The sequence below is a fragment of the Paenibacillus sp. RRE4 genome, from assembly GCF_031844205.1.
Taxonomy (GTDB): Bacteria; Bacillota; Bacilli; order Paenibacillales; family Paenibacillaceae; genus Paenibacillus; species Paenibacillus xylanexedens_B.
Genome location: NZ_JAUZUT010000002.1, coordinates 57,672 through 173,014, shown reverse-complemented (window position 1 = coordinate 173,014; position 115,343 = coordinate 57,672). Strand labels below are relative to the sequence as shown.

Genomic DNA, 115,343 nt, shown 5'->3' with positions numbered 1-115,343 from the left:
TCCTGGTTGTGGGGATGGGATTGCAACTGCTGTACCAGATCAATCCGGGCGGGGCAAAACAGGTCAAAGACATCATATTGATGATCGACAATTCGGGCAGCATGAACGAGACTGACCCCAATAACGGGCGGTTTGAAGCAGCCAAGACGCTCATCAATCAGATGGAGAGTGACAAGCAGGTGGCGGTGATTACATTTCATGACCAACCGCAGCTACTACAACCGTTCATCGCTGTAGATAGTGAAGCCGCCAAAAGTGAAGTGAATAGTAAAATCGACAGCATTGTCACGACGTCCGGGGGGACGAATTTTGATGCAGTGCTTCAGGAAGGCATGAAACTGATCGAAGGCAAACAGGACTCCAAACGGGGAACAGTCGTTATTCTGTTATCGGATGGATTCAGTGATGCTGATATCGCAGGCATTTTGCCGCAATACGTACAGGAACAGGTGGCTATCCATACTGTTGGTCTGAGCCTGGTAGACCCTTCGGGGACGGATTTGCTTAAGAGCATTGCTCAGCAAACCGGCGGGATGTACTATGATGTACCTGACGCAGGTGGGCTGAATGTCGCGTTCCAACAGATTTACGATACGATTGATGAACGTACTCTCGTGACGGAGCGTACAGGTGCGATGGAACACAGTATGTATCTGGCCATTTTCCGTGTTGTGGCTTTGCTGCTGATCGGTGTGGCGCTTGGCGTATCCCTTGGACTTGTGTTTGATAACCGTCATCTTGCACTCAGCTTCGGTGTAGGTGGTGCAGTATCAGGTTTGTTAGCCGGACTGTTACTGGAGTGGGGGTTAAACGGTTCTAATGTGGGTGATGCTTTCGTTCGATTGGGAGCCATGCTGATCCTGTCAGGTTTACTTACCCTTTTCTCCTGGATTGTTCCGATCAAAGAGAACACACCACGCAAGAGCAAAGGGCGCCGGGATGCTGGCCGTGGAACTTCTTCTGCGGAAGGATTCGGTAGGCGGCCAAGAGATACACGCAGCAAAGGATTTTAACATCGGGGAGGTCAACGGAATATGCGGTTTATGAATGCAGATGCAGATCCTTCGGCTCCCCGGATTCGAAAGTTAACGCTCGCAGTAGACGAAGGTCGTTGCACACTTCGCTGGCTCTGGCCGGAGCAGCTTGAGGCGGTATACGTGGAACGATTGGAACTTAATCTTATGAATACGGATCGTGTGGGTGAAGAACACAGGAGTGTTACTGATTATGGAGACGATGCGGGCGGATCGACACAGGGCAAGCTGAAGCTGTATACGCGAGAGGAGTACAAAGCGAATAACGGGTATGTGGATCGAATTACCGGCTTTGGTGCAATCCAGTATACGGTGTACGCATGCCAGATGCATGAGGATGGGCCTGTGCTGATTCGTCAGCAGGATGAAGATAATCAGGGCATTGCAAGTGCAGGCAAGGCGGATATCCGCTTTGCCATTCGCTATAAGAGCGGTTTTTTTCAGAAACGCAAGACCGTGTTGATCACCGTAACCGCCGAGGTACCTGTGCCTAAAGAAGCGCTTTGTTATGTTCGCAAACAAGGTGGCGTTCCGTTGAACAAGGACGATGGAACGGTGTATCCGTTTGTGAGTGATTTTGTACCGGGGAAAAATGAAATGCCGCCCGTGGAAGTCGCCAAAGACGACTATGTGAGGTTATTCTTCACGGACGGCCCCAAATACGGAGCCGCTTATCGGCTGATATCCGATTGAACAGACATGACCATCTAAGTTGAGCTTTCAAGCGATTGGAAGGTTGTTCTGTCATCGAAGTGTACGTGTAAACAACTCCATTCAACTTGGATGTATTTTACACATAAACGGGGAGGGGAGTGTCTATGAGTTTTTTTAGCCGGTTTTTGAAGAGACAGCAGCCGGAGGAACGGCCGTTGTTCTACGATATCGTATGTCCATACTGCTTTAGCAAATTTTCACCGGAAGAAGTCGTGTTCCGTGCAGCACATCATCGTGACGATGACGAAGATTATGCACTTGGAGAAGATGCCAAACTCAACCGATATCGAGAGCGCTTTGGGCTGGATACGGTATTTGATATGGAAGCTGTGCTGTCACCTTATGATGTACCGGAGGAGCATCGAATCTATTCAGATAACATTGTCATGGGCTTGAATGATCGTTACGGTGTGATGACACGTCGCCGTCTGTGCCCGCATTGTCATAATGAGTTGCCTGTAACAGCGGGTAAGGCTCCAAGCAATATCATTTCGATTATAGGTGCATCCCAGGTCGGGAAATCCGTGTATATGACTTCCTTGATTCATACGTTGCAGCATTATACTGCGGATCATTTTGATGCCGCCTGTATGCCGCTGAATGCCGAGATCAGCCGCCGTTTCCGTGCGGATTACGAAGAGCCATTGTTCGAACGAGGCGACCTGCTGGATTCCACGCAGAAGGAAAAGCTGCAGGAGCCATTTATTTTTCAGTTTGTGTTCAAGGACGAGGATAAGGCGCCGCTGACCCTGGTGTTTTTTGACGTGGCAGGTGAAGGTATGGTGGAGCAGGATTATCTGGGCTTGCACGGACAGCATATCAAAAACTCGGCAGGTATTCTGTTTATGGTTGACCCGCTCCAGATTCGTTCGATCCGGGACAAGATCCGCATTAATCTGGGGAACGAACCGGGTGAATGGACGCCGAAATACGATGAGCCGCGCGACGTGGTCCTGACCCTTTTCGGTGACTTTATCGCCTATCAGGACAAGGCCAAAACCAATATTCCAACCGCTGTCGTACTCACCAAAAGTGACATGCTGCATTCCCTCAAGGACGAGGAGGGGGATTATATCAAATCCAACAGCAATGTGTTCCGTAACATGGTGCACCGCGACTCTTTCGATCTGACCGAATTTGAGAATATCGACGGGGAGATTCGCCGTTTTATCGAGAAAGTGGATCGTCCGTTCAAAGGAACGATGGATGTATATTTCAAAGATACTGCTTATTTTGCCGTATCTGCGCTGGGTAGCAATCCGGTAGATATGAAAATCCAGGGCGTGGTAAGCCCCATCCGTGTGGACGAGCCTTTCCTGTGGTTGCTATACAAACTCAAGTACATTGAGGGGAGAGTGGGATGATGCGTTCTGCCAACACTCCGCCCATTGAACAGCAGATGTACACGAGAGAACGGCGCGGGGTATTCCGGACAACGGAGGGGTTTGACACGGTGGCTGCTTCACCGGGACTGGACCCTTCTTTTATCAAAAAAGTACTTCACCCTTACTGTGTCTATGATGCTCCCGCAGAGCTGACAGGCCGAAGTGAGAAGGACGAGAGCAAGTATCCGGCTTCCATGCACCTGCTGCATCTGGAGAGCGGCGAAACCATTCTCGGGCAAAATGTGTATCAGGCTGCGGATTTTACCGGCCTGCGCAGCGCATTTTTCGCTCACAATTATGTTCTATCTCCGGCAAGCTCGGAAGAATATATGAAACGTGGCGATTGGCTGAATGCTGTGTTCGCCACCTCTTATGATATCGAGCAGGGCACAGAGTTGCCTGCGCTGACAGCTTTGCCTGTAGCGACAGAAGGTGGAGCAGGACGTGGTAGCGAACTGCACGGCGGAAACTTTGATCTAAACGCATCTCCGAGCCAAGTTTTAAGCGCTCTGAAAATGGATGAGACGTTGTTCAAGCGTATGCTGTATGCCGTGATGCAGTCTGTGGCGGCTCGCCGCAAGGTATACATAGCACTGGATGTGCCAGCAGAGGAAGTAACAGCAGGAGCAAAGGCATTGCTTCGTCTGCTATACAAGGCATTGCCGTATGCGTTCCGACGTCAACTTGGTTTTATGACGTTTGCCAAGGAGCCACAGGCCAAGAAAGGCATTCATGTGCAATTTGTAGAGCGCGGTACGCTGCGTCCCAAGGATCGGAATACAGAGAAGGATTTCACCTTTGATCTCGTCTCTGGACGCGTCACACATGCGGACGCTTCGGTAGCAAAGTTGCCTTATGCGGAGTTTGCATGGTTTTTGATGCAGGATCAGGCAAGGTCGGCCGAGTTTTATGCATTTGCCGATGAAATGCTGGCAGGCATGGAGCCTGGACGTGAATTTTCCATTGAAGCCTATGGCGAGCTATCTGTATTTTACAGTCTTGAACAAGGGGTAGAGGATTTATATCTGAACAACAAACATGAGGTCTTGAGCGGCTTGCTGACGTACCTGAAGCCGGAAGGCGGATTGCATGAACGTTCACGTCTGAACGAACTGTTCCTGACCTTGCTCAGCCGGGAACTGGACAGTGTACGGCGGGAAAATGTACCCGAAGAAGCGGTGGCTTCTCGTATCGGCGAATATTTCCGGGTCGCTGCACCTGTGGTGAAGGCCCGGATTGTGGATTATTTTATTTACGCTGTGAACAATGCACGAGCGCAGAAACGAATGCGAGCTGTGCAAGAGCTGTATACCATTCTGGATCGGGATGCTCAGTTGAATCAGGCATTCTTTGATAAGGTGCTGGGCAATGCTTCATTAACCAAACTGCTGTTTGAGCCGTATCTGGACAATCAGCTGAAACGTACCGAAACGGCAGCAGGCGTGATTGAGCTTATCCAGCGATGGGTTACGGCTCATCCGTCTGCAATCCAATCCGCTTTTTTGGTGGAAAAGTCTTGTACCGAGCTACGGGAAAGACTGTGTTCTGCACTCGATCCGGTGCAATCGGCGAACGAGGCTCTTCAACGGGTTAGCGTGTTGGACCTTATCTCCGAGAACGGTGCGATGGAACCGGAGATAACCGGACATATCGGACAAACAGAGATTTTTGCCGATTCAGAACAGCAGGCTACGACTGCGCATTCTTCTGGCAAACCAACCGCCTCATCCCGTCGTGGACAACAGGTTGCATATCAGGAGGCTTTAACCAAGCTAGCTGACAAGATTGCTTATGTCATCAACCTGTTTATGATCCAGGATCTCAATCTGGAACGCGTGAATCGGGAGCAACTGTTGCAGATCGATATTTTGCAGCATGAACATGAGGTTCGGGACTGGGCGGTACGTCAAGGCTCCGATGTTGTTGCAAGAACCAATATGATGCTGGCAGCCAGAGCATGGCTTAGCGGTGATGGTAATGCGGAAGAAGGGATGGATTCTCTCTCCCTTGCTGAGCGGGACGAGCTTCAGCGCTGGACTCGCCGCTGGCTCGCGGCAGAGCTACGGAATCAGCCGGGAACGCCAGCGTACGAGGCATTGTCGCTTGCGTTTTATCGTGGGGGGAGCGGAAGTAATCGGCTTGATTATTCAGGTCTGATCGAGTTTGCCCGCATTCATATGGGTCACCCCGAAGAGATCTACACTTTTTTTGAATGGTCTGGCGCGCAGCGGATGTTTGTTCGCGGTTCTAACGCACATAAAGGGTATGCAGACGCTATCATCTTGTATTTCAAAACGCATGATCGGGAAGCATTCCGACCCAAGTCGGCTTTTAAGCCTTACTATGCCAAAGCAGGAAAGGCGCTGAATCCGGTCTATGATCGTGCCAAGTCGGAGCTGGCCTCTCCGTTCATGCGCATGTTGACGGGGCGAAAGAAAACACGGTGGCTGGGATTGTTGCTGTTGTTCCTGATTCTCGGTGTTGCAGGTGGTACGTATGCTCTGATGAACCCTTCGTCTGAACCTGAGGCACAGCCACCGACAGATCGGGAGCCTGTAGTTGCCACGAATCCCGAAGAGAAACCAGCAGACTACATCGCGTATATTGTTGCGGAGAACAGGCAGGAAGGGGCTAAATCATCAGCCCAATTAGTCATCCGTTTTCGGAGTGAAACAGGGGGTATTCCTTTTGAAAAGGGGAAACTTCAACTGCGTATGGATGACGGGAGCACGAAGGAGCTAGATGTTACAGACCAGTGGGAAAGCCTGGATCGTGGTGAAGCCTCAGGTACAGATACGGATACAAATACAGATACAGATGCAGGTCAAGGATCGGCTGATTCAACGAGTGATGCGGATAAGGATGCCCAATCCGAAGTCGGCAATGCGTCATCTGGCACAACAAATGAATCACCGGAGCAAAGCCAAGATAAAACAGGTGAAAATTCAACCGATGAAGCTTCACCAGAGGGCCAGACTAAAACGGACACTAAGGCACAGTTAACCTTGGCAGAAGCGGATCGCTTTTACCCCTATGGAATGCAGATCTCGATCCCGGACAATATCAATCCCGAGCATGTTGTGAGCATCCAGCAAGGTGCGGAAGGCTCGGAGATCACGATTAACCTGCAGCAGAAGCCAAGTTGAATTTGTGTAGTAGGCACCATGTGAATCGGAACAGGCAAGGAACTATAAAGTAAGATTTGAGAGATGATTCTGAAACGGAGGTTTCAGGGTCATCTTTTTTTTAGTAACAATTATCGTTTCTAGATGAAGTATGCTGATGAAATCTTTTTGTTCACAAATTAGACATATATAGGTTGATTCAAATTAAGGTCATGAGGCGAGTGGTGAAAAATAGCACGGAATCATTGAGAAATGATCTCATATAATAAGTGGCACGGCAGCCATTGAGATACTTAATTTGAGCAAAAAATGCCTTATATCATCAAAAAAATTGGGTTTTTTGGTTGACAAGTGATAATGATTATCAGTATCTTTAGTGTAGCAGATTAAACAGTTTGTTTAAAAAGGTTAAAGCGTCGGAAAATTCAGAAGTGTTGAATCAGTATATAATTTCAATTTCGTTGTCGTTATGATAGCCGGAAATACATACCGGGATTAATGAGAGAGGGATGATCGCATGTTTCGTCTGGAGACGTCCAAGCTGGATATCGCTTATGAGGAAAGACTTATTGTTGAGGATCTGAACATTCAGATTCCCCAAGGAAAAATTACCGCACTTGTGGGAGCCAACGGTTCGGGGAAATCAACGATACTGAAAACGATGGCACGTATTATGTCTCCGAAGGCAGGTAGCGTGTTACTCGACGGCAAATCCATCCATAAGCAGTCCACTCGTGAAGTTGCCAAGCAGCTTGCGATTCTGCCTCAGAATCCTACAGCACCGGAAGGGCTGACCGTTACAGAACTGGTTTCCTATGGTCGTTTCCCTTATCAAAAAGGATTCGGCTCCATGCGTGCAGAAGACAAACGCATGATTGAGTGGGCGATCGAAGTGACTGGCATGACGGAGTTCCATGACCGTCCGATCGATCAGTTGTCCGGCGGACAACGTCAACGTGCCTGGATCGCTATGGCACTTGCACAGGAAACAGACATTCTGTTCCTGGACGAGCCGACAACCTTCCTCGATATGGCTCACCAGCTTGAAGTATTACAGTTGCTCGAGCATCTGAATGCAACCGCTAATCGTACCATTGTGATGGTCGTCCATGACCTGAATCACGCATCCCGGTATGCGCAGCACATGATCGGCATCAAGCAAGGTAAAGCCATAGCTGAAGGTTCACCTGTAGAAGTAATGACCTCGGACGTATTGCGTGAAGTATTTAACATTGAAGCCGACATCGTTATGGATCCTCGCTCCAATGTACCGCTTTGCTTGCCATATGCGCTTGCTGGCGAACGTCCGAAACCAGTTGCCCCTGAAACCAAGGTAGTGAACAGTGCGATGGTTCATGCTGCAGGTCGCACGGAACATCGCGTGCAAGCAACAGGCAGTTAAAATAAACGAGCTGGATCGGATGTGCGATCCTGAATTATAGAAATGAAGCCGCTGTGCGCTGTTAGCACGCGGCTCATTCGCATTCACAGGAGGTTTCATTAATGAGCGCAATCAATTACACCTGGCTTGAACAATATGCACGTATTTCGACTAAACCTGCGTTGAATCCTATATACGATAAACATTTGGCTTCGTTAAGGGACGCAGAGCAGGCAAGAGATATGCTGACAGCTTACAACGAACATTTACGAGCAGATAGCTTGCAGACCGCAGCGATATATTTCATGCATTCTGTTCGTGGACTGTTGTTAGGCATTCACTATATAAACGCGATGTGTGACTCGTTGCTGGATCTCTCACTGGATAATATCCAATTACAACTTATCGTAAAAGATGGGTACCCGGCATTTCATTTCCAACTGCTGGATGACGCTGAAAAGCCTCATCCAGCGCCTCCCGCCAACGACGAGCCTAACTCAGTCCTAGCTTCTACATCTGCGCGTCAGGCGATGCTCACAGCTTATTACGGAGAACAGCTTCTGCCATTAATTGAAGGGGTGGCACTGGCTGGCGGGGCGAATACAGGCCAGATGTGGGCACAGCTTGCGTCGATCCTGAGATGGTTCAAAACGTTGGCTGTCCAGATGGAGATTACAGATCAGGAGCGAGAAGCTGTTATTCAAGGGTATGAGCATGTGATTACGATGCCACCGGAAGTTATGGGATTACGTAAAAATCTGTTGAAATTCAAGCCGGTAGAGATCGACAGCCCGTATCAACCGGGAGAGAAAGTGTTAATGAAGTCAACTTGTTGCCTGTATTATAAGGTGGATGGAGGCCAGGATTATTGTTACACCTGTCCCAAACTGAGCAAAGCCGAGCGGCAAACACGATATGAGGCAATTGCAGCTTCCCGGTAAATTTGAAGTTCATACTCGAACACGTTTATAATTAAGATACTACGATCTCATAGGAGGAATTAGCAATGTCCGTATATTCGTACAAGGCGGTAACTACCGCAAATCAGGAAGTGCCGCTGGATATGTATCAAGGCAAGGTGCTCGTTATTGCAAATACAGCGAGTAAATGTGGATTGACTCCGCAATACGGTGAATTGCAGAAGCTCTATGACCGTTATCGTGATCAAGGTCTCGTCGTGCTTGGTTTTCCTTGTAACCAATTCGGTGGGCAGGAGCCAGGGACAAGTGAAGAAGCGGAATCCTTTTGCCAGATTAACTACGGCGTGAATTTCCCGGTCTTTGCAAAAGTAGATGTGAACGGAGAAGAAGCTCATCCCCTCTTTCAATATTTGAAAGAACAACAGCCCGGCTCAGGTGAAACCAGCGATATTCAATGGAACTTTACCAAGTTCCTCGTGAACCGCGAAGGTGAAGTTGTTGGCCGCGTTGAACCGAAAGAATCACCAGAGTCCATGAGTGCTACAATTGAGCAATTGCTCGGTTAATGTGCTATATCTATAAGGAAAACGTATGATGACGAGAAGCCTGACCTGCTATTTTGCAGAGTCAGGCTTTTTCTTATGTCTAAAGCGTTGTATCTGCGCAGAATACTCTACTTACTAACTACTCTAGTCACGAGTCTAGATCCAAGTAGCGTATATGTAATACCTGTATCCAGTGCAGTCTTTAGTTACTGCATTGAAACGGATTTTGAATGATTTGGAGAGCATAAGCAATATCTAACTCGGAGAAACTGTAAAGAGTGAAAATTAGATTGAGTCAGGGACAATAACGCATTAAATCACAGCAAACTGAGGGCGGAAATCGAATTTGGCACATGTTTTATAAGGAAAGCGACATTTATTTTGCAAAACCTATTGCAATGTGAAAAATATCACATTATAATGAGTGTATAAAGTGAAATAAATCACATATGATCCATCGAATTAGTAGTGAATTATTTCACAACTATAATTACGTTAATTAACTCATTATTTTATATACTCCAAGGAGGAACTACTCATGAAAATCGCAGTCATCGGATGTACACACGCAGGAACAGCAGCTATCGTGAATACCGCCAAATTATACCCGGATGCCACCATTACCGTATATGAACGCAATGATAATATCTCTTTCCTGTCATGTGGTATCGCGCTCTACGTAGGTGGAGTGGTAAAAGACCCTGACGGCCTGTTCTACTCTTCGCCGAATCAATTGGCGGATCTCGGAGTTGTGACGAAGATGCTTCACGAAGTTACAGCAGTGGATGCCAAAGGCCACACCTTGCGGGCTAAAAATCTGCAAACCGGGGAAGAATTTGAAGATACATTTGATAAACTGATCGTGACTACAGGTTCATGGCCTGTTGTACCGAAGCTGGAAGGCATCGAGATGGAAAACATCCTGCTTTGCAAAAACTACAATCACTCCAACACCATTATCGAAAAAGCGAAAGATGCGAAACGCGTTACTGTAGTCGGCGCAGGTTACATCGGTGTGGAACTGGTCGAGGCATTCCAGATGAACGGTAAAGAAGTGACGCTGATCGACAGCGTGGATCGTATTTTGAATAAATACCTTGATCCTGAATTTACCGATGGAATTGAAGATACGCTCAAGAATAAAGGCATTGAATTAGCACTTGGTCAAACGGTACAGAAATTTACGGGCGAGAACGGCAAGGTAACTAAAGTCATCACATCCAAAGGGGAATTCGAAACGGACTTGGTTATTCTCTGCATCGGATTCCGTCCGAATACGGAGCTGCTAAAAGGCCAAGTGGATATGCTGCCAAACGGTGCGATCATCGTCGATAAATACATGCAAACCAGTCAACAAGATGTCTTTGCTGCAGGTGACAGCTGTGCGATCCACTACAATCCGACCGGCAAAGCCGCTTACATTCCACTGGCAACAAACGCCGTGCGGATGGGTACACTCGTAGCGAGAAACCTGGTTCGTCCAACAACGCCTTATATGGGAACACAGGGCACGTCGGGCATCAAAATTTATGAGCAAAATATTGCAGGAACAGGAATGACCGAAATGTCTGCTAAAGAAGAGGGACTTGTTGTCGAATCGGTTGTTCTGGAAGACAGCTACCGTCCTGAATTCATGCCAACGGCTGAGAAACTTTTGCTTAAAGTGGTTTACGAACAAGCGACTCGCCGTATTGTCGGTGCACAGGTGATGTCACAAGTCGATCTGACGCAGTCGATCAATACGATCTCGGTTTGTATTCAGAACAACATGACGGTGGATGAGCTGGCGTTTATCGACTTCTTCTTCCAACCGCACTACAACAAACCTTGGAACTTCCTAAACACAGCAGGCCTGCAAGCCCTGCCTCCGGTAGAGGTTAAAGCGCCGGCACTGGTATAAGATAAATAAAAAAACAAAACAACAATAAACCTGGCCTTCTCTATAGAAGCTGGCCAGGTTTATTGTTGTTCTTATTAGATTAAATCGGATTTGAGCAATAGGCGCTGAATTAGAGCCGCGACTTCTGCTCGTGTTACGTTCGCTTTGGCCGCCAGTCTGTCCTCACCGCGTCCACTGATCAAACCAGCTTTAATGGTGAGGGCAATATCGTTTTTGGCCCAGTTACCAGCATTAGTAGCATCTTTGAAAATAGATAAGATTTGATCAGACTCCAGATTAGTGTACTGTTCTGCAAGTCCTGTCAGCTTCATCGCTCTAGCGATCAATGTCATCGCCTGCTCGCGTGTAATTGTGTCATTTGGGCGGAACGTGCCATCCGCGAATCCGTTAATCAACTCGTAGGAAGCCGCTGTTTTTATAGCGCTGAAATACCAGTCCTTTGAAGTCACATCGTTGAAGGGTTGAGAACCTTTACCAAGTTTGAGACCCAATCCACGAACAATGATCGCTGCGAATTCAGCTCGGGTGATCGCTTCATTAGGGTTGAAAGCTGCATCATTAATGCCATTAATGACCATACGAGATGCCATATCATTCACAGCAGCTTTAGCCCAGTGATTCTCGACGTCTGCAAAAGTTTTCGGGTTCCATACGATTCCGTAGGAGCTGTTGGTTAAACTGTTAATTTTCGCATAGTAGGTTCCTTGCTCTAAAACTACTTTTGTTGGTACATGACGAACTTTTCCGTCAGTCTCCACAACAATGCCAGTTGTAATTCTGTTCGGATCGATTTGTGAAGAGAGTTTGATTTTACGCTCAACGTATACATTAAAATTTTGTGTTTCAACTGTTTGATCTTGGTATGAGCCAGTTAGAGTAAAGTCAACAGGTGATCCAATAATTGTAAATCCGCCTTGGACTGCCGCATTTGTTGCAAGCTCATTTATCGTTTTTGATGATTCGGCTATGGTAATACGAATGACCATGTCCTTTAATTGTAGAGTGTTGCCGAGCGTTGTAGCAATAGCATCGATGTTTATCTGAGAGGCGGGAATGGTATAACTTGCTTGTTCAGTTTGAAGAACAAGTGTAGCGGAACTGTCCTCCATGTTTTTAATGGATTCACCATTTAACTCCCCAATAATGACGTTAGCTGCCGATCGCACCGGAATGGTAACAATTGCTCGAGAACCTTCTGAGTCCAGTTTGGCTTTCAATTTCACTGGATCAACAGTTAGGAGGGTTGTTTTAATGCCATTCATATCGGTGGTTCGCGATTTCCCTGCATTCTCGGCTTGACCATTAACAATAACAATTACATCTTCATTTCCAGTGTTAGCACTGTTAGAGCTACTCGGATTTGAAGCAGTTCCTCCCCCTGAAGGCGGGGAGGTTACAACGGGTATCTCAGGGGTATTGTTACCTGGTGCTGTTTCATTCTGTACGACAGACGATGTCCAGCCAAATTTTACGATTTTACCATCACCATCTACTTCGGCTACTATAATTCGATCACCGTTCGCTGCGTTCACCAGTCCGTTAGCTGGCAAACGTTCGTAACCAGCAGATGTTTCACCTACAGCTGGGATATTAATGCTGCTACTTCCAATATTTCTATAAACGAAATGATGTTCTATATTCTGAATTGCAGGGCTAACCGTAATTAATGTTTTCCCATTATTGTTTGATCCTGTCGGATCCTGGGCGAGCAAGTTTAGTCCGGTTGCAGGATTTGCAGTGAACTGAATTGTTTTTTCTGCACCTGCTGGAGTAGGGCCATTTGCAGCGATACGTACTTTAACGGTATGTGTGCCGCTTAAATTAGGTACATTGGCTCCATTGAATAAAACATAAGCTCCATTGTCGATCTGATATTCCATCGTAGTATCCAAACCGAGAATCAGATTATTTTGATCATCCGCAGTGACATTCGGTGCAGCAGGAATAGATCCTATAGTACCTACCGTCACGGGAGTTGCCAGAGAAGCAAAGTCGGAAGAAGTTGCCTTGATCCGTACCTCGTAGGTTGCTGGTGCTAGTCCCGTTACAGAAGTGCCAACAATCGCTGTCCAAGTAACGTCCACATCTTTTTTATATTCCATCAGATCGGTAACTTGGGTGATTGTGCCATCCTGAGCGCCGTTGGATGTTTCATCTGTCTTGTTCACGCCTGACGGAATAGCAGGACGAGAAGGAAGGACAAGTGTTTGCACTGAACTATCCGTCGTAGTCGTGCCGTTTCCTGTTTTGATAATAGATAACGTGGTTCCAATCCAACTTCCATTAATGGTGATGTGTCCTGAAGCGTCTGCAACAGTGCTTGCTCCATTAATGGAGTACGAGGCGTTAGGAACGAGTCCCGTCAATTGCTCATCTGTATAGTTAATTGCTGCATTCGGTGTGGTTTCTGGTGTAGCAGAAAAGGAACCAACCGTCACGGGAGTTGCCAGAGAAGCAAAGTCGGAAGAAGTTGCCTTGATCCGTACCTCGTAGATTGCTGGTGCTAGTTCCGTTACAGAAGTGCCAACAATCGCTGTCCAAGTAACGTCCACATCTTTTTTATATTCCATCAGATCGGTAACTTGGGTGATTGTGCCATCCTGAGCGCCGTTGGATGTTTCATCTGTCTTGTTCAAGCCTGACGGAATAGCAGGACGAGAAGGAAGGACGAGTGTTTGCGCTGAACTATCCGTCGTAGTCGTGCCGTTTCCTGTTTTGATAATAGATAACGTGGTTCCAATCCAACTTCCATTAATGGTGAGGTGTCCTGAAGCGTCTGCAACAGTGCTTGCTCCATTAATGGAGTACGAGGCGTTAGGAACGAGTCCCGCCAATTGCTCATCTGTATAGTTAATTGCTGCATTCGGTGTGGTTTCTGGTGTAGCAGAAAAGGAACCAACCGTCACGGGAGTTGCTAGAGAAGCAAAGTCGGAAGAAGTTGCCTTGATCCGTACCTCGTAGGTTGCTGGTGCTAGTCCCGTTACAGAAGTGCCAACAATCGCTGTCCAAGTAACGTCCACATCTTTTTTATATTCCATCAGATCGGTAACTTGGGTGATTGTGCCATCCTGAGCGCCGTTGGATGTTTCATCTGTCTTGTTCACGCCTGACGGAATAGCAGGACGAGAAGGAAGGACAAGTGTTTGCACTGAACTATCCGTCGTAGTCGTGCCGTTTCCTGTTTTGATAATAGATAACGTGGTTCCAATCCAACTTCCATTAATGGTGATGTGTCCTGAAGCGTCTGCAACAGTGCTTGCTCCATTAATGGAGTACGAGGCGTTAAGAACGAGTCCCGTCAATTGCTCATCTGTATAGTTAATTGCTGCATTCGGTGTGGTTTCTGGTGTAGGTTCACGGTTCACTGTTACTGCATAATATTTTGTGGATACATTATCGGCTGCTGTTACTTTAATGTATGCGGTGGTAGATCCACCTGCTGTAAGTGGGATGGTTGTGTTACCACTCACTGAACCGGATGAATAGTCACTGCTGCTAAATAATTCAACTTTAGCCTGGGAATCTAAAAGTGAGAGATCAGATAAACCCAATGTTGAACTCATATTAGGCACATGAAGAATCCAGCTGATTGCTGTGCCGGTTGTTGAGCCATCGCCACCTCCTGGAGCATTATCAGCCATTCCAAGTACACTTGATAGATCAGTAATATTGCTAATCGGTGCTGCATCGCCAAAGACGATCCGTGCATTATCGCTGCCCGTGATGTAGAACATTCCATCTTGATAATACACAGCACTCAGGCTCTCGCCATTTATACCTAATGTACTCTCATCGTAAGGAGTCCAGTTCACCAGATCAGAAGATGAATAAACGATATAATGCTCTGCACCTGAAGCATCGTACAAGACTCCTGCAGTTACATATAATCCGGTTCCGTATGCAATTGACTTCATGTCACTGTAATGGGTGTTATCTACTGCATGTTTGACCCATGTTGAAGCCCTATCAAGAGAACCCACTGTTTCCAAAACAATAGGGTTAGAGTTTTCGTCAGAACCAACGATTTTAAAACTCCCGTTATCATAGATGATGTCATTTAAATTGTAGTAATTATCGACGATGTTATCATCTGGATCATCAACCGAGACCCAATTGTTTCCGAGTTGATTGGATTTTAACAAGGTCTGGTAGCCGACAGCTACGTATATCCCATTCACATATTTAACATTAGATACCGATGCTGAGGCAGGGAGATCGCTTCCCTTTGTCCACAACACTCCATCTGAAGAAGTTAAAGTATTGCCTGTATCCGTAATACCAAGGAATCCCCCGGTTACGCCATAGGTTAATGCCTGAACTTTGCCTGTTACACCTGCAGGGAGGTCATTAAGTGTCCAATGTTCTCCATCGGTTGATGTTCCGATCTGCGATCCCATAGCAACAAACATATTATTCCCGAAAGCAACTTTAGAAAAATGATCTTTCGGTTTCAATTGATCATTTGCATGTAAACTATCCCAGCCACTTGAGGAATGTAGTATCATGCTATCGGTCAACGTATTGTTATAAACGGTTTGACCTGCAACAACCCATGAACTTCCACTATAAGCAATACTTTGCAGGTTTGCCGCGGTTTTTTTCCACGTGGACTTGTCCGCTGTAACCACTAGACTATTAGGTGCGGAGGTGACAAGGGCTATGCCGGTACCATTGGAAGCTAAAGACTTGATATCTATATTCGTTATCTTAGGCTGCGAACTCCAACTCACGCCATTATCTGCTGAAGTGTCTAGTTTCCCTGCTTTACCAAAACGATAAAGTGTCGTTCCAATAAGTGTCGTTCCCAATGTATCATTATAGGAAGGGTCTGCTGTGAACGTTATTCCATCACTGCTAGAATAACCATCATGATAGTTTTCGATCATATACAGTTTTTCGTTATAAATGGAAAAAGAAGAGAGGGAGTTACTACCACGAAATCCATTTGTCCAACTTATTCCGTTATTAGAGTAGGCATATCCACCAAATACATTCCCGCCAACAACATATCTACCTGATATGTAGGCTAAATCCATTAAATAAAACGTTGTACTTGTCGTTGAACTTGAAGGCCAAATTTTTGGCATACTACTCCACAGTGTCCAATTCTCTCCGTCTGAAGATGAATAGATAATTCCAATATCCTGATTTCGATCAGAAGCGTGCCATTTTCCGCCAACGACATAGAACTTGCCTTCGATGTAGACTGCCTTTTGAAGTATACTTCCATCTATTACAGCGGATCTATCCGTCCAGTGTTCTCCATCAGAGGAAGTAATCAATCTCGCTTTTGCGGAAGCATTCGTTTCAACTCCGACTGCAACGTACATATTGTTCGCATAGACAAGGCTTCTCCATGAAGTTTTAGCATTAGATGCTCCCGTATTCACACGAGTCCAGTCTAGTCCACTGGTTGACTGAATGATGTTCCCTTTTTCACCTACAGCAGTATATTTCCCGTTGGCAAAGATAACAGTATTCAAATTTCGATCCAAATTATTATTGACTGCGGATAGGAGATTCATATTCCCGTTAGCAGAAGCTTGGTTCACGGGAACAAAAACACCGGGTAGGATGAGAGTGAGAACCAAAGTATAGACCATAACAACTTTCCATTGAAATGAATGCTTGAACATGTTTAATGCCTCCTCTGTAATATAGTTTTTAAAACGGAGTTTCTTAGAGCATGGAAGCTCAAGTTTTGTGCGATCCTGCAGTTTGGCTTGCAACAAATTAATGTAAGCTAAACGGGGGCGAAAGATAAGTAAACATCATTCTATGCATAACAAATTTATGGTGGGTTTTTATTTATATCGGATAGTCCCTAATATAGTATTAGATCATATTAAATGGATGGATATAATCATGTTGTTTATTGTGATTGTGATTATTTGCACAAAGTTTTGGGCAAGGTCGAGATACAATAAAACCATAGATGAATTTAATGATTTGCGAACGGTTTGAAGATAAAGGAGAGGATGACATATGGCGACAAAAACGCCTTTAGAGGTTGCACAATATACGGCACAGGCTGGTGTTAAGAAAGCACAGAATCCGGTTTCTTCTGTGCTGATTCTTGGTTTCCTGGCGGGAGCCTTTATCGCGCTTGGGTTTCTGCTGGATATTCGCGTAATCGCATCTGCACCACCGGAGTGGGGGAGCATTGCAACATTCATCGGAGCGGCGGTGTTCCCGGTAGGTCTGATTCTGGTCTTGATTGGCGGCGGAGAACTGTTGACGGGTAATATGATGGCTGTACCGCTTGCTGCAATCACACGTAAAATCTCTCCAGCCACGATGTTGAAGAACCTGCTGCTTGTGACGGTGGGTAACCTGCTTGGTGCCCTGTTTGTGGCATTTTTCTTCGGTCATGTCCTTGGGCTTACCGCAGATGGTGTATACCTGACCAAAGTGGTCGATATGGCAGGACATAAATTGCATGATAGCTTCCTGCAGGCTTTTATCTCGGGCATAGGCTGCAACTGGCTGGTGGCGCTAGCTGTCTGGCTGTCTTATGCAGCCGATACGATGAGCGGTAAAATTCTGGGCATTTGGTTTCCAACGATGGCGTTTGTGGCGATCGGCTTTCAGCACGTTGTGGCCAACATGTTTCTGATTCCGGCGGCGATCTTTGAGGGCCATTATTCCTGGGGTCAGTATGTCATGAATTTCATCCCGGTGTGGCTAGGTAATCTGACGGGTGGAGCGTTGTTCGTAGCGGCTGCATATTGGATGGTCTATCTGCGTAAAACAGAGCCGGAGGTCAAGCCGGATACGGTTGTCCCTGCTAAAGTGTCTCCTGTAGAAGCAGAAAGCAGAGGGATGTGGAGTAAACAGGCATAACAGATGACAGAGTCGACACTTAAGAGCATCGTATTTGTAAGCATAAATAGTCAGAAGCTAAGAAAATAAACCGGCTTGTGAAATTAAGTTGGGGTACGGGGAGTTATCAGATAAGAATACGGAATAACGAAGTGAGATGGTGCATCTTATCGCTTCACGACAAGGTTGATCGTGGGGAGATGAGATAGGGTCATCTTTTTTTTGCCCAAAATTAAATTCGCCATGACAAGGTTCGGGGGAACGAAACCTGAGCATGGCGAATTTCGGGAGTGGTCCATGATATGGCATGAGGAGGAAGTGGGGAAACACCAGCCTAATGCCTTGTTCTTTATTTACCCCTGGATTCAGAGAATGAATCATAGGCAGAAAACTTTTTCAAAATTAAAATTTTTGAATGAAATGACCAGTTTGCACACATAACATGCTACCCAGCAATGATGAAGATTTGGCCGATTCGTTCTGTTCTCTTTACGTTATAACCCTGAACGGGATATGATATAGGGATAGCTATTCAAAGAGGGGGAGCCCAATGATGATTGAACAGGAGAATGGTGTATTTCCAGCGGTATGCCCGCTCGATTGTCCAGACACATGTGGTCTGCTATTACATAAAGAAAACGGTAAGATTACGAAGGTTACGGGTAATCCGGATCACCCGATTACGAAGGGCGCGATCTGTAATAAAGTTCGAAATATGACGGAGCGGGTGTATCATCCCGAGCGGCTTCAATATCCGATGCGACGCGTCGGCGCCAAAGGTGAAGGCAAGTTCGAGCGTATCAGCTGGGACGAAGCGATTCAGGAAATTACAGGAAAGTTCAAAGACTTGTCTGCAACGTATGGACCAGAGAGCATTCTTCCTTATAGTTTTTACGGTAATATGGGCGTGCTTGGCGTAGACGGCATGGATCGGCGTTTCTTCAATGCTCTGGGCGCAAGCGTGCTGGAGCAGACGATATGTAATGCGGCCGGTAATACGGGCTGGAAATATACGATGGGAGCTAACCACGGCACGTTGCCTGAGGATACAGAGCATGCAGATCTGATCGTGGTGTGGGGTGGTAACATTGTTAGTACCAATATGCATCAGGTTGTGCTCGCGGAGAAGGCCCGCAAGAACGGTGCCAAAATCGTTGTCATTGACGTTCATCGCAACCGGACGGCGCAATGGGCAGACTGGTTTATTCCGCTCTATCCGGGTACGGACAGTGCACTGGCACTTGGTATGATGCATGTGCTGTTTGAGCAAGGACTGACGAATGAAGCATTTATGCAAAAATATACCGTGGGACACGAAGCGCTACGCGAGCATGTGCGCAGTTACACCCCGGAACGGGTAGCACGCACTACAGGCGTGCCGGAAGAAACGATTGTGGAGCTGGCAGAGCTCTACGGAAGAGCGCAGGCCGCTCATATTCATATTGGCAATGGCTTGCAGCATCATGACAATGGGGGCATGAACGTGCGTAGCATCGCCTGCCTGCCTGCAATTACGGGTCAGTGGCTGAAGCGCGGCGGCGGTGCCGTTCGCACGAACAGCTACGCGAGCACCAACAGTGATGCGCTGGAGCGGCCTGATCTAAGGCAACATGCCGATCCGCGTGTCGTAAACATGAACCGGATTGGCGAAGCGTTGCTGGAGGCAGAGCAGCCGATCCGGGCCATGTTGGTTTACTGCAGCAATCCGCTGGTGGTGGCACCGGATACGGAACGAGTGGAGCGAGGTTTTGCACGGGAAGACCTGTTTACGGTGGTTCATGACCTGTTCATGACCGATACGGCGAAATATGCAGATATTGTGCTACCCGCCACGTCTTCTTTTGAAGCAACCGATCTGTACATCTCGTACTGGCACCAGTATGTCCAGCTGCAGGAGCCTGTTATAGCGCCGATCGGCGAGAGCAAAAGCAATGTGGAGCTGTTCTCCCTGCTTGGACAAGCCATGGGTTATGACGCGGACATCTTTGGTGAGAAGCCGGAGCAGATGATTGAGAATGCTCTTCAGGGCACGGAGAACCCTTATATGAACGGGGTTACACTGGATCGTCTGAAGCAACAGCGGTTTGTGAAGCTTGACATGTCGGCCCATGAATCTTTCCTGGAACATCTGCCTACGCCATCAGGCAAGATTGAATTATACTCCGAGCAGATGGAACAGAAGGGACTACCGCCATTACCGACATACGCCGCGTTAGTTGAAGGTTTTGATGGAGAGAACCCAGCCGGTCCAGAGGATGCATATCCGCTCATGTTTGTATCTCCGCCGAACCATAATTTCCTGAATTCCAGCTTCGGTAATTCGGCTAAACATCAACGTTTGGAGAAGATGCCGCTACTGCAAATTCATCCAGAGGATGCGGCTCGCCGCGATGTGCAGGATGGCGATGCAGTTGTGGTGTGGAATGAGCGCGGACGCATTGAACTGACCGCCAAAGTGACGGATGCCATGCTTCCGGGAACGGTCATCAGTCAAGGGCTATGGTGGGACGGCGAGGGTAAGAAACAGCGCTCCAACTCACTGACATCGGGTCGGTTGTCGGATATGGGGAACGGTGCTACCTTTTTCTCCGCCACTGTTGAAGTGAAGCGGCAATGAGTGTGCTTGCGGCTTGATTATTTTGATGTAATATAGATTCATATTATAAAGTCTTTAACTTACAGGCTTCCGCCGTGGCGAGTCATGCACATGTGCGGAAGCCTTTTGTGCGGACATCGGTCAAGGTATGTCAGGCTAGAGGATGTAAGGAGTTTTGAAGAGATGTTGAGATGGCTGGATAACTATCCAAAAGAAGTGAAAGTGTTTTTGCTGGCAAGTATGGTGAGTGCAACGGGCAGTGCCTTGATGTGGCCGCTCACAACTATGTATGTATTCGACGAGCTTGGACGCACGATGGCAAACGCGGGATTTGTCATTTTGATTCAATCGCTCGGCGGTATTTTTGGACAGCTGCTGGGTGGCTCTTTATACCATCGCGTAGGTGTGAAAAAACTAATCATCGGTTCGCTAGCACTAAACGCGGCAGGATTGTTTGCATTGCCTTGGATTAGTGCGTACTGGGTTGTTTTTATCTTTGCCATGGGCTGGATTGGGTTATTCAGTTCATTATCGTTGCCTGCGATTCAAGCGTTTATCGGCTTCCGTTTTGCCGAGCGGCGCGGTGAATTGTTTAACATTATTTATGTGGCGAACAACATCGGTGTAGCGATTGGAACGGCGCTTAGCGGATTTCTGGCTGACTTTTCATATCATCTGAGCTTTGTGTTAAACGGGGTGAGTTCAGCAGGATTTGCGGTCTTCTTCTGGTTTTATCTGTCCCGGGTGGAGCCGGAGCAGGGAGAAGTACATCTGACGAAACGTAAAACCGTACCGGACGGTCCAGGCATCTGGACACTGCTGGGAAACACTCGGCTGTATCTGTTCATGAGTATTGGTGTGTTGTTCCTCTTGTTTGGTAACTCCATCTGGAATACAGGCGTGTCGCCTTATATTATTTCGGAAGGGTTGGAGAAAAGAATGTACGGTCTGCTCTGGACACTTAACGGTGTGCTGATCTTTGTGGGACAGCCATTCACCAGTTGGGTAAAGCGTACAATGGCCCGTACCTCCAGTGCCCAGATGACGGCCAGTGCCGTATTTTACGGCCTCGCCTACATTGTTATGATCACCATGTACAATTATCCGGGCATGGTGCTTGCTATGGTACTGGCCACCTTCGGAGAGATGTTAATCTCGCCGGCTACGCCAGCATTTATTTCGGAGCATGCGGGGAGGGCAGCCCCTTTTTATATTGGCGTATCGGGTGGGATTGGCGCGTTGGGACGCGTGATCGGGCCATATGCCATGGGAGTCATGTACGACAAACAAGGCTTAATTCCTGTAGCTTGGCTGGCAACGGGTACCGCTACGATTGCTCTGTGTGGTTTTATACTGCATGCAGCGCTGAACCGCAACCGGGAGATGAGGGAGTATGGCTTGGATGCTTAGGGGACGTACTCTGTACTCTAAACGAATGGGCAAAATGGATGTGGTGCGCGTATTGAACCTAATGGAACCGGGTGAGCCGAGTCGACTGAAAAATATGGATTTTGGATGATCTCATCTCAAAAAAATATTGACAAAAAAAATTATATATGCTATAATTTACATATATTATTTTTCCGTATATACTAAGGTTCTCCTGGCCAGGGGGAACCTTATTTTTGTTGATACGGGAGGAACATGTGATGAGCGAGAAGAAGGAGTCCAGTATAACGTCTCTGATTTCAGCATTTGCCCGAGCCTACCATGTGGAGCATGATGAACCACTCATTTTTAATGACTTTTTAGCCCGAAAGCTAATTACTTCAGAGGAGTTTACAGCGATTGGCGAAAATATGATTCGGGGCATCGACTTCTTTCACCCGGATGCGGATGATCAGTTCGGAGGAGACCTGGATCAGGTGTTAAAATGGATAACCCAAGTCCAGCTGTCACCAATCACATTGGCTCGTTCTGCCTATAGTGAACAAGTGATGCTACAGGAGGCTTCGCTGGGCGTGAAGCAGATGATTGTTCTTGGTGCCGGTATGGACACATTTGCGTTAAGGCACCCGGAAATGGAGGATGAGTTGCACGTATTCGAGGTGGACCTTCCGTCTGCACAGCAGTTAAAGAAAGAGCGTTTGAGGAAGGCGGAGCTGGTTATTCCGCGCAATCTTCAATTTGTGTCCATGGATTTCACCCGTGAGATGATTCATACGGATTCTTTAAGCAGCCTATTCAGAAATGTAAAAACCTTGTTTACACTGCTTGGTGTTTCGTATTATTTGCCCAAAGAAGACCTCTGTCGATTAATTCATCACGCTTTTGCACCTCTTCCGGCTGGAAGTTCAATCGTGTTTGATTATGCAGATGAACACCTCTTTCAGGAAAAGGGCAAGTTTAATCGTGTCGAGAATATGGTCAAGATGGCTGCGACGGGGGGCGAACCGATGTTATCCTGCTTCACGTATGAGGAGATGGAGCATCTGTTGGAACAAGCAGGGCTTCTCATCTACGAGCATCTATCACCTGAAGAAGTTCAGGAGCGGTATTTCAGTCAACGAACAGATGACTTGTCTGCCTTTGAGACGGTTCATTTTATTCATGCGGTAAAACAGTGAATTTCAACTATACAACAGAGGTGAAAACACTATATATGGGCCAGCTGATGTAATATATGGTGCAGTTGCCTTGATATAAAAAAACAAACGCCTGAAGAGACGTAATCGTCTTTCCAGGCGTTTGGAATTCATGATTGCCTTATTTGCGATTCTGCTCAGCACGCTTTACAATCATATCTGCTAATTCTTCAGCCTGACCCTGGATTGCAATCGGGTCAAAGTACCAGTACCGGTCCTCCTGCAATTCATACACCTGATTGTTTTTTACCGCAGGAAGGGACTTCCAGACAGAATCACCCTTATAATTTTTATTATTCTCACCAACGGTCAGGAAAATATGATCGCCTGCATAATCACCAACAATTTCACGTGAAATCTCTTTCCATTGGGTATCGCCCATCAGTTCTTTTCTGGTACGTTCAAGCGGAGCAAGTTCCAAGGCACGGTAAACGGCTTGTCCTCCTCGACCAAAGTTGTCTCCGTATCCATAATAACTCTTGTCCGATACTTCAAGGATCGAGAAGGTTTCCTCTGGACGGATGACCGCCTTCACCTTGGTGCGAGCGGCTTGTATCCGTTCGTCGTAAGTCTTCAGCCAAGCTTCGGCTTCTTTGGATTTGTTCATGAGCTCTCCGAAGCCACGGATCTCATCTGGTACGTTTGTGAATGTACCGTAAGGAATAACTACGGTAGGTGCGATTTTTTGATAATTCTCAATTTCCTGAGCTTGGTTAGAGTAGGTAATGATCATATCCGGATTCAAGGCAGCAACCTTTTCTATGGATACAGCATTCCGATCACCGATACTTTCTATGCCTGCCACCTGGTCCGAATAGAACGGGTTCTCTAGGTAATATTGGATAGCGCCAACGGGCTTCACACCGATTGCCAGCAGATCACTTACGTACATGTCTGTAACAATCCGTTTGGGCTCCGCCGGAATTTCTACATCCCCGCTTAAGGACTTGTAGATTCGTTTAGCATCCGAAGTAGCCGAACCGGACGACGAGTCTGTGCTGGCTTCGGAAGTTCCGGGTGTGACTTCTGTTCCCGCTCCGCTACCGCAAGCGGCCAGGATCATAAGCATGGCAAGCATAAGCAGCAAGCCAGAGAATTTGTTTCTAAAAGCATACATGTAATGATTCCTCCCTATGTATAGTCTGTAAATAATAATGATTATTATTCTCATTAATAACATAGAGGAAGATGTCTGATTTGTACATGGACAACGATGATCACTAAGACATGGATAGATGTGATGTGAAATGATGCATTATGTTTTTTAGTTGCTTTACCATGGATAGAGGGTCAAAACCGTAGAATATGTCTGCATCAATTTCGTATACACAACCGTTACGAATGGCCGCAAGGCTGTTCCATGATGTTGAATTCATCTGTAAATGGACGGCTTGCTGTTCTGCAGCTTCCTCAGGATAGGCTATAAATATGTGGTCTGCGGCATACAAATGAATATCGGACAAAGGCACATGGATGTATCCGTTTGGCAACCGCCCATCCTTGAGCATACGTGTCGGTGGTTGAAATCCAAGAGACTCATACAGAATATGGGAAGCTCTACCCCAACTATGACCAAAGACGTATGCACCTTGTTCCCCATACAGGAATAAACATACCGCTGAACCTCGGGTTTCACCCATTAGATTGTCCAAAGTCTGATTGGCTTCATGCTCCAACTGGTCATAACGGTGAATAATAGCCTGAGCTGTAGGCTCCATACCTGTAATTCGAGCGATCTGTATAAACTGTTGCTTCCAGTCCAGTTCTTCAAAGGGCATCAGAATGGTTGGCGCGATCATTCGCAATTCATTCAGCACTGGATGAGGTGCATAACCGATGATGATGTCGGGATTCACCTCTGCAATTAACTGCGGATAAGCTAACAGTTCATGCTCCCCATACTGCCTCATCTGCTGTTGTACATGCTCGTCAAGATCGGATTCCATCCAGCTCGCAACAGCACCTATGTGGGGAATGCAGCCCAGTGCCAGCAGGGAAGCCGTGTAGTTGAAGGTCAGAGAGACGATTTTCTTCGGTGTTTGCCTGTAATGACTCGGTGCTACACCAACGATCTGTTTAAACTTGCGGCTCAGATAGAACGAATCTTTATATCCGATCAGTCTAGCCACTTCCTGTAATGTAGGATTCCCCAATAGCAGATGTTCTTGGGCCATTCTGATCCGTAAACGGGATACATATTCAATGAAGGTAAATCCGGTATACCGCTTAAATTCCCGCGAAAAATGTTCGGGGCTCACATTCGCTGCCTTGGCCAGCTGCTCACGTGTGAGAGGGTGCGCATACATTTCATGTATATAGCGGAGTGCACCATCCAGCCAAGAGTGATCTGGTTGCGGAACAAGAGCGGTTTGCTCCTGCAGCATATCCAGAAGTTCATAGAAAAGAATATGCGGTCTGAACAGACTTGTATTTTGTCCTGACATGCATATCTGGGCCAGTTCTGCTGCCTTCTCAACAAGCAAGCGGCTGGATAGTGATGCTGGGGACCCAAACGGCCAGGAGCGCTGTTCTTGATCAGTAAAATCGAAAGCGATGGCGATGCCCTGTACTGGCGAGAGCATACCTCGGTAGCGGTCATGTTGCAACAGGCGGCCCGCACGGCGAATAAATGCGGAGCCGGGAGTTAATGTCAGTTTGCCCTCTGCTCCAATGAGTCTGACCTGACCTGAGGTTATGACATACAATACGTGGAGCTTGCTCCAGGATTCCTCAATCTGGGCCAATGCTTCAAAGTCGTGAAGCTGAACGAGATGTATCAGCTTGAATAGAGCTTCTGGAATAGGCTTTATGTAGGGTAAGGAAGCTAGCCAGGAATGTTCGTGGACTGGATCGGCAGGCTGTTTTTTTTTCATGACATAACTTTCTCCTTATTATGATTTGGAAGAGCTGTAACACTGCATCGTACTTCTTCTGCTGGTCAAATGAATGAATTTGAACTATTATGCAGTATATATGATAAACAAGACTTCGTGGACAAGTGGTCGAAAATTGTACTTATTTCTGCGAAATTAGATAAAATGGTTGAAATCGCTATCACCAGCGACTATAATGATAATGTCGAAACGTTTCAATCTAGCATTTACGGTAGATTGACTAATGTTTTTGTTGCAAAGGATGCAAAGTCCCCTTCTAAGAAGGCGCGTTTTACTAACCATCTTTCGCCTTTAAACAAGTAGGGAGCTAGGAAAAGTAAGCCTGAATTATTTTTTTGGAAACACCTCGAAACGTTTCGATTATGAGCGGCAAGTTAAAATGGATAAGCGAACTTGAGGAAGCATAGCTAGAAGTGCCATGAGCGGGTACGGCATATGCATCATTATGAATGATAACCACGACTGGAGCAGTGAACGGGACTGCAAGGTGTTGGTTTTTATTCAATACCTGCTGTCTGATAAGATAAAATAGTAATGGAAGAGTTAAGTAAGAAGGGACGAACGAGGAATGGCAACGATCAAGGATGTGGCAAAGTTGGCGGGTGTAGCGCTCTCAACTGCTTCCTATGCACTGAACGGGGACAGTAAAGTTAGTGCGAAGACCAAAGCGAAGGTGCTTGAGGCAGCAAGAGAACTGAATTACCGAAAGAACGGCTTTGCCATGGATTTGAAACGGAGTCGGACCAATACCATTGCGCTGATCCTGACAGACCTGTCGGGACCGTATTACTCCGAGCTGATTCGCAGTGTACAGGATGTAGCACTCGCGAACGGGTATGATCTTATTGCCTGTAGCTCCATGGGTGGCCGGGATTCAACAGCGGTTCGTTTTTTGCGTGAAAAGAGGGTAGATGGGGCCATTATACTGGCTCACAACATCCATGATGACATCTTGGTTGAATCTGCTGGATCACGCTTCCCGATTATTGTCATGGATCGTCAGCTGTCCGGTGATCATCTGACCAATGTGCTGGTAGATGGTGAACAGGGGGGGTACCTTGCAACCCGTCGTTTGATAAGAGGTGGTCATAGGAACATTGCATATATCAGTGGTCCATCCAACTCCTATGATAATGCACTGCGTTATCAAGGATTCCTGCGAGCGATGCGGGAAGCTGGGCTCGAAGAGAAGTCAAAGTGGCGTTTGAACGGCAATTTTGTACGCGAAGGCGGCTTTAGTGCAACCAAGATGATGATTATGCAGGGAGAGCTTCCATCCGCCGTATTTTACGGAAATGATGAGATGGCCATTGGCGGGCTGAAGGCTTTTGAAGAGAGCGGCATCTCCGTGCCTGGAGACATTTCAGTCATCGGCTTCGACGACATACAGCTGTCCGAATATGTTCATCCGCCGCTGACAACGATTCGTCAGCCGAAGCATGAGGCAGGATCACTGGCTGGACATCTGCTGTTCCAGATGTTGAATGGGGAGAGCGTTAATCCATCCTATACGTTAACGATTGATCTGGTGGAGCGTGGTTCTGTGGGTTCTTCTTAAGACCAGGACTACATAATGACAAGAAGAATGACTTGCTTGTGAATGTGATGAGTTACAACATGAGGGTTATCGTTGGGACGGGTCGGGAACGACCGGTTCAAAGGGAGCCCTATTCTTTTTCAAAAAAATCGAAACGTTTCGATTTTAGGTAGTAAACTAATTTAAGGAGTGATAGAGAAATGGCAACAACCATGAATGAAACGATTCGTCTGGCAGCCGGCGAAGTCACATTTACTTTTTTGAACAGTGGAGATTTGTATCAAGCCACTTCCGGTACAACGATGCTGAATCAGCTGCTTAGCAACCCGATCGATGGGTCCTTAAATAATCTGTACCTGCGTGTATACGGGGAAAATGGGGAGATTCAATCATTCCCGCTTCTGGGCGTGCATTCCGGCAGCCAGGTATCCACGAGCAAGTCACATGCTGACCGTCAACTGATCTGGACAGGCAGTGTTCAACCGAAGCATGCAGGACAGGCGATCCAGTATAAAGTTGTATTTACGCTTGCACCGCAAGGAATCTGGTTCTGGGATGTGAAGATTACAGGACAACAGCAGCGTGTCGATGTGGTCTATGGACAAGATGTGGGACTCGCTGATCCGGGCGCGGTGCGCAGTAATGAAGCTTATCTGTCACAATACATTGACCATACGGTATTTGAAGATGAGACAAAAGGGTATGTGGTATGCTCTCGTCAGAATCAGCCGCAGGGCGGCGTTTTCCCTTACATGCAACAAGGCTCCCTGACCAAAGCAGTGGGTTACTCCACGGATGGATTCCAGTTCTTCGGACTGTCTTACAAAGAAACCAATCAGCCTGAAAGTCTGAGTCGCCCATCACTGGCTAACGAGACATACCAGTATGAGTTTGCTTATACTGCACTGCAATCCGAGCTACTCGAACTGAACGGTGAGGCACAGGTTGTTTTCTACGGACTGGCGAAGGCTAACCATGCATCGGGTATTACCGCACTGGAGTATGGAGATGAAGTTGCAGCAGCATGGAACGAAGTTCAGGCTCTAAGCGCAGAACAAGGTGAAGTGTATGAACAGGTGAAACTTTCCTCATCTCTGGGTGAACCACTGGCGGCACTGGATCTGACGCAGGAAGAGATTAACCAGCTGTACCCTGACCGTCATCAGGAAGAACGTAGCGGGGATCAACTGTTATCCTTCTTTACCGAATCTTACGAGCATATCGTATTGAAAGCCAAAGAACTGCTGGTGGAGCGTCCACACGGACATATCCTCATGAGCGGTGGTAATGTAAAGCTTGGAGCGCAGGTTATTACAACTACTTCGTATATGTACGGAATGTTCAACTCACAGCTTGTGATCGGCAACACCAATTTTAATAAAATGATCAGTAATGCCCGCAATGCTCTGAATGTGCCAAAAACGGCCGGACAACGCATTTATGTAGAGATCGATGGACAATATCGTCTGCTGACGATGCCGTCCCTGTTTGAGATTGGCTTTAACTATGCTCGCTGGATTTACAAAATGGAGTCCGATACGCTCATCGTGACGAATTACACAACGACGCATTCTACAGAAGTACGCATGAATGTTCGTTCTACAAGTGGCAATGCTTATCGTTACCTGGTGACAAACCAGATTACGATGAACGTGAATGAGTACGAATATCCACTGCACATGACGCAGGATGGTAGCACATTGATTTTCAAAGCGGATTCGAAGTCCCTAAGTGCAGGAACGTATCCTGAGCTGGAGTACCGCATGACGGTTGAAGGTGCCTCTGTACAAGCCGGGGATGAAACACTGCTTGCCAGCGGTGTTCTCAGCGGTGCTGCTTCGCTCGTAACGTTAAGTTTAGAAGAGACTGCGGAATGGACGCTGAAGGTTCGGGGCGTGCTGGAAGGTCAGGCGACTGCTGGTGCTGACACAGCAGCTTCTACTCTTTCTTTTGAAGAAGAAGTGCAGGCATACCGTGCGTTCTTTGCGGGTGTCATGAATGGTTTCCGTTTGTCTCGCGGCGAGAGCCAGGATGCGGAGGATTTGTTCAAAGTTAACGCACTTGCTTGGTGGTACACCCACAATATGCTGGTTCACTACTCTGTACCTCACGGTCTGGAGCAGTACGGCGGCGCAGCATGGGGTACACGCGATGTGTGCCAAGGCCCGGTAGAGTATTTCATGGCCACTCAGAAATATGAGCAGGTTCGCGATATCATCAAAATGGTGTACACGCACCAATACGAGGATGATGGTAACTGGCCGCAATGGTTTATGTTTGATAAATACTTCGCGATCCAACAAGAAGAGAGCCATGGCGATATCATCGTATGGCCGCTGAAAGTGCTGGCAGATTATCTGACTGCAACTCGTGATTATGCGATTCTGGACGAGAAGGTACCTTATACGGTAAAACACAGCTTTGGATTCACAGAAGAGGCAGCAACGGTGCTGGAGCACGCGAAAAAAGAGATCGAATACATCCGTGCCCACTTCCTGCACGATACGTTCCTGTCCTCCTACGGAGACGGGGACTGGGATGATACGCTCCAGCCAGCCAATGCACAGCTCAAGCAATACATGGTGAGCAGCTGGACGGTAGCTCTGACATATCAGTCCGTGAACGTGCTGTCACAGGCGTTGAAGTCTAAAGACGAAGCTTTTGCGCAGGAGCTTGCTGAACTCGCACAGGGCATCCGTGAGGACTTCAACCGTTACATGCTGGGCACAGACGTGATTCCAGGCTTCGTGTACATGGAAGAGGCGGATCAGGCGAAGCTGATGCTGCACCCGACGGATACCGAGACAGGCATCCAATATCGTCTGTTGCCAATGACACGCAGCATGATCGGCGAGCTGTTGAACGCAGAGCAGGCTGAAGCGCACTATGCGCTCATTCGTGAGCAGTTCCTCTGCCCGGATGGCGTACGTCTGATGAACCGTCCTGCGCAATACGCAGGTGGCGTGAGCACACACTTCAAACGTGCGGAGCAAGCATCCAACTTCGGACGCGAGATCGGTTTGCAATACGTGCATGCCCACATCCGTTACGTGGAAGCGATGGCGAAGCTGGGGAAAACGGATCAAGTGTGGAACGGTCTGGCGATGATCAACCCGGTGGGGATCCGCGAGGTTGTGCCTAACGCGGAGATTCGCCAAGCGAACGCGTACTTCAGTAGTTCAGACGGCAAGTTCAACACCCGCTACGAGGCACAGGAACATTTTGACCAGCTTCGCAAAGGGACGGTAGAAGTGAAAGGCGGATGGAGAATCTACTCCAGCGGTCCTGGAATCTACATGAACCAACTGATCTCGAATGCACTCGGTATTCGTCAGGAAGGCGGTAATCTGGTCATTGACCCGGTACTGCCAGCTGAGCTGGACGGTATGCAATTCGAGTTTGAATATGCAGGCAAGCCGGTGACGTTTATCTATCACCTGAATGAGGGAGCTGTCAGCCGTGTAACGGTGAATGGCCAAGATATTCAAGGTGAGCGCACAGCGAACCGTTATCGTCAAGGCGGGGTATGCATCTCGCTGGATTCGTTCAAAGAAGCAAGCGGTGCGGCTGAGCGTACTGTGGTCGATATTTATATTTAAGGAAATAAACATCAGGGGTTACAAAAACACCTCTATTCTGAAGAAAATTTGGAATAGAGGTGTTTTTGTGTGTATGAATCGTATTTTCAGGACTGATCTTGCAATAATATTGAAAAGATATAATGAATAAAGAGAAAAATTCTCTTTATTCATTATATCTTTCTTGAAAATGTATATAATAAATGTAGGAGTTAATTAATCTCCTAAAAAAGGAGTGAATTTAAATGCTTGTACGATTTAGCGTGGAAAATTTTAAATCTTTTTTTGATAGACAAGAACTGATGATGATCCCAGCCAAAAAGATAAAATTAAACAAAGAACATACTGTTCAATTTGACAAAGTTTCCTTACTAAGGACGGCAACTATTTATGGAGCAAACGCTTCAGGAAAGAGCAATTTAATTGAAGCAATGAAGTTTGCCAAATATGTTATTACAAATAAAGTTCCTTTGCAGGCAAGTAAGATGTATTGCAGAGTTGTACCAGAAGGTATGAGCAGGCATTCGACATTTGAATTTGAAATTTTAAAAAACAATAAGTTCTATGCATATGGCTTCAGTATAAATCTATATGAACGTAAAATTATATCTGAATGGCTTTATGAATTAATTCCCGATAAAGATATACAGCATATGCTTTTTGAAAGAGAAACTGAAGTAAGTCGTATAGAACTTGGTAGTCGAGTGACGTTGGATGAGATCGACCTCATGAAATTCAAAACATATACGTTAGATTTTGAAGAGAATAATTCAGAATTGTTTCTGAAAGAAATGAATAGAAACAAAAAGTTTAAACATGGTTCAAGTTTAGAATTCTTTAAAGATGTTTTCGAGTGGTTTGATGAAGATCTTGTGACTATATTTCCAGAGGAACCATTTACTAATTTTGAGTACTTTTATGGAGATGATGGAATTCAAAAAATCAATAAGATTATTGATTTTTTTGATACAGGTATATCGAAAGTTAAAATCGAAGAAATTTCACTTTCAGATATGCAGAGTAAGCTTCCTAAGAAGCTTTTAGAGGATCTTTTTGCTAATTTGAAAGATAAGCTTGAAAACTCGGAAAATAATAAAATTTCCATGATGTCGCTTCGAACAAAAAATGCTTTTTATAATATTAAAGCTGTACCGGGTGATGAACCTATTATTACTACAATTAAACTAGAGCACGGGGAGAAGTCTTTGAGTGACTTTGAATTTGATGAAGAATCGGATGGAACTCGGCGGCTATTTGATTTGCTTGATATATTAATTAGTAATGAAAAGAACAAAGTCTATGTTATTGATGAATTGGAACGAAGCCTTCATCCAAAATTGACATACAAATTCATTGAGTTGTTCTTTGAAATTTTAAAAGAAAATCATACTCAGCTTATATTCACAACACACGAATCAACCATCATGGACCAAAATTTGTTACGAAGAGATGAAATCTGGTTTGTTGAGAGAAACAAAAATAACATATCTCATTTGTACTCTCTGGATCGATTCAAAGAAAGATATGATAAAAAGTTAAGCAAAGCTTATTTGGACGGTCGTTATGGCGCTATACCTGTACTGAAAGGTTACTCTTCTAAAAAAGAGAGGGAACAGTTATGAGCCCATTGCGAGAAATGAGAACTTGGACAATGAGGTATGAGGAAGATATAAACATAGATCCGCTACGAAGATATTATTTGATCTTTGAAGGAGCTAATACTGAGAAGCACTATTTCAGAGGCGTGGACAATAATAGAAAAGAACTAGGAATTAATAGTTTGATTGAAATTGTCATTTTGAGTAAGGAGGGTGAAATTCGACATTATAGTCACCCTTCCAAGCTATTGGTGTTGATTCAAGAAAAGAAAGAAGAACTCATACATTCTGGCTCATATGATGAGGAGATCGATCAGTTTGTAATTGTATTTGATCGGGATAGTTTTGAAACGAACGAAAAATATCTGGAATTTGTTCAATTAGCGGGTGAAGAGAATATATTGACAGTTACATGTCCTTGTTTCGAAATTTGGTTGATATTACACTATGAGGATGCAATAAGCCATTATATCAGTAATCAAACAGAAAGGATTCAAAAGAATGAAAAAGTGAGTAATACGCACTCTTATACAAGCAAACTCTTCTCTGATCTTTCAGGAATGAACCCTAAGAGAGCATTAAATTTTGACATACTGAAAGAACATGTGGATAGAGCTATTCTTGCAGAAAAACAACTGGAACAAGATGTACGTGGTATGGCAGATAAATTAGGTTCCAATGTAGGTAAGTTAATAGAAAAGATGAGGGAAGATCCTAGGGATTTGTTATAGCAAAAAGAAGACGAGAATCAGTTTTTGATCTCGTCTTTTTAGTTTGTTTTAATGTATCGGAACCGCAAGTACGGTATGCAGCAACTCATTATGACGGACATATTTGGTCTCGTAGCCCAGATAATTCAGCCGGCAACATACGTCGTCCAGCAATGGGAAATGGCGCTCGCGAAGCGCTCGCTGCTGTTCTGCATCTCCACCCGTGGAAGCGAGCTTCTTATAAGCATCACGGTGGGCGGAATCCGCAAACATCAGGTCGGTGAGACAGAGTCTGCTCGTGCTGCTGGCTTTGAGCACACGCTGGATTTCTTCCAAAGCGAGCTGCTGCTGATCCGGGGCCAGATGATGGAAGGCGAAGCTGGACACAACGAAGTCGAAGGTTTGGTCGGCAAAAGGTAAGGCCAGAAAATTACCAAGCTTCACCTGCATCTGCGGATATTTTTGGCGGCATGTCCGAAGCATTTCCCGGGATTGATCAATCCCGGTCATGACAGCACCCTGATGAAGCAATCTGCCGGCCAGATTGCCTGTCCCAGTGCCAATGTCCAAGCCAGCTTCTCCAGGTACAGGGGAGATCCACTGTACCGTTTGTGCTAAAGCCTCATCATAATTGTGGTACAGGTTGAAGGGCTTGTCTGCTTGTGGCGAAGCTGTCTGAACCCGCTGATCATGGATAGCTGCTTGCTGATCGTAATTCCAGCGGTCATGCCAGTTCTGCCTTGCTTCCCGCAGACGGCGTGCACTGCCTGCCAGATCATGTAGATGGCTGACGTCCAGCGCTCCGTTCTGACGGTTCAGATCGATCATCCGCTGAGTCGTATGCATCATACGTTTCAACTCTACCCATTGGGCGTACATCACGGCTTGCTGCAATTCCAGATATTCTTCCAGTCCCTGCCGATTGCCTTGATCGATCTCGGCGAGCGCATGGGCGATATCCTGAAGCGACATGCCAATCTCGCGAAGCGCTGCAATCGTCTGCAAACGCCATATATCATTCTCCGTATAGGTGCGGTATCCGTTGCTGACCTGCTTGGCAGGTTGAATTAATCCTTTTTCCTCATAAAAACGAATGGCTCTTGCGGAAATCCCCAGCCGGGAAGCGGCTTCTTTGATATTCAATCCAGTGCACCTCCTTACGGTGTGGAATCTTTATTCACACAAATACAATGCAACAAGTATAAGCCATGACGTTACGGCAAGGTGAAGTGATTTTTCGAAGTACACTGTCATCTGATTTTCTTATTATAGATCCGGAAGCCAGAGAGAATGCCTTATGGCATCGGGCAAGTCGTAGTGTGCTCTAATCTTTCACGGTTTGGTCAAACGGAAACGGAATTTTAGTCCTCCCGGTGGCTATGCTACAATAGATAGCAGAGCAAGATACACGAGAAAAGATAGCAAAATGAGGCGAAATAAATCATATTTGAAAGATGATATACGAAAGGTTGAATCGGCATGCTTACCAGTCATACGTATGATATCCGTCTTTCCGAGATGAAAGATGCGAACCAGTTGATGGAGCTGGATATGCTCGTCTGGAATGCGTCCACCTCGCCTGCGCCCATGCAATGGCGATCCAGACAGCAGTATTTGCAATATTGTCCCCCAGGCAGTCAGCTCATTGCGGCACAAGAAGATCAGGTATGCGGATACGTGGGCTTCCATCCCCCTACAGGGATGCCAGTGAATCGGCATGTCTATGAAATCCATATTGCTGTTCACCCGGATTTTCGTCGCTCTGGTGTGGCAACAGCTCTAATGAAAGCGATGAAGCAGCACGCGTTGGAGCAGGGCATTCGCAAGCTCAGACTGCGTGTGTTATCGAGCAATCCGGGAGCGGTTGCTTTCTATGAACAATGTGGGTTTGTAACCGAGGGCAGGCTCGTTTCCGAGTTCAGAATCGGTGGCAGGGATGTGGACGATATTTTGATGGCTTATTTTATTGACGTATTGGCTGTTTAAACAGTTAGCTGATGGAATGGGCAAATGAACTTGGCTGAGGAGGAATAAACAATGGATATGGGACTTCGAGGTAAAAAAGCACTGGTGCTGGCCTCCAGCCGAGGCCTGGGCAAAGCCGTTGCGGCACAGCTGGCACTGGAAGGTGCAGATGTGATGTTGGCAAGCCGGAGCGGGGACAAGCTCGCTATCGTCAAAGAAGAGTTGCTTGCACTTGGCGGCGGTGGACGCGTGGAATATGTAGCAACAGATGTAACACGCAAGGAGGACATTGCAGCACTGATTCAGAAGACAGCGGAGCAATTTGGGCAGATCGACATTCTGGTTAACAATTCTGGCGGCCCGCCTTCAGGTACGTTCGAGTCGCTGACAGACGAGGATTGGGAGCGAGCGTTTGAACTGAACATGCTCAGTTATGTGAGACTGATTCGGGGTGTGCTTCCGTATATGAAGTCAAACGGAGGACATATCGTCAACATTGCCTCCACGTCGGTGAAGCAGCCCATTCCGGGTCTGATTTTATCCAATACGTTCCGTACGGGTGTGTTTGGTCTTGCCAAGACGCTCTCTCAGGAGCTTGCACCTTACGGCATACTGATTAATACCGTAGCCCCTGGACGCATTGCAACAGATCGGATTCGTGAGTTGGATACGGCGAGGGCAGAACAGAACGGAGTCAGTGAAGACGAGATTGCCGAGCAGTTCCGTAAAGAGATTCCACTAGGACGTTACGGTGAGCCGGAGGAATTCGCCAAAGCCGTCGTATTTCTGTTATCCGGTGCTAACACCTACATAACCGGAACGTCATTAATTGTGGATGGCGGCATGGTGCGTGCACTCTAAAAGGTCGATATGTATCTGATAAATGGTAAAGCCCCTCCTTCACCGCTGCTGACAGCGTGGGAAGGAGGGGCTTGGCATGGGAAGCATCCTGTAGGAATGCAGAGCTAAGGAAAATTCCACGTATGCTCTGTTTATGATCGGTTTATCGTTCTTGGGTTTGCCCGAAAATCCGGCTAGTGACATTGGTGTATCTTTAATGTTTCATTAAGCACTAACTGGTCGACTGGTTGGTTACACAGGGGGATTACTACGTTCAAAGGGGTGTTACGCAGGATCTTTACTAAGATCAGAAGTGCTTGTACCTGCCTGATCTGTCATACCCGCTTTGTCTGTCTTGTCGTTCTCCGGCAAAGGTTTAACTGGACTGCCGGACTCGTCTTTCAAACGAGGACCATGGTGATGTTCCGGTCCTCCTGATGGCCGAGTACCATTAACAAGGTCTGTGATGCGCTGGGTTAGATCGGCAACCCGTTCATCATACTGAGCCTGTGTAATTTTCCCGTCTTTCAACTCTTGCTGCAGATCGGCCGTTCTATCGGTTGCAAGCTGCTGAATAAGGGTTTGCACGTTTACCTTCTGGGCAGAGGCAATGGCTGCGAGGGTATCCCCTTTTTTGAGTGATGAAGTTAATTCATTGGTGGTCACTCCGAGTAAAGACGCGAGCTTGTCCAGGTTGCGATCGACTTCAGGGCCAAACCCCCGTCCAGGCAAACCCATTCCAGGCGCAGGAAGTTGTGGTTTCTTCTCACGTAATGCGGATGGTTTTTCTTTTACCAGTTCACTCACGCGTTCCGTAAGAGCGGCCAAACGTTCATTATATTGGGTTTGTGTAATCTTGGAATCAGTAAGCTGTTGTTGCAGTTCCTTTTTCTCCGTGGCTACCAGTTTATCAATGAGCGTCTGTGTCTCAACCTTTTTTGAGGCAGCAATTTCAGCAAGGGACTTATCTGCTTTAATGGCTTCTTTCAACTCATCTTTGGTGATGCCCAGCACAGAGAGAACTTCTTCAGCATGAGGCCCGAACCAAGGTCCAAGTCCTCGTTCCGCTTCGCCAGGTGGTTTCAATATATGGGACCCCATCGGGGCAGTGCGTTTGTTTTGGAGTGCATCGGATGCTTTCGCCGCAGGGTCTGCATGAACCGCAGTTGTTGCCACCAAGCCCCCGCCAAGTGCAAGTGTTAAAGCTAAAGCGCTGGTTACTTTGACTGCCTTTGATGTTGTGGTTTTCTTCATCCGTGATCATCCTTCTTCCTTGAATAGAGTTTGTGGTTATACAGCCACAACGCTATCTTAGGCACCGAGCATGAAGCAGAGATGAGTTCAACCTTAAGGAGAAGTAAAAAATGGCGTATTAACCACAATTACCCCTCATCTATGGGACAGGTGCTGTCACAGACGAAGGGCAAGCGGATTAGGATGATAAGCTATTTCAGTGTAATCGAGTGTATTTCGAATATACGTATATACTTCGGTTGATCGTGATGTGAATTTGTTTATGAAAATATTATATCAGTCCGTTTGATGTCCATTATGTAAGGCTGTGTTATCGCAAAAGTTCCCATTCATGCTGTAACATGCCGTATACCGCATGATTGACGTATCCTTTAGGCAGCTTTTCCGCCTGGCGAATGACACCTTCAAGCACAAAGCCGAGGCGTTCCGGAATGGCACGGCTACGTTTGTTGTTGGTGGCGCAGCGAATCTCGACCCGATTCAGATCCAGTGTCACAAGGGCATAATCTACAAGGACACGGCAGGCACTGGTCATCAGGCCTTGTCCTTCGAACCCTTTGCCAAGCCAGTATCCGATGCTTACCGAACGGCTTGTCCAGTTGATCTCGTGGAAACCGATGATACCTGCCAGTTCTCCCTTTAACCAGATGCCGGCTGTGAAGCCGCCGTTCTCCGCAGCTTGTTTTAACGCGTTTGTGATAAAGCTCGATGTATGTTCAATGTCGGTCACCTGATCTACCCAAGGCAGCCAATGTCTCAGCTGATCCCGGGAACGGTCTGTCAGTTCAAACAGCGGTTTGGTGTGCTCCATCAAAAGCGGGCGAAGCTCTGTATATTCATCCAATGAATAGGTAAACATGATTGCAACCTTCTTTCTTTATATAATAGGTAGATTAGCGGGGAGACCGGGGCAATTTGCGCTCCAGGGCGAACAGATCCTCTTCCATGGAGGCCATGCGCTGGTTTACCGTTGTGCGTGCGTCACTGAGCGCCTGATTATATATGTAGGGAGCAAGCTGTGTCATAAACAGATCGAGGACGCCCCATGCCGCCAGATCGCCCAATTCTTCGCCGCGTTCCTCTTCAAAATACGACTGGATCGTGCGAATGGCTTCGTCCTGCTGTTCTTTGGTCAGTTTAAGCGCGTTCACTTGGGAAACCCTCCCTTAAAATTAGTTTTACCCATATGCTACATGATTCGTGCGAACTCGTCAAAATGGTATTGGGCCTAACTTGAATCGGGTGGCGTATGCGTTTAATCCCGATTTTGATGCTGTTATTTATTGAACTCCTTCCCCGTAAAAGGTATATTTAAATGAAACGCGTACGAAACTTTCCATGAAAGAAGATATTTTCAGGAAATGGTTTCGTCATTAAGGAAGTTTACCCGGAATTGCTGTACTATTGTACTTTTTGCAAGCTCCAATCCATTCATGAAAGGTTTGATAACTGTGGACAACCGATTCACGACCCCACCTAACTTTATTAAAAATATCATTACCGAAGACCTCCGGTCGGGCAAAGTCCAGGAAGTTATTACCCGTTTTCCACCGGAACCGAACGGTTATCTGCATATTGGTCACGCGAAGGCGATCTGGATTAACTTTACGCTGGGCGGCGAGTTCGGCGGCAAGACAAACCTGCGCTTTGATGACACGAACCCGGTGAAGGAAGACGTGGAGTACGTGAACTCCATCCAGGAAGACGTGAAATGGCTCGGATACGAGTGGAACGAGAAACGTTTTGCCTCGGATTATTTCGATGAGATGTACAACCGTGCGGTCTTGCTTATTGAAAAAGGTAAAGCCTATGTCGACGACCAAAGCGCCGACGAAATCCGTCAAATGCGCGGAACGCTAACCGAGCCGGGCAAAAACAGCCCGTACCGCGAGCGTTCGGTAGAAGAGAATCTCGACCTGTTCACACGTATGCGTGCAGGCGAATTCAAGAACGGGGAAAAGGTGCTGCGCGCCAAGATTGATATGGCTTCGCCTAACATCAACCTGCGTGATCCGGTCATCTACCGTATCTCTCACGCACACCACCATAATACGGGCGACAAATGGTGCATCTATCCAATGTACGCTTTTGCACATCCGCTTGAAGATGCCATTGAAGGCGTAACTCACTCCCTGTGTTCCCTGGAGTTTGAGGATCAACGTCCGTTCTATGATTGGGTTATCGCGGAATGTGAGATGGAAAGCCAGCCGCATCAATACGAATTTGGCCGCCTGAACTTGTCCCAGATGGTAACGAGCAAACGTAAACTGAAACTGCTTGTGGATGAGGGCCACGTGGATGGCTGGGATGATCCGCGCATGCCAACGATCTCGGGTCTGCGTCGCCGGGGTTACACACCGGAAGCGATTCGTGATTTTGTATTCGAAACAGGCATTTCCAAGAGCCAAGGCGTGATCGATCTGCAAACGCTGGAGCACTTTGTTCGTGAGGATCTGAAACTGAAAGCTCCTCGCACGATGGCAGTGCTGCATCCGCTCAAAGTGGTCATCACCAACTATCCTGAGGGACAAGTGGAGTGGCTGGAAGCCGAGAATAACGTGGAAAATCCGGAGATGGGCAACCGCCAAATTCCGTTCTCGCGTGAGATTTATATCGAGCAAGACGACTTTATGGAAAATCCGCCGAACAAATACTTCCGTTTGTTCCCTGGCAACGAAGTTCGTTTGAAACATGCCTATTTCATTAAATGTAATGACGTGATCAAGGATGCGGACGGCAATGTTGTTGAGATCCATTGCACCTATGATGTAGAAACAAAAAGTGGCAGCGGCTTTACGGGGCGTAAAGTGAAAGGTACGATTCACTGGGTAGAGGCAACTCAAGCGGTACCCGCAGAATTCCGTTTGTACGAGCCTTTGATTTCGGCAGAAGCACCGGAAGCAGAAGCGGAGGCCGAGGTGGTTGCCGCTGTAGCAGGGGCTGAGATTGAAGCGGATGTGACTGGCGCTGGAGCAGAGACGGCTGAGCAACCGGAAAAAACATTCCTGGATCAGTTGAACCCGAACTCGCTGGAGATCGTTCACGGCTTCGTGGAGCAGGAGATGAAAGAAGCTAAACCTCAGGACAAGTTCCAATTTTTCCGTCACGGCTACTTCAGCGTCGATCCGAAGCACTCCGAGCCAGGCCGTCCAGTGTTCAACCGTGTCGTATCGCTGAAAAGCTCATTCCAATTGCCGAAGGCATAAGGTAGATACGCGAGGGTAGGAGGATCGGGTAGACATACGAAAGTGTGAGAGACGCACAAGAGCATGAGATAGACGTATAAAAGCATGAGATAGATGGAAATAGTAACATGAGACAGAGCTGGTGGGTGAACCCACGTTAACCATGACGTTAATTCACCCGTCGAATGCTTGAAGGGTTTGGTTAGAGCACGAAGTTTCGAGACTGCCAAGCTGCATAAGCTGCATAAGCATTAAAAGGGGCGTTCCTTCATCCTTAAGATGACGGGACGCCCTTCTTTGTTTTTTGATATAGCGGGATGTCTTCCTTGGTAGTATGCATATTACTCTAACGATCACAGGGAACGCTATTTGCCTACTATTCGGCACTTCTGAATTCTAACGATCCGTACGGAGCTTATTTCCTGAAAATGTAGTCTTTTCACTCTGTTTTCCCCGGTTTGAATGGAAATAAGGCTTCTGGTGATCGTTAGAATATGAAATGACTAAAAATCGCACAAATAAGCTTTGTGGTGATCGTTAGCGGTTAGCCGCGAGAGTTACCACTAATTTTTACAGGAATGCTCGGTTTTCCGCAGGGACCAATACGCTAGAACGGGAAGCTTCTTTTGTTCAATGACTTCTCAACTACATCCTCCATCTACTTACTCCATCTACTTACCTCATCTACTTACCTCAACTGCTTCCTCCAACTACTCACTTTATCCAGTTACCTCATCCAATTACTTCATCTACTGAACTCATGTTGCTCGTACTGCATGCAATTCCCAGCACGTAGTGCTCTGCTTCATGCGAGGGTGTTCAGCCACATCCCCACTTACTTGTCTTCATCCATATTGCCCATCTCGGTCAGCACTGTTGGCTGGTATCCATTACGACGGTTCCACAGCCACATAATAGCAAAGCCAGCTGCGCCGATGAGGGAAAAGAAGACACCGATGCTGTACATCACCTCTGCCCCGAAGCTCTGGAATAGCCAGCCGCCAAACAGACCGGCAATGACGCCGGATAGACCGCCCCACGCCATCGTATACACCGCTTGCCCGGAGGAGCGGTAGGGTCTTGGAATAAACAGCATTGTCAGTTGTGTGCCCACATAGAAATAACCGCCGAAGGTGACCGAGTGCATGAGCTGAATAAAGACAACCTCCATCGGGTTGTTAGCGAGCGCCATGAGCTGCCAGCGAAGGGCAAACAGCAGACTAATCAGAATCAGAGAGCCCAGCAGTATACTCATTTTGCGTTTCAGTAACCGATCCAGCAACAGGAACACACCCACTTCAAGAATAGAGGATGTGAAAATGGCCCAGCCGACCATCTGTTTGTCGCCGCCCATCTCTACGATATAAAGAGACATAAATGTACTGTTCATGGCATTGGGGACCGAAACGAGCACACCAAGACCGATAAAAATCATGAAATACGGATTGAACATCACTTTGCCGAACCGCCGGAACGTCACGATCGGGGTATCGGAAGCAATGGGCTGCCTTGGCAAGAGTACAGAAAATATAAACGCTACAGCAATCATACATGCAAAAATAATGGATACACTGCTCACGCCAAAACGGTCAATAACCGGCCCGGCAGCAACTGCAGTCAGCGCCCAACCCAGAGAGCCCCAGAGCCGAAATGATCCGAACTTCTGACCTGTACCGTCGATATAACCGAGAATCAGACTGTTGGTCTGAGCAAATAACGGACTTTGGAAAAAATAAAAGAAAATCATGGCTACATAGATCCAGGCATATGAGGGCGCGTAAAATACACCCTGTGCAAGCACAAAGGTGCCTCCCATCATCATCATTAGCACAATGCGGATATTGCGCGACTTATCGCTCCAGAACCCCCAGAACGGATTGGCAAACAGAGATACAAAAGGGCCGATGGCCATGAGGCTGCCGATCTCCAGTTTGGTCATACCAATCTCTTGAAGATAGAGCTGCAGGAATCCGGCAAAGATCGAAATGGCTCCGTAGATGAAAAAGTTATATAGTTTCAGAGAGGTCAGCGAGGAGGTGCCTCTCACAGGTGCAAATCTGTCCAAATGAGCCATTCCTTTCCGAATCGAATCATATTGTTCAATGTATCATTTGTTGAAAGGGGATTCAACGTATAGAATATATGAATTAAAGGTGTATCCTAATCCAGAACGAATGCAACGAAACGTATGTATGGATCTGTGCTCTATGAGTTCCGTATAAATTTAGAGTGATATATAAATCAGGTTCTTACGGGAAAAGGAGAGTGCTATGGACGCTAAAAAATGGACAGGCATTATATTGGCCGGCGGACAGTCTAGCCGAATGGGAGCGAACAAAGCACTGCTCGAACTGAATGGTTCAGCCGTGTTAACTCATACAAGTAATGCGATCAGGCCCGCCGTATCCCGAATTATAGTGGCAACAGGTTCGGACGAAGCCATATACAACGCACTGGGGGATGAGGATTTCGAATGCGTAAAGGATGTTTACCCGGGCAAGGGGCCGCTTGCTGGTCTCCACGCAGCACTCAGTGCCTCCCACACAGAGTGGAATCTGGTTAGTGCCTGCGATATGCCGCTTCTGCAAACCTCTTTTTTCAGTGGAATGAAGATACTCACAGAGCAGTATTCTACAAGCAACGCCATCGTTCCGCGAATAGAAGGACGCATTCATCCCCTTGCAGGGGTTTACCATAGGCGTGTACTTCCCGAGCTGGAGCAGTGTCTTATTCATGATCGGTTGCGTGTCATTCGCTGGCTGGAAGAGATCGGTTGCCATTTTGCCGAAATAAGCGAACTGGAGCACGTGGGTATTGGTCATGCCGCACTACAATTGAGCAATATGAATACTCCCGATGAATTCGAAAATATACGATTTCGTCTTCAGCGCTCCGGGTTTTCTTCTGAACGTTGAGCAACGGGATTCCGGCTATTCTCTGCATGTTGATTTCGATAGAGAAGAGGGCTTTGGCCTGTCCAGCGTTTGAATTGTCTGCTGAAATGAGACAAATGGGTGTAACCCAGTTTTATGGCAATCTCCCCAAGCGAAAGATCAGGTTGCTCGATCAGCATCTTGGCCTCCTGTAGTTTCAGGCTGGACAGGTAGGCTCGCGGAGAATGACCAAATACTTTGCGGAAAACCTGTAGACCATATCCTGGACTGATGCCAAACGATGCAATGACCTGCTCGACTTTGATCGAAGAAACATTGCTATCCCGTGATCGTAACTGGGCATGGAAGGCCTGTTTGATCGCTTCGGCGATCGCTCCTGCGTAATGCATGGCTGTCGGAGCAGGAGCATGAGCAGCATCAACCGGAATGGTGGATTCCGGGGCATTCTCCGCTACCTGAGATAACAGCGCAAACAGTTCAAACATCCGTGCTTGCATGAGTAATTTGTCTGTGGACGAATAAGCCTCGGCCATATTAATCATGCTCATCCAGCTTTCAAGCACGGCTCTTATTTTCATATTATCTCCCGTACCGGCGGCATAGATTCTGCTACGCTGGGACATGAGTTTTAGGGTGAATACCGGATCATCCACGTTAAAATGTGCGCTAAAATAGGTCATGCCTTCCGCAGAGATGCATGCATTGGTATGTTTGAATCCGGGCGGAATGAGCAGAATAGAGCCCTCGTCCACCGTATACGTGTAGCCATGAATCACACTCTCCTGCGTCCCTTGAATGATCAGAATGATCTCAAAGCCCGGATGTGTCTCCTCAGGCATGCCCCACCCATGGGGAACTTGCTGGCTATGAGCGCCATAGAATTTGATGTTACAATCGATAATCGGAAGCCAGTGTGCCAGCGTATGGTAGGGCATCTCTCGAAGATGCGAACGGTTATCCATGACATTCACCTCGGAAAAGGGTAAAAAATACTCGCCTTGTGCCATCGGCACTATGCATGTACTTCATTATAATCAGTTTAACGCAAACATCCTAATATCAACGTATATCCTGATGATATCAACAGACACTGTACAAATGACATAGCGATACTAACATTAATGTAAACGCTAACATTAATGGCGGGAACGTGTCAAATTGCCAATAACGTTATATAAGTTAAACAACTCATTGCACAGAAACGGAGAGGACAGAACAAACCTGGAGAAGCGAAGCGGTCGCTTACAAGATTTCTGAAAGAAAGCTACTTCGAAAGCATACGCTTATCACCGGATTTTACCCTTGAGAAAGTGGAATAAAAAAATCTGGGGATAAGGGCGAATGGAAGGTTATTCTGTCATTGTAGTGGACGTGCAAATAGGAGGGGTTTCTCTTATATAAACCTCACTCAAAGGAGACTATTTCATGGACAAATTATTATACGGCGTTGCCTATTATGATGAATATATGCCATATGAGAGACTGGACAAGGACATTCAGATGATGAAGGATGCCGGCATCAATGTCGTGCGTATCGCTGAATCGACATGGAGTACGCATGAACCGCAAAACGGCGTGTTTGATTTCACTTCCGTAGATCGGGTGCTGGATGCGATGCATGCGGCCGGAATTCATGTCATTGTGGGCACGCCTACGTATGCTGTTCCGACGTGGATGGTGAAGGAGCACCCGGACGTGCTGGCAACAACAGCACAAGGCCCTGGGAAATATGGGGCAAGACAAATTATGGACATCACGCATCCAACGTATCTGTTTTATGCAGAGCGCATTATCCGCAAGCTGATCTCACGTGTGAGTAAGCATCCAGCGGTTATCGGTTATCAGACAGACAATGAAACGAAACACTACAACACAGCTGGAGACAATGTGCAGTTACAGTTTGTTAAATCTATGCGGAACAAGTTCAGTTCTCTGGACGAGTTGAACAAGGAATTTGGGCTGGACTACTGGAGTAACCGCATCAACAGCTGGGAAGACTTTCCTTCCGTTGTGGGTACCATTAACGGTAGCCTTGGGGCTGAGTTTGCCAAGTTTCAGCGTCAATTAGTTACGGATTTCCTGGCGTGGCAAGTTGGGATTGTGAATGAGTACAAACAGGATGGCCAGTTTGTTACCCAGAACTTTGACTTTGAATGGCGGGGGTATTCCTACGGCATTCAGGGGGATGTGGATCATTTTGCGGCATCCCGGCCTTTTGACATCACCAGTGTAGATATCTATCATCCTTCCCAAGACGAGTTAACCGGAATTGAAATTTCGTTCGGAGGAGATGTGGCGCGTTCCACGAAACAATCGAATTATCTGGTCCTGGAGACTGAAGCGCAGGCATTCTGGCATTGGGTTCCTTATCCGGGCCAGTTGCGATTACAGGCCTTTAGCCATTTGGCTTCAGGTGCGAATATGGTCGCGTATTGGCATTGGCACTCGCTTCACAATTCGTTTGAAACCTACTGGAAAGGCCTGCTGAGCCATGATTTTGAACCGAATCCGGTGTATAACGAAGCGCAGACAATTGGTCGAAATTTTGCTCGCCTGAGTCCCAAGCTGGTGAATCTGAAGAAAACAAATCGGGTGGCTGTGCTTTTCAGTAACGAGGCGTTGACCTCCATCAATTGGTTTGGCTTTAACTTTACCAGTGACAAGAACTACAACGACGTTGTGCGCTGGATGTACGATGAGCTGTATAAAATGAACATTGGTTGCGATCTGATCGATCCTTCCGTTGAGAGTTATGCAGATTATGATGTGCTTGTGGTGCCTGCCCTGTATGCGGCTTCGGACGCATTGCTGGAGAAACTAAATCAATTTGTCCATGACGGCGGACATATCGTGTACTCGTTCAAAAGCGGTTTTGCCAATGAGCACGTCAAAGTTCGCTCTACGCGTCAGCCTGGACTGATCAGTGAAGCGTGTGGGATTAGCTACAACCTGTTTGTTGAGCCGAAGCATGTCCGGCTGCGGGATGATCCGTTTGGCGTAGGTGAAGAGCATAATCAGGTGCACACCTGGATGGAGCTGATTACACCGACGACTGCGGAGGTGCTCGCTTGGTATGATCATCCACACTGGGGAGAATATGCAGCGATCACGCAAAATAACTATGGTAAAGGCAAAGCAACATATGTTGGCTGTTATACAAGTACTGCTGTCATTCGCAAGGTGTTGGAACGTGTGATGAAGGATGCGGATGTATGGGGAGCCGATCAGGAGCTTGCTTTTCCACTCATTGTGAAGACAGGTGTGAACGATCAGGGGCAGAACATTCGCTACTATTTCAACTATTCGGATGAGCCGGTTTCCTTTAAGAATCCGCATAGCGAAGGGACAGAGCTATTATCAGGAGATTCGATTAATGCTGGGCAGGAGATCACGCTGGAACGGTGGGGCGTACGCATTATCGAGCAACACTAGGGAATAATAGTGAAACCTGAAAAGGCGAAGCGATCGTCTAAAAGCTTTCTGCAAGAAAGCTACATCGGAAGCATAGGCTTATCACCGGATTTTCCCTTTTGGAAAAAGGAATCAAAAAAATCCGGGGATAACTGCTACTCTCCAGGTTATTCTGTCATCGGAGTGGCCTGTGTAAAATCTTTAGTTCAATATTTTCTTCATATTTTCCGAAAAAAATAACAAGACATTGCGCCCTCGGCTTTGATGCCGGGGCGTTTGTCTTATTTTGGCTCAGGAGTGGATGCGCTATGTTTAACGAATTCTGCCGTCGGCTGATCGATCCTTTCAAGCGCAGCATTCGTAATAAATTGATACTTACAATGACCCTGGTCGCTGTACTGCCGGTCATAGTGATGACTGCGGTAGCTGCGGAGAATGCGCGTTCCTCCATGGAAGCCGAGATTATGGATACGAACAGGGTCAATATGAATTGGGCCTCCGTCTATTTGGCAGAACAGTTTACCCGCATGAATAATATTATTTATTCCATTCAGATCAGTGATGAGTTGCACCAGTATTTGGCGTTGACTCGGGAAGCACCAGCCTCCAGCCGTTTTGATGAACAAAAGGCTGTTTTTAATATGCTGAACAGTGTGTACTATTCTGCCGGCAATTATGTGTTTGGGGTCGAACTGTACTTGAAGGAGCAGGACACCCTGTTCACCTTCAATTCCATGGAATCCCGAATTAAGACGGTTGCGGATATTCCCCAAGGGTATCATAAGCTATTTGCGGAGCATAAAGATTTTACAATTATCAATGATCCGATAGATTCGCAAAAGTTCCATATGACTCGTAGCATGAACCGCTTTGAGGATCAGGCTCAGATCGGGGCAATCAGTCTGGAGATCAAATGGGCTGAGTTTAATCAGACGCTTGAACTGCTCGACAGCAGGGGAGATTATACCGCCTATATCGGAGACAGTTCAGGTCATCCGGTATATCAGCCGAACTCCTCCATCCAGCCATCGGATGAAGCGTTGAAGCAGCTGAGTGAAACGAAGAATAACGCAGGTTTTATTCGCACAGCACAGGAATATATTTTCTATCACGATATCGAGTCGACAGGGTTACGGGTGATTAAGATCGTACCGGATCATGTCATTAACGAGAGTGCACTGGAAACGATGAAGTATGGACTTGTCGTGGGCGGAGTGGCGACCGTAGTATCTGTAGCTCTGGCGGCACTGGTTGCTTGGCGAACTTCTAAACCTATTGTCAAACTGGCGAATTCCATGAAGGGTATCCAGTTGATCAAGGATCGTAAAGTAGAGCGTAGCGGACGAGTGGATGAGATTGGTTTACTGGAGAAAAATCTGCACGGCATGGCTAGTCGGATCCGGGAACATATCCGGGACAACTATTTGATGAATCTTGAAAAGCAAACAGCCGAACTTAAAGCGTTACAATCCCAGATTCATCCTCATTTTCTACAAAATACACTGCAGATGATCGGCGGCATGGTCTATTCGCAAAAACCGGCAGACAGCTACAAGGTGATTCGGGCTTTAAGCGAAATGTTCCGTTATATTGTACGGGCGCCGGACGGCCTTGTCCCTCTGCAATCTGAACTGGATCAACTGGAGCATTATATGCTGATTCAGAAGCAACGTTTTGCCAGCCGGCTTGAATATAAGCTGGAAATTACGGGAGAACTCCGAGCGTGTTATATTCCGAAGTTATCCTTGCAGCCTATTGTTGAAAATGCATTTTTGCATGGGCTGGAGAAAAAGCCTGGGGAGTGGAAGCTAGGCATCGAAGTGCTCTGTGATCCGCAACAGGGCAGGGTGACCATTCAAATTTGTGATAATGGCATGGGTATGGAGCCGGATAGGCTCGCAGAGATGCAATCGAAACTGGAGCGCATTACGCGGCATACCGATCGGGTATGGAGTTCAGGCACGAGTATTGGACTGCTTAATGCCGCATCACGAATGGTGATGCATTTTGGACCCGATTACGGTATGCGTATGGAAAGTAAACTTGGGCAGGGAACAAAAGTGATCGTAACGATCCCCTGCACGATAGGAGGCGAGTCCTTGTGAGCAAGGAGATCTATAAAGTGTTGCTGGTGGATGATGAGCCGTGGAATCGGGATATTATCCGCAATCTTGGCGAATGGAATGAACTCGGCCTGGTTGTCTGCGGTGAGGCAGAGGATGGAGAACAGGCGATACAGATGGTCAAAGCGTTGCAACCTCATCTTATTATTACGGACATGCGTATGCCCGGATCGGACGGTGTCGAGCTGATGCAGACGCTGAGCAGTCAGTACCCGGAGATTAAGGTCGTTGTGGTAAGCGGTTATGATGATTTTAATTATGCCAAACACGCCCTTCGATATCGTGCAGCTGATTATCTGCTGAAACCGGTCAACCCGGATGAACTAAATGCTACGCTGGCGAAATGTAGTCGTGAACTGGATAAAGCCACTGCGGCACCAGAAGTATGGGAAGCTTATCCGGCTTCATTCGCGGGTGAATTCTCTCTGTTCCAGCAGCAGGCACGTCTGCGCTTTAACGATCTGAACCTGACGAGTCTGCGGGAATGGTTTCATCAATTAGAGCAGAAGCTGGAACAAAACGAGGTTCGCAGACCTCGCCAGCTTGGACGTGCTGTCTATGAGCTGCAGAATATGCTGGACGAGCTATGTATGTCCAATGGGCTGTCCGATCGCCCGAAAGAGGGAGTATTGCCTCCTGCATCAACGCTGGGTTCGATCCGGGCAGCTGTGGAATGGATATCCGCTTCCTATTATCAGGCGCTGGAACAATTAATTGCCCAGCGTAAGTATAAGAACAAACTGAATCTGGAAGATGTGAGGCAGTATATGCAGCAACACTGCATGGAGATGATTACGCTGGAGCAGCTTGCCCAGATCTTTTTTGTCAGTAAGGAATATTTGAGCAAAGCCTTCAAGAAAGAGTATGACGTGAATGTGACCGATTATGTGGTCCAGCTTCGGATGACCAAAGCAAAAGAGTGGGTGATGGATGATCAGATTCCATTCAAACATATAGCCGAGATGACGGGATATGAAGATGTGTCCTACTTCTATCGGGTATTCAAAAAGCACTTCGGTGTGTCACCCGGAGAGATGCGCAAGGGCCAGCATAAGTTATCTAACCCATTCCCCGAATGATTCGTTCGGGGAATGTTGCTTGGATTAAGGTTTAAAATAATCCAATGGAAGAGTCTAATTTTATCCAATGAAGCGCTTACATTTTGCGATATATAATGAGCCTATGAAAGACAAACCAGTCACACCGGGAGGTCATAAGAGATGAAAGTATGGAAAAGCGTTATAAGTGCGGCACTGGTCAGCGTTCTGCTCGCAGGTTGCGGCTCGAATGCAGGCACGGATAATGAACAGAACGAAGTCGCAGCTGGCAGCACCGTGAACCTCAAAGTATTCATTGCTCAACCAAGGCTGAAAGAACATTACGATAAATATATAGAACAGTTCAAGGCCAAAGAAAAAGCAGACAAAAACATCGAGGTGAACGTACAACTGGAGATGCCGCCAGCAGATAATGCGCCTCAGATTTTGAAAACAAGACTAGCGTCCAACGATGCACCAGACGTATTCGCTCTGCACGCAGTGAATGAGATTCCACCTTTCAGCAAAGCCGGATATCTGGAAGATTTGTCTAACCAACCTTTTGTCGATAAATTGCTGGATTCGGTCAAACCTTCGGTAACGGATGCAAGCGGCAAAGTGGTTGCGGTTCCGCTTGAAACCTTGTCATGGGGTTATCTGTACAACAAAGATATCTTCAAGGAACAAGGACTTGAGGTTCCAACGACCTTGACAGAAATGAAAGCGGTTGTAGAGAAGCTGAAAGCAGCTGGCATTACACCGTTTGAGCTTTCTTACAAAGAAGCGTGGGTGCCGCAATTGTTCCTGCCACTCACTGTAGGGGCGCTGACACAGACAGAGCACAAAGACTTCGTGGAAAAAATGAACAAGGACGAAGCTTCCTTCTCGGATATGAAAGCCCTGTTTGATGTGTTCGATCTAGTCAATGCCAACGGAACGGATAAAGCGCTTGAAGTTGGAGCCGATGACGGCGCAGCGGCTTACGCTACAGGCAAAGCGGCGATGTGGATTCAAGGACCGTGGTACGCGGAAACGATTCTGAAGTCCAATCCCGACATTAATTTTGGTGTAGCTCCAATGCCGCTGAACGACAATCCGGATGATACCAAAATCAACCTGAGTACATCCACGTCACTGGCTGTATCGTCATCAAGTAAAAATAAAGAAGTGGCACTCGACTTTGTAAATTACATTCTCGATGACAAGGATTCAAGTGCATTTTATGAAGCACTCAAGTTTAATCCGGTTGCCAAAGTGCATACGTTCAAGAGCTTCCCGTGGGTAGACGACGCCCTGAAATATGTTAACGAAGGCAAAGCTTATCAAGATCCAACGATCCCACAAGCCGTGAAGGATGAATCCGGTAAAGCACTGCAAGGGTACTACTCCGGACAATTGAATCAACAACAGGTGATTGATGCGCTCGACAAGGCGTGGAAGTCCTACAATAAAGTCAACAAATAAGAGCCGGATGTTTAACAGATAAGAATGAATGCTTAACAAGTAAGCGACCGAACGATCAACAAGGTTGAGCTGTAAGAAAGCAGTACCCGCGTTTGTTGGCAAAATCTCGTTTGGTTCCGTATTGAGCTCGGGGTTTTGTCAACAAATGAGCGGTACTTTATTTCGTAACAGTCTCGAAGCAGATGAAACGGCTGGCTGAACGATCATCGTTCCCCCGTTAACCTTCATCCGCTGTGCAAAAAGGGGGAGAAGTTATGGCTACGAATGTGTTCAAAAAGTATCTTTCATTGCTCGCGTTCACAGCGCCAGCCTTTGTAATCTATGCGATATTCCTGCTGTACCCAACGTTTAGCGGGATGTTCTACAGCTTGACGGATTGGAACGGATTAAACCGTGACTACAGCTTTATCGGGCTGGGGAACTTTGTGGAATTGTTCAAGGAAGATCCTGACTTCATCAACTCGCTGTGGTTTACGATGAAATATGTTATTTTTATGCTGATTCTGCAAAATGTCATTGCATTGCTACTCGCCGTGTTCATTGAGTCGCGTACACGCAGTAAAGGGTTGTTCCGCACGTTATTTTTTATGCCCAACATGATCAGTACAATCATCAGTGCATTCATGTGGACGTTCATCTTTTCCCAGGTGTTGCCGCAGCTGGCTGAGAAATTAGCCGTTTCTTTTCTCGACCAACAATGGCTCGGTGATCCGAAGTTCTCCTTCTACTCGATTCTAATCGTATCGCTTTGGAACGGTGTGGGCTATATGATGATCATCTACCTGGCTGCATTGCAGGGTGTACCGAAAAGCCTCAAGGAAGCCGCGGTCATTGACGGCGCAAATGCGTTTCAAGTGCTACGTAACGTCGTACTGCCGATGATTACACATGCGATTACCATCTGTTTCTTCCTGACACTGAACGGTGCATTCAAAGTATTCGAGGTTGTCTATGGATTGACAGGAGGCGGCCCGGGCCGGGCCACACAGGTCATCACCATGAATATTTATGAAGAAGCTTTCTCGAACAACTTCAGATACGGGTACGCAAGTGCCAAATCGGTTGTGTTGTTCATCATCGTACTGATCTTTACACTCATCCAAATCACCGTCATGAAGAGAAAAGAGGTGGAAGCATGAGAATGCAGCGACTGAACAATTACCTGATTCGGCTGTTACTGATTCTCGGCTCTCTGGTAGCCATGCTACCGATCTACATGGCTGTGGTGAACTCGTTCAAAACACAGGGCGAGATGTTCCAATCGTTTATCGCTCTGCCGACCACGCTGCATTGGGAGAACTACACGGATGCGTTTAACAAAATCAATCTGCTCGGCAGCTCGCTGAACTCCGCGATTGTGTCCATTCTGGGTATCGGGGGAATTGTGTTCTGTGCTTCGCTTGCAGGTTACAAGCTGTCACGGACTTCCGGCAGGCTTAGCAATCTAATCTTCTTCATGTTTGTCGCTTCCATGCTGGTGCCGTTCCATTCCATCATGATTCCGCTGACGCGTGTCGCAAAGGGGATGGGGGTGCAAGGAAGCACTTACGGACTGGCTCTGATCTATATCGGACTTGGCGTAAACATGGCGATCTTCCTCTATCACGGGTTTGTGAAGTCCATTCCGCGTGAACTGGAAGAATCGGCTCAGATCGATGGATGTAACGAGTTCCAGACGTTCTTTCAGATTATTTTTCCGCTGCTGCTTCCAATCACGGTGACGATTGCAATTCTGGACTTCCTGTGGATCTGGAATGACTTCCTGTTACCACTATTGATGTTGACAGATGTAAACCGGTATACACTTATCCTGTCTACAAACATGCTGTTTGGTGAGTATAACAAGGAATGGCCGTTAATTCTCTCTTCTCTGGTTTTGACTGCAATTCCGGTTATCCTGATCTACGCATTCTTCCAGAAGTTTATTATGGAGGGAATTGCGGAGGGAGCGGTCAAAGGATAACAGGGCAAAGGAGCTCGTTCCTGGAACCCACCTCTTCACACTTCAGTGTGTATGCTCATGTTTATAGCCTTGAACTACGGATATCCTCCGTTAGTTCAAGGCTATTCTCATTTATCGAAAGACAGAAAAACCAAGGTGAGCATCCCCAATTAACACAAGTTGAGTATCAGAATTGCAAGGAGGGCGGCTATGTATTTTGCCATTTTCTATGCAAAGAGATGTTGCTCACACGCTGGGCTTCATTAGCCTGTGTGCTTCTTGTGCAAGGACAATCAGTCCGCGCTCCATCTCATCTTGCGAGGCATAGGCATAAGAGAGACGGATATGACTCGCATCCATGCGATCATACAGATACCCTGGATGAATGAGTACATCTGCTTCCAGACAGACAGAGAACAACTTGCGGATAGACAAGGTTTCTGCGGTGAAGCGCAACCAGATATAGAAGCCGCCTTCAGGTATCTTCCACTCGGCTATGTCTCGAAGGTAGCGGTGAAGCAACTCCAGCATGAAGTCTCTGCGTCTTCGGAGCTCCGGACGTAGCCGATCCATATGAGTTGCGTGATGGCCATCTGCAAACCATAATGCGGCTGCTTCCTGTGCGAGCGAACTGGTACCGTAATCCGTCTGCATTTTGATATCGGCCAGCCTTCGAATGACGGGCACAGGGCCGACAAGCCAGCCAAGGCGAAGACCTGGACTGACCGCTTTGGAGAGTGTGCCCATATGCAACACCCGACCTTCCTGATCACTTGCCTTGAGTGGAGGAGGTGAAGGGTGATCCAGCCAAAGTTCCTGATAGGCGGCATCCTCCAAGATGGAAATACCGAAACTGCGGGCGAGGGACATCAATTCATCCCGGCGACGGCAACTCATTACGATGCCTGTAGGATTATGGAAACTCGGAATGGTGTACAGTAGCGGGAAAGACTCGCTGTTATTCTCGTCGTTTCCCGTGTGCAACGTATGTATCGCACGTTCTAAGTGCCCCAGATGTAAGCCCTCTCCATCCATGGAAATTCCGCTTAGCTTTAGCCCTGCCGATTGAAAGGCGTGGATGGAATAGAGATACGATGGCTTCTCTAGCAAGACAGCTGATCCACGAGGCAACAGTCCCACAGAGATCAGATGCAGTGCCTGTAGAGATCCCGACACGATCAGGATTGAATCTGGTGAGGCCTGGATGCCACTAGACTGCAAATGTGCGGACAACGCCTCACGGAGCGCCAGACTGCCTTGAGGTTCGATGTAATTCAGCATACGTGTTCGTTTGGACAGGGTCTGGAAGATTCCATTAAACGCATCGTTAGGCATCAGTTCCGGCGCGAGCTCACCTGTACCCAGCCGAATAATGCCCGGCCTGAACTCCGCCTGGTTAATCTGCTGAATCTCGGGCAGATTCGGGTAGTACCAGCCTTCCTGTGCAGCTTCGCTCCAGTTGGGCAAGGCGGTATGGGTCATACTGTGCCAACCGAAACCGGAGACATAGGTTCCTCCTCCGTGCCGGCCTTCAATCATGCCTGCCGCAGTCAGGTTATCCAGAGCGGTGACCAGCGTACTGCGGTTTACACCCATGGATGCTGCCAGTGATCGCTGCGAAGGCAGACGAGTCCCGGCTGACCACTCGCCTGTTGTGATTTTCTGCCGGATATAGGCTTCAATCTGACGATACATAGGCAAATCAAGCGCAGGGTTTGGCTGCCAGTTTCGGCCAGAAGACGTATTGGGATATTGACGTCCCATCAGGTGATTTCACCTCCTGTAGTTATAAAGATAAAGTTGTCGCGTACTTGCTGTCGATCATGTGTCTATGACTGTTGTTAGGATGTACAGAGAAGGAGGGTTCTAAAGAAAGTGTCCGTTATCGTATTTGTATCGTCCACTATACCATTTGGTTGGGTTCTATGCCATCCAAGTGGTTGGTTACGTCTTTCCTGATTTCATTTACGCTGAAGAAAGAGATAAGGGGGATGGACAATGGACGTTTTTATTCATGCCGTGGTGCTGGCATTTGGCTTGATCTTACCGCTGGGTGTTCAGAATGTATTTATTTTTAATCAAGGGTTAACGCAAAAGAAATACCTGTATGCACTGCCAGCTATAATTACAGCAGGGATTAGCGACACGCTGCTGATTGGAGCCGCTGTAGGGGGCATGTCTCTCATATTGGTTCAATGGCCGCTACTCACCCATTTTTTATACGCGGCTGGAAGCCTGTTTTTGCTCTACATGGCTTGGGGACTATGGAAATCATCGGCTTCTTCAGATAAAGCCCCCACTGCGATGTCGGCAGGACGGCAGATTGCTTTTGCCGCTTCGGTGTCTATTCTCAATCCGCATGCCTTGCTGGATACCGTGGCTGTCATTGGTACAAGTTCCATTCAGTATGCAGGGGTGGAGCGTATGTATTTTACAATCACAACAATGGCTGTATCCTGGATTTGGTTTCTGGGGCTTGCCGCTGCAGGCAGCGTAGTTGGCAATCATGACCGCACAGGGTATATACGAATTGTGCTGAACCGCGTATCCGCTTTGATTATGGTTGGAATCGCACTGATGATGTGCTGGAGGCTTTTTAACTCCTAAATCAGGTGTTCAAAGCTCGTGAGCAGGGTGAACCATTGAAAACCAGGGGGTCGTAAAGGCTGGATGAATGTAAGAAGGGGACTTCATTGTACCTACCTACCTACTTGCTAGCACTCGGCATCAAAAAAAGCTCCCCGTCGTAGAATCACGGGAAGCTTGAGGTATTCGTTTATTCTGCTTTTAGCAGCATCGACTCAATGAACACTTTAAGATCCTGGCTTGTTGCGTTCAGGTGGTCAATGATCTCGCTGAACTCCGTTACAAGTTCAGACTGTGCGTTGCTGGACTGTGCAATAGAATTAATCTCCTGTTCCATCTGCTGAATGGAGGACTGCACATCCTTGAGAGAGCGTTCAATATTCACCGTCGCCTCTTTGGTTCCGGTGGACAATTTACGCACTTCAGCTGCAACTACGCCGAACCCGGCACCTGCCGCGCCCGCACGCGCGGCTTCAATGGCTGCATTCAGGCCAAGCAAATTCGTCTGTTCCGATACTTCACGAATAAATACGGCAACTTTATTGACCTCACCGGAGTTCTTCACAGCGAGTCGTGTGTTGTCCAGAATCTGTGTCGACGAAGCAGTCAACTGCTCGGACTGTGCAGCAACGGTCTGCACCATGTCTGATAGCCTGCCACTGATACCTGTAATCAGATCGGTAAAGTACTCCAGCTTTTCTTCGTTTTGAAGTGAAAAACCTATAGCCAGCGTGCCTGCAATCTTTCCTTCCTCATCATAGAGCGGCGTAGCGGCTGAATTAATGGCCGTACCATAAAATTTGGCGTCAATGCGATTGGCGGAAGTTTCTCCATTCACGAGTGCACGGCGCAAGGTCGGGTCTTCAAGGGAGATGGGATCTCCAGCTTTGATGCCAAGATCAAGCTCGTTGCTGGGAACGTAATACCAGAACTTCTCGGTATCTGTAACGGCAATCATGATATCGTGTTCTTTCAGCATAATTTTAAAATAAGGACTTGCTGCAACGAGTGCTTCTACGATGTTCAATAAGGTCAGCTCCTGTAGTGTGTGTGTATATCATCTGGGTGTATACTATACATCGTCAGATCGATTAGCAAAATTTAGGCCTGAAAAGGGCATAACGTCTATTACATCTTTTTTAAGCATTTGAATCAAAGGAAGAGAAATATGTCGCTGATATAGGCTTTTCATCATCAAACAACACAAAAAACAGACTGGAACGTGAGGTTCTCGCCTGTTTTGTTCATGAATCCTAATGAGTACAGCGATTGTTTAAACTAGATGGCGTTATGTTTTCCTGCTATCCACCAATCTGTGACATGCGTCGCACTGTAGGCGTGTGGGATTGCATTTTTTTCTCCAGTGCCAGCGCCATTTCATGATTTTTCGGTTTGGTACCGAGTGCTTTCAGGAAAAGTGCGGCCATCGCGTCGGGATCATCTACATAGCGGCGAACATTGTACTCATCTGACCAATACAGACAAGCCTTGATATGGCCGTCCGCTGTAAGGCGTAGCCGATTACAGTTATCACAGAAATGGTCACTGACCGGATGAATAAGACCAAATGTGCCTTGGGAGCCTGCGATTTTCATATTACGTGATGGGCCATTCCCGGCAGGGCCTTCGGTATTCTCGACCGTCCAGCCAGCTTCGGCGCATACATCCGTCACGGCCTCCAGCGGCAGATACGATTGGCGCCAGGAGTCGGAAGCCTGCCCGATGGGCATGTATTCAATGAATCGCACATGTAGCGGCTGATCGATCGTCATAGCGATGAAATCCTTAATTTCATCATCATTAATGCCTTTCATGAGCACGACATTCAGCTTGATCGGTGCCAGGCCCACTGCAGTGGCTGCTTCGATACCCTTCAGCACCTTATTCACATCTCCACCACGTGTGATCATAGAGAATCGGTCAGCATGCAGGGAGTCCAGGCTAATATTAATGCGGTTCAGCCCCGCATCCTTCAAAGCCTGAGCCTGTTTGTCCAGCAACAAGGCATTCGTGGTCAATGCAATGTCTTCGATGCCATCGATGGCAGAGATCATGCCCACAAGTTTATGCAAATCCTTACGCACCAGTGGTTCTCCCCCCGTGAGCCGAACCTTGCGCATGCCCATCGGGGCGAGCACTTTCAGGACTTCCGTAATTTCTTCATAACTCATAATTTCGTCATGCGGAGCAAACTCCATGCCTTCCGCGGGCATACAGTAGACACAACGCAGATTGCAGCGGTCCGTAACGGAAATACGGATGTAGTCATGTATGCGGCCAAATGAATCCTGAAGCAGTTCCATGCAGACCACCCTTTCAACGGTTCAGATTGGAAATCTTCTATAGAAAATGATACGACAATTGTAAAAGCAACAGTTGCATCAAATTTTAGCTATTTCTCCAATCCGCGTCAATGATGACGTCCCGTGATAGCAATTTAGGCAGGCTGATTCAATTGAAATTGGCCAACGACTTGCTGCAGGAAAAGGGTAATGGCCTCCACATCATGAGAGGATTGCTGAACCTTCAACATATCCCGGATCAATGCCAGCATCTCCGCTTCAACCTCGGCAGAGGTCACCCGATTTTGGTGACTGATGGCAGCGATATTTTCCATTAAAAATACGACCTGATCCACGACTTGGGTGCGCTCGGCTTCTTCGGAGCTGGCTTTTTGGAGAAGCTCTGAGGCTGCTTGAACCAGCGTTGTTCCTTCCGCAAGCACCTCATCTCCTTCGGTGATTTGCTTTGAAGCTGCGCTTGCAGCCGTCGAGATCCGATCCAAAATCTGATGAATGTCCTCCGTGGAGGAGCGGGACACATCGGCCAGCTTGCGAATCTCTTCAGCGACAACAGAGAATCCGCGCCCATGCTCCCCGACACGTGCGGCTTCAATCGTTGCATTCAATGCAAGCAGATTGGTCTGTTCGGATATTTCTTCAATGACCGCCAAGGCGCGGTAGATGTCTTTCATTGTGCCAAGGAAGGAGAGAATCGTCTGGTTAGTATCCGACACGGCACTGGAGATTTGAATCATTTTATCACCGATGCGATCTACTTCCTGTCTGGCTACACCGATCTGTTCATTGGCTGATGACTCCAACTGTTTTAGAGTTAATCGCATATGATCGGCGGCCAGTTTGGCTTGATCCAGGTCTTGTAATTGCGTACGGGTAGCCTGAATCATTGAACCAAGCTTGAGGTTGACGCGGTCAGTAGTCACTTGGGTAGTCTCTGTAGATGCACGCATCAGATGCTGATTATCCATCACGTCCACCGTGGCCCGCTGGACTTTGAGCATGATGCTCTCCAGAGAATCGATCATGTTATTGATCCATTTGGCCAGTTCGCCCGATTCGTCTTGGGCAAAAGCATTCATGTCCAGACGCTGGGTAAGATCACCTTTCCCCTCTGCATTCACGCGAATGAATTGACTGAGACTGCGCAAGTCCGAGTGGACGCGGTTGTATTGTTTGCGATGAAGCTGGAATGCACCGAAGAATCCAAAGATGACATGAAAGCCAGCGATTGCAGTAGCGTCCCATCCGCTCCCTGTCAGCGCAAAAATCAAGGCGGCAGCAAGAACGGCCGAGAGCATAATATAGAAGCTATGCTGTTTGAATTGTCGCCATCCGATACTGCGTATTCGGTACACTTCTTCCAGATCACCTTCGCACATCATGCCCCAGCGATCCGGGCAGTGAGGAAGTTGAAAGGTGATACCTTTACCGATGACTGGAATATGGCGGTAATCCGAGTAACCGGGATAGGCCACAAACAGATTGGAGGCGTTCTGAATCGTTTTCGATACGCCCGGATGTAATTGGCCGGTAGAGGGGTCGGTGAACATCAGCTCAAGCTCTGTATGCTGCTGCACAGACACGATGCCCCAATCGGTGGTCACGCCGTCTTTCAGGTTTTCTCCATGCGTAAACGTTCGATCCTCGAAGCGGCTTCGAGACAGGGCAGTACCTGGCTGCAGCTCAGGCCGCAATACAGACTCGGCCATAAACAGATAGTTATCACCTGAGTCCGGGTAGATATGTCCCGATTCACGCTGAATGAGGTCACCAAGCACGTCTCCAGGAATACGGTTGCATAAAGCACCGACATACTTGCCTTGCTGCACGATAGGGGCAATGAACATCAGGGTAATCGCATCATGAAACGTGGACGAGCGTGGTCCGATCTCCATTGTAAGCGGATCAGAATACGGACCGTACAGACACTTCCGGCCTTGTATACCTGCTTGTGCATAGCTCAATCCGGGACCAAAGGATCTATGCTCGTGCGGGGTATAATGTTGACCTATATGTTTCTTATATGTAGAAAATACAACCTCATTTTGCTCGTTGAGCATGAACCATTCCGTGCTATCCTGAGTTCGTGCGTAGGTCGCCTTAAACCAGGTATCGATCTTATCTGCCTGTGGTGATCCGGGCTTCACACTTTGGAGGTCAACCGATTCGATCTGATGAAGCAATCGATCCAGATGGCTCCACTGATCACTCGCCCAATCCATCAGCAACTGTCTTCTAGTCTCCGCGATCCCTTCAAAAATGTGCTCCACATCTTCCTTACGGTGTGCGTTCAAGCGATAAGACCACCATAGCGGTAATCCTTTTTTCCATCCCAGCCAATCAAACATGATGACCACCCCAAATTTTGGATTTAAAAAGATTTGAACATCAAACATGTCGTTTTCCATGACTTTGTGGTAATTCAATTCAAGCTATAAGTGATACAACTGTACCCGACGATGGCTCCATTGCATTCTCTATCTATATCCATCGTTATACATGAAATCTCATAGGATTACGAGGGGATATGTCATATTTTCCGAATATTTCATCAATTAATACAAATGAATATACGCTGTTTGCAGAAGAGGGAGTAGAGAGAAAGGTTTAGTTTATGGAAGATATACGTCACTTCATGTCACAATAAATGGTCAGGTTATGTGCTGAGAATCAATCTCATTTTACAGTTTGTCACATGTTCAAGCCCATACTCCAAACAGTTTGTATAATGTAATTTTCACGTAAAGCGATATAGTAGTATCTAACAAGTCAACCCGTTACGTTTGTGTAGGTTAACCTTCCACCGATCAACCGATGTCGTCTCCAACCATCCCATCCTTCAAAAGGAGAATGCCTATGACCTCTCCCTCTGTTGTATCCCTTCATCAATCCATGAAAAGTGCCGCTGAACAGCTTCTTATTGATGTGGATCATGTTTCTGTCATTTTTGGCAGTGGTCCTCAGCAAGTAACGGCCCTATCCGATGTGACGTTTCATATTGCCCCCAATGAATTTGTCTCCCTGCTCGGTCCTTCCGGCTGTGGCAAATCAACGTTACTCCGCATTGTCGCTGATCTTCTCCATCCAACAACAGGTCATGTTCGTATTGCAGGGCAGGAACCGAAGCAGGCAAGACTGCAACGGCAATTTGGCATCGTTTTTCAGACTCCGGCCCTGTTCGATTGGCGTACGGTTCGCCACAATGTGGAGCTGCCGCTGGAGTTGCTGGGTACCAAACGAAAAGAGTGTCGCCGCATTAGCAGTGAACTGCTGGAGATGGTTGGACTGACGCGATTTGCAGATCATTATCCCTGGCAACTGAGTGGAGGGATGCAGCAACGTGTGTCCATTGCACGCGCACTGGCGCTTGATCCGCCCCTTCTATTAATGGATGAGCCATTCTCCGCGCTGGATGAATTCACCAAAGAAAAATTGCAGATGGAACTGCTTGAGATTAAACGTTCTACCGGAAAAACCTTCCTCTTTGTTACCCATAGCATCCCCGAAGCGGTCTTTTTATCGGACCGTATCATCGTACTCTCTGCCCATCCGGGGCAAGTGCATTCGATCCATTCCGTGAACCTTCCAGCCGAGCGAGAGAGCCAGTTGAGGGAAACCGAACCTTTCTATCAGATGATAACGACGATTCGAAACTGTTTTCATGAGGAGCGTGATGCAATCCGTGTTCCTTCGTTTGCTTAAACCGGGTTACCGAGCCTGGGTGATGATCTGGATCATATCGATTTTTGTCCTTTGGGAAGGGCTGGCTTGGATGCTACATCTGTTTATGTCTCCGCAACAGGCCACTTCTCGTTTGCCATATCTTCACGTTGTCATGGAGTCGTTCTTCCGTTACTGGAGCACGCTGGCGGAGCAAGGTTCAGTTACTTTTGGCAATGCTGCTATCGGTTTTACCGGCGGAACATTGCTGGGGGCATTACTGGCACTGCTCATGAGCGCCGCAGTCTGGATTGAACGCACGTTGTCTCCTTACGTGGTGTCTTCACAGATGGTTCCGGTCATCGGGCTTGCTCCGATCGTATATGGCATTATTCATAACGCCGAGTGGGCGCGAATTGTCATGGCGGCATATGTTACCTTTTTCCCTGTCATCATCCATACCTTAAAAGGGTTGAAAAGTGCTTCTCCTCAGCATCTGGAACTCATGCGCGCCTACGGCACTTCGTGGAGAGCACGTTACGTAAAGTGTTTACTGCCTTCGGCGCTTCCAGGTCTATTCTCTGGCATGAAAATTGCGGCTCCACTCGCAGTGACCTCCTCGATTGTCGTGGAGCTGATGGGAGCGCCAGATGGACTTGGCGTACTGATGGTCAGCTCGCTGTATTATGGTTCAGCACAAGCGGGCATGTTCTGGGCAACCATCATGCTTAGCATGGGCATCGGCCTCATCTCCTATCTGTTCATCAGCTTGGTTGAACGTTGGCTTACCCCATGGCAACCCGAATTCAGACCCAAAGGAGGGGAGCAGTCATGAGCGAAGGCAGTATACTCCAGCCAAAAAGTGACGAAGGAACAATAAGCGGAGCTGCGGGGCAACCTCTTCCTGGCAAAAGGGAATGGAGACAACAAGCAGAACATTCGTCTTCATCTACTGACCGTTCCCGTACAGGTACTCAGCTTGTTGGCAAGATGATGGGCATGCTGCTTCGCAGCCTATTGCCCTGGCTCGCAGGAGCACTCTTTCTAACGTTGTGGCAGATGCGTTTCTTTCACGTCCTGCTGTCACTCGAAGTTTATCAGTTGCCCGTACCCTCTGCCATTGGTGCATCCATCCGGGACAATGCCGAGATGCTTTTCCGCTATGCCATATACAGTGGTACCGAGATGCTTGGCGGTTTTCTAATCGGTTCTCTGCTAGGGGCGATGGCTGCGATGGGCGCATCCTTCTTTCCGAATAGTGGCAGGGCTGCTGTCACGGTTCTGTCTGCTCTGAATGCTGTTCCGATTGTGGCTCTGGCTCCCATCATGAACAACTGGTTTGGAGACGGGATCTGGTCCCGGATCGCCGTTGTATCGGTCATTACGATGGCCGCGATGGCTGTCAGCCTGTTCAAAGGACTGACCTCCATTCAGCCGCAGTATGAAGAACTGCTGGGCAGCCTGGCGGCGAGCAGGAAACAGTTTTTTTGGAAGCTGCGGATGCCCCATGCCATGCCTTCTCTCTTTGCAGGTCTGAAAATCAACATGTCGACCAGTATTATCGGCGCCATTGTTGGGGAGTTTTTTATCGCATCCCAGGGGCTGGGCTACTTGCTTTCTGATCAGATTCGGCTCGCCAACATGCCGCTGGCCTGGTCCTGTATCGTCATCGCAGCCATTCTTGGCATCGTGCTCTATGAGACGGTTGTTCTGGCTGAAAAGCGGCTGCTTCACGGGAGTCGTGCGCATACGTCAGCACAGTAGGCAGGCATTGTACAGAAAAAGAGAGCACATAAGTAAGGATTCGATTATCCCTCCATACAATTCTGAATGCTTTGTATTCTAGCTGAAGATTCGTTTTCCGTTTCGCGTACCGTTAACAAAATCGATATATAAACAGGGGGTTGTTCTGTACATGTACAAAACGTTGAAGCCGGGTTTGGGGATGTTGGTTTTGTGTGTGGTGCTGGTGCTGGCAGCATGTTCTGCAAAAAGCGAACCGACGGCGCAGCCAGCCGCTGCAAGCTCGGGTGGTTCAGGAACGGCGGAGCAACCATTAACTAAAGTGAAGATTCAGCTTAAATGGGTACCGCAAGCACAGTTTGCCGGAATATATGCCGCGAAGGAACAAGGTTTTTTTGCAGACGAAGGCATTGATGCGGAGATTATTCCAGGAGGTCCGGATATCGTCATTGAGCAGCAGGTCGTTAATGGGGCAGCCGATGTAGGCATTACGGGAGTGGACAGCTTGCTGGTCAGCCGGGATAACGGTCTCCCTCTCGTTTCACTTGCCCAGATTTCACAGAAGAGCAGCTACCGCTTGATTGCGAAGAAGTCCGCGGGTATTACCGATCCGGCACAGATGAAAGGCAAAAAGGTGAGTACCTGGTTTGGAAGTCAGCAATTTCAGGTGCTTGCTTTTATGGAAAAGAACGGACTTGATCCGAAAAAAGATATCGAACTGGTGAAGCAGGGCTTTACGATGGATCAGTTTTTCAATGATCAGGTGGATGTGGCGACAGCCACGATTTATAACGAATATCACGTTGTACTGGAGAGCGGCACAAAAGAATCCGATCTGGACGTGTTCAACATTGAGGATGCAGGAGTCGGCATGCTGGAGGATACGCTGATTGCCAAGAAGGACTGGGTGGATAATAACCACGAATTGGCGGTAAAAGTAACCCGAGCCATCCTGAAAGGCTGGAACTATGCAATCGATCATCAGGATGAGACGGTAGATATCGTGATGAATAATGTGACGGAGGGTAGTACGACTCGTGAACATCAAGTAACGATGCTCGAAGAGATTGCCAAGTTGATTCGTCCGGAAGGGTTTACCGAGAAACAGGTGGGAAGTTTTGTCGATGAGTCGTTTACCCGTACGGCAGATATTGCATTGAAATATGGACTGATCAAGAAAGCAGCCCATCTGGATGAAGCACTGGAGAAGAGCATATATGAAGAGGCTGTGAAATAAGAAATAACCCGGCTGGGCGTGACGTTGGAACGTTGCTGTACGCATCACATAAGGAGAGGGGGGCACGATGGATGAGTTCTGTGGATCAGCAAGCACAGCGTCTGGGCGGTACGAAGGAAGAGTGGCTGGAGAAGGATCGTAAATACGTCTGGCACCACATCTCACCGCATAACGATCATCCGTTGATTGCCGTTAGCGGTGAGGGGAGCTGGATTACGGATCAGGAGGGTAAACGTTACCTCGATGCCATGTCGGGTTTATGGTGCGTCAATGTAGGGCACGGACGTGAGGAGATTGCCAAACGTGCCTACGATCAGATGAAAACTCTCGCCTATATCCCGATGACGCAGAGCCATGAACCGGCGATTTTACTGGCGGAGAAGCTGAATGAATGGCTGGAGGGAGAGTATCGGATCTTTTTCTCCAACTCCGGTTCGGATGCCAATGAGGTGGCTTTCAAAATAGCCCGTCAGTTCCACCATCAGAACGGTGAGCCTACGCGTCACAAATTCATATCGCGTCACCGTGCGTATCACGGTAACTCAATGGGGGCACTGGGCGCCACGGGGCAGGCTGCACGCAAGATCAAGTACGAGCCGCTGGGTGTAGGCTTCTCCCATGTTCCTCCGCCGTACTGTTACCGCTGTCCGTTTGGAAAAAGCAAAGATAGCTGCGGGCTTGAATGTGCCGCCATTTATGAGGAAGTCATTCAATGGGAAGGCGCGGAGACGGTGGCTGGCGTAATTATGGAGCCGGTGATTACCGGCGGCGGCATGATTGTTCCTCCGCCAGAGTATATGCGCAAGGTACAGGACATCTGCCAGCGGTATGGCGTGCTGTTCATCGTAGACGAGGTGATCTGCGGTTTCGGCCGCTCCGGGCAGAAGTTCGGTCATCAGAACTATGGTGTGCAGCCGGACATCGTCACAATGGCTAAAGGCATGACGAGTGCCTACGCACCCTTATCCGCCACGGCGATAAAAGCCGACTTGTATGACTCTTTTCGTGAACCCGGAACGGATAACCATTTTCGCCATGTGAATACGTTTGGCGGGAATCCGGTATCCTGCCAAGTCGCGCTGGCGAATCTGGAGATTTTGGAAAGGGAACAACTGGTCAGCCGGGCTGCGGAACTGGGACAGAAGCTCGGCGAGAAATTATCACCACTACTTGAACTTGCTTCCGTAGGGGATATCCGTCTATTCGGTTTCGCCTGCGGCATCGAGATGATTGAGCCTGACGGCTCACCGGCGACAACAGAGAACGTCATGAAGGTGCTGGCTCATTGTAAACGGGAAGGCATTCTGATCGGCAAAAATGGAGACACCGTTCCGGGTTTTGCGAACATTTTGACCCTATCGCCGCCCTTTGTCACCACAGAGGAAGAACTGGACCTTATCGTAAGTCATTTGTTTACTGCACTTCGCAGTCTGGATGAGGGTAGGCATGAGTTGATTTAATGTGTGACAAGGAGGAGAGGAAGGATGCATACCATAACCGGGTTATCCATTAATCAGCTTCGGCTGAATGAGCATATTGAACAGTTAGCTGAGATCGGCAAGATCGGAGATACAGGGGTATGTAGGCTTGCCCTTACTCCAGAGGACATGGAGGGCATCAACCAAGTCAGGTTCTGGATGGAGGAGGCAGGCCTTGTGACTCGAATGGATGCTTTCGGGAATCTGATCGGCCGTCTGGAAGGAACAGATGCAACCAGACCGATCCTGATGGTCGGTTCGCATATCGACTCCCAGCCGTATGGAGGACGTTATGACGGTGCGATCGGTGTACTCGGTGCGCTGGAGGCCGTACGGTGCCTGATTGAACAAGGCGTACAGCCACGCATGCCGATTGAGGTGATTGCTTTTTGCGATGAAGAGGGATCACGGTTTAACAAAGGTTTATTTGGTTCACGAGGTATCACAAACCAGTTGGAGGAAGGAGAGCTGGAACGTCAGGATAAAAACGGCGTGACTCGCCGGGAGGCATTGGCATCCTTCGGATGTTTACCATCCGAATTCGCGGCGGCGGTATATCCTCCCGGTTCCATTGGCAGTTATCTGGAGCTACATATTGAGCAGGGGCCCGTACTTGAGGCTATGGACGCCCAGATCGGTCTGGTAACAGGTATCTCGGGTCCGCTCTGGCTCACGGTGAGCATGAAAGGGATGGCCGGGCATGCAGGCTCTGTGCCGATGGGGATGCGTCATGATGCACTTGTGGGCAGTGCCAAAGTGATTGCGGCCTTTGATGATATGGTCCGTGATGAACCGGGAGCGCCCACTGTCGGTACGGTAGGAAGTCTGAGGGTATTTCCGGATTCAAGGAATATTATTCCGGAAGAAGTGAGTTTCACCGTGGATTTGCGTGATATGGAGATGGAGCGGCGTAATCGGCTGGAGGCCCGTTTGATGACATTGCTGGATGAAGTTGGATCCCGATACGGTCTGACCTATACCGTCACGGAGGATACCAACAGTGAACCGCGTTATTGTGCCGAGTCCATCATGACTGTCATTCGCTCTTCCGCGGAAGAGTTGGGGGTGGTGATGCCCGAATTGATGAGTGGCCCGTTCCATGATGCGCTCGCATTATCTTATGTGTGCGATTATGGCATGATCTTTGTCCGCAGCAAGGACGGTATCAGTCATCATCCCAGTGAATATTCCTCCCCGGAGGATATCGCGTTAGGTACGGAGGTGCTCTATCGCACCATTCGCAAGATGTGCACCGGTAATCCAACAAAGGAGGCGGGATAACGTTATGGCGAAAATCAGCATCGGTTTGATCCAGGCTTCCCATGAAATTGAAGGATCGGCTCCTGTTGAAGTGCATAAGGAGGCAGCCATTCAGAAGCATATTACACTTGTACGCGAGGCGGCAGCACGAGGGGCCAAGATCATTGGATTGCAAGAGGTGTTTTACGGGCCTTACTTTTGTACGGAACAAACGCCCAAATGGTATGCCTCCGCAGAGCAGGTACCCGAAGGGCCGACGACCCGGCGTTTTCAGGAGCTGGCGAAGGAGCTTGCCGTTGTCCTGATTTTACCCGTGTATGAAGTCGAGGGCATAGCTTCTTATTACAATACGGCGGCAGTAATTGATGCGGATGGAACGTATCTCGGCAAATACCGCAAACATCATATTCCGCATGTCGAGGCGGGAGAGGGCACAAACGGCTTTTGGGAAAAGTATTATTTCAAACCCGGCAACCTCGGTTATCCGGTATTCGATACGGCTTACGCCAAAGTTGGCGTGTATATCTGTTATGATCGTCATTTTCCTGAAGGGGCACGTCTGCTTGGGCTGGCAGGGGCAGAAATTGTTTTTAATCCGTCCGCCACGGTGGCGGGCACCTCGGAGTATCTATGGAAGCTGGAACAGCCTGCCCATGCGGTAGCCAACGGTTATTATGTAGCGGCAATCAACCGTGTGGGCGTGGAGGCGCCATGGAACATGGGCGAATTTTATGGACAATCGTATCTCGTTGATCCGCTTGGGCGCATGGTAGCCGTGGGAAGCCGGGATCAGGATGAAGTAGTCGTTGGCGAGATGGATACGGAGTTGATCCGTGAGGTACGTAATGTGTGGCAGTTTTACCGCGATCGCAGACCGGAGACGTATGAACATCTGGTGAGCCTGTAGTTCGAATTTAGGGCGTGTGCTGCATGAGGCATAGGCTTGGCATGTGTCTGGCATATCAATGGATGGGTTGGCAATAGTCGTTAATCTTCGGGAGGTGCGTACTTATGATGAACCGTTCTGAAACCGTGTGGTCCGATTACGGATGGGAGACTCGTTTTAGCGAGATGAAACCAGCCATGACCAATAAGGAAGCGATGGAGGAATCCAACCGCTGTCTGTATTGTTACGATGCCCCTTGTATTAAGGCGTGCCCGACCGACATCAATATTCCTTCTTTTATCAAAAAAATAGCAACAGGCCATCTCAAAGGGGCGGCCCGCACGATCTTGGATGCGAACCCGGTTGGCGCCAGCTGCGCACGCGTTTGTCCTACGGAAGAGTTATGTGAGGGGGCGTGTGTGCTGAACGACTCGTCCAAGCCGATTCGTATTGGCGACCTTCAGCGCTATGCCACTGACTGGGCAAGGGAGAGGAACGAACCGCTGTTTCATGCAGCACCTGCAAATGGAAGAAGTGTGGCTATTGTCGGAGCCGGGCCGGCGGGGCTATCAGCCGCACGCGAATTGGGCCGTGCAGGATATGACGTGACCATCTATGAAGCCAAAGCCAAGGGCGGCGGACTGAATACCTATGGCATCGTATCATTTCGTTTGCCGGAGTCGATCCCGTTATGGGAGGTCGAGCAGGTAGAATCGCTAGGAGTAAAGATTCGTTACGGTGTACGGGTTGGCGTAGACGTAGCGGCACCCGAGTTGCTGGAGCAGCATGAGGCTGTCATCCTGGCATGTGGTATGGGAGCAGTCCCGATGCTAGGCATTGAAGGGGAAACGCTGGAAGGCGTTTATGACGCGATTGAACTTGTGGAATCGACCAAACAGGGTGTACCGCCAGCGCTACATGGTCTGAATGTAGCCGTAATTGGCGCAGGTAATACGGCAGTAGATGCAGCGACTTGTTCGGTGCGCCTGGGTGCGGAGCAAGTACAGATGTTGTATCGGCGCGGAGAGCAGCAGATGACGGCCTATGCCTTTGAGTACACGTTTGCCAAGCAAGAGGGCGTGGGATTTCGTTGGTTTACGATGCCAAAGCGTATTCTTGGAGACGAGAATGGCAGGGTTCGAGCGGTAGAATGTGTGAAAATGGAGCTCGTAACCCCGCCCGGCGGCGGACGTGCGATGCCTGTGGAGGTAGAGAATTCATCCTTTATTATCGAATGTGACACGGTGATTCGGGCGATTGGACAGAATCGTTTGCTACCACTTATTGAGGCGTTTGAACTGAAGCATCATGGAGGTGTGGTAGAAGTCGAGGCGCATACGTACCGTACCTCTCATCCTCAGGTGTATGCGGCAGGAGACGTGATTTTTGGTCAGGGTAAAGGAGAGGCCATGGTTGTTTCAGCGGCACAACAGGGTAAATTGGTCGCTGCCACGATCATGAAGATGTTGCCTGGTCGCTCGGAAGAGAGCGCGTAAGGAAGTGTGTACGTTTTCTCAGAAACTCATCTCCACGAGACTTCATACTGGTTCCTAATCGGCTAACGATCACCAGACACCTTATTTCGGCAAAAACAAGGCATATGAAATTCTAACGATCACCACAAACCTTATTTCACCCAAAACCTGCGGATTCAGGCCGAAAATGGGCAAAAACAGCAAAATAACGTTCCTACGGATCGTTAGAATTTCCAAAGGTTGAATTTCAGCTAAATAAGCGCTGTGGAGATCGTTAGAGGTCTATCCTTGTTTACGTTCATCTTAGCAAGCGTAAATTCATCTCAAAATCACATCAAGGAGGGTTCGATATGGCTGACTTATCGATTAATCTGGCGGGCATCCGGTCACCTAATCCGTTCTGGCTCGCCTCGGCGCCGCCAACAAATACAGGATACCAGGTACAGCGTGCGTTTGAAGCGGGTTGGGGTGGAGCGGTGTGGAAGACACTCGGCGAGCCGATTATTAACACTTCCTCCCGTTTTGCGGCAGTACATTTTGGCGGTCAGCGTGTGGCGGGTTTTAACAATATTGAGCTGATTTCCGATCGTCCACTTGAGGTCAATCTGCGCGAGATTGCCGAGACGAAGAAACGTTTCCCTGACCGCGCCGTCGTAGCATCTCTAATGGTGGAACCGAAGCGGGAGAAGTGGCATGAAATTGTTAAAAAGGTCGAGGCCGTTGGCGTCGATGGTCTGGAGCTGAACTTTGGATGTCCCCACGGTATGGCGGAACGAGGCATGGGCGCTGCTTCGGGCCAACAGCCTGATCTTGTCGAGCTGCAGACGATGTGGGTGAAAGAGGTGGCTACCACACCGGTTATCGTAAAGCTGACACCCAATATTACAGATATAACCGCGACAGCCCGGGCGGCTGTAAGGGGCGGTGCGGATGCAATTTCCCTGATTAATACAATCAATTCTCTCGCTGGCGTTGATCTGGACTCCTGGAACACCGTGCCGCATGTAGGCGGCAAGGGAGCGCACGGTGGATACTGTGGCCCGGCTGTAAAACCCATCGCGCTTAACATGGTAGCAGAGTGTGCACGACATCCCGAAGTTGGTGTGCCGATTTCGGGCATCGGCGGCATTTCCGACTGGCGTGATACGGCAGAATTTTTGCTAATGGGTGCGACGGGAGTACAGATATGTACGGCGGCGATGCACCATGGATTCCGCATCGTGGAAGACATGATCGAAGGGCTTAGTGATTATTTGGATGAAAAAGGACTTCAGAGTGTAGCTGAACTGGTCGGTCAAACCGTGCCGAGATACTCGGACTGGGGTAATCTGGATCTCAACTACAAAGTGGTTGCCCGCATTAATCGGGATGTATGTATCAATTGCAACAAGTGCCATATTGCCTGTGAAGACACGTCACATCAATGTATTGACATGTTAACCGATCCGTCCGGTGCTTATCTTGAAGTGGTAGAGGAGGATTGTGTCGGATGTAATCTGTGTTCCATCGTCTGCCCGGTGGACGGTGCGATCGAGATGATCGAGCTTGCACCAGAGCAAGAGCCTGTTACCTGGAATGAACGTCAGTCGGCGATTTCCCTGTTGCAATCCATTCATAATCCATCAGCCAAGGAGGCGATCTCATGAGTACGCGTACACTGATTCGCGGTGGTATTTTGGTGACGGCATCGGATACCTTTGAGGCCGATCTATTGATCATATCGGGAAAAATTGCACAGATCGGTATCGGGTTAAGCCCCGATGATCAGACAGAAGTGCTTGATGCAGCAGGCTGTTATGTCATACCTGGCGGAATCGATCCTCATACCCATCTCGATATGCCGTTTGGCGGCACGGTCACAGCGGATGATTTTGCTACGGGCACAACGGCTGCGGCTTTTGGCGGCACCACAACCATCATTGACTTTTGTCTGACTCAGAAAGGCCGTCCATTATCCGAATCCCTGCAAGAATGGCATCGTAAAGCCGAGGGAAAAGCAGTCATTGACTACGGATTTCACCTGATGATTGGCGAGATGAACGAGCAGGTTCTGGAAGAACTGCCGCAGATGATCGAAGAGGAGGGCGTATCGTCCTTCAAGGTGTTCATGGCATACAAAAACCAGTTTCAGGCCGATGATGGGATCCTTTTTCAGACGTTGCAAAAAGCCAAAGATTACGGTGCGCTTGTGATGGTGCATGCCGAGAATGGAGATGTCATTGACCTGCTTGTGAAGCAGGCGCTCGCTGATGGTCGCACAGCACCGATTCATCATGCGCTGACCCGTCCCTCCATGCTGGAGGGAGAAGCAACCGGACGTGCGGCCCGTTTGGCCGCTCTGGCGGATTCGCAGCTGTATGTGGTGCATGTTACTTGTGCCGAAGCGGTGGAACAGATCGCGCGTATGCGTGAGATGGGGTACCGAATCTGGGGAGAGACATGTCCGCAATATCTGACACTGGATCAGTCCATAATGGATCAGCCGGACTTTGAGGGAGCCAAATATGTCTGGTCGCCTCCACTTAGGGAGAAGGGGCATCAGGAAGCACTATGGAATGCGCTGCAAAGCGGACAACTACAGACCATTGGCTCGGATCATTGCTCGTTTAATTTTAAAGGGCAGAAGGATCTCGGCAAGGATGATTTCAGCAAAATTCCAAACGGAGGGCCCGTCATCGAGGATCGGCTGAGCATTCTATATTCGGAAGGCGTAGCCAAAGGCCGGATATCGCTTAATCAATGGGTTGACTTGTGCTCGACCAGGGCAAGCAAATTATTCGGATTATTTCCACAGAAGGGAACCCTTGCGGTGGGGACGGATGCGGATATTGTTATTTTTGATCCTTCCGTAACTAGGGTGATTTCGGCGGAAACACATCATATGAACGTAGATTACAGCGCGTTCGAAGGCATGCAGGTGCGGGGGTGTCCAGTGACCGTCTTCTGTCGCGGAGAATATGTGATACGGGATCGGCAGTATGTGGGCAATGCAGGGGCAGGAAAATATGTAAAGCGTAATAAGTATGATGCAGGAGCACCGATTCCATCGAGGCAACCGGTGACCGCGGTTCATGGGGGGCGGAACTGATGTCGGAGCACGAGGCATTTGAAGTGGAGAAGCAGGCTATTGAGCGATTGGCTGCACAGGGGTATCGAATCTGTTCCGTTCGGGAGCATCTGGAGGGGGCTCATGTGATATGGGCACATCCTGATCTTCCGGGAGAAGATGTGGAGCAGTATGTGGGGACAGCCTCGGGCCGGAAGTGGTTCAGCCACATACTCATACGTCAACTGCAGGAACAACGGAGTGCATAATGAAATGTAGGTTACGATGAGGCAACTTTTGAAGATCATCTATAAAAATAGTCTATGCTACAGGCAAACTCTACTTAAATTTTATATTAACGTGTCTACGTCTATATAAGCGGTCCATGCTCATACTCGTAAGCATAGAGGGCGAGTTCCATCGCAACCCGTTTCTCGGGTAGAAGGTAGTCTTTTCCCAAAAGGGATTCAATTTTGTCCAAACGATGGTACAACGTTTGTCTGACGATAAACAGCGCACTCGCCGTCTCTTGTTTGGAGCAGCAAAGTGAAAGATAGTGTTTGAGTGTGAGGAGCAACGGACCACCCTTCTCTGAATCATACCGAATCAGTGGCCCAAGGTATTCTGTAATAAAATCATTCAGGTTACCGCTCTGTTTCATACTGGCGATGATGCGGTAACAGTGCAGGTTGCTGTAGAAGGGCTGCTGCATTACTCCGATATCTTTCTGGATACGCAGCGTTTCCTTAGCCGATTCAAGACTTTCTCGCAGGCGTGGGTATTCGGAATAGTTCTGACCGATACCATACAGACCGGAGAAGAGCTGGTGAGTTTGCTCCTGCTCATGCTGTCGAAGCTGCTGAATGCAGGACCAAAGATTAGGTTTACGCAGCGTTTCGGCCTGCGGGTCAATGACAATGAGAATAATCTGGAGGTTAAGTACCGTGTTGTAGAGGGTGAAGCCTTCCCGGGCAAATACGGAGCGGGCAACGATATTACGCTGAATTAGTATCTTTTGCAGTCTGAGACTGTCGTGTTGCGTAGGACTGCTGTCGAATAAAACAACTGCGGCCTGTCCTGTGCAGAGAGCCGGATTTACGGATGCAAGATATTCATGAATTTCTTTGGCGGAGTGATGTCCGTTTAACCAGTCAATGACCCACATATCTTCTTTATACCGCCGTTTTTCCTCCATGTACTGGGTACGCATCCAATCCTGGGCTATGGCAGCGGCACATCGCTCCAGCGCATGAAAAACGTACTCGTCGGATGGGTACGGCAGAGCTGGAGCGGGAGGTTCAGGGTCTGTGTGTTTCTGAGGGAAAAGGATAAGATCAGCAAAGGTATACTCCAGTGCCTGGACAGGGATGCTGATTGGATTCATGGTGAGCCGACCGGAAAAAGGGTCTGATACCTCTACAGTTGAAGGGTTCACTGTATAACGGTCAAGGGTAGCGTGATCCATCGATTCACGCTGATCCCACCACTGCTGTCTCCGCTTCTCCAGTTGCTCACGTGGGACATGAGGAATGGCCGTCGCTTCACCTTCCAGCGGATATAAGGCGACAGCATACCCGGTATTGCGTGACAGCAGACGCAGTAGCGGCTGAACGCCATCCCCATTCAAAAGCAGCTGATGAAAGGAGGTGGTGAGCTGATCCAGTTCCGCGACCATACGCTGATGGCTGCGAATCAGGGCAAAATGCAAATCCTGTGTAATATCGATATACCGGACTTGTTCATGAAACCAGATTAGCGGGAAATCCGCTGACGCGGCTATTTGTTTCATCGCCTCAAGCTGTGATCGTGTATGTTCCCCGAGTTCAATGCATAACCCTGCGGCACCGCAGGCAATTAATTGTTGCAGAAAAGACAGACCATGCGTCTTGCCTTCAGGCCAGCCGATCCCTGTCGTCAGCACCAGTTCTCCGCCGCTCAGCAAGCCCCCAATCTCAGGAACCTCCATAATATGTACCCAGCGTACATAACGCTCCAACGCACGCTGACTGGCAAGGTACTCGGCTTTGCGAAACACAGGACGTTTCAGCATGTCTCTAATTTGGATATGAAGCGTGGTCTCCCCCACACGATCACCGCCCTTTCCCATGACTCATCTGTAGATTTGATACAAAGGATGCTGGATTCAGGGTGTTTGCTTACTGGATTTTTAAGGATAAGTATACGTGCTTTTAAATGAGATGAGATTAAACCTGACGTTCATTTGGTCTAGATGACAAAAATAGTTGGTCTTTTTGTTTTGTGTCTAAAATGAGCATGGGATATATGTTCGACTTTTTACCATCGACACGATAAAAAAATGCCCTTGGTCAGGCACGGGAACCATTACAGATTCCGGTACCCGTCAAGGGCTAATTTTTTTCTCACCGTCACATCTGAATCGTGGTGATAACGATAGACTGACTTAATCGACGATTTTTTTCTTTTTGAATTTCATCAGGAACTCATACACGATTGGCACGATGACCAGCGTAAGCAGTGTAGAACTGATCAGACCACCAATCACGGTAATTCCGAGTCCTTTCGAGATGATACCTGCACTTTCTTCGAGACCTGTTACCAGTGGCAACAGGGCACCAATCGTTGCGAGAGCGGTCATCAGGATTGGACGCAGACGTGTAGCTCCGGCTTCCAGCAACGCTTCACGTGTCGTGAGTCCTTCATTTTCCTTATGAATAACACGGTCAATCAAGACGATGGCGTTGGTAACAACGATACCGATCAACATCAGTGCACCCATCATAGCGGATACGTCGAGTGTACCCCCTGCGATGAACAAACCAACCATGATCCCGATCACGGTAAACGGCAGGGAGAACAGGATTGCGAATGGTGCAAGTCCGCCGCCAAACGTCACGACGAGCACGAAGTATACAATCGCAATAGCTGCCAGCATCGCCAGACCGAGCTGTGTGAAGGTGTCATTAATCTGTTCGGTTGTACCGCCGAATTTCACTTCAACCCCATCCGGCAAGTCCAGCTTGTCGATGTTTGCTTGCAGGTTCTGTGAAGCTTTGGTCACATCGGAAGCCAGAATGTTTGCTGTCACCTGTACAACCACTTTGCCATCAATGCGCATAATGGAGTTCGGTGAAGTGCCTTCTTCCACTTTGGCTACATCCTTGATTGGAACCTGGATGCCCAGCGGTGAAGTGACCGTTTCATTTTCAATATCCTTGATGCTGCTGAACGTTTTGTTATCCGTTTCTACATAGACTTTGTACGTTTTATTGTCGATATCCACTTCCGTAAGTACCGGACGTTCACGCACAGGGCTCAGTGCCATTGCCAGTTGACCCGCCGTAAGGCCGAGTTTGCTCAGCTTCTCCTGGTCGGCAACGAGTGTGTACTGACCGTAGGTATCGGAAATCGTGGTATCTGCTTTTTCAAAAGAGTCCTTCTCGGCCTGAACCAGTTTCAGGACTTCTTCAGCTACAGGTTTCAACTGCTCCACACTATCCCCGTAGATGGACAGGCTCAAGTTGCTGCCGCCAAATCCGCCGGACATGTCGAGTTCACTCCATGTGCCTTTGGTCACTTCTTTTTGCAAACCTTCAACCAGCTGTTTTTTCACATCGGTAAAGTCTTTGGTGTCTTTATTGTATTGAATGTAGAAGAGTGCAGAGTTTCCACCGCCTCCACCCATGCTAGCGAGCGGGTTACCGCCGCCGATGGAATATTGCATTTTCTCCAAACCTGGCTGTTTCAGTAACCATTTCTCAGCAACGAGGGCTTCTTTTTCTACATCTTCACGAAGTGAGCCCGTTTCCGGACTATATGTGATTGTGGCAAATTTATCCTTTTGCTCTGGCAGGAAACTTGTGCCAATGAACGGGTACAGGAACAAGCTGCCGACCAATAATAGAATAGCAATGGCAACGGTAATGATTTTGTGAGAGAGCGTCCAGTTCAACAGGCGTTTGTAGCTTTCAGCCAGTTTACCCGGTTTTTCTTCATGGTTTTGTTTGTTCTTGATTCCTTTACGGAACAAGCTGTGTGCCAGCATCGGTACAATCGTAATTGCAACCAGTAGGGATGCGAGCAGGGCAAATACCATCGTCAAGGCAAATGGCATGAACAGCTCTCCGACCATACCGCTAACGAGTGCCAGCGGCAAGAAGACCGCAATCGTAACAATGGTGGAGGAGAGGATCGGGATGAACATCTCGCGAGTCGCCTCACGAACCAAATCCCGGCCTTTCAGCTTCTCGTTTTTAAGTGTCAGCCTGCGGTAGATGTTCTCGATAACAACGATGGAGTCGTCGACAACCCGGCCGATCGCCACCGTCATTGCTCCGAGTGTCATCATGTTCAAGGTAATATCCATCAGATTGAGCGCCGTCAATGCCATGAGCAAGGAGAGCGGAATCGAGATAATGGAGATAATCGTTGAACGGATGTTACGCAGGAAGATCAGGATAATTAGAATCGCGAACAAGGCACCAAATACAGCTTTGCCCAGCATCGTGTTGACGGAGTCCTGGATAGGCTGACCTTGGTCAAGCAGGATCGTCAGCTCTGCATTTTTAAATTGTTTTTGCAATTCTTCGGCTTTGCTTTTGACGGCCTTAACCACGTCCACCGTATTGGCATCGTTGGATTTCACTACGGAAATACCGATAGATTCCTTGCCGTTCGTGCGGGAAATGGACTCGGCTTGACCGATGACTTCAATCTTGGCGATATCGCTTAGCTTCACGGTAGGGATCCCAGCCGCATTTGCGGCACCAGCGGTTCCTGATGGGTTCGCTGCGGCAGCGTTGCCGCTACCCGTTTGCCCTGCCGCGGGATTGGAACCTTGCGCAGCACCAGATGCATCTTGTCCAGCTTGAGCCGATGGATCAGCGGTTTGACCATTGGCTTGAGCGGCTTGAGCACTGCCGCCTGGGGAAGCCCCTGGCGCACCGGCACCCTGTTCTGCAGCCGATCCAGCACCTTGGCCTGCAGAAGCACCAGCGCCTTGGTTTGCACCAGAACCAGCTCCGCTTGGTACAACTGGAATCGCCAGATTTTTCAGATCATCGAGTCCGATGATGTTGCCGTCCACAACAACGGCTTTCTGGGATTTATCCAGTTCGAATAGGCCAAGCGGTACACGAATGGATGAACCTTTAACGATTCCGTTCACCGTATCCTCGCTTAGACCAAGTTCGGCCATTTTGGCTTGATCAAACGTTAATTGCACTTCTTTGACGTACTGACCGGACACTTGAACCTGAGCTACACCGTCAATATCTTCAAGTGCAGGTTTGATATCTGATTCTACGAGTCGTGTCAGTTCTTCCAAATCCCCGCCGTCCTTGTCGGACAAACTGAGGGATACAACCGGGAACGAGTTAATGCTGAATTTGGAGATGGTTGGTTTCTGCACACTGTCCGGCAATTGCACTTCGTTCAGTGCTTCACGAACCGTAGCTGTTGCGTTCGTCAGGTCGGTTCCATAGTCGAATTCCAGTGTGATGGAAGCCGCATTCTCCATGGAAGTGGAGGTCACGGTCTTCACACCCTCAATGTTGCGCAGCTTCTGTTCCAGCGGCTTCGTGACATCTTCAACAATACCTTCTGGAGCTGCGCCCGGGTCGATCGCCGTAACATTCAGAAACGGTACATTGATGTTCGGAATAGTCTCCTGTTTCATCGTCATTCCGCTGTACAAGCCCGCGAATGAGATGATGATGGTCAGAATCCAGATGGCAAACTTGTTGTTCAGTGAAAAGTTAATGATCCCTTTCATACGTTGGTTTCTTCTCCTCTCTGTTGCTCCTGTTTATGTGTGTGACGAGTCAGCCTGGATAAACCGGTTATACATGGTATCCATAATGTGCTGAAGCTCGGAGTGCATCGGTTCAAGGATAGTTATCCCTTCGAGGTTGCGCATCATACCTAGGATGATGGCGCGTCTTGGGGAAAATTCCATAATCTCTTGCCTCAGTATGCCAATGGTCTCTAGCACATCATTTTTGGATTGACCAGCGGGCAGTTCGCTTGAAGCGATATCCTGCATTTGTTTCAAAATATGGGCGGGATGCCGCATCATGGCTGCATCCGGCTGGGGCTCGGCAATCCAGGCCGGCCACTGGTCCAGCGGAATCAGAGGTTCAGGCCGATGCTGGAGGCAGCCCTGTGCTGCATAATCCATCATTTGCAAAAGATGCGTAGCCATCTTATTGACCGTAAGGGATGGCATTTCGGTAAACCAAATTTTGACGTACGATAGGAATAGCCCATGTGTCAGCAAAATCAGATCAATCGTATAGGGTTCAATCTCGGGGCCGTATAGATCCTCCAGTTTACTTTTGAACCAATGCAACGTACGAATCTCAATATCTCTTTGCTGAGGGGTGCAGTGCTCCTTGCGCTGTTGTTCATCATCCATCATCATGCTGCGTAGCTGGACGCGTAAAAATTCCTTCAATTCGGCAACGTGGGTCAACAGCACCTCAATCTGTTTATGTAGCCGCTCTCTGGAGGTCAGGCTGCTTTCATGTTCAATCTGGGACATCTCGTCCATAAGAATGTACACACAGTACTCCAGCGTACTGGCTTCCAGTTCCTCTTTGGATTTGAACATCAGATATAAGCTGCCTTTGGACATCCCGCATAATTCGGCAATCTCCTGCATGGAGGTTGCGGCGCTGCCCTTGGCCGAAAACAGCTTGAGCGCTGTGGTGATGACCAGTTTTCTTTTTTCATTCATCCCATGGATCGGATTCATTAAGGGTATGTTCACCTCGCTGGGAACTCTTGAGTTCTTGAATTGACTTTGTGGTCAAACTAAGTATAAACGATGTGAATGAGGGATTACAAATGTGCACGGTGTAGGGGTGAAAAAGAACCAAAAAGTGGACAGAGAAAAGGACCGATAGAAGAACCGACAGAAGAACTCTGAATGAATTGAAATAAGAACTCGAGAGAACTAGAGAAGAACTGAGAAATACAGTACCTTAATACAAGCTGTAAGTTATACGTTGCACTTTTGGGAGAGGGAATGGAAGACAGCATAAAGGGCTCATCAAAAGCACATCAAAAACACATCAAGGACGCATAAAGGACGCATAAAGGACGCATAAATCACGCTTTAAGAACGCATCAAGTATGTAGGCTTGGCCGCACGGTTGATCATTTTGCTACGCCAAACTCATTAAATCTCGTGCCAGGAGATGCGTACGGTGCAAACACAACGAAAACACATCAATGCATCAAGAAGGCTTCAAGGACGACTCGAGAATATATCGAAAATTTCTAACGATCACACCGGAGCTTATTTGAGCAATATACATCCTTTTGAAATTCTAACGATCACCAGAAACCTTATTTTGCAGAAAACACAAGCCACACGTCCATTTTCGCATCAAAATCTTGAAATAAGCTCTCCTGTGATCGTTAGAAATATAAAACCTGTAATATGGCCCAAATAGCGCTACTGGTGATCGTTAGAATTAAAATGTATGAACCGTACTACTTCGAAGAGAAAAAGAGAGAGAAAACGAATGCATATCCAATGAAGGGAACTAAGCCAAGCAAAACAGAAAAACAAGAAAGGGTAAACAAAGTGAAGTAAAGTAAAGTGAAGTAAAGAAGGGAAGAAAGAAATGGGCGAAAGCGAAGGAGGGTGCAAACAGGAAGAAATGAAAGTAAACCAATGTAAACCAATGTAAACCAATGTAAACCAATGTAAATCAAATCAAATCAAATCAAATCAGATTAAATCGAATTAAAGAAGAAAATACAGTTCGATAAAAGGAATTAAAAGTAAGAAAGTAATGAATGAAAATCTAAACAAAGCATTTCGAGTCTAAACCAAAGGAGCCAGTAAAGAAAAGAGAAAATGAAAGAAAAGAGAAGGAAATAAAGGGGGTAAAGTGAAATGAAGTTATGTGAAGAGAAAGAAAGAGACAGACAGGCGAGCAGATGATGCACTTCACTTATGTACCTCCCGTAAAATCGTACACAGCGATCATGATGATTACTCCCAAGAAAAAGAGATAGAAGAGTGCCAGTGCAATCAAGAACGAATAACCGGTATATGCGCCGATACGTATCAACCATTTCTTCATAAAAAGCACTCTCCTTCTTTCCAACTGAGTTTAATGACAAGGTCATCTCTTAGATTACATTATATCCCAAATTACCTGTTGTGCTTAAAAAATTCCACCTGAAATTTGTACTTACATAAACCTACTACATAAACCTACTACACAAACCTACCTACACGAACCTGCAGATACAAACGTCCTTAAACAATCGTGCCTACAAAAAAGACGACTTCCTGAGTGAAGTCGCCTTTCTGCCTGAAGTTAATACCATCCATTATATTGTGTGGTAATCAGTACATTACGTAATGATTTTCAATCCTACCGCTGCTACCAAAATCATGGCAATGAACAGTAGCCGCTTCGCTTCTTTTCGCTCCCCAAACAGAAGCATACCTGTCACCGTACTTCCCACTGTACCAATTCCTGTCCATACCGCATAGGCTGTGCCCATAGGGATGGATGTCATAGCGTAAGATAACAGAGAAAAGCTGAATACGAATGATACCAGCATCAGGGCAATGTAAGGCCAACCCTTACGCGTAGAAGCCCCGTTAATGCCGATGACTCCGAAAATTTCACAAATTCCTGCGCCTACAATAGCAAGCCATGCCATCAGACGATACCTCCTTTAACTTGGGGTGTCTGGCTTTCCTGCTGATCGGTGACTAGTTTCAGTCCGATGACACCACATAGCAACAGTCCAATCAATAACAATTTAGCCAAACGGAACGGCTCACCGAACAGCAACATTTCGGTCAACACGGTACCAGCTGTGCCGATCCCTGTAAACACGGCGTAGACCGTACCCACAGGCAGTCGTTTAGCCGCAGCAATGATCAGGCCGAAACTAATGACAATGGCGAGTCCCGTCAATACCCATTCCCAAGCATTCGAGGCATGTTTTAGTCCGCTAACCCACACAATTTCAATAATGCCTCCTACAAAAACATATAACCAGTTGCGGTTCATGATGTTCAATCTCCTTCTGGCACGATAAGGCGTGCCTGTTCATTCAAGCTGTGTATACCACTCCAAAAGACAGGCCAGGAAGCATCCAGTCGTCTCTTATACCGACGTGAGCTTCCATAGATAATTTCAACAGTAATGCCATCGAGAAAGGTCATAAAAGCAATGGCGGCCTGCCCGGCAGGAATAGGCGGAACATCCCCCTCGCGAATCGCTCGCTGCAACAGCCGGGATAATGCGCGCTCCATGCCGTCCAAAAATGGATATACCAGATCCATCACCTGGCTGTACAGATCGGGCGGTGGATAATAACAGTTGCGTAGCATCAACCTGGCAGAGGCGTGATCCTGATACTCCTGCTCGAACCACGTCAGCATCCCCCGCAGACGTTCTTCCAGTGGCAGGTGAGCGTGGTCGCGGAAATATTCCAAGGTATGTCGCCGTACTTCATCAAATGCATACTCAAGCGTATGCATAAACAAATCTTCTTTACAGCTAAAATGTGCATATATAGAGGGTTTCTTAATCCCGACTTCATCAGCGATCGCTCTTAGCGAAGCCCCTTCATAGCCGTCCCTGGCAAAATGAAACAGGGCCGCATCCCGGATAGAATAACCAGTCATTACATTCACCTTCCTAACGGTCGTTAGGTAACATCTTTTCACACATTACATCCTCTGTCAAGACAATACAGAAAACAGCAAATACACCCGCCGCACATGAATAGTGCAGACGGATGTATCTAGTCACAAGGATATATGGATTATGTTGGGCGTAGCTGCTATCACCGAATTGTTCTTTTGATATAAGGCAATCAAAAAATCTGGGGAGTAAGTGTGGCTATCCCGTTATAGTCATCGGAGCGATCATGTTGATAAGCCCTGGTTCAACGAATATCGAATATACATGCGTCGATCAGAAGGTAGTAAACCCAAGAATGAGCTGCAGCTTATATACAATACCTTTCAAGAAGGTGGTCTTCTCCTGAAACTCTTCCAGATTCAAAGTGAATTGGGCATCCGCGTTTGTCCAAATACGTTCGAAATAATTCGCCACATCTACCGTAAATGCATGGTCTGCTGGAGCTGCAATCCACACATCATTCTCCAGATTGTAATCGTTCAGGTTCCGTGGGGTGAAGTTGGTTGATCCACCGAGCACGATATGATCTCCAGTAGCTTTGGCGATATACATCATTTTGGTATGGTACTGCTCTTTGGTGGTGTTATACCAGCGAATCTGGATTTTGCCATTCGATTTATCGTGCAATTCAGCTGCCACCGGACGATTGGGAATACCAATCTTCTCCTGGCCAAAGGCATTTTCATTGGGATCAAGCACAAGCCGAATGTCTGCTCCTCGTGCTGAAGAATCCAGCAATGCCTCCAGTACTTTCGGTGAAGCGATGTAGAACATTCCCATCCAGATTGTATCTCCTTTACCCGTTTGACGGAGCTCTCCCAGCAGGGCATCGTTCACTTTGCCTTCGGTCACATATCGCAGTCGAACAGGTCCATTATTTTCATTGGCTTCCTCGGAAGAGGACGCGCTGGAGGTTTCGTCATAGACAGGGAGCTGGCCCCCGCCGGATATATCTACAACAGCTTGCTCCGATTGAATGATATCCCCAATGATCGGACCGGTAACCTCAAAGCCAATGTTAGAGTGATAAGCGCTAGAGTCATGAATGTTGCCTGATGATACAATAGCTGTTTTTTCGCTGAGAACAACCTTGCGGTGATTGGCCTTTACATTCAGCAATTTCAGATAGGAACGCAATGTGACATCCGGGCCATCTGTCGCCATCAGGTTAGGAATCCAGCCTTTGCCGGACTGACCAAACCACTGGAAGAACGTACGCCAGACTGCGGAATATACCGGTGTAGAATCACGCAGTGGATCAACATTGGTGATGACGACATGAATATCGGCCTGTTTCATCTGTTCCAGCAGCGGATTCGGGGCCGAGTTATAGTTGGTGTTTACTTCATCCGTAATGAACCAGATGTCCATATCGGGATGCTGCATTTTTTTGGCGATAAGTGCATCCGTAAACTCCTGACTGACAGGTGGAAAGTTCTGTCCTTTGTGCTGGTAGTTGTTGAACAGAAACATATCGACCAGTACAAATCGCTCAGCGTCTTCAACGACCTGTAGCATCCGCTGAAAAATCTGTTGTTCATGCTGCATTTGTCCATCGGAAGAAGGGTACGTAAGGTCATGAAGGAACTCCACGTTCTTCACACGGTATTCAGGGCTTTCATAAGAGATGCCTGGCGGTAGCGGTTTATAGGTCTGATAGAGCATAACAGCAATAAACCATAGGATAAGTAATGCAATTACTGTGCGTATGTATGGGAATTTGCCGCGGGAAGATTTGCGGTCAGAGGTATGGCGGCGCAATGGGAACAATGTTGGACTCCCCCTTTCTGTACTTGCTGACGTTTATTACCACAGGTGTAGCGATGTTGACGCAGGAGACAGAATTCGGATGTTGAATGAGAATCATGGGATTTTACAGGGGAATCATGCAATTCGGATTGGATGAATCGACAGCTGTAGGGTCGTTGTGTATAATGAACGTATTATTTTTGTAGAACGTTTATGGAGAGAAAGTAGGTAATCACGTGTATTCCATCAAACAAGTCGCTGCTATGCTGGGCATTCAGGCGGTCACGCTCCGGGCTTGGGAAAATCGATATGATGCAGTTACCCCTGAACGGACAGAGTCGGGTTATCGCATGTACACGGAAGAGAATGTAGCGGATCTGCGCTGGCTAAAGGAGCAGATTGATCAGCATCAGGCCAATATCTCCGAGGCTGTACGCATGTTGAAGATCAGAAAAGCCAAAATGCCTGACTCTTCCTCACCTGCGCCGATGGTGCCCCCAGTACCCGTGATGGAAGAGGCTCATGCACAGATGGCCGATCAGATCTATGACTCCCTCTATCATTTTCAGGGCGAGCGTGCCAACGGTTTGATTGATTTTGGTTTCACGATGTACGGATATGACAGCATGTTCTACCATGTACTCGTACCGATCCTGGTTCGGGTTGGGGACGCCTGGGAAGCGGGACGTGCGACCGTAGCGCAGGAGCATTTTATGACGCAACTGATCTCCCAACGGTTTTATCAGTTTTTCCATCTGTTCCCGATCTATCCGCATCTGCCCAAAGTTCTTGCTCTCTGTCCGGAAGGAGAGCATCACCAGGTCGGTTTATTGTTGTTCTCTTTATTTATGCGCAAAAATGGAGCGGAAGTCCTGTATCTCGGGGCTAATACGCCGGAGGAAGGGGTATTTCCGATTCTCCGTGAGCAGAAAATCAAACTGGTCTGTCTTTCGATTACGAACCCCGGACTTGTTGAAGCTTGCGATCAGCTGATCGGCCGAATTCGGGACGAGTTTCCTCATATCCGTTTTGTGCTGGGCGGCAAAGGTTTTGAACGTGCGAAGAATGCCCGTTACCCGGAGTGGATTATGCCCGAAGACTCGGCAGATTGGCAGTCCTGGATGGAACGGGAGTATTTCACGGATCGCCCGACTGGAGCGGGATAACGATTGTATAGTAATCACACATAAAGCAGATGCTAAGGGAATAGATTCATAACATAGCGGACATCCTTTGATCCAATGATCAAGGGATGTTTTTATATATCCATACATAGAAAAAACAATTAATTTGACCCGTCGGTCATTTTATGTTTTACTTGTCGTATAATATTTGTACACGATTTGTATAATGTTTTTGAGTTTACCCGATTAAAGTGTTTCATGGCGGTTTAATAATAGGTTAGGGGCTTGAGAACTAGAGATAGTCCTACATAGAAAGGTGAGTGGCATGATACCGAATCAACAACGCAAACGTGCAGCCGTCATTGGCGCAGGCCCGGGTGGGCTTGCAGCAGCCATGTTACTGTCCGGTCAGGGATATGAGGTTGATGTGTACGAGAAACAGCCAGCCATTGGCGGACGTTCTTCCCGTCTGGAGCTTGGTGAATACAAGTTTGACCGCGGGGCTACCTTTTTGATGATGCCTCAGTTAATTGAAGAGATGTTTGATGTGGTCGGACGCAAACTGTCGGATTATGTAGATATGAAAGAACTGACCCCGCTGTACGCTTTGAACTTTGGAGATAAGGTGTTCACGCCTTCACGCAATCGGGAGGATACCGCGGCGCAGATCAAAGAGCTGTTCCCCGGCAATGAAGAGAATTACCTCCGGTACATGCGGGACGAAGAAGTGAAGTTTGGGAAAGTGATGCCACTGCTCCGACGTCCGTTTGGCAAACTCACCGATTATTTACGTAAAGATGCGATTACGGCTCTACCTAAACTGGATATAAATAATACAGTTTACGGCATTCTTTCCCGGTACTTTACCGACGAACGTCTGCGCTGGGCGTTTACATTCCAGTCCAAATATTTGGGAATGTCCGCGTGGGATTGTCCCGGAACGTTTACGATCCTGTCGTTTATCGAACACCAATATGGACTGTTCCATCCCATCGGCGGCGTGAATCGGGTATTCCAGGCGATGGCGGATGTTGTTGAGGAGAATGGCGGACGCATTCACACCCGTACACCGGTGAAACAGGTTATTGTTCGCAATGGTCGCGCCGAGGGTGTACTGCTTGAAAACGGCGAACGGATTGAAGCTGATCATGTCGTGGTCAATGCCGACTTTGCCCATGCAGTGAACCATTTGTTCGAACCTGGCGTACTTAAAAAATATACACCCGAAAAAATGAAACGGAAAAAATATTCCTGTTCCACAGCCATGTTGTATCTCGGTGTAGATGGCGAGATCGACCTGCCGCATCACTCGATCTATTTTCCAGAAGACTATCGGGTGAACGTTGATGAGATCACGAAGCACAAAATTTTATCGGCAGACCCGTCTCTATATGTTCATAACCCATCCAGGCTCGATCCGACACTCGCTCCGGCAGGAAAATCTGCACTTTATGTGCTGATGCCGACACCAAACCTCACAGGAGACATCGATTGGGAGGCAGAACGAGCAAAGGTGCAGGAAGATATGTTGAAGCGGCTCGAAGCGATTCCCGAGCTGGCAGACATTCGCGGGCGGATTGAAGAATGCATGCTGTTTACCCCGCTGGATTGGCAAAATGAACTGGATGTATACCAGGGAGCAACGTTTAATATGGCACACAACCTGGGCCAGATGATGTATCTGAGACCGCACAATCAGTTCGAGGAATTGGAACGGGTTTGGCTGGTGGGTGGAGGTACACACCCGGGTAGCGGCTTACCGACGATCTTTGAATCGGCACGAATCAGTGTCAGATTGATTCAGGAAGAGGATGCGCGAAGACGTGCCAAGCCATCCTCCTACGTGAAGACCGCCCAGGCCGGAGGAAACTCATGAAGCGGGCTGCTGTTGTAGGAGCCGGGATTGGAGGACTCACCTCAGCTTTGTTGCTGAACCGTCAGGGATGGGATGTTACGGTATACGAACGAGGTTCCCGTGTAGGTGGGCGGATTGCTTTTGAACAGGAGGGCGATTACCGGATTGATCAGGGGCCGACCATTGTCCTCCTGCCCGAGATGTTGCTTGGCATTCTGGAAGAGGCCGGTGTCGATCGCTCCAAAGTCGAGTTGTTGCGCTGTGATCCGTTATACCGGGTCCACTATCACAGTGGACGTGTCATGACCAAGAAGACAGACCGGATGGAGCAGACGGCCGAGATTGAACGGTTATTCCCGGGAGAAGGCCGAGGATTTACGAGATTCATGAAGGATATGGACACGTTGTTTCCCGCAGGCCGGGCAGCGTTTCTGGAACAGATGTTTCCGCGCAAAAGGGATTTCTTCACCCCTTCGCTCATGTCGCTTATGGGCAAGCTGCGTGCACACAAGAGTGTGCGGAAGGCCGTAGGGGATTATTTTGAACATGAAGAATTGCTCGATGCGTATTCGCTGCAAAGCTTGTATATCGGTGGATCGCCCTTTGGTACACCTGGGATTTACTCGTTGCTTCCTTACGCCGAACACGAATATGGCATCTGGATGGTGAAGGGTGGTTACGCGGCTTTGCCCGCTATTCTGGAGCAGGAACTGCTCTCACGTGGCGGAAAGATCAAGCTGAACACAGAAGTCACCGGACTGAAGATTCATAAAGGAGTGTGCGAGGGGATTGAAACGGCTGACGGTGCTGAAAAGGCGGATGCCGTAATCTACAACGGAGATTTTCCGAACTTGAATCAGCTCTTGAAGCAGGTGCCAGAAGCACCCTTGAAACGTAAGCCGTATCGCCCTTCATCGGGGTGTGTGCTGATTTACGCCGGAGTAGATAAACGGTGGGAGGATGCCACAACGCATCAGTTTTTCTTGCCACCAAGCCTGGATGGTAGTTTGCGCCAAGTGTTCAACGAGCGCCGTATTCCGGCCAAGCCATCATTTTACGTATTCAACCCGGCTGCGGTGGACGAGACGGCTGCACCTCCGGGACAGAGTGTACTGTATTTCCTCATTCCGGTACCGGACGCTGAAGGCGTGGACTGGGAACAGGAGAGTGAAGCGCTGGCGGAACGTGTGCTGGAAGAAGCAGAAGAGCGGGGATTCCCGGGACTCCGTGCAGCGTTGCAGTGGAAAAAAGTACGTACACCTGCTGACGCCGCGCGTGATGGCCTATACGGTGGAGGAAGCTTTGGCATTGCACCTGTCCTGTTTCAGTCGGGTGTGTATCGACCGCAACCCAAGCCTTTTTCACAGATACAAGGCTTGTACGCTGCCGGAGCATCGGTACATCCAGGAGGCGGCGTGCCCATCGTCATGCAAGGCGCAAGGATGGCTGTCAATCAACTCATGAAGGAGATGGGGAAATGAACGAAGCAATTTTGAGCAGGTGTGAAGAGTTGATGCAGAAGGGTTCCTCGTCTTTTTATCAGGCGTTTAAAGGCCTGCCAAGTCCCCGCCGGGAGGCGGTATATGTCATCTATGCTTTTTGCCGCATGATTGATGACAGCGTGGATGAGCCGGAGCAATCAACGTATACGATCCATGAGATTCGTGATTTATTTGAACACCTCGAAGAAGCGGAGGGGCACTTTATCTGGCCGGCACTGAGATGGCTGTTCAGCAACTTCCCTCATCTGGACAAAGGCCCGTTTTTTCGTCAGATGGAAGGCCAATTAACGGATCTGGAAGTGACCCATTATACAACGCTGGAGCAGCTGGAGCACTATTGTTATCTGGTTGCCGGAACCGTAGGCGAGATGCTGCTACCTGTGCTGCGTAATGATAACGGTGCGGAAGTAGCGATGAATGGCATCGCACTGGGCAAAGGCATGCAGATTGTGAACATTATTCGGGATGTGGGGGAAGACCGGGCCAGAATGCGCCGTTATGTACCGCTTGAGATCATGGAGAAACACGGATACTCCGAACAGGACTGGGAAGACGGCATTGTGGATGAGAGATTTATCGCCATTATTCAGGATCTGAAAGCGGCAGCGCTGAACTGGTTCCGGATCGGCATGGATCGTCTGGACACCTATCCGGTTGAGAGCGCCTTTTCGATTGAGTTAGCCGCGGCCTTCTATTCCACGATCCTGCACGCCGTGGAGCGTAACGACTATGATGTGTACACGAAACGAGCGTATGTCAGCGATGAATTGAAACTGGAGATGCTGGGTGCGATTGTGAAACGATATCCGATGCTGGCGTATCAAGCTTCCCGAATGGCGGTATCCTGATGGTTCAGTGGGTATACTGGGTATGGTACGCCATAGGTGCCATCCTGATGCTTACGATTGGTGTGCCTGAGGCGTTATCCTTCTCTAATGGGCTATTTCTTGTATTCTACGCGTTGTATGTGCTTGACCTTATATATCAGCAACATCGCCGATCTGACCTGTCCGACCAGTCAGTCAAGTGGCTACGGCCCGGCCTCTGGATATCGTCCTTTATTATCTGGCTGGGCGGGATGGGCGTGGAGTGGATCGGTGTACATACACACTGGCCTTTTGGCGAGTATGCCTATTCCGACTTCTTCGGCATCCATCTGTTCAGTGTACCGGTAACACTTGGATTCGCCTGGATCGCAGTCGTTGGCAACTCGGCGCTAATTAGTGGCGGTGGATCGACTTGGGGTGGTAAGTTGGTGCGAGCCCTCAAAACGGGATTTTGGGCAATTGTGCTGGATTTCGTACTCGACCCTGTCGCCCATGCAAGGGGATTCTGGGAATGGCAGGCACCGGGCGGGTTCTACGGTGTTCCGTGGACAAACTACATCAGTTGGTTCATTATGGGGGCATTTCTGTCTCTCTTTTTGCCGGCGATGCCTAAGGACGGGCGTTCCTTACTTCGGGCAAAATGGCTGTACCAGCTGTTTATCCTTCTGTTTGGCGTGCTTGCGCTAAAGGAAGGTATAACAGGCAGCTTCATCATCGCCATTGCAGGTGTGCTGCTTGCCGAGGGGAGCTGGCTGTATGATTCGCGCCGTAAAGTCCAAAGCGTTTGACCGAGTCTTCTCGCTGTACAACCATTATTATTTGCTACGCAGACGTTTTCGTTCGTTTACGCTCTCGGGTTCGCTCGATCCACATATGGTAGATCGTAACGGCGTGGATGGGCTACTACCTATGGCACCGGATCAGCCCGTTGTCTATTTCATGAACCACAGCTCATGGTGGGATGGTCTGCTCCTGTATCATGCGGCGAAGCAAACTTCGCGTGGGGATCATTATGTGATGATGGAGGAGCGACAGCTTCGGCAGTATGCTTTTTTTCGCAAACTCGGGGCGTATTCGATTAACAAGGACAGTGCATCGGGTGTTCGGACATCGTTGCAATATACGAATGAGTTGCTGGCTGCCGGCAAAAGGGTCTGGATATTCCCGCAGGGTGAAATTCTGCATCAGGAGGCTCGGCCGATTCAGTTCCGTCCGGGCATCGGACTCGTGCTTCGTCGTTTTCCGCAGGCTGTTGCGGTGCCCGTCACCTTATGTCATGGCATGGTTCAGCATGACCTACCGGAAATCTCAATGAAGGCCGGCTTGCCGATTGTGGAAGATTGGAAAACGTGGAGAAGTGAAGAGATTGCTAATCGGCTGGGACATGTGCTGGAGCAACAACTGAATGATCATAGAGCAACGTTAATTCAGCTTGGACAAGGAAGTCTGCCAGATGCACAGCCTCTGATTCGGGGAATTCGCTCCACTAGTGAAAAATACGATGCGGCACGAAAGCGGGTGAACCGATAACATGAATGAGAGCATGAATGCATCTGAGATGTTGTGGATGTGTCTGGTGGGAGGGCTGTTGCTACAATTGCTTTTTGCGGTGTGGAATGCTGCTTGCCTGCCCAAAGTACGATCATTCCGTAAGGGGAATATCGTGCCATCCGATCAGCTTGTTTCGGTATTGATTCCCGCTAGAAATGAACGAATACATATTGAAGCATGCTTGGAAAGTGTGCTTGCCAGCGATACGAAGGGGTTTCGTATGGAAGTGCTGGTACTGGACGACCGCTCCGAAGATGAAACCGCCGCTTTGGTTCAGGCGATTGCCCAGCAAGATTCACGCGTACGCCTGCTTCGTGGTACAGAGCTACCTGCGGGCTGGATGGGGAAATCCCATGCCTGTCACCGGTTGGTTCAGGAGGCGCAGGGGGAATGGTTTATGTTCGTGGATGCGGACGTTCGGGTCAAGCCGGATGCCATTCGGCAGACACTTGCCGCGGGGTGTGCGCAGGGCGGCGGGCTGGTTACCGGATTTCCGTATCAGGTCGCGAAGACCTGGATGGAAAAGCTTGTTGTGCCCATGATGATGTTTACGATCATTAGCCATCTTCCTATTTTTATGATACGCAGATCGGCAAGTCCGATGTTTGTCGCCGCTACGGGGGCTTTTTTGCTCATTCATCGAACAAGTTATGAAGCATCCGGCGGTCATGCAGCGATTCAAGGGCATCTGGTGGACGACATGAGTCTCGCCAAAGCGGTGAAACGTGCCGGTTATCCCGTGATGCTGGCGGATGTCCACGATGTAACGAGTACGCGGATGTATCAGAACGGTGCAGAGGTATGGAACGGATATAAGAAAAATATGTATGAAGGCATGGGACGCAAAGACGTGCTGTTGCTTGGGATGATGCTGATGTATTTTGTGATGTATATTGTGCCGCCGCTGGGTCTGGTTCTAGGGCTAATAACGGGCAGTGAAACGTCATCTCTGTATGGTTTCATAGGCACGTTGCTTGGCATGGCTGTAAAACGGGTGTCCGATCATGTGGGAGGTCAGCCATGGTGGCTTGCTCTTTTTCAACCGATTAGCATGGCGTGTGTGATTGCTATTGGTCTGGCCTCATGGCAGGCAGGTCGATCTGGTAAAGGGTATGTATGGAAAGGCAGGCGTTATAGCTGATGCAGAGTGTACAAGGGAATGGGAATGGTGACGGTTCAGAAGATACAGAGTTAGACAAAGGTACAGGAGAAGGTAGTAAAGGAGCAGGAATGGTGCTGGAAAAAGGGATGAAAATGGATATCGGGCACCGGGTAGAAGCTTCAAGTGGGAGCTTAAAACAGGATGTTATTATTATCGGGGCAGGCTTCGGCGGTCTGTCCTGTGCGATTCGCCTGGCTTCGGCTGGCTTGCGGGTAACCATTTTGGAGCGCCAGGCGCATGTGGGCGGCAAGCTGCAACAGATCCAGCAGGACGGGTATCATTTTGACCGCGGGCCGAGCACGATTACGATGCCGGATGCGTTTCGCTCGGTTTTTGATCGGGCAGGCGTGGCGATGGAGAACTATGTGCAACTGTACGAGCTGGAGCCTCGGACACGTAATGTTTTTGCGGATGGAACAGTGGTTGATCTGTCTAGAAACCGCGGCTGGATGAAAGAGCAGATTGCTGCGTACAGTCCAGAGGATGCCTTGCGTTATGATGCGTTTATGGATGAATCTGCCGCATTGTATGCGGAGGCGAATCGTCATTTTCTCGGCAAATTGCTGCTGAACCCGTCCGATAAATACAATCTCCAGATGTTGCGCAGTCTGCTTCGGGTGCGGCCTACAGTCAGACTGGATAAACTGCTGCGCAGGTATTTCAGCCATCCGCACACACTCGCCATGTTCGGGCGGTACGCCACGTATGTAGGATCATCGCCGTATCTGTCGCCTTCCATTTTTGCCATGATGGGTCATGTGGAAGCAGAGGTAGGCATCTACGGGGTCAAAGGCGGAACGTATCAGCTGATTGAGGGCATGACCCGGCTTGCGCAGGAAAAAGGTGTGCAGATTCTGACGGGTGTAGAGGTGCATCAGATCGTGGTTCGGCATGGCAAGGTGATCGGCGTGGATACGGATCGGGGCTTTATGGAAGCGGAGCAGATCGTGGCCAATGGAGATGTGCTTAGTGTAAACAGGCTACTGCTCGCGCCGGAGCATCGGAAACGGTTGAGTGATGCCCGGATCGCAAAATATGAACCGTCCATTTCAGGCTTTGTCACCCTGGCCGGGGTACGCAGGCAATACGATCAGTTGCTCCATCATACCGTCTTTTTCCCGGAGCAGTACAAGCCGGAGTTTGATGATATTTTCCGTGACCGCAGGATGCCTTCCGATCCGACGATATATATCTGTTACTCTGGTTACTCGGAAGAAGGTATGGCTCCGGAAGGGGCCAGCAATCTGTTCATTCTGGTGAATGCACCGTATTTGTCTCAAGCGTGGAACTGGGAAGAGCAGAAATATCGTTACGGTGAGCTTGTGCTGGAACAATTGGAGGCGCGAGGTATTGGCGGATTGAAAGAATCGGAAGTGTTAATTTGTTATACACCGCAAGATATTGAACGAGAGACGCTAGCTCATCAAGGGTCGATTTATGGCATTTCCTCCAATTCGGTGAAACAGACTTTCATGCGACCAGGCAATCAGAGCAAAGATGTCCACGGACTCTGGTACGTTGGCGGCACAACCCACCCTGGCGGCGGAACCCCGATTGTTACGCTGTCCGGCCAGCTTGTGGGAGAGCAACTTGCGGCGGAGCTGGGGAGGTAGGGCAGGTGCGGGGAGGACCAGGTGTGCTGAAACTTCGATGAAGTTAATCAATTCAATGAATTTATGAGGTAGAACAAGGGTTGCAAGGTCTAACAATGTAGCATAGTTGATTCGAGGCTTTAATAAGGAAAATAGGTGCTCCGAAATTCTAATGAATTCATGTTTGAGATCATGGGGGTTTTGGAGTGTCCTTTCAATAGGTTGAGAGGAACGGTATACTGGATAGAGTTGTCCATTGATGGACACTACCCTATATGGTTTGTCTAAGAACCGAATGAATAAGCCGAGCGATTAAGGACACAAGGAAGATTTATTGAATAGGTGTGAGTGGATGGAACACGGTGAGTGATTTCTCCCAGTCCATTGCAACCGCATTTACATAGAAACAGGAGTTATAGAGCAACTCAGCACATCATTCTCACATAGGAGGTCTCATCATGAACGAACAAGAGCGAGCCGGTAGACGGCTGCTGCCTGAAATGGCAACGGGAGAACGGAAGCTGGAGCACGTGCGCCTCTGTCTGGAGGAGAATGTAGCAGGAGAAGGCATAACGAGCGGACTGGAGAAGTATGCGTTTCGTCACCATCCTCTGCCTGAGCTGGACTTTGAAGAGGTGAATCTGGACACTTCGTTCCTTGGCAAAAAAATGCGCACACCCTTGCTCATCAGCTCGATGACGGGTGGAAGCAAAACCACAGGCGCGATCAATGAGCGCCTGGCACGGGTAGCGAACGCCCGAGGCTGGGCGCTCGGGGTAGGCTCGATCCGGGCTGCCGTGGAGCAGCCGGAGCTCGCAAGCACATTTGATGTCCGTCGCTGGGCACCGGACATCCCGGTCATCGCGAACCTGGGCGCGGTTCAGCTGAACTATGGCTTCAGCACAGCTGATTTCCAGCGTGCCGTGGATATCGCCGGCGCGGATCTGCTCGTACTTCATTTGAACACGCTGCAGGAAGTATTCCAGCCCGAAGGCAATACAAACTTCAGCGGCCTATATCACCGGATTGAGACATTGTGCCGTGAGCTGGACGTGCCTGTCGGCGTCAAGGAAGTTGGTTTTGGCATCGATGGCGTGACGGCACAGCGACTGTACGAAGCGGGCGTAGCCTTCATCGATGTGGCTGGCGCAGGTGGTACAAGCTGGGTACAGGTGGAGAAGTATCGCAACAATAACCCGGTACGCCGGGCGGCTGCGGAAGCTTTTGCCGATTGGGGCATTCCGACAGCCGAATGCATCCAGAACGTGCGCGCGCTGAACCCCGATGGGGCGGTGATCGGTAGCGGCGGACTGTACACTGGCGTGGATGCTGCCAAAGCGCTCGCGCTCGGTGCCGACCTCGCAGGCTTTGGCCGATCGTTGCTCGAATCCGCCGTCATCTCGGACGAAGCACTGTCCGAGCGGCTGGAGCAGGTCGAATTCGAGCTACGCACCGTCATGTTTGGCATCGGCGCAGGCAGCGTTGCAGAGGTGAAGCGGACAGAACGTCTGGTTGAGCGGCGGTAATGTTAGGGGAGTTGGGTGACGGACTGGTAGCAGCGCTGCTGGCGCGCATTTTAATTTTACAAAAGAGATTGAGATTTGACTGACCACCTTGTCATGAAGCGGAGCATCCCTTGCTGAGAGCTGCAAGCTACATACTATCCAATGGCTGATGATTACAGGGCATCACGCAGTTGGCTGTGCGCTGAGGACAGTGGTGACCGTGTTGCCGGAGATGCTGGAGATACTGGGGCGCACTGGGAAGAGGATATATTGGTGAGCATGGCATATGGACGCCGAGGAGTCGGAGTGGACGAACTAAGGTTAGTTAGTGGCGTGGCTGTATCGCTTTAGTAGTTCTAACGATCTCACAGAACCTTATTTTGCGCTTTTTGCGGTGTGTACAAATCTAACGATCACCAGAAGCGCTATTGGTGCGAAAACCTGCAAAACTGGGCTAAAAACGTGGCTTTTCAAGTAAATAAGCTCCCTGGTGATCGTTAGAATTTCAAAGTAATCAAAAAGAGGCAAATAGCGTCGCTGGTGATCGTTAGAATTCGTGGAGTCCCATTTGGCACTTGATGATTGTTCGATGTAGGAATGTAGTGTGTTTACTGAAGGAGATTTCGTGGTGCGAACCCCAAGCTCACATGATTTCCCTGGGAGATTCGCACCAATATTCTAATGTTTTCGTGACCTTTTGGCAACAGTTTGTGATCAAATTGGAGTGTTTTGAAGTCAATGGTAAGGTTGATTGATATAATATGAAGAAGATACGTCATGCGAATTAGATGTTACAACTTTACTACGTCTTTTTTCGCTGTCGCACTCCGTATGGAGTGCGTGGATTGAAATTAGCGTGGTATATATTGCTATTATAGCATTGTAAACGTCGCACTCCGTATGGAGTGCGTGGATTGAAATTACTGGTAATACTCAACTTGGTAATTTTGAGTTGGAGGTCGCACTCCGTATGGAGTGCGTGGATTGAAATAAAATAAGTTTCTGGAGACGCCCACGAATCTGTGCGTCGCACTCCGTATGGAGTGCGTTGATTGAAATTGATTTCGTAGGTTTCCCCTGCCCCTGCCACCCGTCGCACTCCGTGTTGATTGACTTGATCTACGAAGAACATCTTCCATACATTTGTTTCCGTATCATAGAAATGATAAAAACACCCAACTCCATCTTGTATCTAATCAGATGGGGTTGGGTGTTTCTTATGTTTAAAAGTGTACTTTTCAAGTTCTTTGTTACGTGTGTAATACAGTTTATTTATCTTCTGGTCCGTACACAAGCACGTCCGTAAGAGAGTAATCATTTCCTGTCATTGATCGCAACGTGTTTACAATATTGTTTAAAGTATCTAGGTCAAGACTCTTTGTTTTTCCCTCGCACAAATCATAGATCAAGTTAGGTCGAACTTTCGCTTCTCTTGCTAATGCATTTTTATATTTATGGTCATTCTGAGGAATAATTCTCGCTGAGAATGTTACAGGAAATACACAAGAGATGATTAAATCCATCGTGAACAGATTGAGTGGAATGGATGGATTGTCATTTCTTACGGATATCCTATTATGGACTCCAGAACGGATCGACATTAACTTAAAAATTGATCAGTAGTATACACTTATTGTTTAGTAAAATATTTACAAGTAAAATATTGCTAATTCACACAATCTTATAGTATGATTTTATTGACCGTTGCTTAATTATTGATTGGAAGGTGGTGTTCCCGTTGAACTCAAATACCACAATACGTGAACATTTAGAAATTTATTTGAAAACAAATCATATGACTCTTAATCAATTTTCAGAAATTTCAGGTGTTAATTCTGGTACGTTAAGCGGGACGTTGAATGGGAGCCGCCCTATCGGTATGCAACAACTAGATCGGATTACGGAAGGTATGAGGTTGGAGGAAGGTTATTTTTACGATTTATACATACAAGAGTGTTTTGTGCATTCAAGCCCAGATTGGCGAAGGTTAAGACCATTTTTGTATCGTTGTGCGGAACTTGATAAGGTTAAATATATGGAAGAAGCTGTTAACCTAATTATGGATAATCTGTCTTATGCTCCACTCTTATTTGAGTTGGCAGAGCAGTTATACCATGAAGGGAGGCTGATAGCAGCTAGACCTCTCTATCGTTGCGTAGCTGAGAGTGAGAAGATGCAGCATTCGGAACGGTTGGCGCTAAGTCAGTATCGGTTGTTTACGATTGGACTTTCCAAAGATCAGATGAGTAACCTAGCACTTGCCACACAGTTTGAATTTTTTGTGGATCGTTTAGATGAGCCTTATCAGCTTGATGGATTAAATGACCTGATTAATGTCTATGCATCCTTGCGTCGATGGGATAAGGTTAGGATATTTGCTGAGCAATTAAAAATAAAAGCAATGATACAGTATGAGTTTAATAAGAATGCAAAAGTTGTGGAGCATAGATCAAAAAAACAGGTGCTATTTTACGTGCTTTATGCTGACTTGGCTTTAGGAGAAGCTTGTTTTTTTTATGAAGAATATAGAGAAGGACTCCAGTTTGTTTCTTCCTATGCTGATGCTAGCTGGGTAACTAGGCCTAAAGAAGAGGAGATTGTTGTTATCCGCCAATTCGAGGAATGGGCAGAGGGGAATCGTTACCTGTATGAATTGATGTCTGGTAAGACAGAGGTCATACAAGATTATCTGAATTATATCTCCAAAAAAGAGAAAGAGATTTTCCCCGCTCTATGCGCAATAGTAAGTGCAGCAAACCGTTTTGATATTAACGTTGATCTTGTTCTCAACCAGTATGAGTCTTATACAACGTATCAAGAACAGAATAGCCGTATAGGAAAAATCAGTGAGCAATATACAAGTGATCAGTACGGAGCGTTGCTTATCAATCTAGGGAAATACTACTTAATGCGAGAAAGATACATTAAAGGTTTTGGGGCAATTCTGAATGGGTTGGATTTTGCAATCAGAATCAGAAATAAAGATGGAATTTTGGACTGTATAAAGGAGTTTGAGAAATTCAGGAGTTATGCAGTTGAAGAAGTTAAACTGCAATACAGTCAATTAATTCAGGAGGTCTGAACATGAAAACAAAGCTGGCAGCGATTATTGTTTTATGTAGTATCACCTTAGGAGGAGTCATTCCTATTACTCCAGTTGTTCCTATTGAGAAAGAACCTCCTGTAATCATAACAACGAATGGTCACGGGATGGGGAGTTAAACATTTTCCTAATGCTGAATTTGAAAAGGATGTTAGATATTTCTGTGTTGGGTTATTTGAAAAAAACCGAAGGTATGCATCCGATTCCCTAATAATGCGGTATCAACATCTAATTAGTGAGGTGCAAAATCTCAATGATAAAAAAATTAGTTTCTCTTATAGCAATATGTAGTGTAGTCATTATACTAACTGTTCCAACTCCAGTAAAAGAAGGTACTGAAAATCAATCAGATACCCGAATGACAACCAATAGTCATGGTCTTGGAGGTTAGTTTGCAAGTGTCTTTGAGTGATAAATCTTCTGAGCAACTCCCTGAGTAGAAGTAACTTCTCTACTGCGAAGGGGGTTTTTTGTGTTCCACTTATTGTTTAGAACTTTCCCTATTTTATCAAGAGTGAAATAGCCCCTGTTGGAGTTTATTTGAATTTCTGCTAATTAGCAGGATGTCCTACAATGGTACAGCAGGGAGGGGTGTTATGGAGCGGGACGAACTCAAACTGCGGATCGAGGAAGCAAGGGAGAAACTCCACCAGATAAAGACGGAGTACGGCGAGCTTCTTCACCCTCAGGTGATCCACCAATCTATGGTGCTGGATGAACTCATTAATATGTACAATCATGTTAAAAGGTTAAAGCCGATGGAGTAATCCATCGACCTCTGGGCGAGAAACTTTGGCCGGTCGCTCGTCCTTATATTTTAACATAGGTAGATACGAAGAAAGAGATACATTCAATTTAAGTACAATTTTCCTTCACGGTGATATTCTCGTTAGTTATCGTGATGAGGGAAGTTCCTGACACAGATTCTGTATATCCACAGGCTGTTTTTGTATAGGTTTTGCCGCGACTGTCCTTAAGTATGACGTAGACGGAGCTTTCGCCTAGAAATTGTAGCTTTGGAGTAAACTTTACTTTTTCCCCGCTAACGATTTCCTCGCTAAAGGTATAGAGCAGGTCGGAATCTTCTGTTTTATCTGCTGTGCTTGCGTCGAGAACGGGTTGATTCAAATGGGTTATGCCTGTCTGAATCTGAGTAATGTCATAGTCTGACTGATTATCAATCGTAATTCTGAGTTTGCGGAACGGATCGATGGCATTCAGAAAACTCATCACTACAACGGTACCCAGTGCAAGGATCAGGCCAAGGGCAATCATTAGTTTTATTTTGGAAATGGGACGACGTGGTCTGGTGTGCATGGTCAAACCTTCCTTTCTATTCAATAATTTTATACGGGTGTATTGTATAAAAGATATAAACGCAGAGTTGCGTGTGAAAGTTTGTACTGGCGCATCATTTTACAGTTTAATTTCAACGAATAAGGTATAATACGAAGGTGATATGAAGGAGAAACGGCAGATCAACAGGATATATGTTTGGAACGTGTGAAGCCAAATAGGATGAGTGCTCAAGATAATAAAAAAGTTGAGGTGCCTGGAATAAGGTTCATTTGATGAATTTCATGCAGTGCGGTGCTTTGAGGCGGTTCTAAACTGTACATAAAGATAATTGTAGATCATCCTAACATTCACACCGAAGGGATCACACCTAGATCAGGGAGGAAATAACATGGAACTGTCTCCAATGAATACGAAACAATTCGCGAGTTTTCGCAGCCGTTCGATTGAAGATTTTGCACAGGAAAAAGTAGAAGCAGGAACATGGGCGCCGGAAGAGGCACTAGAGCGGGCAGAGGAATCGTATGAGCGTTATCTGCCGGAAGGATTAGAGACGCCGGGGGCATATGTGTTTAATCTGATGCATCCGGTAGACGGCATTGTCGGATACCTCTGGTTTAACATTACGGAGAATCGGCGCGGGAAAGAAGCTTTTCTGCTGGATATCGTGGTGGAAGAAGTATATCGCGGCAAAGGGTACGGCACAGAAACGATGGATGCACTCGAAAAGACCGCGCGAAGTCTTGGGGTGGATCGCATTGGGCTGCATGTGTTTGGACATAATGTGCGGGCAAGCAGCTTGTATCGCAAAATGGGATATGAAGTGACGGACTTGACGATGTACAAGGAAATCAAAGGCCAGTAAGAACCAGGGAATTGAAGATGTGGATGTCCGCCGATGATATGGTTGCCCTTCATCTGCAGCAACATGTGAAGATTCGGTTGTCCCACGAGATATCGGGTCGGCGAAGTTCCTTGATGCCTTGGGGTTTGTCATATATAATGGATAGGATTATCCATACCGAACAAGTAATGAATGAGGAGTTGTCATATACATGGCTTTGAAAGCTGGGATCGTTGGTTTGCCGAACGTTGGTAAATCTACATTGTTTAACGCAATTACACAAGCAGGTGCCGAGTCGGCGAACTATCCGTTTTGTACGATTGACCCGAACGTGGGGATCGTTGAAGTACCGGATGAGCGTTTGGACAAATTGACAGAACTGGTTGAACCGAAAAAAACGGTTCCTACCGCATTTGAATTCGTAGACATCGCAGGTTTGGTACGCGGAGCTTCCAAAGGCGAAGGCCTTGGCAACAAGTTCCTTGCCCACATCCGTGAAGTAGATGCAATCGTACACGTGGTACGTTGTTTCGTCGATGAGAACATCACTCACGTGGATGGCAAAATCGATCCGATCAGCGACATCCAGACGATCAACCTGGAGTTGATTCTGGCGGATATCGAGAGTGTCGAGAAAAAAATCGATCGCTCCAAGAAAAACATGAAGGGCGGCAACAAAACGGCTGCTCAGGAAGTGGAAGTATTGGAGAAAGTCAAAGCGGTTCTTTATGAAGACATGCCTGCACGTAGCATGGAATTGTCGGATGAAGAGCGCCTGATCGTACGTGATCTGCACTTGCTTACGCTGAAGCCAGTTCTGTATGCTGCAAACGTGGCTGAGGACGAAATTGGTGACGTAGCGAACAATGCTTACGTGCAAAAAGTAAGAGAATTCGCTGCTGCGGAAAACGCAGAAGTGGTGCCAATCAGTGCAAAGGTGGAGGAAGAAATCTCCGAACTGGAAGGCGAAGATAAACAAATGTTCCTCGAAGAGCTGGGTATTGAGGAATCCGGTCTGAACCTGCTCATCAAAGCGGCCTACAAATTGCTCGGCCTGTACACGTACTTTACGGCGGGTGTACAAGAGGTTCGTGCATGGACCATCCGTAAAGGAACGAAAGCGCCTGGCGCAGCGGGTGTTATCCACACCGACTTCGAACGCGGATTCATCCGTGCAGAGGTTGTTTCATATGACGATCTGGTAGCAGCAGGTTCCATGAACGGCGCCAAAGAACGCGGTCAACTGCGTCTGGAAGGTAAAGAGTACGTGGTGAATGACGGCGACGTGATGCACTTCCGTTTCAACGTGTAATCTTAAAAAAACAGATTAAAGACGGGTCAGCCCTCATAGGCTTACCGGTTAAAATAAAGAACAGCACTACGCTCTTTCGCGGGGGAATAGTGCTGTTTTTGTTTTCATTTTACCCCGAAACGACAGGTCAGTTTATGCAAGTTTGATGACGTTTTCACTGGATTGTTTACCCATGATGGATATAATAAAAGAAAGAAAAGAAGTACCTGTGCAGGAGGTGGCAAGAGTGGATATAACGTCTCGGTATATTCGATATAATCCTCTGCTTGTAGGAAAGGCTGATTTATCCGAAGAAACGCAGCAGTTATTGCTTCATTCTGGCTTGCCACAGCTTACGTTGGATGGTGAGGATGTCCTTGGGATCAGCTTTAATCCGATGCCGGATATGGGATTGATGAGCACATGGGATGAACTCAAAACGCTCTTACCCATCGGTTATGAATGGGATGAGGAGACAGCGATTCTCGGATTAGAAGCTGGAACGGGCATACTGTATAGAATCGATGTGCAGAGCGGAGAGTATGCTGTAATGAACAGCAGTATCCACCTGTTTCAAACGTTTCTAAGAAGATACAGGGAAATTGTACAGGATCATTCCCAAACGAATGAGCCGAGTGTCATGACACTGGAGCAAGTGCAGGCGAAGCTGGAGGCGTTCCGCCGTGGAGAGATTAAACCTCATTTGAAGAAAAAAGAGCAATCCGGAAGAGATGAAGCGGTGAAGCAACTTCGTTTATTTTATACAGAGAAAGACCCTGTAAGTATGCTTCATGAAGAAACCTGGTGGAGTGTTGTGCTCGAGCAATTGGAGGATGGATTGCTTTAGCGCCGCGGATAAGTGAAGAGCGTTTCCAGGGAAGATGAAGGCTAAAGCATGAATTTTGGTGGATCGTGGTTTTACGTAAAAAAATCATGTTTACACCATGAACTGTTGCTGTTCAGAAGCATAAGCATATGCTATAATTAAGAGTCGTATACCCTTGATTAACTATTCGTTGTAATCGATAAGATGAGGCGGCGGTTTTCAGGAGGTAGGCGATTTCTTTATATCACTTTAAAAGTAAAGGATTTGATGACGTTGTAGCGAGGTTATACGTCGATCATATAACTCAGAATTCGAATGAGATGCTGCGGTCAGGGGATTCAGAAGAATCCTGTGGTTTGTGGAATTTTGAATGATAGATATATACAGCAAGTGAGCATGTTGGTTCGATATGAAAGACTGCATGTGCTAAGACAAAATAAAAACGTGAGGTGACTATACATGTTGGATAAATTGCAGGCATTGGCCGATCGTTATGACAAGCTGAGCGAGCTTTTGTGTGACCCGGATGTAGCTAGTGATAACAAAAAGCTTCGTGAATATTCGAAGGAGCAATCCGATCTTCAGCCGACATACGATGCGTATAATGAGTACAAACAGGTAAGCGAGGATTTGGAAGCGGCGAAGGAAATGCAAGGCGAGAAGCTGGATGACGAGATGCGCGAGATGGTCAAAATGGAGATTGAAGAATTGTCCGCTCGCCAGAAAGAACTGGATGATCTGATTCGTGTACTCATGCTGCCGAAAGATCCGAATGACGACAAAAACGTTATTGTGGAAATTCGCGGCGCGGCTGGTGGAGATGAAGCGGCATTGTTTGCGGCGGATCTGTACCGGATGTATACCCGTTATGCGGATGCACAAGGCTGGAAAGTCGAGCTGATGGATGTGAACACGAATGACCTCGGTGGGTTCAAAGAGGTTGTATTCATGATCAACGGCCGCGGCGCGTACAGCAAAATGAAATACGAGAGCGGAGCACACCGTGTACAACGTATCCCGACAACGGAATCCGGCGGACGGATTCATACATCGACTTCAACCGTTGCGGTAATGCCGGAAGCGGAGGATTTTGATATCGAAATTCACGATAAAGACATTCGTGTGGATACGTTCTGTTCCAGTGGTGCCGGTGGACAATCGGTCAACACGACGAAATCGGCGGTACGGGTAACTCACGTACCAACAGGTATCGTAGCGACGTGTCAGGATGGTAAATCCCAGAACTCCAACAAAGAAAAAGCGTTGCAGGTTCTGCGTACACGTATCTTTGATATGAAACGGATGGAAGAAGAAGCGAAAATCTCCGTGGAGCGCAAAAGCAAAGTGGGAACGGGTGACCGTAGTGAGCGGATTCGTACGTACAACTTCCCGCAAAGCCGTGTAACCGATCACCGCATCGGTCTGACGATGCACAAGCTGGATCAAATCATGAACGGTGAGATTGAAGATATCTTGTCTGCACTGACGATTGCTCAGCAGACCGAGATGATGGACAGAGGAGAATAATCTGTGACGGGCGGACAGTTTGTAATGACGCCGGAGCAGAGTTGCCGGGAAGCCTTCGTAGAGGCTTCCTCTTTTTTGGAGAAGTGCGGCGTGTACGAGCCGCACAATAATGCACGGCTGCTGCTGGAGCATGTACTGGGAGTCTATGGCGCCCAGTATTACATGATGCAGCCGGAGCCGTTCCCGAGCGGGCTTCGTAGCCGCTGGGAGGACGCCGTCACGCGCAAGGCTGCGGGTGAGCCGGCGCAGTACATCATCGGCAGCCAGGAATTTTACGGGCTGCCGTTCGAGGTCACGCCGGCCGTGCTGATTCCGCGGCCGGAGACCGAGTTGCTGGTCGAGGCTGTGCTACGCGCAGCAGACCGTGTGTTTGCCGGCGACGGCGGTGCAGTGCACGCCGTCGACATCGGCACGGGCAGCGGTGCCATCGCGGTCACGATGGCTTCGCTTCGCCCGCAGTGGCAGGTGTCCGCCGGGGACCTCTCGGCGGATGCCCTGCAGGTGGCCGCGCGCAACGCGGCCGCGAACGGCGTACAGATCGACTTCCGTGAAGGCGATCTGCTTGCCCCGTTCGCCGGGGAGCGGTTGGACATTCTGGTGTCCAACCCGCCCTACATCCCGGCGGGAGATATCGCCGGGTTGCAGCAGGAGGTGCGCGATCATGAGCCGCGCCTCGCTCTGGATGGCGGTCCGGACGGGCTCGCCCCGTACCGCATCATGGTAGAGCAGCTGAAGCTGCTGCCTGCGCCGCCGCAGATTGTCGGTTTTGAGCTGGGCATGGGCCAGGCTCATGACGTGGCGGCTTTGCTGGAATCGGCGGGGCATTGGCCGGAGATTATCATCGTTCCCGACCTTGCCGGAATTGAACGGCATGTCCTGGGTGTTCGACCTTCGGAACAGGTGACAAAAATGTAAGGCACGTAAGTTTTCTTTTTGCCGCGAAATCCTCTACAATGGGGTATGCCGAAGATTTTCTGAATGCTTGGGGGAACATAAAGACATGCTGCACAAATTCAAAAAGATCGACTACTCCATCGTTTTTATTTTGGTGATCCTGATGGTCATTAGTATAATGGCCATTTACAGTACTACGTTTGGTCGTCCAAAGGTTGAGGGATTCTCCAAAAATATGATTGTATTTTATGTTTTGGGTTTTGTTGTTTTTTTCGGAATGTCCATGATCAACTATAAATTTATCGTCAAAAATTATTTATATATCTATGGGCTCGGTCTGTTACTGTTAGTTCTGGTTTTGTTCATTGGTAATGAGTATTACGGAGCCCAAGGTTGGCTTTCGATTGGCGGAATCAGCCTCCAGCCTTCCGAGTTGTTCAAGCTATGTCTGATTGTCATGTTATCGACACTGCTCGCCAGGAAGAAGAACAGGCCTTTGTTTTTTGGGCGAGATGTCATTCCGATCAGTTTATGTGTGCTGCCTCCCTTGCTGCTTGTGTTGTTGCAAAATGACTTGGGTGCGGTACTCAGCTATATTTTTATCTGGATCGGTTTATTATGGATCGGCAATATCAAATTCTCGCATGCATTGATTGGTTTTGTACTGGCGGTAAGTGCTATCGTTGCTGGCATACAAGCGTACATTCATTATCATGATGAAATTACGAGTTTTCTCAAAGATATTAAACGTGCACACTGGGCAGAACGATTTGACCCGTGGCTTGTGCCTGAACTGACATCCAGAGACGTATTGTGGCAGACGTACAATGCCAAACTTGCCATTGGTTCTGGTGGAGTTACGGGTAAGGGTTACATGGAGGGTACCACCATTCAATCCAATCGGGTACCTCTGGCCTATGCAGACTCGATTTTCGTACAGATTGGTGAAGAGTTTGGCTTTGTTGGCGCATCGGTACTTCTATTATTGTATTTCATCCTGATTCATAGGCTAGTCTTAATCGCTTTGGAATGTAAGGACCGCGTAGGTGCTTATTTGATTGTAGGTATTATTGCGATGATTCTGTATCAGGTCTTTGTCAATATCGGACCGTTTATAGGACTCATGCCACTGACAGGTATCACCTTGCCATTCATTAGTTACGGAGGAACATCACTGCTCATTAACATGATCAGTATGGGTATTGCCATGAGTATCAAGGTACACACCGAAGAGAATGAAGATATCCTGGGAGCAGCGGAGCAACCGAGTATTACGGAACTGATCTTGAAGCTGTTCAGACGCAAACCTGCGCAACAGGAGCAACCGGAACAGTGAAAATGAACGTTTACAGCAACAATGAAAAAGAAGTCAGATCAACCTTGGAGTCGTTCTTCCCGGTATTTGCCGGGAACGGACTTCAAGGTTTTTTGCTCATTTTGAACCGGATTTCCATTCTCCCAACCAATTAGGTACAATGGTAATATTGATCATTATTGGTAAAGCGCGATGTGTGAACTAGGGGGAAATTCAAACATCATGTGGAAAACGGTAAAAAAGCTGGATGGCGTCATTCTTTTTGTCCTATTGTTGTTAATGATTATAAGTATACTTGCGATTTACAGTGGTACACGCTTTGATCCCAAACTCGCGAATCATCATGTGAAAACGATCTATTTCTATGTGGTCGGATTCATCGCGGTCATCGGGATTGGTTTGTTTAACTACAAGTTGTACGTGAAATATGCGTTTCTATTATACGGTATAGGTATTGTTTTCTTAATCTTAGCCAATGTGGTTGGAAGTACGGTGAATAACGCGAATGGTTGGCTAAAGATCACCGAGACCATTTCGTTTCAACCTGCGGAATTGTTCAAAATGATCCTTGTTCTCTTCCTCGCCCATTTAATTGTGAAGCGTAAACGTGGGGAGCTCGGGTTCTGGAGAGATGTCGTGCCGATTGGACTCTGGACATTTATTCCGTTTGCACTCGTTATGGCGCAGAATGACCTGGGTAACGCTCTCGGTTATGTGGTTATTCTGGTTGCGGTTTTATGGATCGGCAATATGAAGCTGAAACATGCGTTAATCGGGCTCGCGATTGTGAGTGCTTTCTTTATTGGTTTCATCAAATCCTACACCTTCTACCATGACGAAGTGTTTACCTTTTTGGAAAAGATTAAACGGGAGCACTGGGCTGAACGGATTGATCCGTGGCTTGTACCCGAAAAAGCAACAGCCAAAGCGATGTGGCATACGAAAAATGCAGGACTTGCCATCGGATCGGGCGGAATTACGGGCAAGGGCTTTTTGGAAGGAACCTCGGTTCAAAGCGGACGTGTGCCGTATACGTATTCGGACTCCATCTTTGTCGTGGTGGCAGAAGAATTTGGTTTTGTGGGAGCTTCGCTCTTAATCCTGTTATATTTTATACTGATCCACCGGATGGTGTTGATCGCGCTGGAGTGTAAAGAACGCGCCGGACCCATTATCATAGTGGGTATTATCGGGATGTTACTGTATCAGGTGTTCGAAAATGTAGGTGCATTCCTTGGCCTCATGCCACTGACGGGCATTACGCTGCCATTTATTAGTTATGGCGGTACGTCTTTGCTGATCAACATGGCCTGTATCGGGCTGGTGATGAGCATTAAGCTGTATGGTGATGAAGACGAGGATGAATGGTTTCCGGAGGAACAGTCTCCGTCGTTGGTGCAGCGGATTCGGAGTCTACTGAAAAAGAAAAAAGAGAACAGCACCGTGTAGTTGTATTTTTCACGAGCTGGAGGGATTATTCAAATTAAAGTAGCACTTTAATCCATTGCTATCTTCGAAAAAGCTTAGTGATCACTAAGCTTTTTTTTATGCCCGAGAAGGGCTGGTTTAGGGGCATTTAGTAGAAAACATGAGTGCTGAAATCATCTCCTTTTCGTAAGGAATCTCTTTTCGCAACGCGGATAAGGAGTATGTCTGTGTTTCTGTGCCCGATCTATAGAGCCAATTCATCCGTTTCTATGAGAATTTTAATAGATTTCAGGTTTGTACTAGGTTTACTTCTTCCTCTACCGGGCATACTGATAGACATGAGAGAGTTACAGCGGATAACGGATTCGAGGGGGAGAACGGGATGAACAGACGAATTGGTAAACAAATTGGACTTATCCTTGTATGTCTTATGATGATCATTATGATGTGGGAAGGTCAGAAAACCGATGCGGCTGTTGCTGATACTACTATTCCGGAGCAATCGATCCGTTTGCGGATTCTAGCGAATTCCGATGCGGCTGGAGATCAGCTCGTGAAACGCGAGATTCGGGATGCGGTCGTTGCACAGATGGGCGAATGGGTTGGGGCGCTGGAGAATCCGCAAAGTCTGGAGCAGGCTCGGTATGTCATTCGTGAACATCTGTCCGAGATTGAGAATCGGGTAGGGGAAGAGCTAATGAAACGCGGTCTGACTTATGATTATCAGGTGGAGCTCGGCACGGTTCCTTTTCCAACAAAGCTATATGGTGGTACGGTGTACCCTGCCGGCGAATATGAAGCAGTACGGATTACGCTGGGCGAAGGCAAAGGGCAGAACTGGTGGTGTGTGTTGTTCCCGCCGCTCTGTTTCATTGATGCAAGTACAGGAGATGCGCTGGCCAAACCATCGACAGTCTCTGCCTCGGCTGCCGATGCAGTAGAGGTGAAAGCAACTGTGCAAGGCGAGACGCCGGAAGCTAGATTTTTTCTGTGGGATGTGGCTGTGAAAATATGGGAATGGGTAACAGGTATATTCGCTTAACAACGTATTTAAGATATACTAAAATGCAGTACGATATAGAATAAAAATTTAGAGACGGAAGTTTCGTTGCAGGTGTGCGAGGAGCTTCCTTTTTACATGAACAGGATATGCGGGGGAGGTACCTCATCGTTGGATCAAACCTGAAACGTGACAGATATGGTATACTTATATGTACTGAAATTAAACCTACTTGAAGTTTAGGGATGATGATATATATGACCAGAGAGCACGAAAAGATTCAACAACCCTCGTTAGAGGACAAGCGCGATGATGCGGCGTTAGAGAGAGCCAAGGGGGAATACAACACAGCCTTTTGGGATGTCAGCGCGTTGTTGCATGAGCAGAGTGAGGCCGAGAACTTAGATGTGCACATGCAAGAGATTTCCCAAGTATCGGGTGTGAAAAAGGGGAGTGCCGCCCGCGAAGCGGCACTCGCTGACTTGCAGGCAGCCGCGGCCTGCCTTCGTCAAGGGGAGACGGTTGCCTTTCCGACCGAGACGGTCTACGGCCTCGGCGCAGACGCGCGTAGCACGGAAGCGGTGGAGGCGGTATTTGCCGCCAAAGGGCGGCCTTCCGACAATCCGCTGATTGTGCATATCGCGCACCGTGACCAGCTACATGAGCTGGTCACCGAGGTGAATGCAACAGCGGAAGCGCTGATGGCGGCCTTCTGGCCGGGCCCGCTGACGCTGGTGCTGCCGGTTAGGCCAGGGGCGGTGTCCCCGCGGGTCACTGCCGGACTGGATACAGTGGCCGTGCGCATGCCGGACCACCCGGTGGCGCTGCCACTCATCGCCGCGGCGGCATGCCCCGTGGCTGCGCCGAGTGCGAACCGCTCCGGGCGGCCTAGCCCGACGCTCGCCGCACATGTGCGGGAGGATCTGGATGGCCGCATCGGCGGCATTGTGGACGGCGGCCCCACGGGGGTGGGCGTCGAGTCCACCGTGGTGCAGGCCGGTGACGACGGTACCGTCACCATCCTGCGCCCTGGCGGCATTACGGCGGAACAGCTGTCCGCCGTAGCCGCCCGTGTCGCCACGGACCCGGCGCTTCTCGCTGAAGGGTCCGGTGGCGACAGCAACAGCCCGGCGCCGCGCTCGCCGGGCATGAAGTACACGCACTACGCACCCGCAGGGGCGCTGTGCGTCGTAGAGGGGCCGCCCGCAGCGGTGGCGGCCTGGACCCGCGCCGCCCTGGCGGAGGCGGCGCAGCGCGGAGAGCGCACCGCGGTGCTGGCGTTCGCCGAGCACGCGGAGCAGTACCGCGCCGATGCCGTGTTCTCGCTGGGTAACGCCAGCGAGCTGCAGGAAGCTGCGCGCAGGCTATACGCCGCGCTACGCAGCTGCGATGAGCAGGGCGCCACATATATTGTGGCGGAAGCCTGCTCGCGCGAAGGGCTGGGAGCAGCCGTCATGAATCGGCTGCTCAAGGCGGCGGGCAACCAACTTATTCAAGTTGATTGAGCCGCTCACCTAAACGCTCCTGCCCACGGGATCTGGAGCGAGCCTCGACATTTGCAAGCAGTCATCACGCTTGCACGCAGTCGTCACGTTTAACGTCCCAATCTATTATTTTCATATTAGCAAGGTCGCCCTTGATCTGTTTTTTCATCATCGGAAAGCTGTATCCACACTTCTTAGCTTCGTTTCCCTGTAACCGTCATGTTTGGGTTCTTGTCCGCATATCGTGTACAAGAACCTTATGTGACTTGGGGGTATGAGGATGTGGGATGTGTCTGCCCATGTAGGGCAGTTGGTAACCATTCTGATTATGGCGGTTGCGCTGGGGCTTGATGCATTCTCGCTGGGCATCGGCATTGGCATGAAGGGTATACGGCTACGGGATGTATTGAAAATTAGCACCGTTACTGGACTGTTTCATGTCATCATGCCGCTTGCCGGCATGTATATGGGCAAGTATGTCAGTTCCTTGCTGGGCAATATTACGAATTATGCGGCAGGCGGCCTGCTGGTACTGCTAGGTGGTCACATGATTTTGAATGCGTTTCGTGAAGGGGAAACCAAGCTGGTGGATCATCGATCCATGCTGGGTATTCTTTTGTTTTCGCTTAGTGTCAGCGTAGATTCATTCTCTGTCGGCGTTTCGCTTGGCATGTTCAGTAGTGATCTTGTCCTTACGATCTTGGCCTTTGGTTTCTGCGGTGGCTTGATGTCGATTATGGGTCTGCTTCTGGGGCGTAGGGTAAGCCAGAATTTGGGGGATTACGGTGAAGCTGTAGGCGGAGCGATCTTGCTTGCCTTTGGACTTTTGTTTATATTTTAAAAAATAAAACGTTTGAACGATACGATAGGTAGTTCACATCTTGATCATATGGGGAGGCTATTGCAATGAAACATATTTTGTTTGTATGTACAGGAAACACGTGCCGCAGCCCCATGGCAGAAGGGCTTATGAGGAAACTTGCAGCCGAGCGCGGCATTGAGGTACATGTACGTTCCGCAGGTGTGGCTGCGTCGTCAGGTATGCCGATATCACGTCATGCCGAAGCGGTTTTGAAAGATCATCAGGCAGAAGGCCCATCCCAGTCTACACAGCTGAGTGAAGCGTTGGTCGAATGGGCAGATCTGATTCTGACGTTAACGCGCAGTCATAAGCAACATGTGATGCAGGTGTTCCCGGATTCCATTCAGAAAACGTACACGCTGAAAGAATATGCCGAGAATGATGCACAAGTGCTTCAAGACCTGGAGGAGTTGGACAGCCTGTTTGCTTCACTAGAGATGAAACGGGCCCTGGGCCAGGAGATTTTGGCATCGGAGCGAGAGCGTGCGATCGAAATTCGGCAACGCATCCCGAGTTTTGATATCTCCGATCCGTTTGGCGGTAGCCGGGACGATTACAACATTGCGGCTGCAGAGATTCGTACAGCGTTGTCCAAGCTCTTGGATAAGCTTGAATAATTCAGCTGTACAGAGACAAGATATACAAACAGAACATGGAATGTAAATTAACCGTTGATTTTCAAGGTGGGTTGATTTATGATGAAGGGGAAAACAGGGATCCGGTGTAACTGGCGACGAAGTGGGCACAACCACAATGGAGCACCGGAACAAACGGCCGGTCGCCTGGGCAAAAGAGCAATTCTGCGATACCCGCAGACTGCTCTTTTTTTCGTCTTTCATCTGATTTTTCGCTATAATAGTACCTGAAAATGCCATGCAGCGCATGTGTAGAGCAAACATTCACTATATAAGTTGAACTATTTATTTACACGTTAACGGAGAGGACAGAAAAAACCTGAAAAAGCGAAGCGGTCGCCTGAAAGCTTTCTGTAAGAAAGCTGCATCGGAAGCATACGCTTATCCCCGGATTTTCCCCTTTGGGAAAGGGAATCGAAAAAATCTGGGGATAACAGCGATTGGAAGGTTATTCTGTCATCGGAGTGGACTGTGTAAGATCTTTAGTTCAACTTGTATAGATAGCGGGCATGATTTTATCGGGAGGCGATAGGATGACAATTGAATTGGATTCGGAACAACCCGGATTGCAACAACAGACGGCATCAATCCTGCGCGAACTGGCGACAGCCGGTAAACTTGGCTCTGGCCATGTTGTTGTGATTGGCACGAGTACAAGCGAGGTCGCAGGCCAGCGCATTGGAACAAGCGGTGCCGTCGACGTGGCGGATCAGTTGCTTGCAGGTATTCGCGAGGTGCAGACGGAGTTTGGTTTCGACACGGTATTCCAGTGCTGTGAACACCTGAACCGAGCCCTTGTAATGGAACGTGCGTTGCTTCATCGGCTTGGATTAACGGAGGTTGGCGCTGTACCTGTGCCGAAAGCTGGGGGTTCCATGGCATCTACTGCCTATCGTTCACTGTCCGATCCATGTCTGGCTGAGCACGTTCAAGCCCATGCAGGTCTGGATATCGGTGAGACCATGATTGGCATGCATCTTCGCCATGTTGCGGTTCCTTTCCGGACATCACTTCGTTACATTGGAGAGGCTCGTGTTACGGCAGCACTTACACGTCCGAAACTGATTGGCGGCGAACGTGCGGTTTACCGAATGGAGGAACAGCCTGATTCGACCTTTTGTGACTAACGTATAAAGCGAAATGATGTTTACACGAAAACGGAGAGTGCAACACCAATCTGGAGAAGCAAAGCGCTCGTCTAAAAGCTTTCCGAAGGAAAGCTACATCGGAAGCATAAGCTATCACCGGATTTCCTCTTAATATATAAGGGTTCTAAGAAATCTGGGGATAACAGCGATCGTAAGATGGTGATGCAATCGAAGTCAGGAGTGTAACCTGAAGGCTCGCTTTATAACTTCATTATAATTTAGGAGGAATTTAATCATGGAACAATTGCGTAAAAATGACCCTGCAGTATTGGAAGCAATGAATCTTGAACTGAAACGTCAACAGAACAACATTGAGCTGATCGCATCCGAGAACATCGTAAGTGAAGCGGTAATTGAAGCACTCGGCTCCGTTCTGACGAATAAGTACGCTGAAGGTTATCCAGGCAAACGTTACTATGGTGGCTGTGAGCATGTCGATGTCGTTGAGGATATCGCGCGTGACCGTGCGAAAGAATTGTTTGGTGCAGAGCATGCGAACGTGCAGCCGCACTCCGGTGCACAAGCGAACATGGCTGTATATCTGGCGGCGTTGAAGCCTGGCGATACCGTTCTGGGTATGAACCTGGCACATGGCGGTCACTTGACGCACGGTAGCCCGGTGAATGCTTCCGGTTTGCTGTACAACTTCGTTGCGTATGGCGTTCAAGAAGATACATTCCTCATTGATTATGATGAAGTTCGCAAAGCAGCATTCAAACACCGCCCTCGTCTGATCGTAGCAGGCGCAAGTGCGTACCCGCGTACGATTGATTTTGAAAAGCTGGCTTCGATCGCGAACGATGTTGGCGCGCTGTTCATGGTTGATATGGCACATATCGCAGGACTTGTTGCTGCTGGATTGCATCCTAACCCGGTGCCACATGCCCACTTCGTGACAACAACGACACACAAAACATTGCGTGGACCACGTGGCGGTATGATCCTGTGCCGCAAGTCCTGGGCAGCTGCTATTGATAAAGCGGTATTCCCGGGTTCCCAAGGTGGACCTTTGATGCACGTAATCGCTTCAAAAGCTGTTGCATTTGGTGAAGCCTTGCAACCTTCGTTCAAAACGTATGCTCAGAACGTGGTGAAAAACGCACAGGTACTTGCTGAAACATTGATCTCTGAAGGATTGAACATTGTATCCGGCGGTACAGACAACCACTTGATGCTGATCGATACTCGTAGCGTGAACATCACGGGTAAGGAAGCAGAGCATGTACTTGATTCCATCGGTATTACCGTAAATAAAAACGCGATTCCGTTTGATCCAACAAGTCCGTTTATCACGAGTGGTATCCGTATTGGTACACCTGCGGCGACTTCCCGCGGTATGGACGAGAAAGCAATGGTAGCCATCGGTAAGATCATTGCCAAGACGCTTAAAAATCCAAAAGATACAGCAACACTGGATCAGGCACGCGCGGAGGTAACTGCCTTGACTGACCAATACCCACTTTACACTGACCTTAAATACTAGGATTTTTACTACTACTGCTAAAAACATTGCTCGCGCTGTTTGGTTTTGAGATGTTCATGAAGTGAACACGCAGACGGAACAAACCGAAAAGATCTGAAGAAGCGAAGCGCTCGCCTTTATCACCGGAATTCGACCATTTAATTAGTGGATCAGAGAATTCTGGGGATAACAGCGATCGGAAGGTCATTCGGTTTGTGGAGCATCTTTAGTGTTCACGCGTATTTTGAGCATTCAACTCACACAACAGCACGAGCAAACAGGACCGGATGGATCATTTTCCGGTCCTGTTTTTGTAGGATTTGCTTTTCTGTAATGATTAGGTGCCCTTTGATGGTGTAATTCAGTGTGGGTGATGATATAATATACAGGATTTATCGAGCCTGTGAATGACGGCTAGGTATATTTGGAAATGCTTAACTCATGAAGAACTTACCGGAGGGACAATTTAATGGGAAAATTAGTAATATGTGATCACCCCCTGATTCAACACAAACTGACGTTTATACGCGATATGCGTACGAATACGAAAGATTTTCGTGAATTGGTTGACGAAGTAGCAACATTAATG

88 protein-coding genes and 1 riboswitch (2 of these 89 cut by a window edge) are annotated in these 115,343 nt (G+C 48.1%); of the genes, 66 read left to right on the top strand and 22 right to left on the bottom strand.

Annotated features, from left to right (window positions below):
- From Q9R46_RS17860 to Q9R46_RS17825, 8 genes are all read left to right on the top strand, one after another.
- Positions 1–1,013, top strand: partial view of a vWA domain-containing protein gene (locus Q9R46_RS17860; protein WP_311281145.1) — the 3' portion only. It extends 271 nt beyond the left edge of the window; the window shows 1,013 of its 1,284 coding nt (coding positions 272–1,284); its start codon lies off the left edge, out of view; the stop codon is at positions 1,011–1,013.
- A 21-nt stretch (positions 1,014–1,034) separates the two neighbouring features.
- Positions 1,035–1,727, top strand: a complete 693-nt coding sequence (locus Q9R46_RS17855; protein ID WP_311281144.1) for a beta-mannanase — start codon at positions 1,035–1,037, stop codon at positions 1,725–1,727.
- Positions 1,728–1,852: 125 nt separating this feature from the next.
- A complete protein-coding gene (locus Q9R46_RS17850; protein ID WP_090924168.1) occupies positions 1,853–3,112 on the top strand; it encodes a TRAFAC clade GTPase domain-containing protein in 1,260 nt (419 codons plus the stop codon).
- On the top strand, positions 3,109–6,279 hold the full coding sequence (locus tag Q9R46_RS17845) for a GAP1-N2 domain-containing protein (protein WP_311281143.1): 3,171 nt from the start codon (positions 3,109–3,111) through the stop codon (positions 6,277–6,279). The genes Q9R46_RS17850 and Q9R46_RS17845 overlap by 4 nt, the downstream gene beginning before the upstream one ends.
- Before the next feature lie 496 nt (positions 6,280–6,775).
- Positions 6,776–7,660, top strand: coding sequence for an ABC transporter ATP-binding protein (locus tag Q9R46_RS17840; protein ID WP_145334315.1), 885 nt, complete (start codon positions 6,776–6,778; stop codon positions 7,658–7,660).
- Positions 7,661–7,761: 101 nt separating this feature from the next.
- Positions 7,762–8,580, top strand: coding sequence for a (2Fe-2S)-binding protein (locus Q9R46_RS17835; RefSeq protein WP_311281142.1), 819 nt, complete (start codon positions 7,762–7,764; stop codon positions 8,578–8,580).
- 65 nt (positions 8,581–8,645) lie between these two features.
- On the top strand, positions 8,646–9,125 hold the full coding sequence (locus Q9R46_RS17830; protein ID WP_090924172.1) for a glutathione peroxidase: 480 nt from the start codon (positions 8,646–8,648) through the stop codon (positions 9,123–9,125).
- A 517-nt stretch (positions 9,126–9,642) separates the two neighbouring features.
- Positions 9,643–11,004 carry an FAD-dependent oxidoreductase gene (locus tag Q9R46_RS17825; protein ID WP_311281141.1) on the top strand — a complete coding sequence of 454 codons (1,362 nt, stop codon included), beginning with the start codon at positions 9,643–9,645 and terminating at the stop codon, positions 11,002–11,004.
- Positions 11,005–11,078: 74 nt separating this feature from the next.
- Here the strand turns inward: Q9R46_RS17825 and Q9R46_RS17820 are convergent, their stop codons facing one another.
- Positions 11,079–16,640 (bottom strand): S-layer homology domain-containing protein, encoded by a 5,562-nt coding sequence (locus tag Q9R46_RS17820; RefSeq protein ID WP_311281140.1) that lies wholly within the window; start codon positions 16,638–16,640, stop codon positions 11,079–11,081.
- Between the two features lie 349 nt (positions 16,641–16,989).
- Between Q9R46_RS17820 and Q9R46_RS17815 the strand changes: the two genes are divergently transcribed.
- From Q9R46_RS17815 to Q9R46_RS17795, 5 genes are all read left to right on the top strand, one after another.
- On the top strand, positions 16,990–17,847 hold the full coding sequence (locus tag Q9R46_RS17815) for a formate/nitrite transporter family protein (protein ID WP_311281139.1): 858 nt from the start codon (positions 16,990–16,992) through the stop codon (positions 17,845–17,847).
- A gap of 532 nt (positions 17,848–18,379) precedes the next feature.
- Positions 18,380–20,443: a molybdopterin-containing oxidoreductase family protein gene (locus Q9R46_RS17810; RefSeq protein WP_311281283.1), complete on the top strand. Its 2,064-nt coding sequence runs from the start codon at positions 18,380–18,382 to the stop codon at positions 20,441–20,443.
- A gap of 165 nt (positions 20,444–20,608) precedes the next feature.
- Complete coding sequence (locus tag Q9R46_RS17805) at positions 20,609–21,832, top strand: MFS transporter (RefSeq protein WP_311281282.1); 1,224 nt, start codon at positions 20,609–20,611, stop codon at positions 21,830–21,832.
- The gene (locus Q9R46_RS17800; RefSeq protein ID WP_311281138.1) at positions 21,816–21,941 is read left to right on the top strand and encodes a hypothetical protein; all 126 of its coding nucleotides are present in this window, start codon (positions 21,816–21,818) and stop codon (positions 21,939–21,941) included. The genes Q9R46_RS17805 and Q9R46_RS17800 overlap by 17 nt, the downstream gene beginning before the upstream one ends.
- Positions 21,942–22,071: 130 nt before the next feature.
- A complete protein-coding gene (locus Q9R46_RS17795) occupies positions 22,072–22,989 on the top strand; it encodes a class I SAM-dependent methyltransferase (RefSeq protein WP_311281137.1) in 918 nt (305 codons plus the stop codon).
- A gap of 139 nt (positions 22,990–23,128) precedes the next feature.
- Here Q9R46_RS17795 and Q9R46_RS17790 read toward each other — a convergent pair whose 3' ends face one another.
- Positions 23,129–24,124: an ABC transporter substrate-binding protein gene (locus Q9R46_RS17790; protein WP_311281136.1), complete on the bottom strand. Its 996-nt coding sequence runs from the start codon at positions 24,122–24,124 to the stop codon at positions 23,129–23,131.
- 103 nt (positions 24,125–24,227) lie between these two features.
- Positions 24,228–25,880 carry an AraC family transcriptional regulator gene (locus Q9R46_RS17785; protein WP_311281135.1) on the bottom strand — a complete coding sequence of 551 codons (1,653 nt, stop codon included), beginning with the start codon at positions 25,878–25,880 and terminating at the stop codon, positions 24,228–24,230.
- A 589-nt stretch (positions 25,881–26,469) separates the two neighbouring features.
- Here Q9R46_RS17785 and Q9R46_RS17780 point away from each other — a divergent pair.
- The 4 genes from Q9R46_RS17780 (at position 26,470) to Q9R46_RS17765 (ending at position 33,345) form a co-directional block, all read left to right on the top strand.
- Complete coding sequence (locus tag Q9R46_RS17780) at positions 26,470–27,459, top strand: LacI family DNA-binding transcriptional regulator (RefSeq protein WP_145334334.1); 990 nt, start codon at positions 26,470–26,472, stop codon at positions 27,457–27,459.
- A 179-nt stretch (positions 27,460–27,638) separates the two neighbouring features.
- Positions 27,639–31,037, top strand: a complete 3,399-nt coding sequence (locus Q9R46_RS17775) for a GH36-type glycosyl hydrolase domain-containing protein (protein ID WP_311281134.1) — start codon at positions 27,639–27,641, stop codon at positions 31,035–31,037.
- Between the two features lie 224 nt (positions 31,038–31,261).
- Positions 31,262–32,638, top strand: coding sequence for an AAA family ATPase (locus tag Q9R46_RS17770; protein ID WP_311281133.1), 1,377 nt, complete (start codon positions 31,262–31,264; stop codon positions 32,636–32,638).
- On the top strand, positions 32,635–33,345 hold the full coding sequence (locus tag Q9R46_RS17765) for an RloB family protein (RefSeq protein ID WP_311281132.1): 711 nt from the start codon (positions 32,635–32,637) through the stop codon (positions 33,343–33,345). Before Q9R46_RS17770 ends, Q9R46_RS17765 begins: the two co-directional genes overlap by 4 nt.
- 48 nt (positions 33,346–33,393) lie before the next feature.
- Here the strand turns inward: Q9R46_RS17765 and Q9R46_RS17760 are convergent, their stop codons facing one another.
- On the bottom strand, positions 33,394–34,467 hold the full coding sequence (locus tag Q9R46_RS17760) for a methyltransferase domain-containing protein (protein WP_311281131.1): 1,074 nt from the start codon (positions 34,465–34,467) through the stop codon (positions 33,394–33,396).
- Between the two features lie 336 nt (positions 34,468–34,803).
- On the opposite strand from Q9R46_RS17760, the gene Q9R46_RS17755 reads away from it, so the two are divergent.
- A complete protein-coding gene (locus Q9R46_RS17755) occupies positions 34,804–35,310 on the top strand; it encodes a GNAT family N-acetyltransferase (RefSeq protein WP_311281130.1) in 507 nt (168 codons plus the stop codon).
- Positions 35,311–35,361: 51 nt separating this feature from the next.
- Positions 35,362–36,150, top strand: coding sequence for an SDR family oxidoreductase (locus Q9R46_RS17750; protein ID WP_311281129.1), 789 nt, complete (start codon positions 35,362–35,364; stop codon positions 36,148–36,150).
- Positions 36,151–36,414: 264 nt separating this feature from the next.
- On the opposite strand, the gene Q9R46_RS17745 is transcribed toward Q9R46_RS17750, so the two are convergent.
- From Q9R46_RS17745 to Q9R46_RS17735, 3 genes are all read right to left on the bottom strand, one after another.
- Positions 36,415–37,383 carry a LysM peptidoglycan-binding domain-containing protein gene (locus Q9R46_RS17745; protein ID WP_311281128.1) on the bottom strand — a complete coding sequence of 323 codons (969 nt, stop codon included), beginning with the start codon at positions 37,381–37,383 and terminating at the stop codon, positions 36,415–36,417.
- A 310-nt stretch (positions 37,384–37,693) separates the two neighbouring features.
- Complete coding sequence (locus tag Q9R46_RS17740) at positions 37,694–38,242, bottom strand: GNAT family N-acetyltransferase (RefSeq protein WP_090924183.1); 549 nt, start codon at positions 38,240–38,242, stop codon at positions 37,694–37,696.
- Positions 38,243–38,276: 34 nt separating this feature from the next.
- The gene (locus Q9R46_RS17735) at positions 38,277–38,534 is read right to left on the bottom strand and encodes a DUF2164 domain-containing protein (protein ID WP_145334346.1); all 258 of its coding nucleotides are present in this window, start codon (positions 38,532–38,534) and stop codon (positions 38,277–38,279) included.
- 282 nt (positions 38,535–38,816) lie between these two features.
- Between Q9R46_RS17735 and Q9R46_RS17730 the strand changes: the two genes are divergently transcribed.
- On the top strand, positions 38,817–40,589 hold the full coding sequence (locus Q9R46_RS17730; protein WP_311281127.1) for a glutamine--tRNA ligase/YqeY domain fusion protein: 1,773 nt from the start codon (positions 38,817–38,819) through the stop codon (positions 40,587–40,589).
- An 814-nt stretch (positions 40,590–41,403) separates the two neighbouring features.
- On the opposite strand, the gene Q9R46_RS17725 is transcribed toward Q9R46_RS17730, so the two are convergent.
- The gene (locus Q9R46_RS17725) at positions 41,404–42,642 is read right to left on the bottom strand and encodes an MFS transporter (RefSeq protein ID WP_145334350.1); all 1,239 of its coding nucleotides are present in this window, start codon (positions 42,640–42,642) and stop codon (positions 41,404–41,406) included.
- Positions 42,643–42,838: 196 nt separating this feature from the next.
- Here Q9R46_RS17725 and mobA point away from each other — a divergent pair, with 196 nt between their 5' ends.
- Positions 42,839–43,483 (top strand): molybdenum cofactor guanylyltransferase, encoded by a 645-nt coding sequence (gene mobA / locus Q9R46_RS17720; RefSeq protein ID WP_311281126.1) that lies wholly within the window; start codon positions 42,839–42,841, stop codon positions 43,481–43,483.
- Here the strand turns inward: mobA and Q9R46_RS17715 are convergent.
- On the bottom strand, positions 43,453–44,424 hold the full coding sequence (locus tag Q9R46_RS17715; protein WP_311281125.1) for an AraC family transcriptional regulator: 972 nt from the start codon (positions 44,422–44,424) through the stop codon (positions 43,453–43,455). The two genes, mobA and Q9R46_RS17715, sit on opposite strands and share 31 nt — an antisense overlap.
- A 463-nt stretch (positions 44,425–44,887) precedes the next feature.
- Here Q9R46_RS17715 and Q9R46_RS17710 point away from each other — a divergent pair, with 463 nt between their 5' ends.
- The 6 genes from Q9R46_RS17710 (at position 44,888) to Q9R46_RS17685 (ending at position 53,460) form a co-directional block, all read left to right on the top strand.
- On the top strand, positions 44,888–46,894 hold the full coding sequence (locus Q9R46_RS17710) for a beta-galactosidase (protein ID WP_311281124.1): 2,007 nt from the start codon (positions 44,888–44,890) through the stop codon (positions 46,892–46,894).
- A gap of 287 nt (positions 46,895–47,181) precedes the next feature.
- Entirely contained in the window at positions 47,182–48,978 is a 1,797-nt protein-coding gene (locus Q9R46_RS17705; RefSeq protein WP_311281123.1) for a sensor histidine kinase, read from the top strand.
- Positions 48,975–50,075, top strand: a complete 1,101-nt coding sequence (locus Q9R46_RS17700) for a response regulator transcription factor (protein ID WP_311281122.1) — start codon at positions 48,975–48,977, stop codon at positions 50,073–50,075. Before Q9R46_RS17705 ends, Q9R46_RS17700 begins: the two co-directional genes overlap by 4 nt.
- A gap of 141 nt (positions 50,076–50,216) precedes the next feature.
- A complete protein-coding gene (locus Q9R46_RS17695; protein ID WP_311281121.1) occupies positions 50,217–51,497 on the top strand; it encodes an ABC transporter substrate-binding protein in 1,281 nt (426 codons plus the stop codon).
- A 254-nt stretch (positions 51,498–51,751) separates the two neighbouring features.
- The gene (locus Q9R46_RS17690) at positions 51,752–52,636 is read left to right on the top strand and encodes a carbohydrate ABC transporter permease (protein WP_145334358.1); all 885 of its coding nucleotides are present in this window, start codon (positions 51,752–51,754) and stop codon (positions 52,634–52,636) included.
- Positions 52,633–53,460: a carbohydrate ABC transporter permease gene (locus tag Q9R46_RS17685; RefSeq protein ID WP_090922754.1), complete on the top strand. Its 828-nt coding sequence runs from the start codon at positions 52,633–52,635 to the stop codon at positions 53,458–53,460. Before Q9R46_RS17690 ends, Q9R46_RS17685 begins: the two co-directional genes overlap by 4 nt.
- A gap of 225 nt (positions 53,461–53,685) precedes the next feature.
- On the opposite strand, the gene Q9R46_RS17680 is transcribed toward Q9R46_RS17685, so the two are convergent.
- Positions 53,686–55,203: an aminotransferase-like domain-containing protein gene (locus Q9R46_RS17680; protein ID WP_311281120.1), complete on the bottom strand. Its 1,518-nt coding sequence runs from the start codon at positions 55,201–55,203 to the stop codon at positions 53,686–53,688.
- Between the two features lie 234 nt (positions 55,204–55,437).
- Here Q9R46_RS17680 and Q9R46_RS17675 point away from each other — a divergent pair, with 234 nt between their 5' ends.
- Positions 55,438–56,046 (top strand): LysE/ArgO family amino acid transporter, encoded by a 609-nt coding sequence (locus tag Q9R46_RS17675; protein ID WP_311281119.1) that lies wholly within the window; start codon positions 55,438–55,440, stop codon positions 56,044–56,046.
- 169 nt (positions 56,047–56,215) lie between these two features.
- Here the strand turns inward: Q9R46_RS17675 and Q9R46_RS17670 are convergent, their stop codons facing one another.
- From Q9R46_RS17670 to Q9R46_RS17660, 3 genes are all read right to left on the bottom strand, one after another.
- Positions 56,216–57,052, bottom strand: coding sequence for a methyl-accepting chemotaxis protein (locus tag Q9R46_RS17670; RefSeq protein WP_311281118.1), 837 nt, complete (start codon positions 57,050–57,052; stop codon positions 56,216–56,218).
- Between the two features lie 274 nt (positions 57,053–57,326).
- Positions 57,327–58,328 (bottom strand): GTP 3',8-cyclase MoaA, encoded by a 1,002-nt coding sequence (gene moaA / locus Q9R46_RS17665; RefSeq protein ID WP_145334366.1) that lies wholly within the window; start codon positions 58,326–58,328, stop codon positions 57,327–57,329.
- A 134-nt stretch (positions 58,329–58,462) separates the two neighbouring features.
- On the bottom strand, positions 58,463–60,673 hold the full coding sequence (locus Q9R46_RS17660) for a methyl-accepting chemotaxis protein (protein WP_311281117.1): 2,211 nt from the start codon (positions 60,671–60,673) through the stop codon (positions 58,463–58,465).
- A 508-nt stretch (positions 60,674–61,181) separates the two neighbouring features.
- On the opposite strand from Q9R46_RS17660, the gene Q9R46_RS17655 reads away from it, so the two are divergent.
- The 11 genes from Q9R46_RS17655 (at position 61,182) to Q9R46_RS17605 (ending at position 73,379) form a co-directional block, all read left to right on the top strand.
- A complete protein-coding gene (locus Q9R46_RS17655) occupies positions 61,182–62,027 on the top strand; it encodes an ABC transporter ATP-binding protein (RefSeq protein ID WP_311281116.1) in 846 nt (281 codons plus the stop codon).
- Entirely contained in the window at positions 61,999–62,820 is an 822-nt protein-coding gene (locus Q9R46_RS17650; RefSeq protein WP_311281115.1) for an ABC transporter permease, read from the top strand. The genes Q9R46_RS17655 and Q9R46_RS17650 overlap by 29 nt, the downstream gene beginning before the upstream one ends.
- Positions 62,817–63,749, top strand: a complete 933-nt coding sequence (locus tag Q9R46_RS17645) for an ABC transporter permease (RefSeq protein ID WP_311281114.1) — start codon at positions 62,817–62,819, stop codon at positions 63,747–63,749. Before Q9R46_RS17650 ends, Q9R46_RS17645 begins: the two co-directional genes overlap by 4 nt.
- 151 nt (positions 63,750–63,900) lie before the next feature.
- Positions 63,901–64,965, top strand: a complete 1,065-nt coding sequence (locus Q9R46_RS17640; protein WP_311281113.1) for an ABC transporter substrate-binding protein — start codon at positions 63,901–63,903, stop codon at positions 64,963–64,965.
- Between the two features lie 71 nt (positions 64,966–65,036).
- Entirely contained in the window at positions 65,037–66,425 is a 1,389-nt protein-coding gene (locus tag Q9R46_RS17635; protein ID WP_311281112.1) for an aspartate aminotransferase family protein, read from the top strand.
- Between the two features lie 24 nt (positions 66,426–66,449).
- Entirely contained in the window at positions 66,450–67,724 is a 1,275-nt protein-coding gene (locus Q9R46_RS17630; protein ID WP_311281111.1) for a M20 family metallo-hydrolase, read from the top strand.
- Positions 67,725–67,728: 4 nt separating this feature from the next.
- Positions 67,729–68,610: a nitrilase-related carbon-nitrogen hydrolase gene (locus Q9R46_RS17625; protein ID WP_311281110.1), complete on the top strand. Its 882-nt coding sequence runs from the start codon at positions 67,729–67,731 to the stop codon at positions 68,608–68,610.
- A gap of 107 nt (positions 68,611–68,717) precedes the next feature.
- A complete protein-coding gene (locus Q9R46_RS17620) occupies positions 68,718–70,085 on the top strand; it encodes an NAD(P)-dependent oxidoreductase (protein ID WP_397386389.1) in 1,368 nt (455 codons plus the stop codon).
- Between the two features lie 329 nt (positions 70,086–70,414).
- On the top strand, positions 70,415–71,710 hold the full coding sequence (gene preA / locus Q9R46_RS17615) for an NAD-dependent dihydropyrimidine dehydrogenase subunit PreA (protein WP_311281108.1): 1,296 nt from the start codon (positions 70,415–70,417) through the stop codon (positions 71,708–71,710).
- Positions 71,707–73,152, top strand: coding sequence for a dihydropyrimidinase (gene hydA, locus Q9R46_RS17610; protein WP_311281107.1), 1,446 nt, complete (start codon positions 71,707–71,709; stop codon positions 73,150–73,152). The genes preA and hydA overlap by 4 nt, the downstream gene beginning before the upstream one ends.
- Positions 73,152–73,379: a hypothetical protein gene (locus tag Q9R46_RS17605; protein WP_311281106.1), complete on the top strand. Its 228-nt coding sequence runs from the start codon at positions 73,152–73,154 to the stop codon at positions 73,377–73,379. The genes hydA and Q9R46_RS17605 overlap by 1 nt, the downstream gene beginning before the upstream one ends.
- A 101-nt stretch (positions 73,380–73,480) precedes the next feature.
- Here Q9R46_RS17605 and Q9R46_RS17600 read toward each other — a convergent pair whose 3' ends face one another.
- The 8 genes from Q9R46_RS17600 to Q9R46_RS17565 all read right to left on the bottom strand — a co-directional run bounded on the left by Q9R46_RS17600 (position 73,481) and on the right by Q9R46_RS17565 (position 84,542).
- Positions 73,481–75,196, bottom strand: coding sequence for a PucR family transcriptional regulator (locus Q9R46_RS17600; protein WP_311281105.1), 1,716 nt, complete (start codon positions 75,194–75,196; stop codon positions 73,481–73,483).
- Between the two features lie 336 nt (positions 75,197–75,532).
- On the bottom strand, positions 75,533–78,862 hold the full coding sequence (locus Q9R46_RS17595; protein ID WP_311281104.1) for an efflux RND transporter permease subunit: 3,330 nt from the start codon (positions 78,860–78,862) through the stop codon (positions 75,533–75,535).
- 33 nt (positions 78,863–78,895) lie between these two features.
- Positions 78,896–79,843 (bottom strand): TetR/AcrR family transcriptional regulator, encoded by a 948-nt coding sequence (locus Q9R46_RS17590; protein ID WP_145334387.1) that lies wholly within the window; start codon positions 79,841–79,843, stop codon positions 78,896–78,898.
- 1,210 nt (positions 79,844–81,053) lie between these two features.
- Entirely contained in the window at positions 81,054–81,185 is a 132-nt protein-coding gene (locus Q9R46_RS17585; protein ID WP_311281103.1) for a hypothetical protein, read from the bottom strand.
- 277 nt (positions 81,186–81,462) lie between these two features.
- A complete protein-coding gene (locus tag Q9R46_RS17580; protein ID WP_145334389.1) occupies positions 81,463–81,777 on the bottom strand; it encodes a DMT family transporter in 315 nt (104 codons plus the stop codon).
- Positions 81,777–82,133: a DMT family transporter gene (locus tag Q9R46_RS17575; RefSeq protein ID WP_311281102.1), complete on the bottom strand. Its 357-nt coding sequence runs from the start codon at positions 82,131–82,133 to the stop codon at positions 81,777–81,779. The genes Q9R46_RS17580 and Q9R46_RS17575 overlap by 1 nt, the downstream gene beginning before the upstream one ends.
- A 5-nt stretch (positions 82,134–82,138) precedes the next feature.
- The gene (locus Q9R46_RS17570) at positions 82,139–82,753 is read right to left on the bottom strand and encodes a TetR/AcrR family transcriptional regulator (RefSeq protein ID WP_311281101.1); all 615 of its coding nucleotides are present in this window, start codon (positions 82,751–82,753) and stop codon (positions 82,139–82,141) included.
- A gap of 292 nt (positions 82,754–83,045) precedes the next feature.
- Positions 83,046–84,542 carry a phospholipase D family protein gene (locus Q9R46_RS17565; RefSeq protein ID WP_311281100.1) on the bottom strand — a complete coding sequence of 499 codons (1,497 nt, stop codon included), beginning with the start codon at positions 84,540–84,542 and terminating at the stop codon, positions 83,046–83,048.
- A 215-nt stretch (positions 84,543–84,757) separates the two neighbouring features.
- Between Q9R46_RS17565 and Q9R46_RS17560 the strand changes: the two genes are divergently transcribed.
- From Q9R46_RS17560 to Q9R46_RS17505, 12 genes are all read left to right on the top strand, one after another.
- On the top strand, positions 84,758–85,687 hold the full coding sequence (locus Q9R46_RS17560; protein ID WP_311281099.1) for a MerR family transcriptional regulator: 930 nt from the start codon (positions 84,758–84,760) through the stop codon (positions 85,685–85,687).
- A 283-nt stretch (positions 85,688–85,970) separates the two neighbouring features.
- On the top strand, positions 85,971–87,521 hold the full coding sequence (locus Q9R46_RS17555; RefSeq protein WP_311281098.1) for a phytoene desaturase family protein: 1,551 nt from the start codon (positions 85,971–85,973) through the stop codon (positions 87,519–87,521).
- Positions 87,518–88,981, top strand: a complete 1,464-nt coding sequence (locus Q9R46_RS17550) for a phytoene desaturase family protein (protein ID WP_311281097.1) — start codon at positions 87,518–87,520, stop codon at positions 88,979–88,981. The genes Q9R46_RS17555 and Q9R46_RS17550 overlap by 4 nt, the downstream gene beginning before the upstream one ends.
- On the top strand, positions 88,978–89,850 hold the full coding sequence (locus tag Q9R46_RS17545; RefSeq protein ID WP_145414086.1) for a phytoene/squalene synthase family protein: 873 nt from the start codon (positions 88,978–88,980) through the stop codon (positions 89,848–89,850). The genes Q9R46_RS17550 and Q9R46_RS17545 overlap by 4 nt, the downstream gene beginning before the upstream one ends.
- Positions 89,850–90,617: a carotenoid biosynthesis protein gene (locus Q9R46_RS17540; protein WP_145334403.1), complete on the top strand. Its 768-nt coding sequence runs from the start codon at positions 89,850–89,852 to the stop codon at positions 90,615–90,617. The genes Q9R46_RS17545 and Q9R46_RS17540 overlap by 1 nt, the downstream gene beginning before the upstream one ends.
- Positions 90,586–91,359, top strand: a complete 774-nt coding sequence (locus Q9R46_RS17535; RefSeq protein WP_311281096.1) for a lysophospholipid acyltransferase family protein — start codon at positions 90,586–90,588, stop codon at positions 91,357–91,359. The genes Q9R46_RS17540 and Q9R46_RS17535 overlap by 32 nt, the downstream gene beginning before the upstream one ends.
- A 1-nt stretch (position 91,360) precedes the next feature.
- Positions 91,361–92,521 (top strand): glycosyltransferase family 2 protein, encoded by a 1,161-nt coding sequence (locus Q9R46_RS17530; RefSeq protein WP_311281095.1) that lies wholly within the window; start codon positions 91,361–91,363, stop codon positions 92,519–92,521.
- Positions 92,522–92,634: 113 nt separating this feature from the next.
- A complete protein-coding gene (locus tag Q9R46_RS17525) occupies positions 92,635–94,155 on the top strand; it encodes a phytoene desaturase family protein (RefSeq protein ID WP_311281281.1) in 1,521 nt (506 codons plus the stop codon).
- 437 nt (positions 94,156–94,592) lie between these two features.
- Positions 94,593–95,660: a type 2 isopentenyl-diphosphate Delta-isomerase gene (gene fni / locus Q9R46_RS17520; protein WP_311281094.1), complete on the top strand. Its 1,068-nt coding sequence runs from the start codon at positions 94,593–94,595 to the stop codon at positions 95,658–95,660.
- 1,708 nt (positions 95,661–97,368) lie between these two features.
- Positions 97,369–98,721: a transcriptional regulator gene (locus Q9R46_RS17515; RefSeq protein ID WP_311281093.1), complete on the top strand. Its 1,353-nt coding sequence runs from the start codon at positions 97,369–97,371 to the stop codon at positions 98,719–98,721.
- A 2-nt stretch (positions 98,722–98,723) separates the two neighbouring features.
- Positions 98,724–98,861 carry a hypothetical protein gene (locus Q9R46_RS17510; protein ID WP_311281092.1) on the top strand — a complete coding sequence of 46 codons (138 nt, stop codon included), beginning with the start codon at positions 98,724–98,726 and terminating at the stop codon, positions 98,859–98,861.
- 477 nt (positions 98,862–99,338) lie between these two features.
- Positions 99,339–99,509 carry an aspartyl-phosphate phosphatase Spo0E family protein gene (locus tag Q9R46_RS17505; protein ID WP_311281091.1) on the top strand — a complete coding sequence of 57 codons (171 nt, stop codon included), beginning with the start codon at positions 99,339–99,341 and terminating at the stop codon, positions 99,507–99,509.
- A gap of 88 nt (positions 99,510–99,597) precedes the next feature.
- Here the strand turns inward: Q9R46_RS17505 and Q9R46_RS17500 are convergent, their stop codons facing one another.
- Complete coding sequence (locus Q9R46_RS17500; protein WP_311281090.1) at positions 99,598–100,059, bottom strand: hypothetical protein; 462 nt, start codon at positions 100,057–100,059, stop codon at positions 99,598–99,600.
- Positions 100,060–100,429: 370 nt separating this feature from the next.
- Between Q9R46_RS17500 and Q9R46_RS17495 the strand changes: the two genes are divergently transcribed.
- The 15 genes from Q9R46_RS17495 to upp form a co-directional block, all read left to right on the top strand.
- The gene (locus tag Q9R46_RS17495; protein ID WP_311281089.1) at positions 100,430–100,903 is read left to right on the top strand and encodes a GNAT family N-acetyltransferase; all 474 of its coding nucleotides are present in this window, start codon (positions 100,430–100,432) and stop codon (positions 100,901–100,903) included.
- A 190-nt stretch (positions 100,904–101,093) separates the two neighbouring features.
- The gene (ychF, locus tag Q9R46_RS17490) at positions 101,094–102,194 is read left to right on the top strand and encodes a redox-regulated ATPase YchF (protein ID WP_145334417.1); all 1,101 of its coding nucleotides are present in this window, start codon (positions 101,094–101,096) and stop codon (positions 102,192–102,194) included.
- A 226-nt stretch (positions 102,195–102,420) separates the two neighbouring features.
- Positions 102,421–103,020: an SUKH-4 family immunity protein gene (locus tag Q9R46_RS17485; protein ID WP_311281088.1), complete on the top strand. Its 600-nt coding sequence runs from the start codon at positions 102,421–102,423 to the stop codon at positions 103,018–103,020.
- A gap of 438 nt (positions 103,021–103,458) precedes the next feature.
- A complete protein-coding gene (prfA, locus tag Q9R46_RS17480; RefSeq protein ID WP_123065296.1) occupies positions 103,459–104,526 on the top strand; it encodes a peptide chain release factor 1 in 1,068 nt (355 codons plus the stop codon).
- A gap of 24 nt (positions 104,527–104,550) precedes the next feature.
- Positions 104,551–105,441, top strand: a complete 891-nt coding sequence (prmC, locus tag Q9R46_RS17475) for a peptide chain release factor N(5)-glutamine methyltransferase (protein ID WP_311281280.1) — start codon at positions 104,551–104,553, stop codon at positions 105,439–105,441.
- 85 nt (positions 105,442–105,526) lie between these two features.
- Positions 105,527–106,756, top strand: coding sequence for an FtsW/RodA/SpoVE family cell cycle protein (locus tag Q9R46_RS17470; protein ID WP_090922823.1), 1,230 nt, complete (start codon positions 105,527–105,529; stop codon positions 106,754–106,756).
- Entirely contained in the window at positions 106,753–106,890 is a 138-nt protein-coding gene (locus Q9R46_RS17465) for a hypothetical protein (RefSeq protein WP_311281087.1), read from the top strand. The genes Q9R46_RS17470 and Q9R46_RS17465 overlap by 4 nt, the downstream gene beginning before the upstream one ends.
- A gap of 67 nt (positions 106,891–106,957) precedes the next feature.
- Positions 106,958–108,184, top strand: a complete 1,227-nt coding sequence (locus tag Q9R46_RS17460; RefSeq protein WP_311281086.1) for an FtsW/RodA/SpoVE family cell cycle protein — start codon at positions 106,958–106,960, stop codon at positions 108,182–108,184.
- Positions 108,185–108,545: 361 nt separating this feature from the next.
- Entirely contained in the window at positions 108,546–109,205 is a 660-nt protein-coding gene (gene spoIIR, locus Q9R46_RS17455) for a stage II sporulation protein R (RefSeq protein WP_311281085.1), read from the top strand.
- 215 nt (positions 109,206–109,420) lie between these two features.
- Complete coding sequence (locus Q9R46_RS17450; RefSeq protein ID WP_311281084.1) at positions 109,421–110,668, top strand: L-threonylcarbamoyladenylate synthase; 1,248 nt, start codon at positions 109,421–109,423, stop codon at positions 110,666–110,668.
- A gap of 259 nt (positions 110,669–110,927) precedes the next feature.
- Complete coding sequence (locus Q9R46_RS17445) at positions 110,928–111,488, top strand: manganese efflux pump MntP (protein ID WP_311281083.1); 561 nt, start codon at positions 110,928–110,930, stop codon at positions 111,486–111,488.
- Positions 111,489–111,553: 65 nt separating this feature from the next.
- Positions 111,554–112,126, top strand: coding sequence for a low molecular weight protein arginine phosphatase (locus tag Q9R46_RS17440; protein ID WP_145334433.1), 573 nt, complete (start codon positions 111,554–111,556; stop codon positions 112,124–112,126).
- A gap of 96 nt (positions 112,127–112,222) precedes the next feature.
- A riboswitch (ZMP/ZTP riboswitch) is annotated at positions 112,223–112,304 on the top strand.
- Positions 112,305–112,677: 373 nt separating this feature from the next.
- Positions 112,678–113,271, top strand: a complete 594-nt coding sequence (locus tag Q9R46_RS17435) for a TIGR01440 family protein (protein WP_145334435.1) — start codon at positions 112,678–112,680, stop codon at positions 113,269–113,271.
- Positions 113,272–113,527: 256 nt separating this feature from the next.
- Complete coding sequence (locus Q9R46_RS17430; protein ID WP_186331760.1) at positions 113,528–114,775, top strand: serine hydroxymethyltransferase; 1,248 nt, start codon at positions 113,528–113,530, stop codon at positions 114,773–114,775.
- 448 nt (positions 114,776–115,223) lie between these two features.
- Positions 115,224–115,343, top strand: partial view of a uracil phosphoribosyltransferase gene (gene upp, locus Q9R46_RS17425; RefSeq protein ID WP_090922856.1) — the 5' end (the start) only. Its footprint extends 510 nt past the window's final position; only the first 120 of its 630 coding nucleotides appear in the window; the start codon lies at positions 115,224–115,226; its stop codon lies beyond the right edge, outside the window.

Coding starts and splice junctions, on each gene's coding strand:
- moaA (WP_145334366.1), bottom strand. CDS start 58,328: ATGGAACTGCTTCAGGATTCATTTGGCCGCATACATGACTACATCCGT.
- Q9R46_RS17715 (WP_311281125.1), bottom strand. CDS start 44,424: ATGGATAACCGTTCGCATCTTCGAGAGATGCCCTACCATACGCTGGCA.
- Q9R46_RS17450 (WP_311281084.1), top strand. CDS start 109,421: ATGACCAGAGAGCACGAAAAGATTCAACAACCCTCGTTAGAGGACAAG.
- Q9R46_RS17680 (WP_311281120.1), bottom strand. CDS start 55,203: ATGGGACGTCAATATCCCAATACGTCTTCTGGCCGAAACTGGCAGCCA.
- ychF (WP_145334417.1), top strand. CDS start 101,094: ATGGCTTTGAAAGCTGGGATCGTTGGTTTGCCGAACGTTGGTAAATCT.
- fni (WP_311281094.1), top strand. CDS start 94,593: ATGAACGAACAAGAGCGAGCCGGTAGACGGCTGCTGCCTGAAATGGCA.
- Q9R46_RS17620 (WP_397386389.1), top strand. CDS start 68,718: ATGAACCGTTCTGAAACCGTGTGGTCCGATTACGGATGGGAGACTCGT.
- preA (WP_311281108.1), top strand. CDS start 70,415: ATGGCTGACTTATCGATTAATCTGGCGGGCATCCGGTCACCTAATCCG.
- Q9R46_RS17550 (WP_311281097.1), top strand. CDS start 87,518: ATGAAGCGGGCTGCTGTTGTAGGAGCCGGGATTGGAGGACTCACCTCA.
- Q9R46_RS17825 (WP_311281141.1), top strand. CDS start 9,643: ATGAAAATCGCAGTCATCGGATGTACACACGCAGGAACAGCAGCTATC.
- Q9R46_RS17470 (WP_090922823.1), top strand. CDS start 105,527: ATGCTGCACAAATTCAAAAAGATCGACTACTCCATCGTTTTTATTTTG.
- Q9R46_RS17430 (WP_186331760.1), top strand. CDS start 113,528: ATGGAACAATTGCGTAAAAATGACCCTGCAGTATTGGAAGCAATGAAT.
- Q9R46_RS17650 (WP_311281115.1), top strand. CDS start 61,999: ATGCAATCCGTGTTCCTTCGTTTGCTTAAACCGGGTTACCGAGCCTGG.
- Q9R46_RS17445 (WP_311281083.1), top strand. CDS start 110,928: ATGTGGGATGTGTCTGCCCATGTAGGGCAGTTGGTAACCATTCTGATT.
- Q9R46_RS17810 (WP_311281283.1), top strand. CDS start 18,380: ATGATTGAACAGGAGAATGGTGTATTTCCAGCGGTATGCCCGCTCGAT.
- Q9R46_RS17755 (WP_311281130.1), top strand. CDS start 34,804: ATGCTTACCAGTCATACGTATGATATCCGTCTTTCCGAGATGAAAGAT.
- Q9R46_RS17790 (WP_311281136.1), bottom strand. CDS start 24,124: ATGTATGCTTTTAGAAACAAATTCTCTGGCTTGCTGCTTATGCTTGCC.
- Q9R46_RS17705 (WP_311281123.1), top strand. CDS start 47,182: ATGTTTAACGAATTCTGCCGTCGGCTGATCGATCCTTTCAAGCGCAGC.
- Q9R46_RS17585 (WP_311281103.1), bottom strand. CDS start 81,185: ATGAAGAAATGGTTGATACGTATCGGCGCATATACCGGTTATTCGTTC.
- Q9R46_RS17785 (WP_311281135.1), bottom strand. CDS start 25,880: ATGAAAAAAAAACAGCCTGCCGATCCAGTCCACGAACATTCCTGGCTA.
- Q9R46_RS17725 (WP_145334350.1), bottom strand. CDS start 42,642: ATGGCTCATTTGGACAGATTTGCACCTGTGAGAGGCACCTCCTCGCTG.
- Q9R46_RS17655 (WP_311281116.1), top strand. CDS start 61,182: ATGACCTCTCCCTCTGTTGTATCCCTTCATCAATCCATGAAAAGTGCC.
- Q9R46_RS17765 (WP_311281132.1), top strand. CDS start 32,635: ATGAGCCCATTGCGAGAAATGAGAACTTGGACAATGAGGTATGAGGAA.
- Q9R46_RS17745 (WP_311281128.1), bottom strand. CDS start 37,383: ATGAAGAAAACCACAACATCAAAGGCAGTCAAAGTAACCAGCGCTTTA.
- Q9R46_RS17640 (WP_311281113.1), top strand. CDS start 63,901: ATGTACAAAACGTTGAAGCCGGGTTTGGGGATGTTGGTTTTGTGTGTG.
- Q9R46_RS17500 (WP_311281090.1), bottom strand. CDS start 100,059: ATGCACACCAGACCACGTCGTCCCATTTCCAAAATAAAACTAATGATT.
- mobA (WP_311281126.1), top strand. CDS start 42,839: ATGGACGCTAAAAAATGGACAGGCATTATATTGGCCGGCGGACAGTCT.
- Q9R46_RS17845 (WP_311281143.1), top strand. CDS start 3,109: ATGATGCGTTCTGCCAACACTCCGCCCATTGAACAGCAGATGTACACG.
- Q9R46_RS17440 (WP_145334433.1), top strand. CDS start 111,554: ATGAAACATATTTTGTTTGTATGTACAGGAAACACGTGCCGCAGCCCC.
- Q9R46_RS17545 (WP_145414086.1), top strand. CDS start 88,978: ATGAACGAAGCAATTTTGAGCAGGTGTGAAGAGTTGATGCAGAAGGGT.
- Q9R46_RS17435 (WP_145334435.1), top strand. CDS start 112,678: ATGACAATTGAATTGGATTCGGAACAACCCGGATTGCAACAACAGACG.
- Q9R46_RS17495 (WP_311281089.1), top strand. CDS start 100,430: ATGGAACTGTCTCCAATGAATACGAAACAATTCGCGAGTTTTCGCAGC.
- Q9R46_RS17820 (WP_311281140.1), bottom strand. CDS start 16,640: ATGTTCAAGCATTCATTTCAATGGAAAGTTGTTATGGTCTATACTTTG.
- Q9R46_RS17630 (WP_311281111.1), top strand. CDS start 66,450: ATGCATACCATAACCGGGTTATCCATTAATCAGCTTCGGCTGAATGAG.
- Q9R46_RS17830 (WP_090924172.1), top strand. CDS start 8,646: ATGTCCGTATATTCGTACAAGGCGGTAACTACCGCAAATCAGGAAGTG.
- prfA (WP_123065296.1), top strand. CDS start 103,459: ATGTTGGATAAATTGCAGGCATTGGCCGATCGTTATGACAAGCTGAGC.
- Q9R46_RS17555 (WP_311281098.1), top strand. CDS start 85,971: ATGATACCGAATCAACAACGCAAACGTGCAGCCGTCATTGGCGCAGGC.
- Q9R46_RS17635 (WP_311281112.1), top strand. CDS start 65,037: ATGAGTTCTGTGGATCAGCAAGCACAGCGTCTGGGCGGTACGAAGGAA.
- Q9R46_RS17770 (WP_311281133.1), top strand. CDS start 31,262: ATGCTTGTACGATTTAGCGTGGAAAATTTTAAATCTTTTTTTGATAGA.
- Q9R46_RS17540 (WP_145334403.1), top strand. CDS start 89,850: ATGGTTCAGTGGGTATACTGGGTATGGTACGCCATAGGTGCCATCCTG.
- Q9R46_RS17580 (WP_145334389.1), bottom strand. CDS start 81,777: ATGGCATGGCTTGCTATTGTAGGCGCAGGAATTTGTGAAATTTTCGGA.
- Q9R46_RS17535 (WP_311281096.1), top strand. CDS start 90,586: ATGATTCGCGCCGTAAAGTCCAAAGCGTTTGACCGAGTCTTCTCGCTG.
- Q9R46_RS17590 (WP_145334387.1), bottom strand. CDS start 79,843: ATGAATCCGATCCATGGGATGAATGAAAAAAGAAAACTGGTCATCACC.
- Q9R46_RS17795 (WP_311281137.1), top strand. CDS start 22,072: ATGAGCGAGAAGAAGGAGTCCAGTATAACGTCTCTGATTTCAGCATTT.
- Q9R46_RS17675 (WP_311281119.1), top strand. CDS start 55,438: ATGGACGTTTTTATTCATGCCGTGGTGCTGGCATTTGGCTTGATCTTA.
- Q9R46_RS17570 (WP_311281101.1), bottom strand. CDS start 82,753: ATGACTGGTTATTCTATCCGGGATGCGGCCCTGTTTCATTTTGCCAGG.
- Q9R46_RS17530 (WP_311281095.1), top strand. CDS start 91,361: ATGAATGAGAGCATGAATGCATCTGAGATGTTGTGGATGTGTCTGGTG.
- Q9R46_RS17855 (WP_311281144.1), top strand. CDS start 1,035: ATGCGGTTTATGAATGCAGATGCAGATCCTTCGGCTCCCCGGATTCGA.
- Q9R46_RS17690 (WP_145334358.1), top strand. CDS start 51,752: ATGGCTACGAATGTGTTCAAAAAGTATCTTTCATTGCTCGCGTTCACA.
- Q9R46_RS17685 (WP_090922754.1), top strand. CDS start 52,633: ATGAGAATGCAGCGACTGAACAATTACCTGATTCGGCTGTTACTGATT.
- Q9R46_RS17695 (WP_311281121.1), top strand. CDS start 50,217: ATGAAAGTATGGAAAAGCGTTATAAGTGCGGCACTGGTCAGCGTTCTG.
- Q9R46_RS17510 (WP_311281092.1), top strand. CDS start 98,724: ATGAAAACAAAGCTGGCAGCGATTATTGTTTTATGTAGTATCACCTTA.
- Q9R46_RS17740 (WP_090924183.1), bottom strand. CDS start 38,242: ATGTTTACCTATTCATTGGATGAATATACAGAGCTTCGCCCGCTTTTG.
- Q9R46_RS17625 (WP_311281110.1), top strand. CDS start 67,729: ATGGCGAAAATCAGCATCGGTTTGATCCAGGCTTCCCATGAAATTGAA.
- Q9R46_RS17750 (WP_311281129.1), top strand. CDS start 35,362: ATGGATATGGGACTTCGAGGTAAAAAAGCACTGGTGCTGGCCTCCAGC.
- spoIIR (WP_311281085.1), top strand. CDS start 108,546: ATGAACAGACGAATTGGTAAACAAATTGGACTTATCCTTGTATGTCTT.
- Q9R46_RS17800 (WP_311281138.1), top strand. CDS start 21,816: ATGGCTTGGATGCTTAGGGGACGTACTCTGTACTCTAAACGAATGGGC.
- Q9R46_RS17460 (WP_311281086.1), top strand. CDS start 106,958: ATGTGGAAAACGGTAAAAAAGCTGGATGGCGTCATTCTTTTTGTCCTA.
- Q9R46_RS17840 (WP_145334315.1), top strand. CDS start 6,776: ATGTTTCGTCTGGAGACGTCCAAGCTGGATATCGCTTATGAGGAAAGA.
- Q9R46_RS17775 (WP_311281134.1), top strand. CDS start 27,639: ATGGCAACAACCATGAATGAAACGATTCGTCTGGCAGCCGGCGAAGTC.
- Q9R46_RS17660 (WP_311281117.1), bottom strand. CDS start 60,673: ATGTTTGATTGGCTGGGATGGAAAAAAGGATTACCGCTATGGTGGTCT.
- Q9R46_RS17595 (WP_311281104.1), bottom strand. CDS start 78,862: ATGAAAGGGATCATTAACTTTTCACTGAACAACAAGTTTGCCATCTGG.
- Q9R46_RS17780 (WP_145334334.1), top strand. CDS start 26,470: ATGGCAACGATCAAGGATGTGGCAAAGTTGGCGGGTGTAGCGCTCTCA.
- Q9R46_RS17850 (WP_090924168.1), top strand. CDS start 1,853: ATGAGTTTTTTTAGCCGGTTTTTGAAGAGACAGCAGCCGGAGGAACGG.
- hydA (WP_311281107.1), top strand. CDS start 71,707: ATGAGTACGCGTACACTGATTCGCGGTGGTATTTTGGTGACGGCATCG.
- Q9R46_RS17505 (WP_311281091.1), top strand. CDS start 99,339: ATGGAGCGGGACGAACTCAAACTGCGGATCGAGGAAGCAAGGGAGAAA.
- Q9R46_RS17525 (WP_311281281.1), top strand. CDS start 92,635: ATGGATATCGGGCACCGGGTAGAAGCTTCAAGTGGGAGCTTAAAACAG.
- Q9R46_RS17815 (WP_311281139.1), top strand. CDS start 16,990: ATGGCGACAAAAACGCCTTTAGAGGTTGCACAATATACGGCACAGGCT.
- Q9R46_RS17645 (WP_311281114.1), top strand. CDS start 62,817: ATGAGCGAAGGCAGTATACTCCAGCCAAAAAGTGACGAAGGAACAATA.
- Q9R46_RS17835 (WP_311281142.1), top strand. CDS start 7,762: ATGAGCGCAATCAATTACACCTGGCTTGAACAATATGCACGTATTTCG.
- prmC (WP_311281280.1), top strand. CDS start 104,551: ATGACGCCGGAGCAGAGTTGCCGGGAAGCCTTCGTAGAGGCTTCCTCT.
- Q9R46_RS17730 (WP_311281127.1), top strand. CDS start 38,817: ATGAAAGGTTTGATAACTGTGGACAACCGATTCACGACCCCACCTAAC.
- Q9R46_RS17605 (WP_311281106.1), top strand. CDS start 73,152: ATGTCGGAGCACGAGGCATTTGAAGTGGAGAAGCAGGCTATTGAGCGA.
- Q9R46_RS17575 (WP_311281102.1), bottom strand. CDS start 82,133: ATGAACCGCAACTGGTTATATGTTTTTGTAGGAGGCATTATTGAAATT.
- Q9R46_RS17710 (WP_311281124.1), top strand. CDS start 44,888: ATGGACAAATTATTATACGGCGTTGCCTATTATGATGAATATATGCCA.